This is a genomic window from Streptomyces sp. NPDC026538 (genome assembly GCF_055567535.1).
This window is the reverse complement of the sequence record NZ_JBVHQG010000006.1, coordinates 223,632-337,672: the sequence shown is the minus strand read 5'-3', so window position 1 is coordinate 337,672 and position 114,041 is coordinate 223,632. Positions and strand designations below refer to the sequence as shown.

The following is a 114,041-nucleotide window of genomic DNA, read 5'->3' as shown; positions in this document are numbered from 1 at the left end:
CATCTGCGCCAGGGTCTGCCCCCGACGCTGGGCGATGGCGTTGAGCGCGCGGAGCCTGTCCACCATGTCGTCCGACAGCCAGTCCGTGTCGAAGGACGTGCCGGCCGCGGCCCGCGAGTCCTCCGGGATGCCGTCGAGGTAGCGCCCGGTGAGCAGGCCCTGCGCCAGCGCCGTGAACCCGATGACGCCGAAGCCCTCCTCCTGCGCCGCGTCGAGCAGCCCGTCCGTCTCGATCCAGCGGTTCACCATGCTGTACGACGGCTGGTGGATGAGCAGGGGCGTGCCCAGTTCCCGCAGGATCGCGGCGGCCTGCCGGGTGCGCTCGGCGTCGTAGGAGGAAATCCCGACGTACAGGGCCTTGCCCTGACGGACGGCGGTGTCGAGCGCGCCCATCGTCTCCTCCAGGGGCGTGCTCGCGTCGAGGCGGTGGGAGTAGAAGATGTCGACGTAGTCGAGGCCGGTGCGCCGCAGGGACTGGTCGAGGGAGGCCAGCAGGTACTTCCGGGAGCCGCCGCCCTGACCGTAGGGGCCGGGCCACATGTCCCAGCCGGCCTTCGTGGAGACGACCAGCTCGTCCCGGTACGGAGCGAGGTCCTGCTTCAGCAGCCGCCCGAAGTTGATTTCCGCGGAACCGTAGGGCGGCCCGTAGTTGTTGGCCAGGTCGTGGTGGGTGATTCCGAGATCGAAGGCGCGCAGCGCGATGTCCCGCTGGCTCTCGAACGAGCGGTCGTCACCGAAGTTGTGCCAGTAGCCCAGCGACAGGACGGGCAGGTCGAGGCCCGAACGCCCGGTGCGCCGGTAGCGCATCGTGCCGTTGTACCGCTCGGGGTCCGCGACGTGGTTCATGGGGGTCTCCGCAGGTGACAGTGGGTTTCATGCCGTTCGGGGGGCGAACGTGCCTACTGTGCCCTGGCGCGATTGCCGAGTCCAACAGCTCACGCACATCGCATTCATCGGTGTCACTTCTCAAAGAGAGCCCCGCGGCGCAGGCCGTGGCGGCTGTGCGGGGACGGAGCGTGCGCCCCGTCCCCGCGAACTCTCCCGGTGGTCAGACGACCGCCGTGAAGGTGTAGCGCCCGGCCGGCAGATGGTAGGTCGCCGGGCCCGTCGGGACGGCCTGCGCCGGAGCGACGACCGACTCCGGCCGTGAGGTGGGGACCGTGACGTCGGCGGAAGTGTTCACGGGCACGGTGACCTGGAGCCTGAGCCGGCCGCCGGAGACGGCCCAGTTGCTCGCCGCGTTGCCGTACGGGGTGTCGTAGGTGCTGACGGCGGAGGTCAACCCACCGCCGGGCCGCGGCGCGATGCGCAGGGAGGCGTAACCGGGGCTCGCGGGGCCGAGGCCGCCTACCTGGCGGTAGAGGAAGTCGCCGACCGAGCCGAGACCGTAGTGGTTGAAGGAGTTCATACCCGGGTCGTTGAACGAGCCGTCGGTGCGGATGCCGTCCCAGCGCTCCCAGATCGTGGTGGCTCCGTGGTCGATCATGTAGCCCCAGCCCGGGAAGCCGCGTTGCAGCAGAATCCGGTACGCGGTCTCCACATGACCGTGGTCCGCCAGCACGGGCAGGAGGTTCTCCACGCCGAGGAAGCCGACGCTGAGGTGGCCGTCCGTGGCCGCGACCTTGGCGGCGAGCTTGTCCGCGGCGGCCCGGACCAGGGACGCGGGCAGCAACTCGAGGGCCAGGGCCAGCACATAGCCGGTCTGGGTGTTGCCGCGGACCGTGCCGTCGTCCGAGACGAAGCGGGCGCGGAACGCGGCTGCCACCTGGTCGGCGAGCTGCCCGTAGGCGGTGGCCTCGGCGCTGCGGCCGGTGGCCGCGGCCATGCGCGACACCAGGCGGGCCGACCAGGCGAAGTAGGCCGTGCAGACGAGATCCTGGGCCGTGTTGTCGTTGACGTTGAGCCAGTCGCCAAAGGTCTGCTGATCGCGTATCAGGTCGCTGCCGGACGTGGCGCGCAGATAGTCGACCCAGTGGGCCATCGCCGTGAAATGCCGGTCCGCGACGCCGAGGTCGCCGAAGCGCTGCCACAACGTGTAGGGAATGACCACTCCCGCGTCTCCCCAGCCGGCCGTCCCGGAGCCGCCGATCACCGCGGGCGCGACATCCGTGAAGGCACCGTTCTCCTGCTGGGCGTCCGTGAGGTCGTCGACGAACTTGGTGAGGAGGGCGTGCGTGTCCAGGTTGAAGGTGGAGGTCGCGCAGAAAGCGGCGATGTCGCCCGTCCAGCCCAGTCGCTCGTCCCGTTGGGGGCAGTCGGTCGGGATCGAGAGCATGTTGCTGCGCTCACCCCACACGATGTTGTGCTGGAGCTTGTTGAGCAGTGCGTCGGACGCGCTGAACGTGCCCGGCTGCCGGGCGTCCGTCCACACCGCGCGACCGGTGACGGTGGTGGGGTCGGGCCGGAAACCGGACGGCAGGCCGGTGAGTTCGACGTAGCGGTAGCCGTGGACGGTGAACCGGGGCTCGTACGTCTCCACGCTCCCGGTGCCGGCGAGGGTGAAGGAGTCGGTGGCCTGGGCGGCGCGCAGGTTGGTGGTGTAGAGCGTGCCGTCGGGGTTGAGGACCTCGCCGTGCCGGACGGTGACCGTGGTGCCGGCGTCGCCGCGGACCGCGATCCTGTTCCAGCCGGCGAAGTTCTGCCCCATGTCGAAGATCCACACCCCCGGCTGCGGCTCGGCCACCGACACCGGACGGAACTCCTGCTGCACGGTGACGCCATTGTCGACCTGTGCCACCAGCCGCGGGACGGGCCCGTCGTGGACGGCCACGGCCGTCCAGCCGCTGTCGTCGAAGCCCGGCGAGTCCCAGCCCTCGACGTGCAGGCGCGCGTCGTAGGTCTCGCCCTGGTACAGATCGTCCGCCCTTATCGCGCCGCTGGCCGTCTTCCAGCTGCGGTCCGTCGTCACCAGCTGGGTGGATCCGTCGGTGTAGGTGATGAGCAGCTGTGCGCCGTAGAACGGCTGTGTGCCGTAGTGCCGGCTGCCGGCGAACCCCAGGTTGCCCGAGTACCAGCCGTTGCCGAGCCAGGCGCCGAGCACGTTGTCGCCCCGCCGGATGTGCGCGGTGACGTCGAACACCTTGTACTGGAGGCGCTTCGCGTAGTCGGTCCACCCGGGGGCCAGCACGTCGTCGCCGACCTTCGCGCCGTTGAGCCGCGTCTCGTGAAGGCCGAGCGCGGTGGTCAGCAGCCGTGCCGAGGCGACTCGCCCCCGTACGCCGAAGCTCTTGCGGAGCATCGGCGCCGGCCCCACGACCTGGACGTTCGATCCCCACGGACCGCCGCCGTACGGGGCGAGCGCGCGTGCGGCGGGCCAGGCGCTGTCGTCGTATCCGGGGCTCTGCCAGTCCGCGGGCGGGTCCTGGTGCGACCGCCACGCATCATCCGTGACCACGGTCGGGCCGCCCGTCACCGTGAGCTTGGCGATGAGCCCCGCCGGGGAGAGGGTCGTGTTCCGGCTCGCGACCGCGAGGGTGTTGTCGCCGGTCCTGAGATACGCCGTGACATCGACCGTCGCGGCGCTCTTCCACGAGTCGGTCACGCGTCGTGAGGTACTCACCTGGGTTCCGTTGACCCAGACGTCCGCGGTGTCGTCCCCGGTGACGATCAGGCTCGCCGCGGCGGGGGTGTCCGTCAGAGTGAAGGTGCGCCGGAAAAAGCGGGTCGCCACCGGCGCCTCGGACGCGGGATCGCCTTCCGGGTACCAGATCCAGGTGGCCCCCGAGAGGTCCGGTCCCGGCGGCCGCCCGATGAACGCGGCGGACCACTCCTGCGCGGGCGCCAGCAGCCCGGTCTCGAACCACTTAGGTTTGCTCCACGCGGCCGCCCGGCCCTGCGTGTCCCAGACACGCACCCGCCAGAAGTAGCGGGTCAGGCTCTTCAGGGGCCCGCCGGCGTAGGCGATGTCGACCTGCCGGTCGGACGCGACACGCCCGCTGTCCCACAGCTCACCGGAGCCGCCTGCCGTGGCCGATACCTGGATCCGGTAGCCGCCCTGACGCTGCTGCCGCTCCGTCGAGTCGAGGACCCAGCCGAAGCGCGGGTGTGCCGCGTCCACGCCGAGGGGGAGGGCACGATGCTCCACCGTGCAGGCGGCCACGCTCAGCGGGGACGGGGACGAGAGGTCGGGAGCGGCCACCCGGGAGTACCAGGGGGCCGTTCCGTAGACGCCGAGATCCCGGGCGGCCGGCCAGCCGGCGTCGGCGAAGCCGGGCTGTTCCCATCCCGTCGGCACGTCCTTGCCCGCCGACCAGCGGCCGTCGGTGACGACATCGGTCGTGCCGCCGGTGGTCCGCACGCGGATCCGCCCTATGACGCCGGCCGAGCCGCCCTCGGTCCGGGCTGCCAGCGCGATGGTGTTGGTCCCCGCCTTCACGGCGGCCCGCAGGTCCACGTACAGGGCGTCGCGCCAGGACCGGGCGGCTCTGGGAGAGCCGGCGAGGGGTTTCCCGTTGAGCCATACGTCGACGGAGTCGTCGCCGGTGACGACGAGTTGCGCTTCGGTCACCTCGCCCTCGGCGACGGTGAAGCTCGTGCGGAAGTAGCGGTGTCCAGCGGGGGCGTCGGAGCCCGGATCGCTTTCCGGATACCAGATCCAGTGAGCCGGAGACAGCCCGACGGGCCCGACCGGGGGTGTTCCGGTGGCCGCCTGTGCGCGGCCGGCGAACGTGCCGACGGCTCCCGCGGCGAGAGCACCCGCCGCCAGCGCCGACGCCGTGCCGAGGAAGCCGCGTCTGCTGACCGGGGATTCCTCGTGAGGCGTGGGCGACCCGGAGTCGGGCGAATCGGGTGAGCCGGGGGTGGGGGGTGTGGTCTGACTGGCCAACGGAGTATCCCTTCACACGCGTCGGGCGAAGCAGGACGGCTCGGTGAGCGGCGGACGCGGACGGGAGGTCCCGTCCGGTCGCGGTCTGCGGCAGGTCGGACGATCGTCGGTGTTCGTGGGCGGTGACCGGCAGAGCGCGATGGCGGCCGAGTGATTGAATCGTTTCAAACTGTTAATGCGGTGGAAATGTATGAAAGTTGATGAGCGGCGTCAATAGGTTGGGGCATCGTTTCATCGACACTCGCGCACCTCCGTGCGAGGCGACCGCGCACGCCTGAGACGCCGGTCAAGGGGAGTTCCCGCCCTGCCGGGAAGGCCATGTCCCGTACGCAATACGGTCGTTCGCCGAACAACCTCCCTGTGCCGACACCGCCCTCTTCGGCCACGGACCGACCGGACTCACCCCTCCCGCGCCGCAGTCGAAGCGCACGCGCGGCCGGCCGAAGTCGGCTTGCCCGGACGGATCGTGCTCGTTTCCCGAGCCTGTTCTTCGACCTTGGGCGGCGCTTCGGAGACGCCGGTAGGTTCTTCGCGGTGACTTTGATGGAGACGCAGGGCCTGGTGCCGATGACCGACGGGGCACAGTTGCGATGGGTGGCGCAGGGGGACACGACTCGGCAGCCGGCCGTGATCCTGCTTCATGGCGGTCCGGGTCTGCCCGACTACCTGGGCGACGTCGCCCCTGTGATCGCGGACCTCGCGCCCGTGTACCGGTACGACCAGCGTGGCACAGGCCGATCCCCGTGGCGCGGCCGACATTCCTTCGCCCGGCATGTCGACGATCTCGCCGAACTGCTCGATGCATGGGAGGTGCCCAGGGCCGTGCTGATCGGGCACTCCTACGGCACCGATCTGGCGAGCCGGTTCTGCCTGAGCCACCCCGACCGGGTTGCCGCGATGCTGCTGATGTGCGGGCCGTTCACCGGAGATTGGCGTACCGGGTACCGAGCGGAACGCAGCCGCCGCATGTCCACCGCGCAGCGGGCGCGGCTCCGCGCATTGGAGGAGCTGCCGCAGCGCACGGAGGAGCAGGAAGTCGAGCTGCTCACGCTGTCCTGGTTCACCGACCACGCCGATCCGGACCGCGGGTGGCACTGGGCATCCCAGGGGGCCCGGCGGCGGCGCCCGGTCAACTGGCCGATGAACGGCGAACTTGAACCGGCCGCGGCAGCACCGGCGGGCCAGTGGGGGAAAACCACCGGTCCGCCGTGCGGGAGGGCCGGATGCGCTCAGCAGTACAGGTTGCTGCCGGGGGTGACGCCGAGGATCGAGGTGAAGCGCTGGTAGGCGTCGACGCGGCTCTGGACCTGGGCCGGGTTGCGGCCGTCGCATTCCAGCGAGCCGTTGATGGAGCGGATGGTCTGGCCGAAGCCGGCGCCGCTGACCATGGCGTTGTGGGGGGTCATCGTGCCGGGGCCGCTCTGGGTGTTCCAGTACCACAGGCCGGTCTTCCAGGCGACGGCCGAGTCGTTCTGCACCAGCCAGGGGTTGTCCAGCAGGTCGATGCCGAGGGCGTCGCCGGCCGCCTTGTAGTTGAAGTTCCAGCTGAGCTGGATGGGGCCGCGGCCGTAGTAGGCGGCCTGTCCGGCCGGGCAGCCGTAGGGCTGGCTCCAGTCGCAGTACGTCGGGTAGTTGGCGGTGTTCTGCTCGACGACGTACACCAGTCCGCCGGTCTCGTGGCTGACGTTGGCGAGGAAGGCGGCGGCCTCCTGCTTCTTGACGGTGTCACTGCCGGTGTTGGCGAAGCCGGGGTAGGCGCTGAGCGCGGCGGTGAGGCCGCTGTAGGTGTAGAAGCCGTTCCGGTTCGGGAACATCTGGTTGAACTGTGCTTCGCTGACGACGAACCCGGACGGGTTGCCGCCTCCACCACCACTGGCCGGGGCGTTCCACTTCTGGTTCGCGGCGCCGGTGCAGGTCCATATCTGCAGGCGCGTGGCGTTGGCGCTGCTGTTGCCCTGCACGTCGAGGCACTTGTTCGCGGCGGGATTGACGATGTCGTGGGCGGCGGTGACGACCCACTGCTGGTTCGCTCCGCCGGAACAGTCCCAGAGCTGGACGGCGGCTCCGTCGGCTGTGCCGCGGTCGACCACGTCGAGGCACTTGCCGAGGGCACGCAGGGTGCCGTCGCCGTTGTTGGACCAGCTCTGGGCACCGGTGCCGTTGCAGTCGTAGAGCTGGACGGCGGTGCCGTTGGCACTGTTCGCGCCGGCCACGTCGACGCACTTGCCGGCCAGCCCGGTGATCTGGCCGGTTGCCGCCTGAGCCGGGGCGACGGTGAAGAGGGCGGACAGGACGGCGGCGAGGACCACGGCCGGCGTCAGCCGGCCGAGGACGCTGCCCCCGCGGAGGCGGGACGTGAGGAGAGGAAGGCGCATGGAGAGCTGCTCCTGACGTGGAACGAGGGGGTGAGAGTGCGTGACCGGCCTGCGGAGGCAGACGTCTCAGCCGAGGACCTGCTGGGTCACCACGATGTGTCCGGCATCGGGGTCGAGGACACCGCCGAGCCGGCTGAACGCGCCGTCGGTCAGATCAAGGCACTTGGGCTCCTGCGGCGTCTGGGCGAATGTGCCGCGGTCGTTGACTCGTACGGTCAGGGACCGGCCGTTGGCGACGTTGGTGACCTGGACGCGCGTACCGAAGGGCAGTTGGGGCTGGCGGGAGAGGGAGGTGGCGACCGTGTCGGCGTTGTTGTCGAAGACCTCGCCGCTGGCGGTCAGGGCGCCGGGCGGCTGGGGACCGTAGTGCGTGGCCCAGCACTGTTCACCGCCCTGTTCCGCGGGAACGGTCCATTTCTGGTTGTCGGCGCCGGTGCAGGTCCAGATCTGAATCCGCGCACCGTTCGCGGAAGAGCGGTCGGTGACGTCGAGGCACTTGTTCGCGGCGGGGTTGACGATGTCGTGAGCGGCGGTGACGGTCCATTGCTGGTTGGCGGCGCCGGTGCAGGACCACAGCTGGACCTTGGCGCCGTCAGCGGTGGAGGTGGCGGTGACGTCAAGGCATTTGCCCAGGGCGCGCAGGGTGTTGTCGGCGCCTGGGGTCCACTGCTGGGCGCTGGTGCCGTTGCAGTCGTAGAGCTGCACCGGGGTGCCGTCGGCGGAGTCGGCGCCGGCGACGTCGAGGCACTTGCCGGCGAGGCCTGTGACCGTACCGGTCGCCGCGGCGGCCGGTGTCGCGGTCAACGGGCTGATCAACAAGGCCAGCAGGGCTATGAGAGGAGTACCGCGTAACGCGGTGGTGAGGAAGGAAGAGCGAGCAGCCATGGGGGGTGAGGAAGCCTTTCCGAGGTGGCACGTTGGTGTGGCGGACACCGACAGGACGCACGTGAGGAAGACCTGACATCGGGAAAGCTAAAGGTCTATACCAAGCCCGTCAAGATGTGAACATGACATGCACGATGCGGCCGAACGCGGCATCGGTGGTCTCGTCCGTCCTGCCTTTGGCGAGGGCTAAACCGGCGCTCGTGGCGTCGGCCCGGCTGGCGGAGTCGTCGGCCTGCGGGCCAGTGATCGCGTGCGCCGTTGGGGGAGTGGCGCCTGCGGACAGCATCTCCTCAGTGCTGTGTGAGGAGGCATGTGATGGTCAGTGAGTTCCAGCGGAACAAGCTTCGGGCGATGTTCGACGCGTTCGACGCGGACGGCAACGGTTACCTTGAGGAGGAGGACTTCGCGGCGCTCGCGGTCCGTTGGGGCAGGCTGCCGCGGGTGAGAGCGGAGTCGGAGCTGGCCGTGCGGGTGGAGAGCGTGCTGAGAGGGTGGTGGCAGCAGCTGTCGGCCGCTGTCGACGCGGACGGGGACGGCCGGATCGACATGGATGATCTCCTTGCCATGGTCGACCTGTTGCCCTCCATCCCGGAGGCTGTCACCGCCACGACCGACACCGTCTTCGACGCGGTGGACGAGAACGGCGACGGGCGGATCGGCCGCGGCGAGCACAAGCGCCTGATCGACACATGGCACGGACAGGCCGTCGAGACCGGGGAGGTGTTCGACCGCCTCGACCAGGACGGCGACGGTTACCTCAGCCGCCCGGAGTTCGCCACCCTGTGGACCCAGTTCTGGACCAGCGACGACCCCCGCGAACCCGGCAACCTGATGTGCGGTGAACTGCCCCAGGTTTGGTAGACGCCCTTGGCGACTCTGTTCGGACAGGCCGATCGTCGACTCCCGGCGGAGCGCTGTCCACGACGTCACGTCACCGGGCGCGCGGACGGGGGGGCGGTGCGGGCATGTCCAGATGGACCCGGACGGCGCGTACGGCCTGCTGTTCCGCGTTGCGGCCGCCGCCCACGGCCTCCCTGTGTCCCTCCGGCAAGTGTTTCTCCGTCAAGGCGTGTTCGGGGCCGGCGGCGAAGCTCCCGCCGGCCCGGAAAGGAGAGCAGAGCCCGCACGGGCCCGGGACGTCACCCTCCCGCGCCTCGGGCAGGGGGCGGGGCCGTGACGCCGATCCCCTGTCGCGGCGCCCCTCTTCAGCCATCCAGGTATGGATGTCCAGTTGCGGGGCAGACGGGGATTCGCTCGGCGCGGTCCCGCGCCGAGGAGTGGCGCGCGACGCCACCTGTGCAACCTGTGCCTCGCGGCGGCGCCGACGCGCCCGCGAGCCGAGCTTGGGGGAGTGGGGAATCGTCATGATTCATCCGGCTGAGAAGGAACTGCGTGCCGCACTGGCCCGGTTCGCCGACGCGCGCATCGAGCACGACGTACGCCCCACCGGCCGCACCAGCCGCCTGCTGGAGGACGCCACGTACACGCTGTGCGTGATGACCGGAGCGACCGACGCGGAGCGGGCCCTGCAAGCGGCGGACACCCTGTTGCAGGGCTACCGCTCCGACCACGGGGGCAGCGGCCGCGAGGACGAGACCCTGGCCGCGTAGGCATGCCCCCCAAGCTCCGCCGCCCGCCTGAGGCCTACCGCTTCGGGCGGGAGGACCGCAGGAGCGTGGCGATGAGCGTGCCGGCCAGCCACTCCTCGTACATGTCGGCCGACCAGCCGCGCCCCGCTGTGAGCTGTGTGTACAGCTGCGGCCCGGCCGGCGCCCACAGGCCGTCCGCCAATCGGTGAGCCGTACCCCGTACTCGGTGGGCCGTACTCCGTACTCGGCGTGCCGGTCGGTGACCTCCCGCTCCGTCGCAGGCGCTCCGGTTCTGGCCTTCCGGACGGCTTCCCGGTCCGCGCCTGATCGGGGCGGCCCCTCCCGGACCGCGGGCCTCCTCCAGCAGCAGGGGCCGCCGGACCGTCGAGACCTCGGCCACCGCCCAGGCACCCGCGGCCAGGGCTCCGATACGCGGGACGTCGTCGAGGTCAGAAGCGGTGACCACGCGCGCCGCTTCACCCAGGCCGGCCCTACTCGGCGCTAGGCTGCCTCCGGAGGTGCCAAGTGGCCCAGGCCGAGCGGAAGTTGGACGAGGTTCCGGAATCCACGACCGTGGTGGTGATCGGCGCGGGGCCGGCCGGGCTGACCGTAGCCAGTCTGCTGCGCAGATGCGGCGTCGACAGCATCGTCCTGGAGCGCCGCAGCCGCCAGTACGTGGCACAGCGGCAGCGGGCCGGCATCGTGGAGAGCCGCGCGGTGCGGATGTTCGCGTCCTGGGGGCTGGCCGACCTGGTGCTGGGCGGCCCACCCCACGACGGCATCCTGGAGTTCCGGGTGGACGGCAAGAGTCACCTCGTCGACGACAGCGACGGATCCGAGGGCCCCGGGGCGCGTCTGTGCCCCCAGCAGGTCCTGGTCCAGAAGCTCACCGCCACCCACCTCGCCGACGGCGGCGAGGTGCGCTACGAGACGGCCGACATCACCCTGCACGGCCTGACCGGCGACCGTCCCACCGTCCGCTACCGCTCCGCCGACGGCACCGTGCACACGATCACCTGCGCCTTCGTCGCCGGCTGCGACGGCGAACACGGCGTCACCCGCACCGCCGTCCCCGACGGCCATCTCACCGCCCACACCTTCGACCACGGCATCGGCTGGCTCACCGTCCTGGCCGACGCCCCGCCCCCGGCCCACCCCCTGCTCGCCGTCAGCCCGCAGGGCTTCGCCGCACACTTCCCCCGAGGTCCGCACAGCAGCCGCTACTACCTCCAGTGCCCGCCCGACGACCACCCCGGCGCCTGGCCCGACGCCCGTGTCTGGGACGCGCTGCGGACCCGGCTCGCCGACCCCGCCCTGACCGCGGGCCCGATCACCGACCGCGAGACCTTCCGGCTGCGCAGCCTCGTCCACGACCCCATGCAGTACGGCCGCCTGTACCTCGTCGGGGACGCCGCCCACATCGTGTCCCCCATGGGCGGAAAAGGCATGAACCTCGCCCTGTACGACGCCGACCTCTTCGCCCGCGCCGTCCGCGACCACGTCCACCACCACGACGACACCGGCCTGCGTACCTACTCCGAGCGGTGCCTGCGACGGGTGTGGAGCGACCAGGAGTTCTCCCACTGGCTGACCCGCACGGTCCACGACGCCGGCGACGACACCGACTGCGGCCCCTTCCTGCGCAACCTGGCCCGCGCCCGCCTCGACCGCCTCTTCACCTCCCCGCCCGCCGCACAGGCCTTCGCGGAACTCATGACCGGCCTCGACCCGGCCCAGGACCACCCCGCCTCCACGGGCCTCACACTGCACGATCTGCCTCGGCCGGCGTCATAAAAGGTCCGTACCGGTTGCGTCAAGGGTTGCAGAAACGGGCCGACTTGGGGCCGTCTGTGCGATCGGAAGCTGAATGCGGTGGGCGCATTGTGCGCGAGACCGACGCCGAGACCAGCACCGCGTCGTCCGCAAGGCCGCATCCCGATTGCTTTCAGCTTCAGTTGTTGACGGCGGAGACCGATGGGTCTACAACCCGAGGGAGCGCTCTCATATCTGCTGTTGCTCCATCCCCCCACACGCCGAACCGGCTTGAGGAGACTCCGCATGCAGAGTTCCGCCAGCGCACCCACCCGCAGATCACCGGCCGGCGCCGCAGCCCCGCGGCTGGCTCTCGGCCTGGTCGTCGTGCTGATCGCCGCCTTCTTCGCGGTCGTCGCACCGTCGCCCGCGCACGCCGCCGACCAGTTGCTGTCCCAGGGCAAGCCGGCCACCGCCTCCTCGACCGAGAACGGATCCTTCCCCGCGAGCGCGGCGGTCGACGGCAACACCGGCACCCGCTGGTCCTCGGCCTTCGCCGACCCGCAATGGCTACGGGTCGACCTCGGGTCCGTCCAGCAGCTCAGCCGCGTCGCCCTGAACTGGGAGGCCGCCTACGCGACCGCCTTCCAGATCCAGACCTCCACCGACGCCAGCACCTGGACCACGGTCTACTCCACCACCACCGCTACCGGCGGAATCCAGAACCTCACCGTCACCGGCAGCGGCCGCTACGTCCGCGTCTACGGCACCGCGCGGGGCACCCCCTACGGATACTCCCTGTGGGAGTTCCAGGTCTACGGCCCCGGCAGCACCACCCCGCCGGACGACTTCTGGGGCAGCACCAGTGACATACCCGCGGCGAACAACGCCGTCGAGGTGAAGATCCTCAACCGCACCAACGGCAAGTACCCCGACAGCCAGGTGTACTGGAGCTTCAACGGCCAGACGCACTCCATCGCCGAACAGCCCTACCTCGACATGCCGGCCAACTCCGCGGGCCGCATGTACTTCTACCTGGGCTCGCCCACCAGCTCGTACTACGACTTCATCGAGTTCACGGTCGGTAACAACGTCTTCAACGGCAACACCACCCGGGTCGACGCCTTCGGCCTGAAGCTGGCCATGCGCCTGCACACCAAGGACGGTTACGACGCCGAGGTCGGCGAGAACCGGCAGACCTTCGCCGAGGACCGCGCCACCACCTTCCAGCGCTTCACCGACGCGGTGCCCAGTCAGTTCAAGGTGCTGGCCCAGACCCAGGCCCCGTACCGGATCATCGCGCCCGGCAGCGACCCGAGCTTCCGCGCGGGCGGCGCCAACGCGAACTACTTCACCTCGTACGCCCAGTCAGTGGGCGTGAACGCCGCCACCTCCGACATCTTCGGCTGCGCGGCCTCCCTGGCAGGCAACCCGAACATGTGCGCCGCCCTCAACCGCCACGTCGCCACCCTGCCGGCCTCCCAGCAGTCCGACCCCGCCCAGTTCTACACGGCGGCACCGGCGAACTACTACGCCAAGTTCTGGCACGACAACGCCATCAACCACCTCGCCTACGGCTTCCCCTACGACGACGTGGCGGGCCAGTCCTCCTTCATCTCCCACGCCAACCCGCAATGGCTCCTGGTCGCGGTCGGCTGGTAGCCGATCCGGTGACGCGGACACCGAACCCACTCTGATCCCCCGACCGGCGGGCCCTGCCGGGTCACACCCGACCCGGCCGGACCCGCCGACTGCGGACTTCGAGACCCCCGAACAACGGCGCCGTCCGCGAGGCTCCCGGCGGCCGAATGCCGGCGTCCGCTGACGTCCCGTCACGGGAGAGTTCGCCGGCGTGAAGCGCCTGTGTCGCCGTGGACACCGCATGTGACCGCCGATGGGGTGATAACTGGGGACAGGCACTGGGCCTCGCGCACCGGGTCCCCGGCAGCTCCCTCCCGGCTCGTGGGCGGCGTGATCCGGTTGTCGAAGCCGCAGAAGGCCGGATCATCCAGTGCGGAGACGCCCGCGGCGCGGAACGGGGCAGCCCGCATCACGGTGAACTCGCACGCCAGGCACCCGCGTGGTCGGTGTGCCGCTTCCTGTGTCGATCTTCAGCGGACCGGCGATCGTCGTTTAGGCTCTGGTCGCCACAGAGGTCCTGATCTTCACGGAGGGCAGCACGGCGGGGATCAATCGAGAGCGCCTCGTCAGAACGCTGACGTTCTGGCTGCGTCCCGCTTTCGCGTTGCGGGTCATCAACCGGTTTCAGAAAATCGTGGGTTTCGACCGCTCGATGGCACTGGCATCCAGCGCCTTGACGACGTTGATCCCGCTCTCCATCCTCGTCAGTGCCGTCTTGAGCAACTTCGTGCACTACGACGCCGCAGAGCGGATCATCAGGCGCTACCACCTCACCGGAGCAGGCGCCACCGCTGTCAACTCCCTGTTCTCGCCCGCAGAAGGCACCAGTGCGAGCGTGGGCGTCTTCGGGGTCGTGTTTCTGACGATCTCGGTGTTGAGTTTCGCGCGAGCAGCGCAGCGGCTCTTCGAACAGACGTGGGACCTCAAGCCCCTCAGCGTGCGCAACACGCGCAACGGCTTGTGGTGGATCCTTTCCTTCGGCGGCTACGCAGTGGCGATCGCGTTGCTCTCCGCGCCCCTTGGCGGGGGTGCGCTGCGGGTGGCCTCCTTGCTGTGTGAGGTTCCGGTGACCGCTGCCTTCCTGATCTGGAGCGGCTGGATCCTGTCGGCGAGGCGGATCAACTGGCCGGACCTGCTTCCCTTCGCGGTCGCCGGCGCCGTTCTGACGGTGACCTATTCGATGGGCGCAAAGTTCTATATGCCGCATCTCTTTAACTCCTCCGTCGAGCGCTACGGAGTGGTCGGAGCCGTCTTCGCCATGGTCTCCGCCCTCTTCACAGCCATGCTCGTCCTTGTCGCGTCAGCGGCACTGGGACGAGAAGTACGAGACGAGCTCGGCCGGATCGGTCGGGGCCACCGTCCGTCGGACCACGAAGTCCGCCAGGAGTGGGACAGCGTGGTCGAGCAGACCAGGTCACGGTGGCGCAGGGCACGCGAACAGGTCTCACGTCATCAGACCAAGGGCTGAACCACTGGCAGGCGTGGCCGGCCACGGCTTCGTTCCCAAACCACGTGTCGGGCTGGGCAAGTCCCGGCCTGACCTGTCCTTGACGCCGCGCCCGCGGCAGGTTCGGTCCGGCTCGGTCAGGTCCCAGCGCCGCTGACTCGGAGCGCCGATCGTCCCCTCAGCACACCCGGGCGCCCGCCTTCGCAGCGAGACCCACTGGTGGCGGCGCGCCGTTTCGGAAAAGCTGCGGCACATGGACTGGATGCCCTTGCTCTCCACACTGGCCGGTGCCGCCATCGGTATCGCAGCCACTCTGATCGCCGACCGCAACCGGTGGCGACGGGAAGAAGCCAGACACGCGCTGGAAATACGGCGCGAGGTGTATACCGTGTTCGTCTCCGCCCTCAAAGCCGCAGGTGAAGACATACGGGCCGTCGCCCTGGGCGATCACATGTCCGCGTCGGCACGTGACGCGGCAGTGCGGGAGGCCGTCCGCGGCACCGGCATCCATACAGCCAGCGAACGCCTTTGGCTCGTGGGGCCGCCGCAGGTCGTGACGGCGGGGAACGAAGCGTTCCACGGGCTGCGCGCCCTGCGCGACGCCTACGCCCGAGGGGTGGCTGTCGGCTCCGCCGAGGAAGCGCTCCTGATAGCGCGGCGGCGCGCGGCCATGGCGCAGATGCGTAGCGCCATGCGTGAGGACCTGGGTATCGAACCGCTGGGCGTCGAGTGACCTCGGACGCGGCGGGCGTGACTCCTGTTCGGCAGCGGCCGGTCGGTCATGCGTAGTTCCCGCCACCTGGTGATGCTGACCCGTGCGCGATCAGAGTGAGCTGTCGGGGCGACGACCGGGTGGAGTGGGCGAGCGCATCAACGGATCGCGATACCGAAGGTCCGCTGGCGGAATTCGTAGCCTCGAGACAGGAGATAATGCAGCGGCAGCCACTCAGCACAATTTCCTCGCGTTGCAACTGACCATCTCCGGAGCGGTGTTCAGCTCCAGCCTCACCGGTGCGTCCAGGAGCGGGTTCCTGCTGATCGTTCCAGTCAGCACCTACATGTTGTGCTCACGCTTCGTTGAGGTCCATGTCGGTATCGGACAGCTGGGCCGTTACATCCGCGAGCATCTGAGTGCACGCATACCGGGGCTGGGGAGCTACCTGGCGCTATTCGGCTTATGGAGCTGGGGCGATGCCTGTCGGGACGTGGCGCCCCGGTTGATACGGGGCCGACGCCGACGGCGCCCGGACCGAGAACGGCTGGGCGGAATGCCGCGCGCCAGCGCCTGCAGCCCTTGGCTGTCATGGGTGTTGGCGGCGGAGATGCCGATTACCGGTAGGTTCGGATATTCCGGGCTGCGGAATAGCGCCTGTCGCTCTGGGCTCGCTGAGTGTCGAGCGGCCCAGCTGTGACGTCGGCTGGGGCAGTTGCTATTTCGATTGCGTGTGCTGAGGTCATCCGGGCCAAAATGATCCAATGAACACTGATACAGAAGGCAGCGTGACCGAGGCGATCGCTCGAGAGCTGCAGTTGATGAGTCGGCCGTGCGGGCATCCAGGGCGCTGGCAGACCAACTCTTCGATCCGGAGTTCGTGGAAGTAGGCGCCTCGGGCCGCAGGTGGGACCGTCAGGCGATGCTCTCCGAGCTGCCGGACATGCAGGGTGCGGCTGAAGACGGCCCGCAATACGTGCCTTCCGATATCACGGGCGTCGTCTTGGCTCCAGGCGTTGTGCATCTGACGTACGAGACCACGATTGACGGTAGGCAGGCGCGTAGAAGCTCGATCTGGCGAAAGACGGACGAAGGCTCCGGATGGCGGATGTACTACCACCAAGCCACGCCTGTGCCGGGTTCGTAGAGGCAGTTGTCATGGTCGCCAGGCCACGTCGGCTGCGTACGTGGTTCTGGTGGACCCCGCTGACCAGTGCTCGGCCGCCGAGGGCTGAGCAGGACCAGCAGCCCGGCGACGCGGTCTCTGGTCTCGATGGAGTCGTCGTTCAGGAGCCACCAGGCAGGTACTCGTGGGGGGCTTGGCATCGGAATCCGGCATCGGCCGGCCGCCACGACTGGTCATCGACCGGCTGATGATCGCCCGACCGATTTCTGCGTGTCGACTGCCGCGAGCACTGAGTCAGCCAGTTCTGTGACGGGGCGTCCGCCACCCACGTCGATGCGAGCCAGGCCCAACCCGTCGATGGCGTCGTTCATGAGCACCTGGTAGCGCTCCGTGCGGGCCAAGAACTTGTCCATCAGTCGCTGTTCCTCGTCTGTGGCTGCCTCGTAGCGGCCTGCCGCATGCACCCGGGCGCGTACCACGGCGTCGTCCGCGGTGAGCCACACGGCGGCCGTGCGTGGGACCCGTAGCCCCGCGACGCGGACGGGCCAGAGTGCCGACCCCTCCAGGACCAGGCCCGTGCTGCTCCGCCCCTCGGTCGCATGGGCCGTGATCAGCTCTTCGATGCGGGGCCACAGCCGATCGTAATGGCCGAGAACGGAAGTGATCAGTTCGTCAACCGTGAGTGATCGGTAGTGCTCGGCGACGTGCGCCGGTACCTGCCGCTCCGGCGTTCTCCAGGGTCGCCCGGGGTGCCGAGCCAGCCCGTCGGTGGTCAGACGCTCGAATCCGAGCCTCTCCGCCACTGCTCCGGCGACGGTCGACTTACCGACGTTCGACGTCCCACCGATCAATACCACCCGCACATCGCGCACGCCGACGACCCTACTGGCCCCTTCGCAACGGGGCCCGCAGTCGGCGGAGACGGATGCCGGCGATGAGCGGCTCCTCGCTTCAGCGCTGAACAACCGGCCGACAAGATGGCTCAAACGGCAGTGCCGCCTCACCGCATGGCCGTCGATGGGGCTGTCAGTGCAGGCGGATAGAGTCCCGCCCGAAACTCGTGCGTGACCGGAGAAGGAGTCCTGTTGCCGAGAACCACGCCACCCCGGCCTGTCGACATCGCGTCCGTGTTCCTGGAGCTGGCTCCGCTGGCACGGCAGGCAGTGCGCCTTCACCCACGCCCTGGTGAGCCGACTGTCCACGAGAGTTCCATCGGCGGCCCCCTGCTGTGGCCGGCTGACGACGCGTGGCCGGTCTGCACCAAGGAGCACCACCACCACGTCCTCCCTGTCTCCCTCGGCGATGTCCGTCAACGCCGGGCGCTGCTCGAAGCAGCCTGGTTGCGTCCTCGCGCTCCTCGCGAGAACCTCCTCGATCCCGACCAACGGGCGTACCTCGACGAACTTGAAACAGGACATCCACCACACTCCGGGGCAAATGCGCTGCTCCCCGTCGCCCAGCTCTACCTGCGCGACATACCCGGGCTGTCCGGCCCCGAGGGAACGGACCTGCTGCAGGTGCTGTGGTGCCCCCTGGATCACGACGAGGGGCTTCCCGCAGCCCACCTCGTCTGGCGGGACTCCAGGAGCGTCGACAAGCTGCTCGCCGATCCGCCGGAACCGGCCGATGTGGATCACTACGGACACTACGTTCCCGAGCCGTGCGTGCTCCATCCTGAGGCCGTGACCGAGTACCCCGCGCCCCACGAGTTGCCTGAGGAACTCGCGGAGCGTCTGTACGACTGGGGGCGCAGGCAGTGGGCCGAGGAAGACCCGGACGAGGAGTTCAGCCCCGGCGGCGCCTACTACCAGTACGAGCACTCGGTCGCGCCGGGGTGGAAAGTCGGTGGCTGGGGACCGTGGAGCTTCTGTGACCCCTGGCCCATGCACTGCGATGTCTGCAAGGCCACGTACCGGCCGCTGCTCACCGTGAGTTCCGGAGAATGGGATGGCGGGAGCGGCAGCTGGATCCCCCTCGAAGACCAGGAGGAACCTTCGGCGCCTGTCGGCCTGCGCAAACCGTCAGACCCGCCGATGGTGGAGATCGGCCGCGGATACAACATGCAGATCTACATCTGCCCCACGTCCTTCGATCACCCGCACCTTGAGAACATGCAGTGAGCCGCCGGTGAACCTTCCACCGGCGTTCCCCGGGCCGCGTCGGGGACAGGAGGCCGAGAGGTCCCTGGCCCGGTAGGGGATCCCGCACCAGCCGGTCCGCCAACGACGCTGAGCGCGCTGCCGTACGAGCGGGCGCGGTCGTGCGAGGGGCTGCGGGTGGAGGCGGAGACCGCCGGGCGAGGGGGTGCCCGGTCCGTCCCGGGCACCCCCTCCTCGGGTCAGCGGGTCACCGTACGACGACCTGGGCGCTGCCCGTGACGCCGCCGGAGGTCACCGAGACGGTGACCGTGCCGGAGCGGTGGGCGGTCAGGGCTCCGGTGGACGGGTCCACCGAGGCGATCTTCGGGTCGGCCGAGGACCACACGTGTGAGGCGGGGTCCGCGATCGGAATCGTGAGCGGTGCGATGTTGTCGCCGGCCACCTGGTCGCCGGTCGCGGTCAGGGTGAGGTGGTCCCCCTTGGCGATCGGGTCCTTCGGGCTCTGGACGGTGATCGAGGCGATGGCGGGCTCCACGGTGTACTGGAGGTCGCCGTCGTCACCGATCCGGATCAGCCCGAAGTGGTAGAAGCCGCCCTGGTCCGCGGGAGCGTACGCGGGCATGCCGAGGTCCGCGAAGGTGAACTGCGGGATGCCGCCCTTCTCCACCGTGGTGGCGTGGCCCTCGGGGTCGAGGATCTGCTCGGCGAAGCCGCGGGCGTGGCCGTACATCATGATCACGTGCTGCTTCGGGTGCGTCTGCTGGTAGCGCTGCACCAGCCGCAGGTACATGCGTGCCTCCCAGCGGTCCGTGAACTGGCTGTTCGCGGCCGGGTGCGGGTCGTAGGCGGGCATGTGCGTGACGACCAGGACGTCCTTGGCGGTGGTGTCGGTCAACTGCTGGACCAGCCACGGGTACTGGGCGCCCTCGGGATCCTGGAAGGGGTCCGAGGACTGGAGGCTGCCGTGCGAGTTGTCGGTGACGATGAGCCGCGCCGTGCCCTGGCTGTAGGCGTAGTGGGTGTCGCCGAAGGTGTCGCTGTAGTTGCCGTTCTCGGCGTCGGCGCCCTGGGTGATCTCGTGGTTGCCGACGATGTCCCGCTCGGGAACACCGAGCGCGTCCATCTTGGACTTGGCGAACCGGAGGTCGGCGAGCTTGCCGTCGTCGGACATGTCGCCGAGGAACTGGGCGGCGTCCGGCCGGGCCTGTGGGGTGAGCGTGGGCAGCCGCCCGGCGATGGAGTCCATCACGTTGCCGCTGACCGACTTCGGGTCGGAGGCGAGCAGGTGGGCGTCGTCACCGGTGAGCAGGGTGCTGCCGTGCCGGGCGAAGTCCGCCGAGTCCTCCTCGTACGAGAGCCACTTCGGGTTGTTCGGCACGGCGTGGTACTCGGGCACGGTCACCGGCCGCGGGGAGTACAGCGCCTGCAGACCGGCCACGTTGAGCGAGCCGCTGTAGGCGGTGCTCGGGCTGATGGCCAGGAAGTCGACGAAGCTGATGGTCAGCGGGAACTGCATGCCGGCCGGCAGTTGCGCGATGGCGAGGTGCCAGTCCTTCCAGGTGACGTACGTCGGATACAGCGTGGTCGCCGAGCCGTTGACGCCGATGTAGCGTTCGGCCAGCTCGATGCCGTTGCCGTCGCCCTTGATCCACATGCCGATGGCGGTCGGGACATGGCCGCCCGCGGTGTCGGTCTTCAGGGTGACGTTCGGGGTGAGCACGAGCTGCTTGACGCCGGAAGCGGCCGGCATCGAGTAGTCGAGCTTCAGCGATCCGGACTCGGTGGAACCGGGCGGTACGACCCCGGCGTCGGCGGTCAGCGTGGCCGGCTTGCCGGTCGTGTTGTTGCTGAGGCGCCAGTGGTCGAGGCTGTTCATCGGGTCGATGACCTTGCTGACGCTGCCCACCGCGATCGACGTGGTGCCGGTGGCACCCGCGACCGTCGCGCTCACCTCGGCGAGTCCGCCGTCGTCGGCGCTCGCGGTGAACAGGCCGTGGGCGTCCACGGCGCCGAGGTTCGCCGGGTCCGTCTTCCAGGTGGCGGCCTCGGCGGGGATCTGCACCTGGTTGCCGTCCGGGTCGGTGGCGGACAGGGTCAGCTGCTGCGTGGCGCCGTTGTCGAGGTCCGTCTGGTCCGGGGAGACGGTGAGGGTCTTCAGCCTGCTGACGACCTCCAGTTTCTCGGACGTGGACGCGCTGCCGTTCCAGGCGACGATCCGGCCGGTACCGGAGCGGTGCGGGGTGAGCTTGCCGTCTTCGTAGGTGGCCAGGCCCGCGGGCTCGACGCGCACGTGGGTCTCGCCGTCCGCCGGGTTGGCGAACCGGTCGACGGAGTGCACCGGCAGCGGGATGGAGCCGCCGGTGACGGTGGTGACCGTCTTCCCGTCGTTCACGACCACTTTGGTGGCGGCACCCGGCTCCTTGGCCGTCGAGTAGAAGAAGATGCCGTTGGCGACCGGGCGTTCGGTGTTGCCGGGCAGGTCGGAGGGCGTGTTGACGACCTCGGCCTGGCCGGCGCCGGGGGCGCGGCTGACCATGCCGGTGGAACCGCCGCCGTCGAAGAGCATCCCGGTGTACGCGCCGTGCGCGACCAGGTAGCCCGCGGCCTGCTCCGGGGTCACGCCGAAGGCGGTGTCGGAGCCACCGTGGCCGTCGATGGCGACGACGATCGCGTGCCTGCCGTCCTTGGTGATGCCGACGGCGGTCTCCGGATTGGCGCCGCTCGGCGGGGTGCCGGTCGGGTCCTGGTAGACCTTGCCGTCCTTGACGAGGGTGTCGACGCCGCTGACCAACTGGGTGACATCGTTATCGGGGGACAGCCGGGTGGCGATCTCGACGGTGTCGCCCGTGTGCAGGGTGTCGGTGAGCCACTGCCCGCCGTCGCCGGCGCCCAGCAGGCCGGTCTCGTCCGCGGCCAGGCGCGGCACGGTGGTGAGGCCGGTCAGCAACCGGTCGACGACGAAGCCGCCGTCGGTGCTGTGCCCCGCCACCAGCGTGGACGTCTTGGTCAGGCCCGGGGTCTCGCCGAGGTCGGAGGTGACCTCCGTGATGCCTCCGCCGGCCACGTCGTTGACGGTGTTCACCGAGGTGAGCGCACGGGTGGCGGATCCGGCGGTGATGGTGCCGGAGAAGGTCTCGGGCCCCATGACCAGGGTGCCGTCGGGCTTGACGCCGAGCTGGGAGGCGAAGCCCGCCTTGGGGCTCTTCAGCAGTCGGCCGTCGGTCATGACGCCGCCGACGGGACGTCCGCTGCCGTGGATCTCGAAGTAGTCGCCGTTGACACCCGCCACCGCGTGGGTGCGGTGGGCCATCGAAGACGGTGTCTCGTCCGCCGGGTAGGTGAGGGTGTCGCCGGCCTCGACCATGCCCACCCGCAGATTCGGGTCGGTCAGGTCGGCCTGGAGCACCTGGATGTGCTGACGGCCGCCGACGGTGTCGTAGGTCTCGCTGTAGTGCTTCAGGCCGCGGGTGACGGTCTCGGACGGGGTACGGGTCCGGTCCACCACCAGCGGCCAGTTCTCCGGGGTCTCCGGGAGCCAGTCGCGCGGTGCGGAGTGGCCGTGGCCGTCCGTGGCCGTGACGGCGTCGGAACCGGAGGCGATGCCCGCCCCGGTCACGGCACCGATGAGCGCCAGAGTCACCGCGGCCACCGCCGTGCGGCGCGCGCCCGCGGTGGCGGGTCTCTTCTCGCGAAGTGTCATGTGGGTTCTGTCCTTGCGGTCGTGCGCGCCGGTGCTCCCGGCGCGCAACGACCACCGCACACCTGTCCGGCAGACCACAGGTATCCGTTCAGGGTGTGTCAGATGACCATCCTGGTGGGCGTTCCGCCCGCTTCACGAACATCCCGCCAACTCTCGGTTCCGGCCGAACTTTCCGACGGCCATGAGCATCTCAGGGCGGCCATCGCCGTGCCGGGGGTGGCGCGTGACGGCTCGGCCAAGACACCGGAGGAGCTCTGCCGGTCCCCCTCCTGATGCACGGCAGCGGTCCGCGGCCTGAACCACGTCGGTAAGCGCCCCGTCTTCGACGGTTCAGCTCAGGTGGCCGCCGATGAGGTCGGCGAACTCGTCGGGCGTGGCGAGCCGGATGCCGAGTTGTTCGGCCTTGGCACGCTTGGAGCCCGCGTTCTCGCCGGCGACGACGAGGGTGGTCTTCTTGGAGACGCTGGAGGAGGAGCGTCCTCCGGCCCGTTCGATGAGTTCGTTCATCTCGTTGCGGGAGAGCTTCTCCAGGATTCCGGTCATCGCGCCGGTGACGACCACGGTCATCCCGGCCAGCGGACCCCCCTCCGCGGCGGAGGGCGCCGCGCTGTCGCCGTCGGGGCCCGCCACCTCGCCGGGGACGGGCGGGGTGGCACCGGGCTCGGTCATGTTGACGCCCGCGGCGGCGAGCTTGTCGATGAGCGGGGCGAGTTCGGCCAGTTCCGCGACGATCGAGGGAGCCTTCTCCACGCCGATGCCGTCGACCTGCTGCATCGCCTCGGTGGTGGCGGCACGGATGTCGTCCATGGTGGCGAAGTGGCGCGCGATGCGCCGGGACATGGAGCGGCCGGTACCCCGTACCCCGAGGGCGCACAGCACCCGCGACAGCGGCTGCTGTCTGGCCTTGGCGATCGCGGCGAGGAGGTTGTCGGTGCTGGTGGCACCCATCCGCTCCAGGCCGAGGAGCTGCTCGCGGGTGAGGGTGAACAGGTCGGCGAGGTCGGTGACGAGGCCGGTGTCGACGAGCTGGACGACCCGGGTGTGGCCGAGGCCTTCGACGTCGAGCTGGTCGCGGCCGGCGGCGTAGGCGAGGGAGGCGACCAGGTGGCAGTTGCGGCCCTGCGTGCACCGCCAGCGTTCCTCGCGCTTGTCGATGTCCGATCCGCAGCGCGGGCAGGTCTCCGGGAAGGCGATGGGCTGTTCCTCGCCGGTACGCAGGTGGGCGACGGGGGCCTGGATGCGGGGGATGACGTCGCCGGCGCGATACACCATGACCTGGTCGCCCAGGCGCAGGTCGCGCCGGGTGATGTCGGCCGGGTTGTGCAGGGTGGCGTAGGTGATGGTGGAGCCGTCGATGACGACCGGTTCGAGGACGCCGCGTGGGGCGATGATCCCGGTGCGGCCGACGTTCCACTCCACCTCCAGCAGTCGGGTGATCTTCTCCACGGCCGGGAGTTTGTAGGCGATCGCCCATCTCGGTGCGCGCGAGCCGGAGCCCGCGGCCTGCTGGTCGGCGGCGAGGTCGGCCTTGATGACGATGCCGTCGATCCCGAACGGCAGCCCGGCACGGACCGCGGCGATCTCCTGCACCCGGGCGAGGACCTGCTCCACGGTCTCGGCGACGGTGTCCGGGACGGCGGTGTGGGCGCTGGTGTGCACGCCGAGCTTGCCGACCAGGTCCATCAGGTCGCTGTGCGCGGACGCGGTCAGCTGCTCGGCCGGCACCGGGTCGGTGTCGGGCAGCGGCAGCAGTCCGTAGCCGAAGAACGTCATGGGCACGGTGTAGAGGCGCTCTTTGGCCCGCAGCGTGCCCGCCGCGGCGTTGCGCGGGTTGGCGAACGGCAGCCCGCCATGCTGGGTGCGCACCTCGTTGGCGTACTCGAACTGGGCGCTGGTCATGAGGACTTCGCCGCGTACCTCCACGGTGACCGGCTCGGCCAGCTGCTCGGGCAGTCCTTCGATGGTGCCGATCGCGTGGGAGACGTCCTCCCCGGCCGTCCCGTCCCCACGGGTGATCAGCCGGGTCAGGCGGCCGCCGGTGTAGCGGGCGGCGACCGCGAGTCCGTCGAGCTTCGGCCCGACGTGGAAGCGTGCGACCTCGTGCCCGATACGGCGGGCCAGCGACTCGGTCCAGGCGGTGAACTCCTGGGCGGAGAACACGTTGTCCAGGCTCAGCATCGCCACCGTGTGCGGGACGTCGCCCTCCGCCGTGCCGCCGGCCACCTTCCCGGTGGGGGAGTCGGGCAGCACCTGCCCGGGGTGCCCGGCCTCGTACGCGGCGATCGAGCGCACCAGCCGGTCGTAGGCGTCGTCGTCCAGCCGCGACGTGCCGCCGGCGTAGTACGCGGCCGCCGCCTCGACGGCCGCCTCGACCGCCTGCGCGTAGGCGGCGGTATCCACGATCTCTGCTGCAGGTGTCGTCATGTCCCGCATCCTGCCGTCCACCACTGACAACGGGACCGGACGGGAAGAATCAGGACGTCAGCTCTGAACCCTGCACAGGTACTGGGTGAGGGTGCGGCCAGGAATCGACCCGGAGGGAACACGGCCGGCGGGGATGCCTCCCATGGCCTCGTAGAAAGGCTCAGCGTTCGGGTCCGCGTCGATGGTGAACTGGGTGAATCCCAGCGCCTCGGCAGTCTCGACCGCATGGGGCGGAAGTCCGTTGCCATGGGGTCGGTCTGCGGTGGCGGGGCGGCTCCGGCACAGCCGAGGTTCGTGACATGCGCATTGCGATCACATGGCAGGCCCGCTGGAAGGCTGGCGCAGCACGTGATCACCGCCGAAGAATTATTCGTGGTCGGCCCACTCACCCGATACGGAAAGAGCAGGGCCGCGGCACACAAGCGCACCGCCGCCCCAGCCAGGGCGGTGTGTTCATGTCCGTCCAGAAAGCATCAGGCCCATGCCCAGACCCGGCACACCTCCGCCGGCCCTGCGTGCGGCTACCGCCGCCGCATCCCGTTCCTGCAGGAAGGCGGGCTCGTGGTCCGCCATGTGATACGCAAGGCCGCAGGGTGGCTGGCCATGATCGTGGTCGCCACCAATGTGACATACCTGCTTGCCGCGTGGTTCCTCGACCCGAGGTCCAACTACCGGGGGCTGCGGCCGGTGCGTACGGAGGAACAGATTGATCGGTCACTGGCACCGTACAACCTGGATCCGCGGGTCCCTTTGGCGGACCGGTGGTGGCACTGGTTCAGCAACGTGGTCCTGCACTTCGACTGGGGGAGGTCCCCGGTCGGGGCGTCTGTCAATTCGGAGATAGGTTTCCGGGTCGTGGTCAGTGGCCAGTTGGTCACCGCGGCCACGTTGCTGTCCGTGGTGGCGGGTGTGGCGCTCAGCGTGTTCACCGCCTCCCGCCAGTACGGGTGGTGGGACCGCATCACCCAGCTCGTCTCCGTGTTCCTGTTCAACGTCCCGACGGCTGTCGCGGCGCTGGCGGTCGTCTTCGCCGGGATCTGGCTGAACCAGCACCTCGGATGGCGCTTCCTGTACGTCGCCGGGGAGAAGTCGCCGACCGTCACCGGACTGTGGCCGACTATCGCCGACCGGTTCCAGCACCTCATCCTGCCGACACTGTGCCTGACTCTGCTGGGCTATGTCGGCTATCACCTGACTCAGCGTTCGCTGCTGCTGGACAGCATCAACTCGGACTACGTACGCACCGCCCGCGCCACCGGGCTGACACGCGCCCAGGCGATCCGCCGGCACGCGCTGCGCGCCTCGCTGATCCCGACCGCCACGTCGGTGGCATTCAGCATCCCGGCCGTCTTCACCGGCGCAGTGATCACCGAGACCGTCTTCGGCTGGAACGGTATGGGCCAGTACTTCATCCAGACCATCGGCAAGAACGATGTGCACGGCGCCGTCGCTGTTGCCGCGTTCGGAGCCGCCATGACAGCGATCGGTGCGGTACTGGCCGACATCGCGGTCGTCCTCCTCGACCCCAGGGTCAGGGTGAGCTGACATGACGACCACGGTGCCTCCCCTGCCCGAGCCGCTCGATCCCGGCGCGGTGGACCGTACGCCGACACCCCCGCTGGGCAGCGGCCGTCTGTACCTGCGGCGGTTCGCCCGCAACCGTCCGGCCCTGCTCGGAGTGGCGCTTTTCGTACTGCTGGCGCTCTTCAGCGTGTTCGGTGGCGTGTTCACGCACTTCGCCTACACCGACGTGGACTTCACCGCGCTCACCCAACCGCCGAATTCGACCCACTACTTCGGCACCAACCAGGGTGGCAACGATGTCTACGCCGAGGCCGTGCACGGCCTCCAGCGCTCCCTGGTGATAGCGGTCAGCGTCTCGGTGCTGACGATCGTGCTCGCCGCGGTGATCGGTTCGGGCGCGGCGTACTTCGGCGGCCGGGTCGAGAAGCTGACCTTGATGGTCATCCACTTCCTGCTCGTCGTGCCGTCGTTCTTGATCCTGGCTCTGGTCTCGCACCGCCTTGCCGGGGACTGGCGGGTGCTCATCCTGGTGCTGACCGTCTTCGGCTGGATGTCGACGGCGCGGGTCATCTGGTCCGTCTCCACATCCCTGCGCGAGAGGGACTACGTGCTCGCCGCCGAGTTCATGGGGGTGGGGCCGTGGCGGATCGTCGTGCGGCACATCATTCCCAACCTCGGTTCCCTGCTCATCGTCAACCTGACACTGGGAGTCGTCGCCACCGTGCTCAGTGAAACCGCCCTGTCCTTCCTCGGTTTCGGGGTGCAGCCACCGGACGTGTCACTGGGCACGATGCTCGCCGACGGATCGGGCACGATCACCAGTGCGCCGTGGCTGTTCGGCTACCCGGCCGCGCTGGTGGTGCTGCTGACGGTGTCGATGACGCTTGTCGGAGACGGACTGCGTGACGCCTTCGACCCGACGTCGACCACCGGGGCTCTCGGGGGCCGGCGATGACGTTGGCAACCCCCGGGATGCACCCGGCGGCAGAACCTGCGGCAACGGCGCCGGTGCTGTCCGTGCGGGACCTGAGTGTCTCCTTTCCTTCCGAGGCCGGACCTGTCCAGGCCGTACACACAGTGAGTTTCGACGTCCTGCCCGCACACACGCTCGGCATCGTCGGCGAGTCAGGGTCGGGCAAGTCCGCGACGGCCATGGGCATCATGGGGCTGCTGCCGGAGGCCGCCCGCGTGTCGGGCCGGGTGCTGCTGGGCGGCCGTGATCTGGTCGGGCTCAACGACAGACAGCTGTCCGCGGTGCGCGGCAAGGACATCGGCATGGTCTTCCAGGATCCGCTGTCCGCGCTGACCCCGATCTTCTCGGTCGGCAGGCAGCTGTCCGACGCGCTACGGGTGCACCAGGACCTGACGAAGCAAGCCGCGTGGATCCGGGCGGTTGAGCTGCTGGACCTGGTCGGAATCCCCGACCCGCACCGTAGTGCGCGGTCATTCCCGCACGAGTTCTCCGGAGGCATGCGCCAGCGCGTCGTGATCGCACTGGCGATGGCGAACTCGCCGAAGGTCATCGTCGCCGACGAACCGACCACCGCCCTTGATGTGACGGTACAGGCGCAGATCCTGGACGTGCTGCGGACCGCTCAGGCCGAGACCGGTGCGGGCGTGGTACTGATCACCCATGACCTGGGGGTGGTCGCCGGGTACGCGGACGAGGTCGCCGTGATGTACGCGGGCCGGATCGTGGAGCAGGCGACCGCGAAAGAGCTGTTCGAGCGTCCGACCATGCCGTACACGATCGGGCTGCTGGGCGCGGTGCCACGTCCCGAGGCACGGCTGGAGCGGCCACTGGTGCCGATCGGAGGCGAGCCGCCGTCACTGGTGGGGCTCTTGGCAGGGTGTTCCTTCGCGGATCGCTGTCCCGCCGTCGTCGACCGCTGCCGCACACAGGAACCCGTGCTCGCCACGGTCCCCGGGCACGGGCGGGTCGCCTGCCTGCGCGCCGACGAAATAGCCGACGGCACGCCGGCGGCGGACTCGATCTTCCCGACCGCGACGGACACCGAGGGGCCCGACCGCGGTCGGAGCGTCTCGGGCGAGACAGTGCTGCGGGTCGCAGGCCTGGGCAAGACATTCCCGGTCACCAAGGGAGCGCTCCTCAAACGCCGTGTCGGTACGTTGCACGCGGTCAGCGACGTCAGCTTCGAACTGCGGGCCGGTGAAACGCTCGGTCTGGTGGGCGAGTCCGGCAGTGGGAAGACCACCACGTTGTTGGAGATCATGCGGCTCAGGCGGCCCGAGAGCGGCTCGATCGAGATCGCGGGCACGAACGTGGCCGCTTCGGGCTCCGCCGAACAGACTCGAGCACTGCGCCGCGCGGTGCAGATCGTCATGCAGGACCCCATGGGCTCCCTCGACCCACGGCTGCCCGTCTTCCAGCTGCTCGCCGAACCGCTCCAGGCCGTGGGCACGGACCGGGAGACGATCCGGGCCCGGGTGAGCGAACTCCTGTCCCTGGTCGGGCTGGACGCATCAGTGACGGACCGCTTTCCGGGCGCCCTCTCCGGCGGGCAGCGGCAGCGCGTCGGCATCGCGCGAGCGCTGGCAACCGAGCCGCGGATCGTGGTCCTGGACGAACCCGTGTCCGCCCTGGACGTGTCCGTACAGGCCGGCGTCATCAACCTGCTCGGCAAGCTCAAGCGTGAGCTGGGCCTGGCGTATCTGATCGTCGCGCACGACCTCGCGGTGATGCGCCACGTGTCCGACCGCATCGCCGTCATGTACCTGGGACACATCGTCGAGACCGGTGACACCGAAGAGCTCTTCGCGCACGCCAGGCACCCGTACACCGAAGCGCTGCTGTCGGCGATTCCGGTACCCGACCCGCAGCTGGAACGCTCCCGGGACCACATCGTGCTGGAGGGCGAGCAGCCCAGTGCGTCGCGTCTGCCACAGGGCTGTGTCTTCGTCGACCGCTGTCCGCTGTACCGGCTGCTCGACGACGGCCTGCGGCAACGATGCCGCACCGAACGGCCCTCCCTGGGCACCGCGGTTGCCGGCTCCGGCCACAGATACGCCTGTCACGCACGCTGACGGGCTCCTTCCCCAGCACGACGTCGCGCCGTGCGGCGTCGCCCCGCCCCCACAGAGAAACGGATCCCCCATGCGACCGAGAATCGCCCCGGCCTCCGCGCTCGTCGTGGCTCTCGCCCTTACCGCCACTGCCTGCAGTTCCTCCGGAACCGATGCGCCGGACGCCGGGAAGGCGGCCAAGGGCACGACACCCTCGGTCGCCTCGGCGAAGGTCGACTACAACCCCCAGCCGTACAGCAACATCAAGGACGGAGGCACTTACACCACCCCCGGCACCTTCGACGACCAGGGCAACCCGTTCAACGCCAACGCCACCCTCACCGCCACCCGCGTGTGGTTCTGGTACAACCCCGACGTCATCACCTACTCGCCCACCGGCGACGTCCAGTACAACCCGGACTACCTCAGCGACGTCAAGGTCACCGTCACCGGCGGCAACCAGCGCGTGGTCCTCACCCTCAACCCCAAGGCCACCTACAACGACGGCACCCCGATCGACTGGCGGGCCGTCAAGGCGACCTGGCAGGTCAACAACGGCTCGAACAAGGACTACAACGCCAGCAACACCGAGGGCTACCGGAACATCGCCTCCGTCACCCGCGGCGCCGACGACCGGCAGGCCGTCATCGACTTCAAGGGCGTCGACCCGTGGTGGTCAAGCCTGTTCACGACCTTCCTCAACCCCAAGGCCGCCACGGTCGCCAATTTCAACGACGCGTACGTGAAGAAGGCGCACCCCGAGTGGGGCGCCGGCCCCTACACCGTCGGCACCTTCGACACGAAGAGCGGCAACCTCACCTTCGTCCGCAACCCGAAGTGGTGGGGCAAGAAGGGCAAGCTCGACAAGCGGATCTACGTCAACCTGGACTCGGACGCCGCGATCAACGCGTTCAAGAACGGCCAGGTCGACTACGCCTCCACCGGCAGTGCCGAGGGCGTGAAGCAGATCAGCGGCGTCAACGGCACCGAAATCCGCCGTGGCGGCAGCCCCTTCGAGTACTCGCTCTACGTCAACTCCAAATCGGCAGCCCTGAAGGACGTCCAGGTACGCAAAGCGCTGCTGGAGAGCATCGACAGAACACAGATCGCCAAGATCCAGTTCCAGGGCCTGGACTACTCCGAGCCACTCCCCGGTTCGGCGCTGCTCTACAGCTTCCAGAAGGGCTATTCGGACAACGTCTCATCCGTGATCAAGTACGCGCCCGACGACGCCAAGAAGATCCTGGACTCCGCCGGCTGGAAGGCCGGCGGCAACGGCATCCGCGAGAAGGACGGCGCCGAACTCACGGTGGGTTACACCCTGCTCGGCGACGACCCACTGGACAAGGCCACGGCCAACGCGTTCGCCGCGATGCTGAAGCCGGTCGGCATCCAGGTCGACATCAAGAAGGCCGACGAAGCGGACTTCGCCAAGATCCTCAGCGACCGTGACTTCGACCTCTTCTTGTCCGGCAACCGTTCCACGGACCCCTTCGGCGCCCGCTACCTCTACCAGTTCTACGGCACAGACAGTGACTCCAACCTGACCGGCACCGGAACCCCGGAGCTGGACAAGGAGATCCACGCAGCGTCCCAGATATCCGACCCCAGCAAGCAGACCGCCCAAGCCAATGCCATCGAGCGCAAGGAACTGGCGCAGTACGCCTTCCTGCCGCTGTTCAGCGGTCCGTCCATCTACGGCGTCAAGAAGGGCCTGGCCAACGTCGGCGCCACGATCTTCGGCACCCCCCTGCCGGAGACCGTCGGCTGGCAGAAGTGACTTCACGGGAGAGGTCGGGAATCCAAAGAGGGCTCCGACCCGTACCGGTGGGCACATAGGGCAGGTCGTGACGGGGCTGCGCGCGGTCTCGACGGGCTGTTGGCCGTTCCTCCGCCTGAAGGCAGAAGATGCCCGGCTCGGGCCGCCTGCCGAGGCAACGCCTCAGCAGGCCTCGCGCCCTCGCCCCCAGCCAGGTTCACACCGGCTTGGATCAGCATCTCACCTGCCGTGTCCCGCAGCCGGCCGCCCCGTCCACGGACGGCCGGCTCCGCCTCTGATCACTCCGTGGCGGCGGCGAGGGCGGCCAGCTCGCGGTTGACGGCGGCTTGGTGCGCCTCAGCGTCCAGGCGCGCCTTCTTCGGGCTCCAGCGGCCCGCCATCACGAAGACGAAGGGCAGGAAGAGCACCTGGCCGCCGACGCAGATCCACCACCAGGTGCGCCATTCGCCGGGCCCGTCCTTCGACGCCTTCTGGACCTTGGCGCCGTACTCCTGCAGCAGCTTCAGCTGCGGCGCCGCCTTCTGCACGACGGCGAGGTTCTCCGGGCCGACCTCCTTGGCGGCGCGGGCGCCCAGCGCGGGCGGCACGGTGGCCGGGGTGTACTTGTTCAACTCGGCGAAGATGTCCGGGTGCGCGTTGACGATGGCCAGCGCGGGCGCCGCCTGCGCCGAGGCGGCCTTGACCTCGGCGCCGTGCTCCACGAGCGGGGTGACGGAGGTGACCAGTACCGGGATGAAGGCCGCGGAGACGGCGACCACGATGCGTACCGTCCAACCCCAGACCGCCAGGCCCGCCGCGGTCGCCGCCGGGTTGTGCTTCTCCACCGTCTCGGTGAAGCTCGCCATCCAGGGCGCGTAGGCGATGCCGCTGAAGACGCCGATGCCGATGAACAGCCACGCGAAGGTGTAGTAGTCGGTCGTCAGGTGGGTGGCGCGGGTGGCGAAGACCGCGGTCATCACGACGGAGCCGACCGCGCCGACGATCATGAAGGGCTTGCGCACCTTCAGCCGGTCGGAGAGCAGGCCGACCAGGACCAGGGCGATGGCGTTCGCCGCCCAGTACCAGTTGGCCAGCGCGTTGGTGCGCTGTTCGCTGTAGCCGAAGACGGTGGAGAAGTAGACGACGAAGTTGCCGACCGCCGCGTAGTACAGCAGCAGGAACACGGCGATGGCGAAGGCCGAGCCCAGCACGTCCAGGCGCATCATCTGCCGCCACTCGCCGCGGCGTACCGCCTCGGTGTCCAGCCCCTTGGCGCGGGCCTCGATCAGCGCCCGGTCCCGCAGCGTCACCATGATCTGGTCGCGCAGCGCCGGGGACAGCTCGCGCAGCGCGAAGACCGCGACGACGAAGACGACGAACCCGGCGATCGCCGAATAGCGCAGTTCGTCCTGCCAGGTGGCGCTGTCGAGGGTGTTGCTGGTGACGGTGGTGACCACCAGGGAGCCGATGACCGGTCCCATCGTCCAGTACCCCATCGCGGTGGCCCGGCCGAGCTGCGGGGAGAAGTCCCTGATCAGCGCGGGGGTGGCGACCAGCACGATGCCCTCGATGAAGCTGACGAGCGCGAAGAGCACCAGATAGGTGGTCTTGTTCGCCGCGTTCGGCAACCCGAAGAAGACCAGCAGCGCGGCGATCAGCAGCCCGTAGACCACCAGATTCGCCCGGCCCCAGCGGTCCGCCAGACCCGCCACGAGCGAGGCGAAGGCCCCGACCGCGTTGCCGATCACCGAGACCCAGATGAAGTAGCGATACGTCATACCGAAGTGCGTGATGATCGACGTGGCCACCGCGTACTGGATGTACAGCATGTAGTACAGGACGACCGTGGTGACGACCACGATCGCGAGATAGACCATACGGCGAACGGTGGGCGGATAGTCCGCCAGTTCGCGGCGGTACACCCAGGCCAGCGGGCCGCGGGGGTCCGCGGAGGGCGCGGCGGGCGCGGGTCTGTCGGCGTCGGACGGTGTCGTGGCGGCGGACATACGGCTCCTCCCAGGGATACCCGGAACCGGGTGTTCGCATCGGTGTGACGAGCATGCGCGGAGGCCCGGCTCCGAGAGCGTGGGCAGAGGCTAGTACCGACTAGTCGGTACGCCTAGAGGGTCTGCACAAGATCATGTACCGGGTTCATCCCGGGCCGGCGAAAGTGCGCGTGCCGAACGCCGGTCTTAATGGCCCGAAGGGCCACGTGCCAGGCGCCACCATGCAACTAATCGACAATCGCTTGCAGGATCCGTACTAAAGGATGGAAGGAGGCGTCCAATGCCTTGTCCGGCCGTCCTGTCGCGCCTAATGTCCCGGTACGCAGCGGCACGGCCCGTTCCCGGCGTGCTGCCGTGCACCGAGCTGCCCTCGGTGACCTCCGCTCCCAGAGAAACGAGAATCCGATGGCGCGGTACACCAACCACGTGGCTGCGGAGCGGTTTTGGGGCCGTGCGCGAAGACCGGCTCGGACGCTCGTGGCGCTGACCGCGGCCGCCGCCGGACTCGTGCTCGGGCTCGGCGCTCCGGCCCCGGCGGCGTCGGGGCACGGCGGCCGGGAGGGCACCCCGACGGTGACCCGGGCCGGGCTCGATCCCGCCCTAGTCGCGGGGCGGGGCGCCATGGTGGACTTCGTCGAACAGGAGGCGGAGAACGCGGCGACGACCGGCACCGTCATCGGCCCCGACCGCACCGCCTACACGTTGCCCTCGGAGGCATCCGGCCGCACGGCGGTGCGCCTGAAGCCGGGCCAGTACGTCGAGTTCACCCTGCCGCGCGCGGCCAACGCTCTCACCGTGCGGTACAGCATCCCCGACGCTCCCGAAGGCGGTGGCATCACCGCGCCCCTCGATGTCTCCATGGGCGGCGGCCACCGCACCACGATGACCCTCACCTCGCAGTACTCCTGGCTCTACAACCAATACCCGTTCAGCAACGACCCCCAAGGCGACCTGCTGCACCCCGACTGGTGGATCACCGAATGCGGTTGCGTTCCCGCCGCCACCAGCCCGACGCCCACCATCGACAAGCCGTTCAGGCCAAGCCACTTCTACGACGAACAGAGACTGCTGCTCGGCAAGCGGTACGCGGCCGGCGACACCGTCCGCCTCACCGCGCCCAAGAACAGCACCGCGGCCTGGACCGTGATCGACCTGCTCGACACGCAACTCGTGGGCGCGCCGCACGTCGAGAAGCACGCCGCGAACGTCATCGCGTTCGGGGCCGATCCCACCGGCCGGCGTGACGCGGGCGACGCCTTCGACCGGGCCATTGCCTCCGCCAGGAAACACCACCTCAAGGTGTACGTGCCGCCGGGCACGTACCAGGTGAACCGTCACATCACCGTGGACGACGTGACGATCGTCGGGGCCGGCAGCTGGTACACCATCGTCAAGGGCCACCAGGTCACCCTCGACACGCCCGCCCCCGACGGCTCGGTTCACACCGGTGTGGGCTTCTACGGCAAGGACGCGGCGGACGGCGGCAGCCACGACGTCCACCTGTCAGGCTTCACCGTCGAGGGCGACGTACCCGAACGCATCGACACGGACCAGGTCAACGCCATCGGCGGGGCACTCAGCGACTCGACGATCGACGGCCTCTACCTCCACCACACCAAGGTCGGCATGTGGTTCGACGGCCCGATGACCCGTCTGCGCGTCACCCGCACCATGATCGCCGACCAGATCGCCGACGGCCTCAACTTCCATACCGGCGTGACCGATTCGAGTGTCTCCGACACCTTCGTCCGCAACACCGGCGACGACGGTCTGGCCATGTGGTCGGAGAAGACGGGCGACGCGCGCAACGTCTTCGCCCACAACACCGTGCAGACCCCGGTCCTCGCCAACGGCATCGCCCTGTACGGCGGCACCGACAACACGGTCACCGGCAACCTCATAGCCGACCCCATCAGAGAGGGCAGCGCCATCCAGGTCGGCTCCCGGTTCGGCGCGCAGCCGTTCGCCGGACAACTGAAGATCACGGACAACACCACGGTCCGTTCAGGGCCGTTCGAGCTCAACTGGAAGATCGGCCTGGGAGCCATCTGGTTCTACGCCCTGGAGCGGGACATCGACGCCGACATCCAGGTCACCGGCGACCATTTCCTCGACAACACCTACAACGCGATCATGCTGGTCTCCGATTTCCCGGTCAAGGACAAGTACGCGATCCGAGGAGTCCGTTTCAAGGACATCCGCGTGGACGGCACCGGCACCTCCGTGCTCAGCGCCCGCTCCGCCGGAGCGGCGTCCTTCGAGAACGTGGACGCCCGTAACGTCGGCGCGGTCGGCATCAACAACTGCGGATCCTTCAACTTTCCGCCCTCCGGCTCCGAGTTCGCGGTGAACGACCTCGGCGGCAACGACGGAGGTGGCACGACCGGCCCCTGGCTGGCGTCGTGGGAACTGCCGAACACCATCACCTGCGACGACCGACCCCCGGTGGCCCCGCCACCGGCCCCGGCACCTTGGTGAGACACGCCGGGCGACGTATGTCGGGTGAGTGCCTGTTTCACATGCTCAGGTCGGCCCGGGCCGGCGGCCTCGCCGCCGATGCGCGCGGCTCCGCCGCCCCGCGGGTCGCGGGGCGGCGGGTGGTGACACGGCGCCTCGACGGTGGCGCGCGCGGGCGGTCAGTCCCGTCCGGCGCGCGGCAGGACCTGGACCGTGTCGCCGACGGCACGCTCGCCGGTGGTGTCGGACGTGACGTTGACGAGGCTGCCGTCGACGGCCATGGCGCTGGAGCCGCCGCCGTCCAGGTTGAGTGCCTGTACCGCGCCGAGTGAGCGCATGAACCGGGCGGCCTCCGCGAGCGTGAAGCCCTCGCTGACACCGGGCTGCCGGCCGTCGACGGTCACGAGCAGCAGCCGCCCGCGACCGTCGACGCCGGCCAGGGTGCGCGGCTGGCGCACGTTGGACCAGGTGAACCCGAAGGAGAGGTCGAGCGGGTCGAGTGTGCCCTCGGCGGCTGCGTCGACGTGGACCCGGCCGTCCTCGACCAGGGTCGGGGCCGCGCTGACGATGCTGTCGTCGGGACCGAGCCGGACCTGCCTGCCCGAGGCGTCCCGCACCGTCTCCCGCAGCTCCAGCCGGCTGCCCGTCCCGGCGTGCTCGGTGAGCCAGGCGCCTGCGGCCCCGGTGCCCTGGAGGACCGAGCCGCCCGCGGGCACGGAGCCGCCCCGGACACCACGCGATACGACGACACCATGCCGGTCGAGGACCACCTGGACTCCGGCGCCGGTCGGCAGCGGCGCCCCGAACTCGGAGGTGAACTTCACCAGGTCGTCCGCGAGCGAGCAGGTGACGTCCTGGCGGGGGAGTGGGGTGGGCACGGCGCCGGGGCGGCCGCAGTTGCGCACCTTGCCCGGGACCCGGTTGATGCCCTCCACCGCGCGGACGGCGGAACCGGAACGGACGGTCACGCCGGTGGACAGGTCCGCGACCCGGACGTGCCGTCCACCGTCGGCGAGGATCAGCGCGGCACGGGAACCGGCCGCCATGGACTGCAACTCGCCGCGCACCGCGGACAGCCCGGCCGAGGTGCCCTGGACGCCGTCCGCGTCGGAGGTGACGAAGAATCCGCCGTTGACGCCGACCAGGGAGCCCAGCCGGGCGGCCACCGTGGAGGTCTTCTCGCGGTCGGCGGTGTCGCCGCCGTCGCTCACCTCGATCGTGCCGCGCAGCCGGGCCGGATCGACGACGGCGACATGGATGCGTTCCGCGTCGGCGCGGCGGCGTCCGTCGTAGCCCGTCCACTCGACCGAGGTACGGAATCCGGCGGCCGACATCGCCGAGGCCCGCGTCACCGCCTCGGCCTGTGTGGCGTACCGGCCGACCCTGACCTGCCACCCCATCGTGCCGTGCGGGGTGTCGGCGTACTGGTCCCACGTCACCCGCTCGACGCGCGGCGCGAATCCCGCGTCCCGCAACTGCCCGGCAGCGGTGTCGGCCCAGCCGCGGTCACCCAGCGGGGCCCAGGTGGCGGCACCCGTGAGGCGGTTGACGGCCGGAGCCTGGACGGTGACGGTCCATACTCCGGCGGCCCGCGGGTCGCTGAGCACCCCGGTACGGACCTCGACCCCGGGCGCCACGTACCGAGTGGTCCACGCGACGGCATCCGCGGCGGTGTGCGCGGCGGGGTCCGCGGTCCGCGCGTTCGCGCCGGCCGGCGGAACGAACGCGAGCAGGGCCAGGGCGGTGCCCAGCACGAAACCCCGTCCCGCCTTCCGGCGCACTCCCCGCACCGCGTACCCGAACGTCTCGGCTCTGACAGACATGCCTCTCCTGACGTACGACTCGGCTTGTGCGGCGCCACCTGTCATACCCGCCCCGCCCTGCCATCCCAGACCCACACGAAGGCCCCTGCGTGAAGTGGCGGACACGTGGTGGAAAAGCCTGTCTTACATCCGACACACCCTCATGTCCCGCCCTGTGAGCGGGCATCCGCCCCCGCGACCTCCCCGTACCGTGCACGGCTGACCGGAAGCCGCGTCGCTCACCGTGCCCCGCGCTCCGCGTGCTCCCTGTCTGTGCGGCCGGAGAAGGCGCGGGTGAGTGAAGGCGGCGCGGCGCCGTGCGTACGCCGTGCCCGGGAAGACCCCGCCCTCAGATATGGACGGCACGTTCATTTCGTGGTTATATGAACGAGCCGTTCATTTGGAAGCGCCTGAAAAGGAGACCCCCATGAGCACCCCCACCACCGACCGTGTCGCACTGGTCACCGGAGGCTCGGGCGGCATCGGCCGCGTCGCCGCCGAGCGGCTCGCCAAGGACGGTTTCGCGGTCGCCGTGCAGTACGCGGGAAACAGGACCAGGGCCGAGGAGACCGTGGCCGCGATCACCGCCGCCGGCGGCAGGGCCCTGGCAGTGGGAGGCGATGTCGCCGACGAGAGTGCGATGGGCGCGGCGTTCGACGCGGTCGAGTCGGCCTTCGGCGGCATCGACGTGGTCGTGAACACCGCCGGCATCATGATCCTGGCACCGATCGCGACGCTCGACCTCGCCGACCTGGACCGGATGCACCGCACGAACATCCGCGGCACCTTCGTCGTCTCCCAGCAGGCGGCACGCAGGGTCCGCCCCGGTGGCGCGATCGTCAACATCTCGACCTCGGTGGTCCGCACCCAACTGCCGGGCTACGGCGCCTACGTCGCCAGCAAGGCCGCGGTCGAGGGCCTGACCCTCATCCTGGCCCGTGAGCTGCGCGGCCGGGACATCACCGTCAACGCCGTCGCGCCAGGCCCCACCGCCACGCCGCTGTTCCTGGACGGTAAGGACGACGCCACCATCGCCAACTTCGCCAAGGCGACCCCGCTCGAGCGGCTGGGCCGGCCCGAGGACATCGCCGACGTCGTCTCGTTCCTGGCCGGCCCCGCGCGCTGGGTCAACGGACAGGTCCTCTACGCCAACGGCGGACTCGCCTGACCCCTGCCGCGCGCGCACCACCCTGCCCCTCCACCGCCACTGCGGAAAGGAACCACGTCCATGTCCACCACGGGCAACGTCGTCGTCGTCACCGGCGCCTCCAGCGGTTTCGGAGCACTCACCGCCCGTGCGCTGGCGGACGCCGGCCATACCGTCTACGCCGGCATGCGCCGGACCACCGGCCGCAACGCTCCCCAGGTCCAGGCCGCCGCCGACTACGCCGACGGGCACCACGTCGACCTGCGGTCCATCGAGCTCGACGTGAATTCCCAGCTCTCGGTCGACACCGCCGTCGCACACATCGAAGCCGAGCACGGCCGCATCGACGTGCTGGTCCACAACGCCGGGCACATGGTGACCGGGCCGGCCGAAGCGTTCACCCCCGAGCAGCTCGCCGAGCTCTACGACGTGAACGTCCTGTCCACCCAGCGCGTCAACCGCGCCGTGCTGCCGGGCATGCGCCGGCGTGGACAAGGACTGGTGCTCTGGGTGTCCAGCAGCAGCGTCAAAGGCGGTACCCCGCCCTACCTCGCCCCCTACTTCGCGGCCAAGGCCGCCATGGACTCCCTCGCGGTGTCCTACGCCGGCGAACTCGCCCGCTGGGGCGTGGAGACCTCGATCGTCGTCCCCGGCTCGTTCACCAGCGGCACCAACCACTTCGCTCACTCCGGCCACCCCGACGACACCACCGTCGAGGCCGAGTACGAGAGCCGGTACCCCGGCCTGATGGACCAGGTGGCGACAGAGCTCGCCGCCCTCGCCCCCGAGGACGCGCCCGCGTCGCTCGTCTCCGACGAGATCGCCCGCATCGTCGCCCTGCCCGCCGGACGGCGCCCCCACCGCGTGCACATCGACCCCGCCGACGACGGATCCGAGGAGGTCTCCGAGACCGCCGACCGTATCCGCCGCGACTTCCTCACCCGCATCGGCCTTGCCGACCTGCTCGCCGTTCAGAGCTGAAAACCCCTGGCCCGGGACGGCAGGGGGACGTCACGCCTTGCGTCCCCGCCCCACTCGCGGAGGCACCTACCATGAGCACCATCGAGATCCCCGCCGCCATCCAGACCTTCGTCGAGGCGACCAACCAAGGCGACGCCGAGGCGTTCGCCGCCGCGTTCACCCACGACGCCGAGCTCGACGACTGGGGTCGCGAGTACCACGGCCGTGATGGCGTGCGCGCCTGGGACCGGACCGACGACATCGGAGTACAGGCACACTTCGCGCTGGACGCGATCGAGCCCGGCACGTCATCCGACACCTATGTCGCCACCCTGACCGTGACCGGCAACGGCCACAACGGCACCGGCCCCATGACCTTCCGCCTGCGCGACGGGCTGATCGCGAGCCTGCGGATCGCTCCGTGACACCGCGCGTGCCATGACACGCGCGGACTCGACGCGGGCAAGCGCCCACCTGGAAACCGACACGACACGACCCCGGCAACCGAGCAGGAGCACACATGGCGAACGACGCGAACCGACCCGCTGCCGGGGAGGGCAACGCTCGCGGACGGGGGCGCCGGCCGGCGGACGAGGTCCGGGCAGACGTACTGCGCACCGTCGGGGACCTGCTGCTCAGCGAAGGCGTCGGCGACCTCACCTTCGAACGTGTCGCCCGGGCGTCGGGCGTCAGCAAGACCACCCTCTACAAATGGTGGCCCTCCAAAGGCGCGCTCTCCCTGGACGGCTACTTCCACGCCGTCGAGGACACGCTCGCCTTCCCCGACACCGGGGACATCCGCGCCGACCTGCTCGCCCAGCTCCGCGCCTTCGCCAAGGTCATGACCAAGACCCCGGGCGGTCGCATACTGGCCGAACTCATCGGCGAGTCACAGACGGACCAGGACCTGGCCACGGCCTACCGGAAGCTGTACTCGTCGCAGCGGCGCCGGCTGGCGGGACAACGCCTCCACCGCGCCCAGGAGCTCGGCCAGATCCGCACCGACGTCGACGTGCAGATCCTCGTCGACCAGCTCTGGGGCGCCGTCTACCACCGGCTGCTCATCCCCGACGAACCCGTCACCGACGACTTCGTCATCGGCCTCGTGAACAACCTGCTGGACGGAGTCCGCTCGAAGTAGTCCGGTGATGAACCCGGTGACAGCGGCGGGAATGCGGTCCGCCGCCGTCCGAAAGACGGCGGCGGACCGTACCCCTCTCATGGATGACGGCGGACCGCACCCTTTTCACACACGGCGCGGGACACTCGGCGCGGCGCGGGGAGGCGTTCGCCGATTCCGGGCGGCCGTCAGGCGCAGCCGGCCGGGGTGGCCCGTGAGGCGTCGGAGATCAGCGCCTGTTGGGCCGTCCTGAGCCGCTGGACGTCGGGCTTGACGACCTTGCGGTCGTACGTCAGCAGGCCGTTGAGCTCACCCTCGACGTCCGAGATCTGGGTGTACACCGCACCGTTGCCGCCCCTGCAGGCCAACGCGTGGACCTCGGCGAGCTTGGCCAGGTAGTCGTCGGTGTAGGTCGCCGGGTCGACGTCGACGTACGACTGCTGCACGGACCAGGCGTGTCCCGGTACGGCAAGGCCAAGGCCGCCGTACTCGCCGCTGACCAGGGCACGTCGGCCGTCGGGGTGGGGCGGCAGGGCCGGACTGGGATAGCCGTGCTCGTCCATGATGTCGCCGGTGCCGCCGTCCTCGCCGAGGTTGAGCCCGGACATGGAGTTGACCAGCCGGGTCGGGTCCCAGGACTTGGCCTGGTCGGCGATGCGAGCCATGTCGTACTGGCCCCAGCCCTCGTTGAAGGTGACCCACATGACGACCGACGGGCTGCTGTAGTGCTCGTCGATCATCTGCTTCATCTCGCGTTCGTACTCGGCGCGCGCCTGAGTGGACGGGCTCACTCCGGCCGTCATCGCGGGCATGTCCTGCCACACCATCAGGCCGAGCCGGTCGGCCCAGTAGAACCAGCGGTCGGGCTCGACCTTGATGTGCTTGCGCACCGCGTTGAAGCCCATGCTCTTGTGCATCTTCAGGTCGTAGGCGAGAGCCTCATCGGTCGGGGCGGTGTACAGGCCGTCCGGCCAGAAACCCTGGTCCAGAGTGGCCATCATGAAGACCGGCTTGCCGTTGAGGAGGGTGCGCGGGACACCGTTCACCTTCTCGACCCTGACCGACCGCATCCCGAAGTAGCTGCCGACACGATCGGCTCCGACGCTCACCTTCAGGTCGTAGAGGAACGGGTCGTCGGGCGACCACAGACGCGGGTTCCGGATGCGCAGGGTCAGAGGCGTGCCGCTGCGGCCGGTGACGGCGGCCACCTTGCGCTTGCCCTCGTAGGCCGTCGCCGTGACCGGCAGGCCGTCGCGGACGCCCTGCGGCTCGACGGCGAGAGTGCCGGCGTTGACGTCCGGGGTGAGTTTGAGCTGGTCGACGTGGTCGGCGGCCACCGGTTCCATCCACACCGTCTGCCAGATTCCGGAGGTCGGCGTGTACCAGATGCCGCTGGGGTCCAGGCGCTGCTTGCCGACCGGCGGGTTCTCGCCGTCGGCCGCGTCGGTGGGGTCGTAGACGCCGACGATCAGCTCCTGGGCGCGGCCGGGCTTGAGGGCGTCGGTCACGTCGGCACTGAACTTGTCGTATCCGCCCTGGTGTTCGGCGACCTTGGTGCCGTTGACATAGACCTCAGCCCGCCAGTCGACCGCGCCGAAGTTCACCCGCAGCCTCTTGCCGGAGCCGATCTTCCAGCCGGCCGGGACGGTGAAGGTACGCCGGTACCACATGCGGTCCTCGTGCCGTTCGAGCCCGGACAGCTGCGACTCGACGGGATACGGGACGAGGATCTTCTCGCCGAGCCTCTTGCCCACCGGCGGCTGTTCTCCCGCCGTGGCCGCCGCGAACTGCCAGGTGCCGTTGAGGTTCTGCCAGGCCTTGCGCGTGAGTTGAGGCCTCGGGTACTCCGGGTGGGCGTTGCCCGGCCCGACCTTGTCGGCCCACTTGGTGCGCAACTCGTACGTCGACCTGTTGGCACCGCTGCTCCAGAAGGAGCTGACAACGTTGCCAGCCGTGCCGGTCAGGCCGCCTTGACCGTCGTAGCGCAGGTCGGCGAGGCCGGACGCGGTGCCGGTCTTGTTGCCGACGACGGGCTCCTTCAGCGTGATCAGCAGCTTCCGGGGGTCGGTGGAGTCCAGCCGGGCCTCGCCCAGGGGCCAGGTGGCGCCCCCGATCACGGCGTCGAGGTGCTCGCCGAGACCGGCCGGCGGCGCGCTGAGCGGCTGCGCGAACTCGAGGGCGAGGGTACGGCCGCTCGCCAGGACGGCGGTGGAGACGGCTCCGTCGTAGTCGTAGCCGTCGGGCAGCCGGAACGCCGACTGCGGTACGGCGGTCTTGGTGCCGCCGGGCGGGGTCCAGCGCAGGTGGAGGTTGGAGCCGCCGTAGTGCTCGAAGTACTCGACCTTGATGTCGTAGGCCTTGTTCGCTGTCAACTCGACCGGCTGGCCGGTCTGTTCGCGGTCCCAGTCGTCGACCCAGTGGTCGATGACGAGCTGCCCGTCGACCCAGAGCCGGAAGCCGTTGTCGCCGATGATCGAGAAGGTTGTGGGGCCGGTCTTCTCCGGGACGATCTTCCCGGTCCAGCGGACGCTGACGTCGTCCGACTGGCCGGTGGCGAAGTTCAGGCGCGGCTCCAGGGTGTCGAAGTCGAGGTTCGGGTCGAACCCGGTGGCTTTGAGCTCGTGGAAGTCGAAGGCGCCGGGGGCGGACTGGGTGTAGTACTCGCCCTTGAGGCCGTGGACTTCGACGGGATCGTCGGCCGCGGTGGCGGCGGGTGCCGCGGTGAGGCCGGCAAGGCCCAGTGCCGCGGCGAGCAGTAGGGCGAGGCGTTGTCCGAAAGGTCTGATGCGCACGAATCCTCCTTCGGTGAGGAAGGGTGGCGGCTCGTTGCTTCTGTCTGTACAACGTTGGAAGAACGGCAGTTGGCATGAGAGCACGGCTCTCGGCCTCTGTCCAGGGGCATGACAATCCCCAGGGCGGGGCACTCATCGACGCTGAGGAGATCCCTTGCGGGTCAGCCTGAGGGACGTGGCGGAACGCGCGGGCGTTTCGATCAAGACCGTGTCCAACGTGGTGAACAACTATCCGCACGTCACCCCGGCCATGCGCGCCAGGGTGCAGGCGGCGATCGACGAGCTGGGCTACCGGCCCAATCTGACCGCGCGGCATCTGCGCAAGGGCCGGACGGGGATCATCGCGCTCGCCGTTCCCGAGCTCGGCAACCCGTACTTCGCGGAGCTGGCCGGCGCCGTGATCGACGCGGCCGCGGAGCACGAGTTCACCGTCCTGCTCGACCACACGCGGGGCGAACGCGAACAGGAGATCCTGGTCAGCCAGGGATTCCGGGGCGGGGTGATCGACGGGCTGATCCTCAGCCCGCTGACCCTGGAGGCCGAGGATCTGCAGGGCCGGTCCGCCGACGTACCGCTGGTGCTGCTCGGTGAGCGCGAGTACGGGCTGCCCTTCGACCACATCGCGATCGACAACGTGGCGGCGGCCCGGTGCGCGGTGCGTCATCTGCTGGGCCGCGGCCGGACCCGGATCGCCTACCTCGGCGCGCGCACCGACTCCGTGAACCAGCCCGCCCACCTGCGACTGGACGGCTGGCGCGCGGAGTTGGCGGCGGCCGGGGTGCCCGCGCCGGACAGCCTGGTGGTCCCGGTCGGCGGCTGGGACCGGGACGACGGGGCGCGTGCGATGGCCGAGTTGCTGGACTGCGGAGTACGTCCGGACGCCGTCTTCGCCTTCAACGACCTGATCGCGATCGGGGCGATGCGGGTGCTGCACGAGCGGGGTCTGCGAGTGCCCTGGGACGTGGCGGTGGTGGGTTTCGACGACATCGCCGAGGGGCGCTTCGGCGCCGTCACCCTGACGACGGTGTCGCCGGACAAGCAGGCCATCGCGAAGATGGCCGTGGCCTCGCTGCTGCGCAGTCTTTCGGGCCGCGAGGAGCCCGGCGGACGCGAACTGACGGCGAAGTTCGAGCTCGTCGAGCGGGAGAGCACCCTGGGCCGACGGTGACGAGATTTCGGACGGAAGGCTTTACACGGCTCTTCCAACGATGTAAAAACCTCCCCTGAACGACGAGCACGCCGAGTTGACGCAAGAGCAAGCCTCCCCGAGAGCGCTCTCAGCTCCGGGGCCGTGCCGTTTGGGGACACTCATGAAGCCCACCGCACCTGCCCGTCGCACCTCCGCACGAACCCTTCTCGCCGCCGGCCTCGTCACGAGCCTCGCGCTCGCGACCGGATGCACCAAGTCCGAGGACGACTCGGGCACGAAGCCCTCCGCCTCGAAGCAGGACGACGCCGGCCAGGTGGTCGCCTCGCCCGGCACCGCCTCCGGCCCGACCTGCACCATCGACGCCTACGGCGGCCGGAAACTCGATCTGAAAAGCGCCACCGTCGGCTTCTCCCAGTCCGAGAAGGAGGCCAACCCCTTCCGGATCGCGGAGACCGCCTCCATCAAGGCCGAAGCCAAAGCCCAGGGCGTCAGACTGCTCACCGCCAACGCCCAGTCGCAGTTCTCCAAGCAGATCAGCGACGTCCAGGACCTCATCGCCAAGGGCGCGAACCTGCTGGTCATCGCCCCGCTCAACTCCGACGGCTGGGAGCCGGTGCTGCGCACCGCGGCCGCCAAGCACATCCCGATCGTGACCATCGACCGCAAGATCAACGCAGCGGCCTGCAAGGACTATGTGAGCTTCATCGGCTCCGACTTCACCGAGCAGGGCAAACGGGCCGCGGACCAGATGATCCAAGCGACCGGCGGCAAGGGCGAGATCGCCATCCTGCTCGGCGCGGCCGGCAACAACGTGACCACCGAGCGCACCGCGGGCTTCGAGGACCGCATCAAGGAGAAGGCACCCGGCCTGAAGGTCGTGTTCCGTCAGACCGGCGATTTCGCCCGTGAGAAGGGCCAGTCGGTCACCGAGAACCTCATCCAGTCCAAGCCCGGCATCACCGGGATCTACGCGGAGAACGACGAGATGGGTCTCGGCGCCGTCAACGCCCTCAAGGGCGCGGGCAAGAAGGCCGGCGACGTCAAGATCGTGACCATCGACGGAACCCGCAACGCCGTACAGAGCATCGTGGACGGATGGATCTACGCGGTGATCGAGTCCAACCCGCGCTTCGGGCCGCTCGCCTTCCAGACCCTCGACACCTTCACCAAGGGCGAGAAGGTCGGGCAGGACATCGTTATCAAGGACAGCGCCTACGACAAGAGCAATGCCCGGTCGGACCTCGGCAAGGCCTACTGACGTGCTCTCGGTCACGCAGCTGTCCAAGACCTTCCCCGGCGTGCGCGCGCTGTCCGACGTGGACTTCACCGCGCGCGCCGGGGAGGTGCACGCGCTCGTCGGCGAGAACGGCGCGGGCAAGTCGACGCTCATCAAGGTGCTCACCGGGGTGTACCGGCCCGACCACGGCGAGGTGACGTACGACGCAGAGCCCGTCCGCTTCACCACACCGCTGCAGGCCCAGCAGGCGGGTATCTCCACCATCTACCAGGAGGTCAACCTCGTCCCGCTCATGAGCGTGGCCCGCAACCTGTTCCTCGGCCGCGAACCGCTGGGCCGGCTGGGCCTGATCGACTTCCGGCGCATGCACCGCGAGGCCGACGAGGCACTGCGCGGACTCGGCATCCGGGTCGACGTGCACCGACCGCTGCGCGAACTCAGCGTCGGCGCACAGCAGATGGTCGCGCTCGCCCGCGCCGTCGCCGTCGAGGCCCGCGTCGTCATCATGGACGAGCCGACCTCCTCCCTCGAACCACGCGAGGTCCAGACCCTGTTCGAGGTGATCCGCATGCTGCGCGAGCGCGGCGTCGCGGTCGTCTACGTCAGCCACCGCATGGACGAGCTGTACGAACTCTGCGACACGATCACCGTCCTGCGCGACGGACGCGTCGTGCACACCGGCCCGCTCGCCGAGCTCGACCGGCTGCGGCTGGTGGCCATGATGCTCGGCCGGGAGATCGGCGAGGTACGCGCGGAAGGCATGACCAAGTTCTCCGGCTCGCACGACACCGACGCCGAACCCGTGCTCACCGCCACCGAGTTGACGGTACGGCACAGTCTGCGGAACGTGTCGCTGGCGGTCCGGCCCGGCGAGGTCGTGGGCCTGGGCGGGCTGCTCGGCTCCGGCCGCAGCGAGACCGCGAAGGCCATCGCCGGGGCCCTGCCCACCGACACCGGCCGGGTCGTCGTCGCCGGCGTCCCGGTACGGGCGGGCTCGACCGCCGCCGCGATCCGCGCCGGCATCAGCCTGCTGCCGGAGGACCGCAAGAGCGAGGGCATCATGCCGGGTCTGTCGGTCCGCGAGAACATCGCGCTCGCCGCGCTGCCCGGGCTGTCGCGCTTCGGCCTCGTCGACGACGCCCGCGTCGACCGGATCGTGGAGACGTTCATGAAACGGCTCCGGATCAAGGCCGCGGGAGCGCACCAGAAGGTCGGCGAACTCTCCGGCGGCAACCAGCAGAAGGTCCTGCTGGCCCGCTGGCTCGCCCTGCACCCGAAGGTCCTGCTCCTGGACGAGCCGACCCGCGGCATCGACGTCGGCGCCAAGGCCGAGGTGCAGGCACTCATCGACGAACTCGCCGACGACGGCCTCGCCGTGCTGCTGATCTCCTCCGACACCGAGGAACTGATCGAGGGCAGCGACCGTGTGGTGGTCCTCAAGGACGGCGTCGTGGTCCGCGAGCTGACCGGTGACGCCGTCACCGAGGGCGAGCTGATGCGCGCCATCGCCGCCGTACCCGCTGGAGAAAGCGATGACTGAACTCACCTTCGCGCGTGGCACGCTGGACCGTACCCGGCTACTGCGCCTGCTGCAGGACTACGGCGTGTACGCCGGCGTCCTGGCGCTGCTGCTGTTCAACTTCGCCTTCACCCCCCACTTCGCCTCCTCGGAGAACTTCCGCACCCAGGCCGTCCAGGTCGCCCCCGTCCTGGTCGTCGCGCTGGGCATGGCGCTGGCGATCGGCACCGAGGGCGTCGATCTGTCGGTGGGCTCGGTGATGGCCCTGGCCACCTCCCTGCTCTCGCTCTACCTCGGTTACGGACCATGGATCGCCGCGTTGATCGCGTTGATCGCGGGTGCCGTGGTCGGCGTCGCGAACGGCGCGCTGATCGCGTTCGTCGGCGTCCAGCCCATCGTCGCCACCCTCGCCCTGATGGTCGCCGGACGCGGACTGGCCCTGGTCCTGCTGCCCCAGCTCAAGGACGTACGCGATCCGGGCCTTGCGGCACTCGGCTCCGGCGACGTGCTTGGCGTGCCCTACCTGGTCCTCATCGCCGCGGCGCTCGCGGTGCTGGTCGCGTTCGTGATGCGCCGCACCACCTTCGGGCGGCAGGTCCTGGCCATCGGTGACAGCCGGCCGGCGGCCCGGCTCGCCGGACTCCCGGTACGCCGGGTCCTGGTCGTGGTCTACGTCTGCTCCGGCGCCCTCGCCGCGATCGCGGGCGTGCTCGCCACCGCCCGCCTCGCCGCGAGCGACCCCACCTCCCTCGGCACCCTGATGGAACTGTCCGCCATCACCGCAGTGGTCGTCGGCGGCACCCCGCTCAGCGGCGGACGGGTGCGCATCGGCGGCACCGTCGCGGGCGCCGTGCTCATCCAGTTGCTCACCACCACCCTCATCAAGCACGATCTGCCGCCGTCGTGGACCCAGATCGCCCAGGCCGTGGTGATCGTCCTCGCCGTCTACGCGGCCCGGGAACGAGGCAGGCGATGACCACGCAGACCGAAGAGGCCGGAATGCCGACCGACACCGTGAGCCGCAAGGGCGCCGGTCCCGGGCACATGAACCGTTCCGAGCGGCTGAGCGGGCTCGCCCAGCAACACGGCGCCCTGGTCACCCTCGTGGTCGCCATGGCCGTGGCGTCGCTGAGCTTCGACACCTTCCTCACGGGCGACAACCTGGAGAACATGGCGCTGTCCTCGGCGTTCCTCGCCGTGGTCGCCCTCGGCATGACGTTCGTGATCGTCACCGGCGGCATCGACCTGTCGGTGGGCTCGCTGTTCGCCCTCGGCGGCGTCCTCGCCGCCTGGGGCTCGCAGTACGGCACGGCGGTGGCCCTGCTGCTGCCGCTTGCCGTCTGCGGACTGATCGGCCTGGTCAACGGAGTACTGATCGCGCACGTCCGGCTGGCGCCGTTCATCGTCACCCTGGCGGCGATGCTGGGCGCCCGGGGCATCCTGCTGGCCATCACCGACGAGGGCTCGAAGACGTATCTCGTCGACAAGGACTCCTTCTTCGCCACCCTCGGACAGGGCTCCCTGGGCGGCATCGGAGTACCCGTGTGGATCACCGTGGCACTGTTCGCGCTCGGCGCCGTCGTGCTGCGCCGGACCAGATTCGGCCAGTACGTCTACGCGGTCGGCGGCAACGAGGACGCGGGGGCCCTGATGGGCGCACCGGTGGCCCGTACGAAGATCTCCGTCTACACGCTGTCGGGCCTGTGCGCCGGGCTCGCCGGCGCGCTGAACGCGGCCTGGCTGCTGTCCGGCGTGACCATTCTCGGCAGCGGCATGGAGCTGGAGGCCATCTCGGCCGTGGTCATCGGCGGCACCCTGCTCAGCGGCGGTTTCGGCTTCATCAGCGGCTCCCTCGTCGGGGTGCTGCTGCTGAAGGTCATCCAGAACGTGATCAACCAGATCGGCTCGCTCGACTCCGCCTACCAGCAGGTCGTCAGCGGAGCCTTCCTGGCCGTGGTGGTGGTTGCCCAGACATGGCTGGGCCGGAGACGGAGAGTGCTGTGAAAACATCCTTGTCGAGATCCCGCCGCAGGCCGGGGCGCCGCGCCGTCGTCGGGACGGTGGCCGTCGCGGCGCTGGGGCTCTGCCTGGTCACCCCGGGCGTGGGGGCGGCGGACACCGGGAGCCGGCCGAACCGTCCCTCCGCTGTCACCGTGCAGGACGCCCGCTTCGAAGTCCTGTCACCGACACTGATCCGTACGGAGTACGCGGGGGACGGCCGCTTCGAGGACAGCCCCACCTTCAACGCCGTCGGCCGGGACTCCTTCACTCCGCCCCCCTACACCTCGTCCGTCAGCGGCGGTGTCCTGACCATCACCACCAGCGCCATGACCCTGCGCTACCGGGTGGGCTCCGGACCCTTCGACGCCGACAACCTGACGACCACCTTCAAGGCAGGGCAGAAGCCGGTGCTCGCGGCGCCCTGGCAGCACGACGTCTGCGCCGTCGGTGCCCTGTGCGAGGCGGAGGACCAGCTGTACGACGGCCCGGGCCTGGCCACGGATCACAGCGGGTTCACCGGCAAGGGCTTCCTCGCCGGTTTCGAGGTCGACAACAACTCCCTGGCCGCGGACGTGCAGGCATCGTCCGCCGGTACCTACGATCTCGCCGTGCGCTACGCCAACGCGGTGGGCGGCGACGGACACCACGAGGCCCGCACCCTCAGCCTCAGCGTGGACGGCGGCGCGGACAGGACGTTCACGCTTCCCACGACAACGGACTGGAACACCTGGGGCGTGGCCCGCCTGCCGCTGACGCTCGGCGCCGGTCCGCACACCGTCAGACTGCACCGCGCCGCCGCCGACTCCGGAAGCGTCAACATCGACAGCCTCGCCCTCCTCACCTCCGGTGCCACCTACCCCACCCGAGCGCAGACCACGGTCAACGGCTGCCGGTTCGGGACCAGTTGCGAAGCCGAGGACGCCCTCCTGGCAGGCTCTGCCGTCATCGCCACCGATCACAGGAGTCATGCCGGCTACGGCTTCACCGCCGAACTCAACCAGGGATCAGGTATCTCGGACCGGATCACCGGCGTACCCGGCGACGGCACCTACCTGCTGAACCTGCGCTACGCCAACGGCACCGGCAGCGACGGCCTGCACCAGCCACGGACGATCGAAGTCGGCACCGGCGACGGGACCTCCCACACTCTCACGCTCCCGGCCACCGACAACTGGGACACCTGGCAGTCGGCCTCCGTCCCCGTCGAGTTGAAGGCGGGCACCGACCAAGTAACCCTGAACTGCCCGGAGTCGACCAGCTGCCACGTCAATCTGGACACCCTCGCCCTGAGCCGGCAAGGAGAGGCCGCCCCCGCACCCCACCTCGCCCTGGGCGGCTACCGTCGCAGCCTCGACGGACTCAACGGCGACACCGAACCCACCCCCTGGACCACGCCCGGACTCCTGCACCGGGACGGCTGGTACCTGCTCGACGACACCCCCTCAGCGGTCTACGACACCGGCACCAAGAAGGCCACTCCACGCCCCGCCCACGGCGGCCGGCCCTACCAGGACGGCTATCTCTTCGGCTTCGGACACGACTACCAGCAGGGTCTGTCCGACCTCGCCACGCTGACCGGGCCGTCACAGTTGCTGCCCCGCTGGGCCTACGGCGTCTGGTACTCGGAGTACATCGACCGCACGGCGAGCGACTACGAGAACACCATCCTGCCCGCGTTCCGCGCCGCGGACGTCCCTCTGGACGTGCTGGTCACGGACACCGATTTCAAGTCGCCGAACACCTGGAGCGGTTGGAACTTCGACCCGGCCAAGTTCCCCGACCCCAAGGCCTTCTTCGACTGGTCCACCGGCCAAGGGCTGCACAACACCCTGAACGTGCACCCGAGCATCCTCGGCTCCGACCCGCAGTTCGCGAAGGCCCAGAGCACGGCCAAGGGCAAGCTGAGGAAAGGCGGTTGCGCGGGCAGCGCCGGCTCGGACTGCTACACCTTCGACTTCGGCGATCCCGACCAGCTCAAGGCCTACCTCGACCTGCACCGTCCGTTGGACCAGGCCGGCAACGACTTCTGGTGGCTGGACTGGTGCTGCGACGCCTCCCGCTCCTCCCAGTCCGGAGCCACCCCGGACGCGTGGATCAACCAGAAGTACGCCGACCTCACCTCCGAGACCAGCGACCGCGGCTTCGTCCTGTCCCGCGCCTACGGCTCCCTCCAGGCCGGCGGTTACAGCGGCGGCGTAGGCCTGCCCACCGGCCCCTGGGCCGACAAGCGCAGTACGCTCCACTTCACCGGTGACACGACGTCGAACTGGGGCACCCTGCGCGCCGAAATCGGCTATACGCCGGGGGAGTCGGCCGCCACCGGCCTCGCCGCCGTCAGCCACGACATCGGCGGCCACAACGACGGATACGGCATCCCCGGATCCGAGACGTACACCTCGAACGGCCAGACCCACCGCACCACCAAGCTGCCCGACGACCTGTACGCACGGTGGGTGCAGTTCGGCACCTTCCAGCCCGTCGACCGTCTGCACAGCAACCACAGCGACCGCCTGCCGTGGCAGTACGGCCCCCAAGCACGGAATTCCGCGGAGAAGTTCCTCCGGCTGCGCGAGGCGCTCGTGCCGTACACGTACACCCTGGCGCACGAGGCCAACACCACCGGCGCCCCGATCGTCCGCCCGCTGTACCTGCAGTACCCGGAGGAGGAGAACGCCTACACCAAGGCGGACAGCGAGTACCTCTACGGCCCCGACATGCTGATCGCACCCGTCACCACACCCGGCACCGACACCACCACGTCGGTGTGGTTCCCTCCCGGGCAGTGGACGGACTACTTCACCGGCCGCACCTACACCGCACCCGCCGGCGGAGCGACGTACGACATCACGACCACCCTGGACACCATGCCGGTCTTCGTCCGGGCGGGCGGCATCGTCACCACCCGGTCCGACAACGTGCCCGACGACGCCCAGAGCCCGCTCGACAAGGTCAGCGTCACAGTGGCCCCGGGAGCATCCGGCGCGTTCTCCCTCTACGAGGACGACGGCACCACCTCGCATGCCGGTCGTACGGCAACCACCCGGATCCGCTACACCGAGCACAAGGACGCACACCTGCTGAAGATCGCCCCTGCCAAGGGAACCTTCCGAGGACAGGCGGCCCACCGAACCTGGACCGTGTCCTTCCTCGGCGTGAACGAACCACCGACGGAGGTGACCGCGGACGGCACCCGCTTGACCGCCTCGGCCTGGCACTGGGACGCCGACACCCACGTACTGCGGATCACCACGCCCGCGCACGGCATCCGGGCTGCCACGGCCGTCGCGTACAGGTAGAAGGCCGGGACTGGTGCAGGCCCTGCCGCGCATGTCGTGCCTGGCGGCAGGGCCTGGTAGCCCTCGTCATCACCCCTCGTCGGCCAGGGGCGGGGACCAGGGCTACTCCTCGGGGGCGGCCTCGGTGCCGGTGACGATACGGCGGATCGTCTCCAGCGGCAGCTTCGGCGAACCGTCCGTGTAGAGGAGGCCGTTGGTCTCCTGGGCGGTGTCCATGAACTGCGTGTAGCAGAAGCCCGCGACGATCGGGCTCGTGTGCAGTACCCCGAAGATCTCGCCGAGCAGGGCGGCGTACTGCGTGTCCGAGCTGGTCCGCGTGTAGGAGAACTCGTCCTCCTCGGCGCCCACGGAAAGACCGCCGAACTCCGTGACCATCAGAGGGACTTCACCGGCGCGGTAGCGCTCCGTCTGCCGTGCGTCGAGGGAGAGGGTCCGCCCGGCCGGGCCCGGCGAGGCCAGCAGCGCTTCGAACCCGGCGACGTCGCCGTAGCGGCGGGTGAGCAGCTCGGGGTCGGAGGAGTAGTCGTGCACACCCATGATGTCGCTGTCGGTGTGCTCCCAGCCCTCGTTGGACATGACCGGGCGGGTCGGGTCCAGGGCGCGGGTCAGGTTCGCGAGCGCGACCGTGTAGGCCTGCTGCGCCGGGTCGTTGGCGACGTCGGAGCAGCCCCAGCTCTCGTTGACCGGCACCCAGGTGACGATCGAGGGGTGGCTGCGGTCACGCCGCACCATGTCCAGCCACTCACGGGTGAGCAGCTCCACGGCCTCGGTGCCGTACTCGTACGCGGCCCCGGTCTCGCCCCACACCAGCAGGCCGAGCCGGTCGGCCCAGTACAGGAAGCGGGGGTCCTCGGCCTTCTGGTGGATACGGACCGCGTTGAACCCCATCGCCTTGATCAGCTCGACCTCGCGGCGCAGTTCTCCGGTGCCGGAGTTCGCGATCAGGGTGTCGGGGCGGTAGCCCTGGTTGAGGACCGAACGCACGTAGTAGGGGCGGTTGTTGAGCAGGAAGGCGCCCCGGCCGACGCCGGCGCTGCGCAGGCCGACGTAGCTGGCGACGGTGTCGAGCACCTGGGAGGTGGCGGTGTCGCGGACGGTCACCCGCGCGTCGATCAGCGTGGGCCGCTCGGGGCTCCACAGCAGATCCTCGCGGTCGATGCCGTTGCGCAGGGCGGCCACGACGAGGTCGATGCGGCTGCGCGGGGTGCGGACGGCGGTGGTGGACTCGGCGAGCACCTCGCCGTCGTGGCTGAGGACGATCTCGACGCTGACCGGGGCGGCGGGCACCGAGGCGAGGGTGATCTCGGCCTCGACACCGCGCGTCGGGTCGGGGATCCAGGCCAGGTCGGTGACGTGCTGAGCGGAGACGGTCTCGGTCCACACGGTCTGCCAGATGCCGGTGGTCCGCTCGTACCAGACCGCGTGCGGCCGGTCCTGCCAGTCCTGCTTGCCGCGCGGCTGTGCCAGGTCGGCCGGGTGGTCCTCGGCGCGGACGACGAGGACGTGCTCGGCGGTGCCGGGGCGCAGGGCGTCGGTGACGTCGGCGGTGAAGGGCGTCTGACCGCCCACGTGCTCGGCGACCAGGCGGCCGTCGAGCCAGACCCTGGCGCGGTGGTCGACCGCGCCGAAGTGCACCAGGGCCCGGTCGCCGCCGCTGACGGCGAGGACCTCGTGGGGTATGCGGCGGCGGTACCAGACCACCGCGTGCGGCGCGATCTCGCCGATGCCGGAGGCGGGGGCCTCCGGCGGGAAGGGCACGGTGATCTCCCGGTCGAACGCGTCGGCCGGCTCCTGGGAGAACCATGCGTCGCGCTCGCCCTGGCCGGCGTCGTCGTACCCGAAGTCCCAGACGCCGTCGAGGCTGTGCCACCGCTCCCGCTGCAGGATCGGCCTCGGATACGTCCCATCCTGCTCGATCGCGCTCACGGACCCTCCTCCTGCCTTTTCCGGAATTCCCGGCATAGGCGTTTCTACGACTCGAAGCCCTGCCATCATGAGTGATCGTTTGCATCGATGCAAGGATCTGATGGGATGCGAGGCTGAGACGGACCCCGGTGCGGCAGACTCTGAGAGCCTGCCGGGCGTCCGACCCGGGCCACCCGGCAGGCCCTGAGAGTGCCGGCGCGACGGGAAGGAGGCCCCAGTGGCCAGAGTGCGGATGCGGGACGTGGCCGAGCACGCCGGGGTGTCGGTGCGGACGGTGTCGAACGTGGTCAGCGGCTACTCGCACGTGAGCCCCGAGACCCGCGCCAAGGTGCAGCGCTCGCTCGACGAACTGGGCTACCGCATGGACTACCTGGCCCGCGGCCTGCGCTCGGGCCGCACCGGCTTCATCGCCCTCGCGGTGCCCTTCCTCGCCGAGCCCTACTTCGCCGAGCTGGCCCAGGCCGTCATCCGGGCCGCGGGCCGGCGCGACATCACGGTGCTCGTCGAGTCGACGGCGGGCGACCGCGAGGTGGAGCGGCGGATCATCGAGGGCGGCCTGACCAATGTCGCCGACGGGGTGCTGCTGAGCGCCCTGACCCTGCCGGCCAGCGACATCGCCGCCAAGAGGCCGGACTTCCCGCTGGTCATGCTGGGTGAGCACAGCGTCGGCGACCAGTTCCCGCGGGTCGGCATCGACAACGTGGCGGCCGCGCGCACCGCGGTCGAGCACCTGTTGGAGCAGGGCTGCCGCTGGATCGTCGCGCTCGGCCGCAACGGCAGCGAGAACGGTCGCCAGCGTACCGAGGGGTATGAGCAGGCGATGTCGGCGGCCCGGGTGCGGCGGGTGAACTGGCTGGTCGTACCGGTCGAGGACTGGACCAGGGAGCAGGGCTACGCGGCCGTGCGGGACCTGCTGGAGGGCGACGGTCCGCTGCCCGACGCCATCTTCGCCTTCAATGACGCGCTCGCCGTCGGCGCGCTGCGGGCCCTGGACGCCTCCGGGGTGCGGGTGCCCGAGGAGGTCGCCGTCGTCGGCATCGACGCCATCCAGGAGTCGGCCTACACCCACCCGCCGCTCACCTCCATCGCCCCCGACCTCGACGCCATCGCCGAGCGTTCGCTGGCCCTGCTGGAGGCCCAGATGCAGCCTCCCGCGGAGCCCGAGGAGACCGAGCCGGGCAAGGACGCGCAGGTGGGAGCGGCGGTGGCGGCTCCCCAGGAGGCCACGCCTTACCGGCTGGTCGTGCGGGAGTCCTCGCGTCGCGAGCCCGCCCAGGAGTGACCGGGGCCAGGCGCACGCTGTGACATCTGTCGGTGTGTGAACCCCGTCGCGGTGGACGACGGACCGACAGGTGCAGGGTGGGATCCGGCATGTCGGACACGGTGGATTCAAGGGAACGGGGTCGGTGGGGCGCGGCGGCGACCCGGAAGCTTCTTCCGAACGATCTATTGCATCGTTGCAAAACCTATGCGAGGGTCTGCGCCATCGAGTTCACATCGATTTAACGAGGTGAATACCCCCATGAGCGGAGCGATGGCGCGCCGACGGTTGCTGGCCCTCGGTGGTGGCCTTGCCCTGACCGGAGGGCTCGCGGCGTGCTCCTCCCCGCTCGCGTCCGGCCTGACGGGTTCGCAGCCGAACACGGCGGATGTCATCTTCTGGAACCTCTTCACCGGCGGTGACGGCGCCAACATGGTGCTGATGGAGAAGGCGTTCCAGAAGGCCAACCCGGGAACGACGGTCGAGGCGACCATCCTGGGCTGGGGCAATCCGTACTACACGAAGCTGGCACTGGCCACCGCGAGCGGCACACCGCCGGACGTCGGCATCACCCACCTGTCGCGGCTTCCGCTGCTGGCCGCCTCCGGCCTGCTGCAGCCGATCGAGCGGACCCCCCTCGGGGAGCTGGGTGTCACCGAGGACAAGTTCACCCCGGCGGCCTGGAACAACGCCACCGTGGACGGCACGGTGTACGCGATTCCCCTGGATACGCACCCCTTCGTCCTCTATTACAACGTCGACATCGCCCGCAAGGCGGGCCTGCTGAACTCCGCCGGCGACGGCCTCGTGCCCCTCAAGGGCAAGGCGGACTTCCTCGACGCGGTGAAGGCGATGAAGAACGCGGGCGGCGCCAAGTTCGGCGCGGTCATGTCCATCACGGCCGACCCGTCCACCGCCTGGCGCTTCTTCAGCATGGTCTACTCCGGCCTCGCCGGCCCGATCGTCACCGACTCCGGCACGAAGATCGCCATCGACGACGAGGCGATGCAGGAGACGGTCGCCTTCATGCAGAGCCTGACCGGCCCCGGCCTGATGCCGAAGAACCTCACCGGCGCCGGCGCCAACGCCCTCTTCAGCACGGGCAAGTCCGGCTTCCTCTTCGACGGCGAATGGCAGATCCCGTCGTACCGCGCGGTCAAGAACCTGAAGTTCAACGTGGTGCCGTTCCCGGCGCTGCTCGGCTCCAAGCCGGTGGCGTACGCCGACTCGCACGCGCTGATCCTGCCGCGCAACGACCGCGGTGACGAGACCCGCACCCGCAACGCGTCGAAGTTCGTCAAGAGCCTCCTCGACAGCAGCGCGGTGTGGGCCGAGGGCGGGCACATCCCCGCCTGGCTGCCCACGCAGCAGAGCAAGGCGTTCCTCGGCCAGTCGCCGCAGCGCAACTACGTCCAGGCCGCCTTCAACGCCCGGTACGACCCGGTCGCCTGGTACACCGGCGCCGGCTCGGACTTCCAGGGCGTGATCGGTGGCACGGTCATCGAGGCCCTCGCCGGGCGCATCTCGCCCACGGGCATGGCGGCCTCGATGCGCTCCGCTCTGAAGCGGTACACCACGTCCCGACCGCCGGTCACGATGAAGTAGGAGGCAGTCACCATGACGACCGTCGTCTCGACGCGACCGGCACCCGCCGCGGCCCCCGCGGACCTCACCGCCGACCGGCCCACCCCGGCCGAACGCCGGGCGGGTCGGCTCCTCACCGCCCCCTTCCTCATCGTCTACCTGCTCTTCCTGGTCGGCCCCCTCCTCGTCGGCGTGGTGCTGAGCCTCTTCAACACCACCACCGTCAAGAGCGGCCTCGGTGACTTCGTCGGCCTCTCCAACTACCGCGAGGTCCTCGGCGACTCCCTCTTCTGGGAGAGCATGTGGCACTCGGTCCTCTTCACCCTGCTGACCACACCCCCGCTGGTCATCCTCGCGCTGGGCGTCGCCGTCCTGGCCTCGCGCATGCGCCGCGGCCGGCTCTTCTACCGCATCGCCTTCTTCCTGCCCTACGTCGTGCCGTCCTCCGTGGTCACCCTGGTCTTCCTCTGGATGTACACCCCGCAGATCGGCCTCATACCGAAGGCATTCGGAGCCGTCGGACTGCCGGTGCCGGACTTCATCGGCAGCACCTCGGGCGGCTGGACAGCCGTCGTCCTGATGACCGTGTGGTGGACGTTCGGCTTCAACTTCGTCCTCTTCACCGCCGCGATCCAGGACGTCCCCGCGGACGTGTACGAGGCGGCGGCCATCGACGGCGCGAGCCCCTGGCAGCAGATCCGCCACATCACGGTGCCGCTGCTCGGCCGCACCACCAGCCTGGTGCTGATCCTGCAGATCCTCGCCTCGCTGAAGGTGTTCGACCAGATCTACCAGCTGCTCGGCGGCGGACCCAACCAGTCCACCCGGCCGGTCATCGAGTACATCTACGACACCGGCTTCACGGCCTACCGGGGTGGCTACGGCGCGGCCGCCACCATGGTGTATTTCGTCATCATCGTCGCGATCTCGGCGGCCTGGTACGGGCTGCGGCGCCGTCGCGCGACCAGCAGCGCGGCCTGAGCGGAGGACCCATGACCACCATCACCCAGCCGCAGCCCGCCGAAGCGAAGGGTGCCGTCAACGGCGCCAAGCTCTTCAATCGGCTCTGCGCCGTGTGCCTGACCCTGTTCGCCCTGATCTGGCTGGTGCCCTTCGTCTGGGCGCTGATCACCTCGCTGCGCGACGACGCCTCCATCACCCAGAGCCCCACGTCGATCTTCTCCGGAGGCTGGTCGCTGGACGCGTACTCGACGTCCTGGGACAACCATCCGATCGGCGCCTGGTATCTGAACAGCCTGGTGATCTCGGTACTCGCCGTGATCTTCACGGTGGCCTTCTGCTCCATGGCCGGATTCGCGCTGGCCTTCCTGCGCTTCCGCGGCCGGGGCGTGGTCATGGCCGTGGCCACCGCCGGCCTGATGCTGCCGACCGAGGCGCTGGTCCTGCCCCAGTTCATCGAGTACCGGTCGTTCCATCTGCTCGGCACGTTCTGGGCCCTGGTCCTGCCGTCGGTCGCGGCACCGATCTCGGTGTTCGTCTTCCACTCCTTCTTCCGTGGCATCCCCACGGCGCTGATCGAGGCGGCCCGGATCGACGGGGCGAGCTGGTGGCGCGTCTACGCCAACGTCTGCATGCCGATCTGCCGCCCGGCGGTGTCCACGGTCGCGATTCTCACCTTCATCAGCTCCTGGAACTCCTTCCTGTGGCCGCTGCTGGTCCTCAGCCAGACCAAGTCGCAGACCATCCCCGTGGGACTCGCCTCACTGGTGGACCCCAGCAGCCCCCAGTACGCCGAGGTCATGGCTTCCTCGGTCCTCGGGTTCATCCCGCTCATCGCGGTCTTCCTGGTCTTCCAGCGCCAGATCGTCCAGGGGATCGCCACGACCGGCATCAAGTGACACACCCGTCCCGCCGCTGCGGCGGTGCCACGTTCCGCGCCGGGAGACCGGAGCGGAAGACGGCACCGTCGCAGCGGAGTTCGAGGCCGGGAGCGCGGCCGGTTCGTGGGACACATCGACGCGGCGTCCTTGCGGCGGCGCGGTCAACGGCGGGACGCAAGCCGGGGCGGGAGCGGGAAGCCGTGCCGGGAACCGATCCGCCGCACCGCTCGGACGACGTCGTCACGGCGTCGGCGGCGCACGCCTTCCACGGGCTGGCTTCGTTCAGGTCCAGCGGTTCCGGCTCAGCTTCCGTGCTGCTTGCCGGCGGTCAGCGCGTCGGCGAGCCGCGCGGCCGGGTCGCCGTCGAATCGATGCTGCGACTGCCCGGTCGGCCAGGTGGAGATGGAGTCGCCGGGCCATCGCGGAACGACGTGGAAGTGCAGGTGGGGTACCGACTGTTCCGAGCCCGGTCCACTCGCGTTGAGGACGTTCACCCCCGTCGCGTTCAAACCCGAGCGCATGGCCCTTGCCAGACGCTGGACCAGCTCGACCGTCTCGGCCAGTACCTCGGTGGGCGTGTCGAAGACGTCGGCGTAGTGAGCCGTCGGTACCACCAGGGTGTGCCCTGGAGCGAGAGGGCCGAGCGGGGTGAACGCGCAGGCGGACGGGCCACGGGCTACCCATTGCGCACTGTCGTCGCGGATGAGCCGGCAGAAGGGGCACGACATGCGGACGACCCTGCCACAAGCCGCCGGCTCGCGATTGAGGGGCACCCCTGGCTCGCGGCGCCACAGAAGCTGAGCCAGAGCCCGAGTTCTGACTGCACCGGGCTCCGCGCGGGGTCCGCCAGGCCCGCGAGGCGCTGTCACCGGCTGGGGCTAGGGTCCCTGGTGTGAGTGACTACCACGACCTGTTCCTGGCGGTGGACCTGCCGCCGGACCTGCCCGAGCCGGTACTTCTGGAACTGAGGTGGCTCCTCGGGCAGGGGGACGTGCCGACAGAGTTGAAGTCGACCGACTGGGAGTCATGGGGCGGTCCCTGGCAGGCCTTCGCCGGTGGCTCGGCGAGCCACTCGTTCGACGGGGCCGATGTCTCCCTGCTGGTCCGTGCCGTGGACAGGCCGAACACGGACGGCAGCGAACCGTGGGCCCTGACGGTCCGGACCTGCGTCCACGAGGACGATTTCGGGGTGACGATGGACGTCGTCGGGTGGCTTCTTCGACACGCGACCACACAAGGGTGGGTCGGGTTCGTCCGCGACTCCGGCCTGGGCCAGGTCCAACACCTCCTGCGCCGCGAGGACGGCTTCGATCTTGTCGATGTCCGCCCGGCCGTCATCCAGAGGAGCGTTCCCTGGTCATCGGGGTAGCCCGTCTCAAAGCGGGGCATGGGAAACGACGTTGCCGTCCCCGGGACGGGATGTCCCATCTGTGTCAGCTCCTCATCGGCCCTCGACGGACCTGTCGGTGCGGCGAGGACGGTCGATTCGAGCGGCTTCGAAATACTGACGAACCGGGAGCTCTGCAAAATGGGTCAGTCTCCGCAGGTGTGGGATGGGACACCTGGCTTGAGGGAGGTAAAGGTAGATGCCAACCCCTTCGCATAACGGCACGAGTTCGAAGAACGGCGCGAGTTCCGTCGTCATGTTCAAATCCGATCGGACCTTCAGGGTCTGGCGTTATGGGGTCGGACATTCTCAACTGCTCCTTCGGGCCGTTCCCGACAGCGTGGATACCGCATGCCTGGACCTGCGTTTCGAAGGTGTGAGTGCCATGCAGTTGGTCCAGCACTACAAGTCGATCGAGCTCTGCTCCGCGAGCATGGCCGAGACCGAGGAGATTCTCGGATTCTCCGGAATCAGCCCGTCCGGCAGAGAGATCCATCTGCCTGTCGTCCTTCGATCCAGGAGCGGATCAGGGTTTGTGCTGTGCCGAAGCGTTACTGCTGAGCGCGGCGGAGAAGACCCCGTCGGATCCGACTTCGCATGCGAGCAGCGCAGCGTCATCTGGAGTAGTCGCCCACGGTCGTAGGCGGACGGCGAGACGGCGACGACGAGTAGCGCCCCGCCGGAGCAGCCGTGACGATGACGGGCAGGCTCAGCGCAGCACGACGTCGAACACCATGTGGAAGAACGCGTCGATGGGGGAGGAGGACTTGTCGGCGCGGGCCGCGATCAGGGCACCTTCCCAGGCGCTGAGGACGAAGAGCGCGGTCGCCGACACGTCGAGCGAGGCGCTGACCTCGCCCGATTGCTGAGCCTCGGCAAGCACGCGCTCGATGTGCGAGGCCCACTGCTGGAAGCCGCGCTGGACCGCCGAGCGGATCTCGTCGGAGTGGTCGGCCACCTCGGCGCCGAAATTGCCGACCAGGCATCCGCGGACGAAGCCGCTGTCCATCGTGTCCGAGCCCATGAACTCGAAGTGCGTCCGGAGCCGTTCCAGCGGAGGACGCCCGGCCGTGTCGAGCATGTCGAAGCGCAGACCGGCGGCATAGCGGTCGAGCGCCTCCAGGGCGCAGTCCTCTTTGCTCGCGAAGTGGTTGTAGAAAGAACCCTTCGGGGCGCCGGCGGCCGAGGTGATGTCGCTGATGCCGGTGGCGTTGAAGCCCCGGGTGCGGAACTGCTCCAGTGCCGCCTGCGCGATCTCCTCGCGCTTCGATGCGCGTGCCATTCTGCTCACCTCCCCCTCAATATGTCCGGTCGTCTTAGTCGCTGTCAAGCCGGGGTCACGGGGCCCGTGCGCTTGTCCGGCCGGGCTTGACGCCGTCTAAGACGACTGGTCATATTGAAAGTGACATCGCCACACCGAGCCCCGCCGGCCCGTGCCGGCCGGGCGGTACCAAGGAGCCCTCCATGTCCACCACCTACCGAGCCTTCGAGGCCACCGGAGTCCACAACCTCCGGCTGGTCGAGCGCGAGCTGATCGACCCGGCGCCCGGACACGTCCGGCTCCGGGTGCAGACCTGCGGCGTCTGCCACACCGACGTCCTCGCCGTGGAGGGCATGCGTGCCGACCCGTCGAGTCCGATCGTGCCCGGCCACGAGATCGTCGGCGTGATCGACGCCGTCGGGCCCGGCGTCACCGCCTGGCATCCCGGCGACCGCGTCGGGGTCGGCTTCCTGAACGGACACTGCGGGGAGTGCGAGCCGTGCCGCCGGGGCGACTTCGTCAACTGCCTCGACCAGGGGCAGACCGGCACGAACATCGACGGCGGCTACGCCGAGGTGACCTACGCGCGTGCCAGCGGACTGGTCCGCATCCCCGACGGCATGTCCGCGGCCGAGGCCGCCCCGCTGCTGTGCGCCGGACTGACCACCTTCTCGGCGCTCCAGCAGGACTCCGTCCGGGCGGGCAGCCTGGTGGCCGTGCAGGGCATCGGCGGCTTGGGACACCTCGCCCTGCAGTACGCGCGCAGCCTCGGATACCGGGTCGTCGCCGTCGCTCGCGGCAAGGACAAGGAGCCGCTCGCCCGTGAGCTGGGCGCTCACGAGTACATCGACAGCTCGGAGACCGACCCCGGCGCGGCGCTGGCCGACCTGGGCGGCGCCTCGCTCGTCGTCGCCACGGCGTCGAGCGGCGCGTCCATGAACCCGCTGCTGCGCGGTCTGGCCCCCGGTGGGAAGCTCGTCGTCGTGGGTGCCGCGCCCGACCCGCTGTCGGTGTCCACCGCCGACCTGATCTTCGGTACCCGGAGCATCGTCGGCAGCCTGACCGGCTCGTCGATCGAGAACGAGGACAACCTCGGCTTCACCCTGGCCCACGGCATCCGCCCCGCCATCGAGACGATGCCCTTCGAGCGGGCCATGGACGCCTACGAGCGGATGCTCTCCGGCAAGGCGCGGTTCCGCGTCGTCCTCGACGTCGCCGCCTGATCGTCGTCCTCGCCGTCGCCGCCGGACCCGGCTCATCCCTCGCGCGGGGGCCGTACGGTCACGGCGGTCCGGCCTCGCGAGCGATGGCCGAGGCCGCCGGCCACGCCATGCCGGGGGCCGCGCGGGTCCCGCAGGTACAGGTCGCGTGCCGTGCGGTTCTCGGGGCGCGACCGTGGTGACGGTGGGTCTCGGCACCGGGTCCGTTGCCGGGCACGCGTCCGCCGGGGTGGGCGTCCGCTCCGGACGGTGCTCCCTCGCTGCCTCCCGTCCGCCTGGGCCGACTACAGGTCCAGCAGCGCCTGCTCGACGGCCTCCGTCAGAGCCGGGTGGATGTACAGGACGTCGTGCCCGATCCGGTCCACCGTCAGTCCCAGGGACATGGCCTGGATCAGGGGCTGGATGAGCGTCGCGGCCTGGGGCCCGATGATGTGCGCGCCCAGGAGCATGCGATCGGCCGGACTCGCGAGGAGTTTGACGAAACTGGTGGTGTCCTCCAGGGCCCACCCGTAGGCGGTCTGGGCGTAGTCGCGAACGCTCACCAGGCGGTCGATGCCGCGCCGCCGCGCCTCCTGTTCCGTGAGACCGACGCTGGCGATCTGCGGACTGGTGAACACCGCGTGCGGCGCCACCCTGTTCGGCAGCGTCCGCACGTCCTGCGGATGGAGGATGTTGTGCCGCACCACCCGCGACTCGGCGTTCGCCACGTGCTTGAGCTGGAAGTGGTTCACGGCGTCGCCGAGTGCCCACACCCCGGGCACGGACGTGCGGTAGGCGTCGTCGGTGACGATGTGACCGTGTTCGTCCAGCTCCAGCCCGCCGTCGACGGCCCGCAGCCGGTCGGTGTTGGGCCTGCGGCCGACGCACACCAGCAGCATGTCGGCCCCGACGGCGTGCTCACCGTCCGGACCCGCCACCACCGCCGCCACACCGTCCCCCTTCGGTGCGACCGAGGTGATCTCGGCGCCGAGCAGCACACGGTGCCGCTGTGAGGCGAGCTCGGTGAAGCGCTGCGACACCTGCTCGTCCTCCGCCATGAGCAGGCGTGGCCCGCGCTGCACGATCGTGACGTCCACGCCGAACGAAGCGAAGACGTGGCCGAACTCGGCCGCGATGAAGCCGCCGCCGAGCACCAGCATGGACGCGGGCAGGGCGTCGATCCGCATGATCGTGTCCGAGGTGTGGAAGGCGACGGTGTCGAGGCCGGGGATGTCCGGCACCACCGGCCTCGACCCGACCGCGACGACGAACGTCTCGGCGGTGATCCGCTCCGTCCCGACCTCCAGCACCTTCGGGGCGACGAAGCGGGCCGCCTCGGTGAAGACGTCGACGCCCTGGCCTCTGCGGTACTCCACCGCACTCTCGTGCAGCGGATCGATGCGGTCGAACACGCGGTCCCGGACGGACTTCCAGTCGACGTGCGCGACGCTCGCGTGGACGCCGAGGCGCCGTGCCGCCCGCGCGCCCTCGGCGGCGTCCGCGGCGACGACGAACATCTTGCTCGGTATGCACCCCCGGTTCAGACACGTGCCGCCGAAACGGTCCGGTTCGACGATGGCGGTCCGCAGGCGATCGAATTCCTCGGACAGCAGCATGTTGCCGCTGCCTGCCCCCAGGATGACGAGATCGTAGTGCCGCATGTCTTCCACCTTCCGTGGGCGGGACACCGGCCTCGCGCCGCATGGCTGTGAACGTGCGGTCCTGCTGATCACAATTCTGTCCGCATGCGCCGCTTTCCACCACTGCCGGACGTGAGGGCGCTCCGGCCCGCGGCCGGCGCGTCAGGACACCGTCCCGTCCCGCCGGTACGCCGATGGTGCGCTGGTCGGCCTTGCCGCCGTAGGTGATGCGCACGATCGCGCGCCAGATCCCGCGACCCGGGGCGGAGTGCGCCTGCGGAGAGGCGTCACGCCGTGGTCTGCCATCCGGGTTCCAGGCTGTCGAGGAGGGCGTGGAAGGCTTTGTGGGCCCGGTCCCAGTGGCCGTCGGCCAGCGGGGCGATCAGCAGGCCGAGGGAGGCGTCGGTCAGGAGGGTGGCCTGTGTGCGCGCCCGCTCTTCGGTCATGCCGAGGTCACGGAATACGGAGGTGTACAGGAGGGTCCATTCGGTGACGATGTCGCGCATGACGTGCCCGTAGCGGTCGGGGTGAAGCACGCTGGCGCTCATGATCTCGAAGTAGAGAGGGAATGTGGCGCGTACGTCGGGGTCGCTGAATTGTCGCCACACCTCCTCCAAGAAGCGGCGCAGGTCGGCGGGGCTCGCGGGCGGGCCGATGGCCTCCTGTAGTGCGCGGGTGCGCAGCAGGGGTCGACGCTCGTAGACGTCGAGGGCCTCGGCGACCATCCGTTCCTTGGTGCCGAAGTAGTAGAGGAGCATGCGGTCGCTGGTACCCAGGGCCTTGGCAAGAGGTCGCAGGGACAGGTCCGCGATGCCGTTGCGCATGACGTACTCGCGGACCCGGTCGAGAAGGTCGCGTCGCTTGGCTGGATCGGGTGGGCGAGGCATGGGGGCTCCTGGGGTCGCGCGGCCGAGCATTCCGTGCTGTCCGTTATCGAGTCTTTCGTGAGGTATTTACTGTAGCGACAGCTACGTCTATATTTGAGATGTAGCGACTGCTACGTGCAGGGGCCTGGCGTACGCCTGGCACGTCCACCGGCCGGCCGGCCCGGTCGTCAGCGAAGGGACTGATCCCCGTGGCCACCTGGGTCATCGGCTACCACATCGCCTTTCACCGGGGAGGCCGGTCGGCTCGCGCCGCTGCACCGTCGCGGCTCGCCCGACAGTGGGCTCTGTGGTCCCGCCTGCTCGCGCCGCTGCGGCCGTTTGACGCACCGCGTGGCCGCGCCACCGCCTGGGACGCCTCCTGGCCCCTGCAGCGGGAACTGACCTCCGTGCGTCAAGCCCGACGTCTGGTGACCGCGCAACTGGGCGACTGGGCTGTGGTTGAGCTCGCCGACACCGCCGAGCTATTGGTCAGCGAACTGGTCACCAATGCTCTGCGGCACACGCGCGGTCCGCTCAGGCTCAACCTGCAGCTGCGCGACTCCCGCCTGCTGTGCGAGGTCGAGGACACTGAGTCCACCAGCCCCGCGCGCGGCGCCGCCGACCCGGATGCGGAGAACGGCCGGGGCATCGAGCTCCTCGACCTGCTCGCGGACGCCTGGGGCAGTGTCCGGACCGCCACCGGCAAGACCATGTGGTTCGAGCTGCGGGCCGAAAGTCATCGTCGTGAGACGCAGGCGCCGTGATGACGATGGCCTGCGGAAGTCGCGGTCGGCCGAAGTCCCAAGGCGGAGCTGCCGACGAATAGGTACGACCGAGAACGGAGAGCACGGCCGACGCGAACGCATCGTGCGCGAACCGTTGGACAGGGTCTGCCGTCGGTCAGGTCCGGAGCCCAGGACCAGGACCGACCGTTGCGTTCCGCGCTGACCGTGCACAGGACCGCGATCGCGAGCGGTGCCGGAGGGCAGGTCCGGTATCGCGCTTCACGGACAGGCACCTACTAGGTACCATCGCGGGTATGCCATCCCTGAACGTGTCCTTCACCGAAGAGGAACTCGAGGGTGTGCGGGCTGCGGCCGCCGCAGAGGGCAAGAGCCTCAAGCAGTACCTGCACGACCTCGGAATCCGCGAGATGCAGCGCAAACAGTTCGTCGCGGGCGCCACCGAATGGGCGGAGCGGCTGCGCGGCGAGTTCGACGAGGCCTTCCCCGACGAAGTGCCGCCCGCCGAACGCGGCGACGGGGCCGCTGCCGCCTGATGCCGCCCCTCTACATCGACGTCTCCTGGCTGCTGGACATCCAGGAGAACGCGCTTGGCCACGACGACCTGACCGTGGCGGACTACTCCGCGCTGGTCGCCGCCGTCGCCCGCCACAAGACCCGGATGCCCACCCTCGCGACAGCCGACCCGGACACGGCCTGGCGCGCCGCGGCCCTGCTGCACACGATCGTGCGCTTGGAGCCGCTCCCGCACCGCAACAGCCTGTACGCCGCGTTCATCACCGCCCAGTACATGGCGCAGGCCGGCGAAGGCATCGATCCTCCCTACGGTGCCCTGTCCGACCTGGTCCGCAAGGTCCGAGACACCCGTATCAGCGTCCAGGACGTCGCCGACCAGCTGCGCGACTGGAAGCTGTAGCACCGGCGCTGGTGCGGTATCGACAGGGTGGTCGTGGCCTGCTGATCTCTGGCTTTCCATCCGGGGAAACGGCCGTGGATACCCCCCGGAGGGCGCCTCAGTCCGCAGGCCCACCGCCGACCGGGATGTCCAGCCGGTGGGCCACGGTGGTCAGGGCCGGCCCCAGGGGGAGCGCGACGCGGGTGAGGGCGTGCGGGTCGCCCCGGGTCGGGTCCTGGTTGACGATCAACACCGGCTTTCCCTCCTGGTGCGCCTGGCGGACGAACCGGAGCCCGGACATCACCGTCAGCGACGAGCCCAGCACCAGTAGCGAGGACGCTTCACGGACCAGCCGTCGGCAGTGCTCGACGCGCTGTGGCGGAACCGCCTCGCCGAAGAACACCACGTCCGGTTTGAGTACGCCGCCGCAGGCGGTGCAGGGCACGATGCGGAAATCCCCGACCTGCGCGTCGGTGAGGTCGGCGTCACCGTCCGGGTTGATCCCCGCGGCCACCGGGTCGAAGCCGGGGTTCTCGGCCTCCAGCCGCCGGGCGAGTTCGCGGCGCGGGCTGAAGGCGCCGCACGAGAGGCAGACGACCCGGTCGAGGCTGCCGTGGAGTTCCACGACGCCCTCGCTGCCGGCGGCCTGGTGCAGGCCGTCGACGTTCTGCGTGATCACACCCGAGACGTGGGCGTGCCGTGCGAAAGCGGCCACGGCCCGGTGCCCGGCGTTGGGGAGGGCCCGGCCGAAGGTGCGCCAGCCGAGGTGGCTGCGCGCCCAGTAGCGGCGCCGCGCGTGGGCGCTGCCGGTGAAGTCCTGGTAGGTCATCGGGGTGTGCCGGGTCAGGCTCCCGCCCTTGCCCCGGTAGTCCGGGATGCCTGACTCAGTGGAGATGCCCGCGCCGCTGAGCACCAGAACACCGCCGGTGCTCAGCGCGTCGACGACCGGTTGCAGGTCGGTGGTCCCCGGCGGCAGATCCGTGGCGGGGGTCCAGCTCAGGGTGGGGCGCATGCGCATGCCGCCAGGGTACGGAGTCGGCGGCGGCTCAGGGCCGGCGCAGGTGGGGGCAGGACGCCCCGACACTCGCGGGAATCACGGTCAGCGGCTCCGGCAACCACGGCAAGACCGCCACCACGGCATTCGAGGACACCTGGCTGGACCTCCGCCACTTTCTCGGTCCGAACACGATCGAGGGCAGCTTGGACCGCCACGCGCTGATCCTTGACGACATCGACCGGCCGCGCATGCACGGGGCCGATGACCAGGACGTCCTGGACCTGAGCCGATCGCTGGTGAGCTTTGAGGTCACAACGGGGATACACCGTCCGGACACGAGTCCCAGGTGGCAGGGTCGCTCCACGCCGGACGAATCGTTCGGTGAACGGTCATGGCGGCCGCGAAACGAACACATCCGAATCGCGTCAACGGTCGGATACCGGGCGCTGCGACGTGCCGCGGGGATCTTGACAGGGGCGACCGAATCGCGTGAGGCGATATCCCGGCGAACCGGGGTAGCCGCCAGACACACGGCGGTTGAACGCCCACCCTTCAAGGAGAACCATGTTCACACGCACGTCCCGTCGTCTGCGCGGCATCGCCCGTCGGGTCTTCGGCTGGCAGCACCTGCGTCCGGCCCAACTGGACGCGATGAAGGCCGTGATGAAGGGGCGTGACGTACTCGCCGTCATGCCGACCGGTGCGGGCAAGTCCGCCGTGTACCAGGTGCCCGCGGTCCTGCTCGGCGGTCCGGTCGTGGTCGTCTCACCGCTGATCGCGCTGCAGCGGGACCAGATGCAGAGCCTGCTCGGATCCGGCGCGTTGCGCACCGCCGCCATCAACTCCGCGCAGCGCCAGAGCGACAACGAGACGGCATGGGCCCGCATCAGCGCCTCCTCGGTGGACGTGGTCTTCCTCGCTCCTGAGCAGCTCGCCAAGCCGGATGTCACTGACCGGCTCGCCGCCGTCCGGCCCCGGCTGCTGGTGGTGGACGAGGCACACTGCGTGTCGTCCTGGGGACACGACTTCCGGCCCGACTACCTGCGGCTGCGCCACGCGCGCGAGCGGCTTGGCAACCCGCCGGTGCTCGCCCTGACCGCGAACGCGGCGGCCCCGGTCCGCCGGGACATCGCCGAGCGCCTCGGCATGGACGACCCGGTGGAGATAGTGGCCGGCTTCGACCGTCCCAACATCCACCTGGACGTGTCGACCTTTCAGGACGGAGCCGCCAAGGAGCGGTTCGTCGTGGAGCGGGCGGCCGTCGAGGAGAAGCCGGGAATCGTGTACGCGGGGACGCGACGGGCCGCGGACAGCTACGCCGCGCAGTTGAGCGGCCTCGGGCTCTCCGCCGCGAGCTACCACGCGGGCCGGTCCGCCGCCGAACGCGGCCGAACCCAGGACCGGTTCAGCTCCGGTGAACTCGACGTGGTCGTGGCGACCTCGGCGTTCGGGATGGGCATCGACAAGGCGAACGTACGGTTCGTACTCCATGCGTCCGTCCCCGGCTCGCTCGACGCCTACTACCAGGAGATCGGCCGGGCCGGCCGCGACGGGGCACCGGCCAGGGCGATCCTCGCCTACCGTCCGCAGGATCTCGGTCTGCAACGCTTCTTCGCCGCCGGCGCTCCCGACGCCGACGCCTTGCGCCGCGTCGCCAAACGGCTGCGCGGCGAGGAGGGCGCCGTGGGCGAGACCCGGCTCCGGGCCGACTGCGAACTCGACGCGACGGCACTCTCCGCCGTGCTGAACCTGCTGGAGGAGGCCGGCGCCGTCCGTACCGGACGGGACGGCAGCCGCTTCACCGGCGCCGCCGGCGCCTCCGCGGATGACGACGTCGACGCCGCTGTGCAGAGCGCCCTCGCCGTCCACGCCACGCACCGCAAGCTCGAACAGTCCCGGGTCGACATGATGCGTGGGTACTCCGAGACGACCGACTGCCGACGGCGGTTCCTCCTTGGCTACTTCGGCGAGTCCGTCCCCGTCCCGTGCGGGGCGTGCGGGAACTGCACGGCCACGGTGGCCAAACCTGCGAGCGGGCTGAGGCGCGAGCGGTCCGGAGACGGACGGCCGTACAAGGCGGCCACGCGGCAGCGCCGGTGGATCCGGGCCGGTGCGCGCGCGGGCGCCTCCGCGGGTGCCGGCCGGGCGGCGGAGACGGCCGCACGATCCGCGGCCGACGACCACGCCTACCTGCCGGGCGTCCGCGTGCGCCATGACCAGTGGGGCCAGGGCGAGGTCATGAGCGAGGGCGACGGCAAGATCACCATCCTGTTCGAGTCGGTCGGCTATCGCACCCTGTCGCTGGCCGTGGTGACGGACAGACAGTTGCTCGCCACGTTGCCCGACTCAACGCGCTGACGCAGGCCCGCGAGTCCCGGACGTCGAGAGGCGGCCCTGCCGTAAGGGCGGCGGGCTCGTAGCGGGCCCAGCTGGCCGACGTCCAGAGCGGCGAGCACTGGCTGCACATCTCACCGAGATCGAGAACCGTGGCGTCGGTGACGTGCTGATGCTGGTCCCCGACGGACTCACAGGCCTGCGCGCGAGGGCAGCCGAAGGGCTTCCGGTCGAGCCCGGAAGGAAAGGCTGAGCGTGATCTCCGGCGATCGGCTGGACGCACCGGGGGAGTGGCATGCGCGGTTCGTCCAAGAGCCGCCGAACTGGACACTTCTGCCCTCTTTGCGGGGTATGGGGTTGGCGTAAAGGTGACTTGACGCCTGGTGGACAGGGCAAACTGCTGACCTCGGCACTTGACGGCACCACGCTGTCGTCCCATGAGAGACATGAACAACAGGTGGCGCCGCGGGATCCGCCCTCCCCGGCCTCGGCATACGGCTGCGGCCGCCGCCCTCGTGGCGCTCGTGGCCGGCCTGACCGCCGCGCCCGGCGCCGCTCAGGACCTGGGCCCGCACACCGGGCGAACGGAAGCCGCCGCGCAGAGCGGAGCCGCCCGGTCGCCGATCACCTCCCGGCACCAGCTCACCCTGATCACCGGCGACCGCGTCACGCTGGAGACGGACACCTCGGGCAAGCAGAGCGTGTCGGTCGAACCCGCCAAGGGCCGTGAACGCGTCGCGTTCATCAAGCGCCAGGCCGGCCGCGACTGGACGGTCATACCCGCCGACACGCTCCCGCTGCTCGCGACGGGCCGCCTCGACAAGGCGCTGTTCAACGTCTCCGCCCTGGTCCGGGGCAAGTACGCGCAGCGGTCGAGCCTGCCGCTGATCGTCGAGTACGCCGGGGACGCGGGCACCGCCCGGCGACAGCTGACCGCCGCCGGCGCCGACACCGTCCGCCCCATCGGCGGCACCCCCTTCGCCACCCTCGGCGAACACCGCGCGGACGCCGCCGGGTTCTGGAAGGGCATCGCCCCGGGCCGGGCGGACGCCACCTCCTTCGGAGCGGGTGTGCGCCGGGTCTGGCTGGACGGCCACTCCAGGATCCAGCTCGACAGCACGGTGCCGCGCATCGGCGCGCCGCACGCCTGGGAGAAGGGCTACACGGGCACCGGCGTCAAGGTCGCCGTGCTCGACACGGGTTACGACCCGAACCACCCGGACCTCAAGGGCCTGGTCACCGAGTCCGCGAACTTCACCACCGAGCCGAACACCGACGACCTGAACGGTCACGGCACCCATGTGACGTCCACGGTCGCCGGTTCCGGCGCGGCCTCCGACGGCAAGTACAAGGGTGTGGCACCCGGTGTGCAGATCCTGTCCGGCAAGGTGTGCACCGCGGACGGCAACTGCGACAACTCCGACATCGTCGAGGGCCTGGCCTGGGCCGCCCAGCACGGCGCCAAGGTGATCAACCTCAGCCTGGGCGACACGGACACGCCGGAGACCGACGCCGTGGAGGCCATGGTCGACACCGTCAGCCGCGACTACGGCACGCTGGTCGTGGCCGCGGCCGGCAACAGCGGTCCCGACAAGGTCTCCTCCCCCGCCTCCGACGACCGTGCGCTGGCCGTCGGCGCGGCCGAGGAGGACGACGACCTCGCCGTCTTCAGCTCGGTCGGCCCCCGGGTGGGCGACTCCGGACTCAAGCCGGACATCATCGCCCCCGGCGTCAACGTAGTCGCCGCACGGGCGGGCGGTACCACCGCCGACGACGGCTACGTCGCGATGAGCGGCACGTCCATGGCGACGCCCCATGTGACCGGAGCCGCCGCCATCCTGTTCCAGGAGCACCCGGACTGGACGGCGGAGCAGGTCAAGCGCCAGCTGATGCAGTCGGCGACCGGCGCCAAGGAGCACGGCGCCTACTTCCAGGGCGCCGGCCGCGTCGACGTCGCTCGCGCGGTCGACCAGGACGTCACCGCCGACACCACGGCGCTGGACTTCGGGCAGATCCGCTGGACGGACGGCAGGCGCCCCCCGGTGACCAAGACCATCACCTACCGCAACCCGGGCACCGCGCCGGTCACCCTTCAGCTGAAGGACAACCCGAGCAGCGGGAAGAAGGACGTGCCCGCTCCGGCCGGCGTGTTCCGGCTCAGCGCCGACTCGGTCACCGTGCCCGCGCACGGAACTGCGGACGTCACCCTCACCGCGACGCCGGAGGCCACCACCACGTACGCCGCGTACAGCGGCGCGGTGACCGCGACCTCCGCGGACGGCCAGGTCTCGGTGCGCGTCCCGTTCGGCATGGACATCGAGCAGCCGTCCTACGACCTGCGCATCGACATGAGGAGCCGCACGGGCGCCGCCCCCGACAACGCCTACCTGCTGGTCAACTCGGCCGACGGCAAGGAGTACGACGTCGAGGCGCTCGGCAAGAGCAGCACGGTGGTGCGACTGCCGAAGGACACCTACTCGGTGAGCGGCTTCTACTTCGACGCCTCCTTCACCGAGGGCACCATCGTCGGCGTGCCGAAGGTCGTGATGAGCGCCGACCGGCAGGTGACCATCGACGCCCGCAAGGCGAAGCCCGTCACGGTGTCGGCACCGAGCCGCTCCGCGCGCATCATGTCGGCCGAGATCGGCACGATCAGCATGGCCGACCAGCTTCTCTCGGTCACCATGTACAACGCGATCGGCACGGACCACATCGACGGCGTGTACGCGGTGCCGACGGCCCGGGACAAGGAATCGAAGTTCACGTACCTCGTCACCAGTGTCTGGGGCGACCCGGCCGGCCCCGACGGGAACCCGTCCTCGGTCTACTACCTGACGCGACCGGTGCACGGCGCGATCCCGGCGGACCCCGCCTATCACCCCCGCAAGTCGGAGCTGGCCCGGGTCAACACCACGTTCGCCGCGACCACGCCGGGGACCACGGCCACGCGCCTGGTGTGGACGTACGTCGACAACGTCCGCTTCAGCGGGCGGGCGATGGAGGGGGTCCCGGTCCCGACGCGGCGCGTCGACTACTTCTCGGCGGCGGACGGCCTGCGCTGGCAGACGGCCTTCGACCAGAACAGCTTCCTCGATCCGGACGCGCACGGGCAGAGCTACCTGAGCGACCTGCACGGCTACAAGGCAGGCTCCCAGGTCGAGGAGCGCTGGAACGGCGGGATCCAGGCCGTGGGCCTCTCGTCCCAGATGGCCGCCTTCCGTGAGGGCGACACGATGTACCGGCCCTTCCAGTCGGCCGCGAACGGCAACCTCGACCTGGTGGCCGACACCACGTCCGGCCTGCCCGAGGTGAAGCTGTGGCGCAACGGCGAGCTGGTCTCCCAGGACTGGAGCATGAGCGACGTCCCGGCCGACGCCACCCCCGCCGACTACCGTCTGACGGTCGAGCACAACCGTGACATGGCCCCCAGCTCCGTCTCCACGAGTGTGCGGGCGGAATGGCGGTTCCGGTCGCAGACCACGGCGACCCGGCAGGCGCTGCCGCTGTACGCGGTCCGCATGTCGCCGAAGCTGGACGAGTGGAACCGGGCCGAGGCCGGCCGCGAGCTCGACATCCCGGTCCTGATCCAGCGGACGGCCGGCGCCCCGGCATCGCCCGTCCGCGTCTTCACCACCGAGGTCTCCTTCGACGAGGGGAAGACCTGGCAGTCGGTGCGGGTCAAGGGCTCCGGCATGGAGCGCACCGTGACCGTGGAGCACCCGCGCCGCGCCGCGGGCGGCTCGGTCAGCCTGCGCGTCCACGTCGAGGACGCGGCGGGCAACTCCTTCAAGGAGACCGTCATCAAGGGCTACCTGCTCAAGTAACCGCCTGCGCGGAGCAGTCACGTCCTCGGGCAGCTGCTTCCACGGAGTAGTCACGGCCTCGGGCAACCGGGTCCGCGAGCAGCAGCCCGGCCCGCAGCGGCGGGACGAACGGGGACAGGGCCCACCGGACACGTCCGGTGGGCCCTGTCCGGGTGCGTTGCGGCGTCCGCCGTACTCTCAGAGCCAGTCGCGGCGGGCCGCGTGCCAGCCCAGCTGCATACGGGTCGCGACGCCAGCCAGGCTCATCAGGCCCTGGATACGCCGCTGGACGGTGCGCTTACTGACCCGCAGCTGCCCGGCTATCGCCTCGTCCGTCATACCGGCGACCATCAGGGAGAGCAGGTGCCGGTCCTCCCCGACCGGCGAGGCGGCATCCGTGGTGCCGGCGCCCCCGATCTGGCCCTCCTCGGTCACCCGGAGCGGGGCCCCGATCTCCCAGTGGTGTTCGAACAGGGCGATGAGCGCGTCCAGCAGGCTGCTCTCCCGCACCACCGCGGCCCGCAGTTCCCGGGGGTTGCGGGACGTGCCCGAGGCGGCCAGCGGCAGGATGGCCACCGAGCGGTCGGCGATCGCCATCCGCAGCGGCAGCAGCGGCACCGCCCGGGCGACCTCTCCGGCGCACACGCCCTTGACGACGTAGTCCACCGAGGCGGGATCGTCGAAGTACGCCTGCTCGTACAGCGCCCGGTAGAGCACGCCCCGGTCCAGCGCGTCGAACTCCTCCTGATTGCTCTCCGGGGACATGGCCACGTACTGGGCCTTCACGAACCACATCATCTCGCGGGCGGCGCCGTCCTGGAGCTGGCGCAGATGCTGGCGCAGTGCCGCCGCGCCGGTGATGATCTCGACGGCCTCGCCCGTGCTCCGGGCCCATGCGCTGCGGCGGTGTGTCTCCGCCAGTTCGTAGACGGCGGCCCGGGTCTGTTCCAGGGCGTCGAAGTGACGTTGGAGCCGGGGCATGAGGGCCACCTGCGGCGGCACGGCCGTGAACCATTCGGGACTGTCCTCGACCACTGACGCCAGGCCCTTGTGCTCCAGCGCGCGCAGCAGCAGCCGCGCGGTGACGACGTCAAGGGCCGAGCGGCCGGAGATGTCCTGAGCGGACGCCGTCCCGGTGGCGACCAGAAGGCGGTACACCTCGCTCTCGTCGGCCGTCAGGCCCACCGTCTCCAGCATGTCGCACCTTTCTCACCATCCGGGCCGCCTCTGCCCGGCTTTCCGCGGGGGGAACGCGGTCGGCCCGGCAATTGTTTCCACCAGCCCCCGGGACCACGACGGCTTTCACGGCGATCCGGTGCACCGTGACGGGCGGTGCCGTCAGCACATCCGGTGGCCCCCGGGCGGGGCCGCTCGAGTGTCACAGACTGTGGGCCACGGGGTGGCGGGGTTCGTACAGCGGCAGTTCGGCGCCACTGGGCAGACGCACCGCCGTCAGCCTGCCCCAGCGCTGTTCGCTGACCGGGCGGGAGATCTCGACGCCCCGCGCGCGCAGTTCCCCGAGCTGGGCGTCGAGGTCCTCGCACATCAGGTAGAACTCGTGCTGGGGGGCGCCCTCGGTGGGGTGTACGGCGATCTCTGCCGGGGGCAGTTTGAAGATCAGCCACCCGCCGCCCGCGTCGACACCGGGGAAGGCGAGGACGTCGCGGATGAAGGCGCGGTCGGCCTCCGCGTCCTGGCTGTAGAGGATGACGTGGGCGCCGTTGATCATGCCGGTCCTTCGTTTCGCCGAGTTGGGGCCGTTGGGTCTACGGGGTCACCGGGCCCGACTGGTCCCAGCCGGGCACGAGGTCGTCCCGGTGGACATCTTCCCCGTGGACCCGCTCGCCGCAGGTCTCGCACACCGTGTGGGTGACGAGTTCGTGATCCCGGTGCCGGATCCGGGCGGGCGGTGCGGTGACGACCCAGCGGTCGCCCCAGCCGATCAGCTCGCGGGTGATGGCCCCCAGATCGCGCCCGGCCTCCGTCAGGTAGTAGCCGCTGTAGCGGGCGTCGTCCGGCAGCGGGCGCCGTTCGAGGACGCCACTCTCCACCAGCGCCTTCAGGCGCGCGGCGAGCCGGTCGGTAGGAGCGCCGGTGTTCCTGGCGATCTGCCGGAAGCGGTGGTTGCCGAGCATGACCTCGCGGATCGCAGGCAGGGCCCAGCGGTCACCGATGATCTGGAGGGCCGCGGCGAGGGAGCACGGGCGCCCCGCCATGTCCCGCGGGTCGATAGGCGTGGTCATCTTCCCAGTATCGCCCGACAGGGTTTGATTTCCAAACCACCCTGTGTTTGGGTTGCGCCATGTCCACACTGCTTCGGTTTTCAAAGCACCCTCGGACGGCCGCCGCAGTCGTCCTGGTGGCCGTCTTCATGACCAACCTGGATCTGCTGATCGTCAACGTCGCGCTGCCCGCCGTGGGAGAGGACCTCTCCAAAGACGGCGGCGCGGTGGGCCTCGGATCGCTGTCCTGGATCCTCAACGCCTACGCGATCACCTTCGCCGCGCTGCTGGTGGTGGCCGGGCGTGCCGGTGACCGCATAGGGCAGCGGCCGGTCTTCCTCGCCGGGATCGCCGTCTTCACGCTCGCGTCGCTGGGCTGTGCCCTGGCCCCGAACCTGGCAACCCTCATCGTGGCCCGGATGGTGCAGGCCGTGGGGGCGGCGGCCCAGATCCCGACCTCGCTGGCCCTGCTGCTGGCGGCGGTGCCGGCCGAGCGCCGCACCCAGGCCACCCGCGGCTGGGCCGGGGTCGGCGGACTTGCCGCGGCCGCCGGGCCCGTCGCCGGTGGCCTGCTGACCGAGGTGGACTGGCGGTGGGTCTTCGCCGTCAACCTGCCCATCGGCATCGCGGCGCTCCTCGTCGGCCGAGCCGCACTGCCGAAGCCGGCCGCACGAGAGACCGGGCCGCTGCCCGACCTCCTCGGCGCCCTGCTGGTCATCGTCTCGATCGCGTCGCTGTCCGGGGCGCTGGTGCAGGCACCCGACCAGGGCTGGACGAGCGGCGAGACCGTACTGCTGCTGGCCGTCGCCGTGATCGGCGGCGCCGCGTTCGTGTTCCGGTCCCTGCGGCACCCCCGTCCGCTGTTCGAGCTGGACCTGCTGCGGCTGCCGCGCTTCGGTGCGGCGAACGCGGGCAGCCTCCTGTTCGGCGTGGCCTTCTCGCTCATGCTGCTGTCGGACGTGCTGTGGTGTCAGGAGGTCTGGCACTGGAGCGCCCTGCGCACCGGTCTCGCCCTGGCCCCCGGCCCCGCGCTCGTGCCCGTCGTCACCGTGCTGACCACCCGCGCCGCGCAGCGCCTGGGGCAGGGACCGCTCATCGCGGCGGGCGGCGTGCTGTTCGCCGGTGGCATGGTCTGGTTCGCGATCTTCGCGTCGGTCGCACCGGACTACGCGAGCGAGCTGCTGCCCAGCCAGCTGCTGACCGGTACGGGAGTGGGCCTGGCCCTGGGCACACTGGTTGCCGCCGGCGTGCACGCGGTACCAGGACACCGTGCGGCGACCGGGTCGGCGCTGGTGAACTCGGTGCGCCAGATCTCGGCCACCATCGGGGTCGCCGTCCTGGTCGCGGTCCTCGGCTCCCACGTCGACGCCACCTCGCACCACGACTTCCGGGTCGTCTGGTACACGGCCGCGGCGCTGAGTCTGGTGACCTCGGCGATCGGGGCGCAGCTCAGCCGAGGGCGGGGCCCCGAGCGGACGGGACCCACCGCGCCGAAGGAAGCCGAGGCGACCGGACAGGCTCTGCCGCAGACATCCTGACCGGCCGGTGTCCGTCCAGCGCGCCGGCCGAGGAGGGCTCTGACGACTCGTCCGCGTGCGGACCGCCCTGTGGCCGTCCGTCGACGTGCTCGTACCGCCGCCCATGGCCTTCTTCGCCCACGACGCGCAGCGCGCCGGGACCGGTTCATCCGGTTCTCCCGTCATCCCCGTTCAGGGCAGAACCCCCACCGGACTGCGTACCGTGTCCCGCCTGGCGGGCCGTCCGAGACGACCACGGCCACGGCGAGCAGCCACTGATGTCATCGGAATGCCCGCCTCGGGATTTCTCTTGATTTCGCTCGCTTCCGCCGGCTTCCCCGACCTCAATTCGGCCAGGGTGCGCCCATCACACGCTCGACCATCGTCGTGCTGCGGAAACCTGGAATGAAATGTTCCAGCACGTCCGCGTTGACGGTCCCGTACGTCGTGTCGGGACGATTCTTCAGTCCGTCGACGAACGCCTGCAGGAATCCCTTCTTGAATTGTCCGCGCGGATGGGCGGCGATGATCTCGTCCACCCGGCCGCCGTTCAGCCGCTCCAGTCCCCAGCCGACCGCGTCGGTCAGCACGCCGTAGTTCGTGGCAGCCGCCTCCGGGCCCATCCGGCCGGGGATCCCCGGGGTCGTGTGCAGTGCGATCGCCGTCCAGACGACCTCCGCGGCACTCTTCGAGAAGCCGCGGTCGAGCAGGAACCTGCGCGCGTGGTCGGCGCTGTCGAGCTCGAAGCGCTGCTCCACCTCGGAGAATGGGGTCGAAAGCCCCGTGTCGTGGAACATCGCGGATATGTAGAGCAGCTCCGGATCGGGCTGCAGACCGAGCGCGCGGGCCTGCAGAGAACCGAAGAGGAATACCCGACGGGAGTGGTGGAAGATCAGCGGGCTGGCCGTTTCGCGAAGAAACGCGGTGGCCTCCGTCGCAGCTGCCGTCTCGGGAATTTCCACTGCTGCGATGATGTCAGTCATGATGTTCGTGCTTTCGGTGTGACCGTGCGGAACGGGCTGTTCGCCTCATCTCCACGGTGCCGATCGCGCGGCCTCTGCCGCCACCTGGGCACGGCCATGAATCACTCGAATCCGGACACCTGGGGAACGGGACTGTGAACTCCGCACCGCATCGGGTCGCGATCCTCGTCTACGACGGGGTCGCACTGCTGGACGTCGCCGGCCCCGCGGAGGTCTTCGGCGAGGCGAACCGGCTGGGCGCCGACTACCGGATCGCCGTGCTGTCGGCGACCGGCGACGCCGTCACCTCCTCGACGGGCATCCGGATCGCCGTCGACGGTGGCCCCGCCTCCGAACCGGACCCCGACACCTTCGTGATGCCGGGCGGGGTCGTCTATCCCCGGACGCCCGTCACCCGCGACCTGACCGACGCCACCCGGGAACTGGCGGCCCGCTCCGGCCGGGTGGCGTCCGTCTGCTCAGGGGCGTTCGTCCTGGGCGCCACGGGCCTCCTGGACGGCAAGCGCGCGACCACCCACTGGAAGATCGCGCGCGAACTCGCCGAGCGCCACCCGAAGATCCGCGTCGAACCCGACGCCATCTACGTGCGCGACGGCACCACCTACACCTCGGCGGGCGTCACCGCCGGCATCGACCTGGCGCTGGCCCTCGTCGAGGAGGACCACGATGCCGACGTCAGCCGGGACGTGGCCCGCGCCCTGGTCGTCTATCTGCAACGCGCGGGCGGCCAGTCGCAGTTCTCCGCGCCGCTGCAGGGCCCACCGCCCCGGTCCCCGGCCCTGCGCACGGTCGTCGACCTGGTGACGGCGGATCCCGGAGGCAACCACTCGCTCGAAGAGCTCGCCGGACATCTCCACCTCAGCCCCCGCCATCTCACACGCCTGTTCCGGGAGGAGCTGTCCACCACACCGGCCCGGTACGTCGAGTCGATCCGCTTCGACATCGCCAAGTCCCTGCTCGACCAGGGGCACACCGCGACCCGGGCGGCCGCCCTGGCCGGGTTCCCGAGCTACGAAAGCCTCCGCCGCGTCTTCGCCCGGGAGCTCTCCATCGCCCCCGCCGCCTACCAGCGCCGCTTCAGCACCGCCCGCCGCACCCGGTGACTGCGATCCGGAGCGGTAGGAACTCCCGTGGCAGCAAGTACGACAACGCGCGAGCGACACCACCGGAGCGGTTCGCTTCCGTGCGAAGATCGCGATGTGAACGGCATACGATTTCGCCTCGCCACTGATGGTGACCTGGCTTCCATCGTTCGTCTGCGTGACGATGCTGCTCGATGGATGCTCGCTCAGGGGATCACCGGTCAGTGGCAGCCGGGTGAGCTGGACGAGGGCCACTTCCGCCAAGTCATGACGAGCGGAGAGGTCTGGGTCGCGGAAGCTGCCGACCGTCTGGTTGGGGCTTGGGAGCTGTGGTGGGCCGATGACGACGCCTGGGGGCCACAACCGCCTCTGGCCGGTTACGTCCACCGCCTCATGGTGGAACGGACCAATGCCCCACCGGGGACGGGGCAGTTGCTGCTTCAGGCCGCCGAGCGTCGGGTGGCCGCGGCAGGACGCGCGTGGGTGCGCCTGGACTGTCTCGCCGGAAACGCGCGCCTGAACTCGTACTACCTGAACGCCGGTTATCGGGTCGTCGGCCACAAGGCGGGCAAGCCCCAACCCGGTGGCATGCGCAAGTCGTTCACCCTTCTCGAAAAGGCCGTGTCCGCTCACGGCGTGCAGCCCTCACCCACCTCCAGGGTGACGATCGAGGACTGACGGAAGGTCACTGCTCGTCACACGACAGGTTGAGCCGGCGTTCACTGTCGACCAGCACCCGTCGTCATCGGATATCACCAGTTCAACAGCGCGGGTGGCACCCGCGGCCGGGGCCTCTAGCGGTGCGAGGCGCGCGACGGCGCTGCGCGCCTCCATACTCTGTGTCGGCAGGTTCGGGAAGGGCATGTCCATGCGGCACAGTTGTGGGATGACACGAGCAGTCAGGGGAGCAGCGGCCGTCGTCGTCGCGACGGTCCTGATCAGCGGTTGTTCGTCAGACGATCCCGCGCAGGCCAAGGAATGGCAACAGGACTACTGCGCCAAGCTGGGGTCCTGGCAGGATGCGGCGCACGCCGCGACAACCGACGAAGCGGACGGCGATACCGGTGAAGGGCAGAGTCAGCCGCCCGAGCTGGACAACACCGAGTCGGCAGGGCGTGCGGTCATCGAGGCCTCGAAAAGGCTGGACCGGGCAGGACTGGAACACGGTGGCACCCGCATCCTCGATGACACCGTCAACGCGGTCGGCGGCGACGTGGGGGCTGAGGGGCGAGCAGTGTCCTACTGCGACAGCGCAGGCTTCGAGACCTTGGTCAGCTGGGCCGGCTGACAGGTGAGCGCATAGACACCTCAGGCGGGTAAGGGCGTTCGCGGCGGAGGCGGGCGGACCGGAGCCCGTCTCCTGTCTTATCGCCGCGGAACACGTCGAGGTCGTGCGGGAATCCGTTCTGCGGTACTGGCGCGATGACAGGGCCCCTGGTCAGCGGTTCGCGCCGGGGGTGCGGCCGCCGGAGCCGCGGGCGAGCCAAGCGGCCCCCAGGGCAGGCGCTGACGGGTAGGCGACTCGTCCTACCAGCAGCGGCCGCCCGACGGCCCGGTCATCGCTGTCGTCGTCCACCGGTCGCAGGGGCCGGCGCGTCGCGCGGCACCCGTGGCCGGAGAGCTGCGCCCGCGGGCATTCCCCGCAATGGATGAATGCTCCATCTCTGGCACGCAAGATGGATGTTTTACCTGCTGGCGCAGATCACCGGCCCGGCCTTAGCGTCGGCACACCCTCCCAGGACGGCTCCCGCTCCCACCGCACACCCCTGCGGCGCAGGCGGGGCCGTTCTCCCCTCGCGCCATCACGCGCTCCATCGCCCGCGTCCGGGCCCAGGCACTTCGCTGGAGCACACCCTTGTCCGAGAATTCCCCCGCCACGTCGTCGCCGTCTCTCACCGAGGTGGAGACCTACGGCGTCGAGCGCATCCCCGACGCGGACCGCACCGCGTCGCCGCTCGACCTGTTCAGAGTCGCCTTCGGCGGTGCGAACACCTTCTCCACCTGCGTCCTCGGGGCCTTCCCGATTCTCTTCGGCCTCTCCTTCTGGCAAGGGCTCGCGGCCACTCTCCTCGGAGTCGTCGTCGGCGCGCTGATCCTGTGCCCGATGGCGGTGTTCGGCCCGGTCAACGGCACCAACAACGCCGTCGCCTCCTCTGCGCACCTGGGTGTGCACGGCCGGGTCGTCGGTTCGTTCCTGTCGCTGCTCACGGCTGTCGCGTTCTTCTCCATCTCGGTGTGGAGCTCCGGGGACGCCCTGGTCGGCGGCGCGCACCGGCTGTTCGGACTGGAGCAGAACAATCTGTCGTACGTGGTCGCGTACGGGCTCTTCGGCTGCCTGGTGCTCGCGGTGTGCGTGTACGGATTCCGGTTCATGCTGTTCGTCAACAAGATCGCGGTGACCTCGGCGACCCTGCTCTTCCTGCTCGGAGCGATCGCTTTCGCCGGTGATTTCGATCCCTCGTACGCCGGTGCCTTCACGGCCTCGGCCGACTCGGCGACACAGGCGCTGTTCTGGCCCTCCTTCATCGGCTCGGCGCTGATCGTGCTGTCGAACCCGGTGTCCTTCGGCGCGTTCCTCGGCGACTGGTCGCGCTACATCCCGGCGGACACGGTGCGGCGCAAGGTCGTCGGCGCCGCGTTCCTGTCCCAGATCGCGACCCTGCTGCCGTTCGTGTTCGGGCTCGCGACCGCGAGCATCATCGCGACCAAGGCACCGAAGTACGTCGACCCGGCGGCTCCGGACTTCGTGGGCGGTCTGCTGGCCATCTCACCGAGCTGGTTCTTCCTGCCGGTGTGTCTGCTCGCCCTGATCGGCGGTATGTCGACCGGTACGACGTCCTTGTACGGCACCGGGCTCGACTTCTCGTCGGTGTTCCCCAAGCTGTCGCGGGTCCAGGCGACGGTCCTGGTCGGAGTCCTGTCGATCGCGTTCATCTTCATCGGCCGGTTCGGCTTCAACCTGGTGCAGTCCATCTCGACGTTCGCCACGATGATCATCACCTGCACCACACCCTGGATGGTCGTGATGATGCTCGGGTTCTACACCCGGCGCGGCTGGTACGACCCGGACGCGCTCCAGGTCTTCAACCGCCGCCAGCGTGGCGGCCGCTACTGGTTCACGCACGGCTGGAACTGGCGTGGCATGACGGCCTGGTGGGTGGGCGCCGTGGTCGGTGTGCTGTTCACCGACATCCCCGGCCAGTTCGTCGGACCGCTGGGCGATCTCGTCAACGGCATCGACGTCAGCCTGCCGTTGTCGCTGGCCGTTGCCGCGGTGCTGTACCTGGCGCTGCTGCGGCTGTTCCCCGAGCCACGGGCGGTGTACGGGCCCGACGGCCCGCGGCTGGCCCGTACGGTCGATGTTCCGGTGCCGCCGATCACCGGCCCTGGTACGGAGAGCGAGGGCACGCCCTCCCTCGCCGTCGAAGGAAGTTGATGCGCTGATGGAGAGCTGGCTCGACCTGTCCGTGCCCGTGGTCACCGGGATGCCCGTCTACCCCGGTGACCCCGAGGTGGAGGTCTTCAGGGCGTTGCGGGTCGCCGAGCACGGGGTGAACGTCCTCTGGCTGCACATGGGGTCCCAGTCCGGAACGCATGTCGACGCGCCGTACCACGTGGACGAGGCGTGGCCCACGCTGGACGATCTGCCGCTGGAGCGGTTCGCGGGGCCGGCGGTGGTCGCCGATGTCCGCGGTCTGCCCGCGCGGGCACCGATCACTTCCGACCTGCTCACCTCCGCCCTGGACCTGCTGCGGCTGCGGCCCGGCTCGATCCTGTTGCTGGCCACCGGGTGGTCGCGGCACTGGGGAACCGAGGACTACCTCGCGCATCCCTGGCTCACGCCCGAGGCGGCGCAGGCCGTGGTCGCGGCGGACTGTCTCACCGTCGGGATCGACGCGCTGAGCGTCGATCCGACCGGTCCCGCGGATGTGCCCTCGCACCGGGTGCTGTGCGGAGCGGGCGGTGTGATCGCCGAGAACCTGACCGGGCTCGGACGCGTCGCGGACGCGCAGGCCGAGGGATGTCCCGTCGAGGTCTTCCTGTTTCCGATGCGCCTCGCGGGCGCCGACGGGGGCCCGGTCCGGGCGACGGCCCGCATCACGTCCCCGGCGCGCCAGGTGTAGATCACGGGTCTCCGGCATCGGCGGGCGGGGCGCCGGCCGGCCGCGTCGCCGACCTGTCCGCAGAACACGGCTAGGCCGAGTCGCGGACCACCAGCTCCGGGTCGAAGATGACCGACGTCGCATCGGTGCGGCCGCCGTGGATGTGCTCGTCGAGCAGGCGGGCCATCTCCGCCGCCATCTCCTCCACCGGCTGGCGGATCGTGGTCAGCCGGGGCCGGCAGGTCACGGCGATGCTGGAGTCGTCGAAGCCGACGACCGCGACGTCCTCGGGCACTCGGCGTCCGCGCTCCCGTACGACCTGGCAGGCGCCCTGCGCCATGAGGTCGTTGGCGGCGAACACGCCGTCCGTGTCGGGGTGGCGGGCCAGCAGGTCCGACATGGCCGCGAGACCGCTGTCCAGGGTGAACCCGCCCTCGGCGACCGGGACGTAGGGGTGGCCGTGGCGGGCGAGCGCGTCACGGAACCCGGCAAGGCGCTCCTGGCTCGCCGCCACGTCCAGGGGGCCGCAGACCGTGGCGGGCCGGCGACAGCCACGCGCGAGGAGGTGCTCCGCGGCGAGGCGCCCGCCGTCCCGGTGCGCCAGGTCCACGTAGCTGAGCGGGACCGGACGGGAGGGACGAGCGAAGAGCACCGCGGGAAGCCGGGCGTCGGCGAGAAGGGCGGGCAGCGGGTCGTCCGCGTGGGTGGAGACCACGAGAGCGCCGTCGGCACGGCCCTGTCGAAGGTAGGTCAGCACCTCCTCCCGAGCCTGGGTGGACTCGGCGAACATGAGGACAGGGTGCATCGAGCGGGGGCGCAGGAAGCCGACGATCCCGCTGACGACCCGTCCGAAGAAGGGGTCCGCGAAAACCGATGCGGCGAAGGCGTCCTGGCCGGCGTCGCTGGTGTCCCCGGCGCCGGACATCACCAGGGCGACGGTCTCGGCCCGCCGGATCACCAGGGAACGGGCGGCCCGGTTGGGCGCGTAACCCGTCCGCTCAATGGCCCCGCGGACCACTTCCTGAATCTCGGGATCCACGTTGCGGATGCCGTTGACGACCCGGGACACGGTCGCCCGGGAGACACCGGCCTCCCGGGCGACGTCCTCCAGAGTCGGGGCCCTTCTGCTCATGCAGGCACCCTAACGGACCTGCGAATCCGGAAATAGAGCGCTCTCCCGGAGCGGGGATCCGGGCCCGGATCCCGGACCGAGAGGCGGCCGATGAGCCCGTGCGCTCCGTCAGAGGTCCGTCCGTCAGGCGTAGACGCCGAACTCGTAGAGCGAGTAGCCCCAACCGGTGCCCCGCGCGGTGCCGTTGACGCGGACGTAGCGGCCGGTCCCGGTGACGTCGAAGTCGTCGATCCCGCCGTTGCCGTCGGACACGGTGTGCACGGTCTGCCAGTTCTGGCCGTCGTCGGAGGTCTGGATGGTGTAGGCCTTGGCGTACGAGGCCTCCCAGGACAGCTGGACGTGCCGGAACGTGGTGCGGGTGCCGAGGTCGACCTGGAGCCACTGGGGATCGCTCCAGTCACTGGCCCAGCGCGTGGCCTGATCGCCGTCGACCGCGTTGGCCGCGGTGCACGGGCAGTCGCCGTAACTCGCCTGGTAGGACGAGGCGGTGGCGGGCCTGCCCCGTGCCACATCGGTGCCGGACGGAATCGGCGGGACGACGCGGATCGAGCGGGTCTCGACGCCGACGTTGCCCCGGCCGTCCGTCGCCTTGACGTAGACCTTCCAGACGCCGGGGCGGTCGGGTGCGGAGATCCTGAGGCGGCCGCCGCCGAGGTCGGTGGAGGGCAGCGAGGCCAGGTTCTTGCTCTGGTCGATGTAGTTGCTGTTGTCGAGGACCTCGTAGGAGATCCGGTCGCCGTCGGGGTCGGTGGCCTTCACGGCCAGGACGAGGTCACGTCCGGCCTGCACCTGGCCCGCGCCGCCCTCCACGGTCAGGTCGGAGATGACGGGCGGGGTGTTGTCGTGGCTGGTGTCGCCGCCGTAGGCCCTCTTCACGGCGTAGTACGACAGGCGCTTCTGGCCGGCGGGGAGCAGGTTGAACCAGATGCCGCCGAAGTCGTACTCGGTGCCGTAGTGGAACATCGTGGCGCCGAGCGCGACCCCCTTGTGCCCGGTGACGCACCCCCAGGCCCGTGCGTAACCGTCGGCCTTGGCCTGGTCGGAGGGCTCCGAGGGGACGCCGTTGGCGTCGTCGGGGACCTCCCACTCGCCGGCCGGCCCGGTCTCGGTGACGATGTAGGGCTTGGTGTAACCCCCTTGCTGCCAGGCGGACTTGATGCCGCATACCGCGTTGTAGGAGTTCACGGCGTACAAGTCGAGGTCCGGCGCGCTCTTCTTGAAGTAGGGCCAGGCGCCGACCCAGGCGTCGGTGGACGTGACCGGGTGGTTGGGGTCGACGGCGTGGATCTTCCTGGTGATGTCGTTGACGAGGGTGGTGTAGGCGTCGCGCTGTCTCTCCAGTTCGTCGCCGCTGTAGCAGTTCTGCAGCCCGAGGACCGACTCGTTGCCGACGTCCCACATGAGCACGCCGGGGTCGTCCTTGTAGGTCTGGGCCCACTTGGGGAACTCGTCGAGCACTTGGTTCTTGTAGGCGGTGTCGGTCAGGTAGTTGACGCAGCCGCCGCTGCCGGGTCCGCCGCCCGGTTGCAGCCAGAAGCCCGCGACGACCTTGATGCCGTGGGCGGCCGCGGAGTCGAACAGCGGCTTGCTGGTGGCGTCGGTGCCCCAGGTGCGGATCGTGTTGACGCCCATGGACTGGAGGTCCGGCAGGTACTTCTCGGCGTCCGCGACGCTCGGGCCCCAGGTCAGGCCCTTGATCTGGTACGGCCGCCCGTCCACGGTCAGCTGCCAGGCGCCCTGGCTGCCGGTGACCTTGACGACGCTGCCCGCGGCGTGGGCCTGGGCGGCGGGCAGCGCGGCGAGGAATCCGGCGGTCAGCACGCCGGCGGTGAGGGGTGCCGCGATGCGGCGGGTGCGGGTGCGGGTGGGGGTGGGGGTGCGGGGTCGTGGGGTCATGCGCGAACTCCTCAAGGCAGTCGGTAGTGCTCGTCGAGCGCGGCGCCGGCCTCCGGGTGGGTCTCGTCGTAGCCGCGTGCGTCGCACTGGAGCCCGCCGACGACGCAGTGGTCGACCAGGGCCTTGAGCGTGGGGGCGTCCCAGGCGTTGAAGAAGTCGTAGTGGAAGCTGTGACCCGTTCCGCTGGCCAGCCGCACCTTCGACATGTCGCCGTTGACCGGGAAGGCCATCTTGAACTCGATCATCGGCAGCGCCACCGGGTGGTCGGCCGGGCACATGTTGTCGTTCGTGCCGGGTTTGACCACGGGGTAGGCCATGTGGCTCTTGTGGTCGGGGGTGTCGAGGTACTTGCCGTCCCAGCAACTGGGCGCCTGGAACCGGATGTTGAGCTGGACGTCCGCGCGGTCGGGGCAGGTCGCGGGGAACTCGGTGTTGAAGTAGCTGTCACCGCACTCCCAGCCCTCGACGAAGCCGGGGTGGTGCCGGAACTCGTCGGCGCTCTGCATGGGGCTGCCGACGACGAAGCGCAGGCCCTTGGGGAAGGGGCGGACGCTGGTGTAGTCGGTGACGCCGGCCTTGTAGTAGATGACCTGCGGGCCGACGGGCAGGATCTGCTGGTCGCCGTTGTAGAGGGTGGGCATCCAGTAGCCGGACAGGTCGCCGGGGGCCTTGCACGTGGTGCCGCCGGCCGACAGTGAGGCGGTCGTGCTGTTGGCGTCGGTCGTCGTGTTGCCCATGAAGGTGTGGTCGTGGGACTTGCCCGGCTGCTGTGGGTAGACGATGGGGTCGTCCGGCCTGGTGTGGGTGACCGAGCAGTTGGCCTGGAACTCGTGGAAGTAGCGGTGCGGCGGGTCCTGGGTGGACGGCGTCACGCCGCTGACGGGCGGGTTCGCGGGGATGTAGCCGTCGCCGTCCGGATCCTCCGGGGAGTTGGCCGTGGACGCGGCCATCGCATGACCGGAGTGGGCGGCCGCGAACGACTGCGCGGCGGCGCTGTGCGGTGCGGGCGGCCCGGCGCTGACGGCGATGCCGCCGAGGCCGAGCGAGGTCAGCAGGAGCGCGCCGGTGATCAGCGTGGCTGACAGGCCTTTCGATCTCCGTGGCATGGAGACCTCCTCCTGAACGGTGGGGGTGTCAGAGGTCGTCGCCGGGAGTCCCCGTGACGTGGCGTCAGGCGAGCTGACGTGGGGGCGCCGGGAGACGTTCGGGAGAGCGCTCTCCCGCCGAGGAGTGTTGAGGGCATGTCATCAAGGTGTCAAGGGATCCGGCAGAAGAGGACCCGGAAAGATTCCAGCTTCAGAAGGCTTGCCGAGGTCAGAAACTCATTAGTTAAATCAAGACATGAACTAAGCGCTGGCGCAGTGCCCTTGGAGCACCCCGCCGTGGCGCCCTACAGGCTCCCCTCCCGCATCCGCAGAGACCTCCATGAGACTCAGATCCCTGGGCGACGCCCTCGCCGGCAAGCGACGATGCCCGCCCCTTCCCGTTCCCCGGCCGACCACTTGCCGTCGACCGGTTCGGAGGCCGCCTTGAGGGGCGGCCGCGATCAGCCGCCCACACCGGCTGCGCGACTTCCACCGCAAAGGCGCAGTTCATCGGGAATGATGCCGCCCGGGTTGAGTACCGGGCACCGGTGGAGCTGAGTAGATGCGCTCACGCCCCGGCCCCCGCTGGCCCTCGAGGATGAAGATCTCATCATCGGGACCGGGAGACCTCATGCTCAGCCGCCTTGCCGACGTCCTGCTGCCGGCCGTCGGCCGACTCACCGTGACCGCCGACACCGGTGCCGCCTTCGCGCCCGGCAGCATCATCGTCGTCAACCACACCTCCCTCGCCGATCCGGCCGTCGTTCTCGCCGCGCTGCACAGCCTGGGCGCCGAGCCGGCCGTCATGGCGGCCGCGGGCCTGTGGCGCATCCCCTTGCTGGGGCGCGCGCTCGCCCGCGAAGGCCACATCCCGGTACACCGCAACGCCCGCCGTGCTGATCGCTGCCTCGACCTCTCCGCGGCCGCCCTGGGTGAAGGACGCATGGTCCTCATCTACGGCGAAGGCAGACTCCCGCTCCGTACCGACGCCGCCGAAGCCGCGCCCGCCGCCTTCCGCAGCGGCCTGGCGCGGCTGGCCGAACGCACCGGCGCCCCCGTGGTACCCGTCGGCCAGGCAGGAGCCCGGCGGATCACCTCGGGCAGGACCGGCAAGCAGATCGCCGGGCTGCTCACCGCACCCCTGCGCCGCCCGTCTCTGCACGTCCACGTCGGGTCACCGATCACACTGACCGGTGACCGGGCAGCGTGTACCGCACAGGCCCACGGCGCGGTGACGGCCGCATGGCGGACGGCGGCCGGACACCTCGACGAGCCCGCCGCACCGGCAGCCCGTCGAAGCCGACCGGCAAGGCGCTGACGCGTTCCGTACGACGGTTCCACCGCGCGCACGGTCGCGACCTGCTCAGCACCGATCGGCCGGCCCGACAGCGTTCCGTGGTGCGACCAGAGATTCCCCTGCGAGCCCTTGGAGGGCCGCTCGTCCCCTGTGCGAGACGAACTGGTCGCGCGACCGCACGTGTTCACCCTGAGCCGTGTTCGTCGCCGACTCCGCAACCAGGTTCGGGTCGAGGCGGCCACCGCAGCAACCAAAACCGGTCGCGCAGGCAGTCCTCGCCCACCAGGATGACGACCATGCAGAGCATCGAATTCCTGCACTACCCACGCTCCGAAGACTCCTCCCTCCTTCTGTGGGGCTTCCGGATCGACGGCACGGATCTGCGCGTTCACGTCGCCGACGCCACCCGCGCCCCATGGAGCCGGGAGCACGACGAGGAGACTCCGTCGCAGCAGGAACGCTTTCTGCTGTCTCAGCACGACGGCCTTCCTGTCCCGGAGATCGACGACCGCGTGCGCCATTTTCTCGGGGATCCGGCCCCTGAGTTCACCCACGCAGCCGGTGCCACCCCGGTCCTTGGCTGCTCCTGCGGCATCTGGGGCTGCTGGCCCCTACTGGCACACATCACCACTACTTTGACGACGGTCACCTGGTCATCGTTCCGACAGCCCTTCCGCAAGGAGTGGGGCGAACTTTCCATGGGGCCCTACGTTTTCGCCCGCGACCGCTACGAGGACGCACTCGCGGAACCAGTCCGTCTGGTCAAGGACCCGCTGGAAGGCCTGCACGAGGAGACGGACCCGTGAGCGCGGCAGCTCACGCGTTGCCAGGGTGAGCGGTTCGCGCGACCGCAGACGAGACACGACGTGGCTGGGCGGGGCATCCGGGGACCGAGCGGAGCGAACGGTGCGGATCGGTGCCGGCGGGTGTATGAGCCTGCCGACGCGCATCGCGAAAGGTTCTCGTAGCCGCCGCTTCGATTCGCTGTGCTTCCGGACCGGCAGCCATCCGGCGCCGATCGCGGCGCACCAGCGTGATCACCGCGGCGGCCACGATGGACACGAGCGCTATCGCGGTTATCACCGGGTTAACCATCGTCAACAGGGAGCGTTTGCCTCGGGAAGGGGACCGTACCTCCAGGGCAGGCGAACGGGCCGATCCGGTTCTAACATCGGACAGATACCGCTCCGGACGGGGAAGCGTTCCCCCTGGGCTGGATCGAAGAACTGAGGCGCTATGAAGTACGTCGAGAGCACGGCGCGCCCCGGACAGGCAGCTTCCGGCATTCCCGATGTGGACGTCACTCTGCACGTCAACGGCGATGTCTATCGCCTGCGGATCGATTCCCGGGTGACACTCCTCGACGCGCTGCGCGACCACCTCGGTCTCACAGGCGCCAAGAAGGGCTGTGACCAGGGTGCCTGCGGCGCCTGCACCATCCTCGTCGAGGGAAAGCGCATCGTCGCCTGCCTGGCGCTGGCCGCCCAGTACGACGGGCAGGAGATCACCACCATCGAGGGGCTGTCCGACAACGACGAGCCGCACCCGATGCAGAGGGCGTTCGCGCGGCACGACGCCTTCCAGTGCGGCTACTGCACCCCCGGGCAGATCATGTCCGCCGTCTCCTTGATGGCCGAGGGCCGGGCCCGCAGCGAGGAGGACGTGTGTGAGTTCATGAGCGGCAACATCTGCCGCTGCGGGGCGTATCCCAACATTCGCGCGGCGATCCGCGAGGTCGCGTCGGAGGGAACCGATGCACCCCTTTGAGTACGTGCGCGCCTCCGCCGCCGACGAAGCGGTCGCGACCGTGTCCCGCGACCGGCACGCGTCGTACCTCGCCGGCGGGACGACCCAGCTGGACCTGATGAAGGACGGCGTCCTGCGTCCCGAGCGCCTGGTCGACATCACGAGGCTGCCGCTCCGCGGAATCATGCACACGGCCACGTCGGTGCACGTCGGGGCGCTGACCACGATGGAGGAGCTCGCCGCGGACCCGGCCCTGAACGAACGGCTCCCGTTCGTCCGGGAGGCCCTGCTGCTCGGCGCGTCGACGCAGCTGAGGAACATGGCCACCATCGGCGGCAACCTGCTCCAGCGCGCCCGGTGCCGCTACTTCAGGGATCCGGCGGTCGCCGCGTGCAACAAGCGGAACCCGGGATCGGGGTGCGCCGCGATCACCGGCGCCCAGCGCATGCACGCGATCCTCGGCACCAGCGCGCACTGCATCGCCCTGCACGCCTCGGACGTCGCCGTCCCGCTGGTGGCACTCGACGCGGTGGTCCGGATACAGGGCGAGGACGGCCCACGCTCCGTCCCGCTGACACAGTTCTACCTACCGCCCGGGACCACACCCGACGTCGAGAACATGCTGAGGCACGGCGAACTGATCACCGAGGTCGATATCCCCCTGCTTCCCGAAGGGACCCGGTCGCACTATTTGAAGGTGCGCGACCGCGTCTCCTACGAGTTCGCCCTCACGTCCGCGGGCGTGGCCGTACAACTCGACGGCGACATGATCACCGAAGCCCGGATCGCGCTGGGCGGTGTGGGCACGATCCCCTGGCGGGCCTGGGGCGCGGAGAGCGTGCTGCGCGGCTGCCGCGTGAACGGCGAGAACTTCAGGAGGGCCGCGGAGGCCGCCCTGGAGGGCGCCAGGACCCTGCCGGGAACCGCGTTCAAGGTCGAGCTGGCCAAACGCACACTGGTCCGCGCCCTCGAAACCGTCACGGGAGGCCACCCATGACGACCCTCGCCACACCCACCTCCGTCGGAGCGGGCCTCGACCGGGTGGACGCCCCCTTGAAGACGACCGGGACGGCGCACTACCCCAACGACTTCAGCTACCCGGGCCTGGTGCACGCCGTCCTGGTGGGCAGCACGATCGCGGCCGGACGTATCCGCGGCATCGACGCCTCCGCCGCACAGGCGGCCCCGGGCGTCATCACCGTCATCACGCACCTGACGGCGCCACGGCTGGAACGCGGGCCCATGACACTGCTCGGGCAGTCCCCGCCGGCCCCACTGCAGGACGACCGGATCCTGCACTACGGGCAGCACATCGCCGTCGTCGTCGCGGACAGCCCGGAGCGGGCCCGGTACGCCGCCTCCCTCGTGCGCGTGACGTACGAACCCGCCGATCCGCTCCTCGACGTACGGGACCCGCGGGCGGAGGTCGTCGAGAACCCGTGGGGGCGGGACACCCGGCGCGGAGACGTGGCCGCGGGCTTCGACCGGGCCGACGTGGTGCTCGAGGGGGAGTACAGCACCCCGGACAACACCAACAACCCGCTCGGGCTCATGACCACGATCGCCTCGTGGCACGGCGACTCGGTCACCATCCACGACTCCACCCAGTGGCCCCACAACGTCCGCACCTCGATCGCCCGGATCTTCGGCATCCCCGAGAGCGGGATCCGGGTCCTCGCGCCCTTCGTGGGCGGCGGCTTCGGCGCCGGGCTGCGGGTGTGGTCGCACACCGTGCTGACCGTCCTGGCGGCACGCGAGGTGAAGCACCCGGTCAAACTGGTGCTGACGCGCCCGCAGATGTTCACCTCGGTCGGCCACCGCCCCAACAGCGTCCAGCACGTCAGGATCGGCGCCACCTCGTCCGGTGACCTGGTCGCCATCGAGCACCACGGCCTCTCCTCGGTGGCGATGGAGGACGACGACTACGAGCCGGTCTCCCTGTGCTCGGCGGTGTCCTACGCCTGCCCGAACGTCGTGACACGCGACCGCCAGGCCAGGCTCAACATCCCGTGCCCGGGATCCATGCGCGCGCCCGCGGAGGCACAGGGGAACTTCGCCCTCGAATCCGCGATCGACGAACTGGCCCACACCCTCGGCATGGACCCGCTCGAACTGCGCCTGCGCAACTTCGCCGATACCCACCCCGTGCTCGGCCTGCCGTGGTCGAGCAACGCCCTGCGGGAGTGCTACACCGAGGGCGCCGAGAGGTTCGGCTGGTCCCGTCGCCTGCCGGGTATCGGCTCGATGCGCGACGGCCGGTGGCTGGTCGGCTACGGCATGGCGAGTGTGTCGTACCCCTTCTACCAGGTGCCCTGCCAGGCGCGGGCATCGCTGCGCCGCGACGGATCGGCCTATGTGCGCAGCGCCGCCACGGACATCGGCACCGGCACGTACACGGTCATGACACAGCTGGCGGCCGAACTCCTGGGCCTGGACATCGGGAAGGTCCGCTTCGACCTCGGCGACTCCGACATGCCCTACGCCCCGCAGGCCGGCGGGTCCGGGCTGACCGGGGCCCTGGCGAACGCCGTTCACACGGCTTGCCGCAACCTCGTCGGGGAGTTCCTCGACGTGGTGCGGGACGACGACGCCTCCCCGTTGCGAGGCGCGGAGCCGGACGGCGTGCAGGTGACCGACGGCCGCCTGCACCTCGTCGACGATCCCGGCGCCGGTGAGGCCTATGCCGACATCCTCGCACGTCACGGCCTGGAGGAACTCAGTGCGGACGGCCGCAGCACACCGCCCGACGCCCAGCGGCTCGGCATGGCCACCGCCGGCGCGTTCGGCGCCAAGTTCGTCGAGGTGCGCATCGACCCGCAACTCGGGCTGTTGCGCGTCGCGCGTGTGGTGTCGGCGATCGACGGCGGCCGCATTCTCAACGAGAAGACCGCCACCAGCCAGATCGTCGGCGGCACCGTCGGAGGCATCAGCCAGGCGATCTTCGAGGAGACCGTCACCGACGCAGGGACGGGACGCATCGCCAACGCGACGTTCGGCGACTACCTGGTGCCGGTGAACGCGGACATCCCTGACATGGAGGTCATCTTCTGCGGGGGGTCCGACCGGGCGAGCGAGGTCGGCACCAAGGGCATCGGCGAGGTCGGTCTGGTCGGGCTCGCCGCGGCCATCGGCAATGCCGTGCACCACGCGACGGGCCGCCGTCTGAGGTCGCTTCCGTTCACCATCGACCAGCTGATGCTGTGAGCCAGCAGGCGGCGGGGGTCGTGGAGGCCGCGGAGGTTGTGGAGGCCGCGGAGGTCAGCCGGTCGGCCGGTCGGTGGTCCGGGAGCCGGAGCGCTTCGTGCTCCAGTGGGCGAGCGGCATGAGGGCGGCCACCAGGGTTTCGCCGTCCGGCGCCGGCCGGTACCGGATCTGCAACTTCCACCTGCTCGCGCTGATCAACGGCTGGCCGACACCTGAACGCCTCGCCCCGCTGATCGACTGGTCCGTCACGGCTTTGCGGGTACGGGCAGCCCGTTGAGGCAACGGCCCCGCTGCACAGCCCGACCTGCGCGGCGGACCGCCGCGGTCTCGTACCCTCGACCCGGGAAACAGGATCTCCGCACCACCGGAGGCGGACACCGCATGGGCAAGACCACCGTACGACTGGAGGCGGCCGCCACCCCGGCAGCCCCCGCTCTCGTACTGCGCCCCTGGAGCCAGGCAGACGCTGCCGACCTGGTCGGGCTGTACCGAGACGAGGCCATGCGCCGCTGGACGAGCTCAGCGGTGAAGGACGAGGCGAGCGCGGCACAGTGGATTGAGGAGCAGCAACAGGGATGGGAGACGGGCCGGCGCTTCGGATTTGCCGTCGTGGAATCCCAGGCCGCCGGCGCCGAGGGACGGCTGGCAGGTCACGTGATCCTCAAGAACGTCACCCCGCGCGTGCCCACCGCAGAGGTCGGCTACTGGACCGCGGCGCATGCACGCGGCTGGGGAGTGGCACCCCGGGCATTGCAGGCGCTGACGGGCTGGGCCTTCACCTCCTTCCCCCGTGACGAGCTGACCCGCCTTGAACTCCTGCATCAGGCGGACAACACGGCGTCCTGCCGCGTCGCTCAGAAGAGCCGGTACGAGCTGACCGCGCTGCTGCCCGCGGCACCGCCCGCGTACCCCCTTGCCGGCCACGTGCACGCACGGACGCGGGACCTCTGAACCAGCCGTGGCAGCGCTTCGCGTTGCTGCCGACGGCTCCCGCACACGCAACCGGGTTCCAGGAAACTGGTTCAGGAGGCGTAGGCCTTGCGTTCCTTGGCGTTCCAAGGGCAGGCGCCGGAGTCCCAGGCCTCGGCGAGCGGACCGGGTGGTCAACGTCCAGCCGGCTTGCACTGTCGAGACAGTGGTCGTCGTACGGCTGCTGACGCTCAGCGCGCACTTCGCGCCGACCTCGGGGGCGGTGCGGCTTCCTCCAGAAGGAGCTCCGAGAGGCTGTGGAAGCCGTCCTTGTCCGCGTCCGTCCAGTGCCGGAACTGACAGGACGGCGCGCTCTGCGGCGTCGGCATCGTCAACACGGATGTCCAGATGCATCTGATGGGGGCCCTGTTGATCACCATGTATGGAACCTGACACCCCGCCAGGCGGCGCCGGGTCACTCCAAGGTGACAACTCCGAGTTCGGAGACCTCAGGTCAGCGAACCTCGACGACAACGGACATCCCTGGCCGGTGTCCCGGTGCTGAGTGGCGTTGCGCTCCTCTGGGAGGATCTGGGCATGGCGGACTCACCTATGCAGGTCAATGCCCTCATCATCGATGCGACCGACCCGGAGCGGCTTGCCGCGTTCTGGTCCGAGTTGCTCGGCAGGCCGGTCGTGGGCCGTATGGGCCCGTACGTATGGCTGCGGCGAGAGAGCGGCCTCGGCCTGGGCTTCCAGCAGACCAGCGACCCCAAGTCGGGCAAGAACCGGCTGCACTTCGACATCTCCTCGCCCGACCCCGCCGCCGAGCAGCAGCGGGTCGAGAGGCTCGGCGGGCGCAGACTGCAGCAGTACGCCGATGGCGGGTTCCTGGTGATGGCGGACCCTGAGGGCAACGAGTTCTGCATCATCCCCGAGGGTGCGTTCGAACTTGACGACGAAGGGCGCGCGGACTACCTCGACTGACCGGCCTGTGGACGTGTACCCGAGCCCAACAACGTTCCCTACACGGAGGCACCAGGCAAGTCCCAAGTTCACTGCGTCTCGATCGATGAGAGACCTCCGGGAGCCACCGCGTGGCAGGACCGATGCCAAGGACGCCGCCGCCATCGCCGATCAGGCCAGATTCCGACACGATCTGCGCCCCTTACGCTCGGAATCACGGACTACGCGGGGCGCGAGGTCGGTCGGCTGGGTGACTTCGGGTCTTGTGGGACTCGCAGTGTGCGCAGTGTGCCTCGCTAGCCGAGTTTCCATAGCACCTCGGCGATGGTGGCCCGGTATGTCCGCAGCGCCTGCAGTCCGGCGGTGTAGCGATCGCGGTGACGGGTGATGTCCAGGGCCTGTTGCCGCGCCCGTGCGGCGTGCCAGATCTCGGCCGTATGGTGGCGGCGCTTGCAGGTGACGTCCGCTTCGGCGGTGGCCCGCTCCCGCTGCGTGTGCCGGGTGTTGCCGTCACTGCCCCGTTGCCAGGCGGGGTCCGTGTACGCCGCGACGGGGTCGGGATAGCGCGTGAATCCTTGTTCTGCCACACAGCGGGACCACACGTCCCACGCCGTACGGAGGCGCGGGTCGCGCTTGACCGCCTTGTTGACCTCGACCGCCCGGGTACTCGCGTAGAGCCAGTCCCGCTTGACGTCGATGCCGCGCAGCAGCCGCCGGCTTGCCTTGGCGTTGCAGCCGGGGAAGTCCGCATACTCGGCATTGGTCATCCGGCGGCCCTTCAGCCGGAAGGCCAGGGACTTGGCCGGGTCCCAGCCGTATCCCCAGCGGTGGGCGTCGGCGAGATCCAGGACGCCGTAGTCGGTGCCGACCGCGGTGGCGACGATGGGGTCGCTGGGGTAGCGGGGGTCGAGCGGGAAGTCCCGGTGGCCGCGCTCCGCCATGCACTGCCGGACCAGCAACGCCGATGCCCGCTGCGATCGCTGGTAGTCCTGCGGCGTGTAGCCGTAGCGGTCGGCCGGCAGGGGGCCCAGGTCCGACGCCGTACGGATCACCTCCGGGCGCCCGGGACCGGAGACACAGACCGCCGCCAGCACCACCACGACACCCAGTCGCCACCCCCGCCTCGTCATGGGAAGGGATGCTAGCGGGCCGCGTACAGCGGTCGGCCGTCGCCCCCGGCACTCAACCACGCACGCCAGGACGTCAAGTGACAGAGGGTTCGATCAGGCGACACCTACCGAGGAACTCTCCGGTCCGCCGTACCGCGGTCCTGGGGGAAACTCCGCACTCCGGTCTGATGTGCCGGCGGTTGAGGCATGGGCGCGCCAGGGCGGCGGCGCGTTCCGCGCGCCGCCGCCCTTGTCCCGTCTCCGAGCTGGGTCAGCTGCTGAAGTAGAAGTAGTTCCAGGTGCCGTACGTGGTGGTGTTCACGTTGTCGCCCGAGGAGGGGTCGATGTACGAGGTGCGCACCCGGGCGCGTACGCCCGAGCTCCCGGGGTGGCCGAGGTTGACGATGGACTTGCCGTTGGTGCCGAGGGAGAAGTACTCCGAGTCCGTGGTGTACCACTTGCCGCCCGAGTAGACCTGGAGGTCCAGGCGCTCTTTGCGGCCCTTGTAGTAGGTCATCGTGGTGGTCAGGACGGCGTCGGTGTTCTTGTGGTAGTAGCGGTAGCGGGTCGAGCCGATCGTGCCGGTGCGGTAGTACTTGGACAGTGAGCTGGCGGTCTTCACGTGCGCGTAGGCGGTGGACTTGACGGTCCGGCCGGCGTAGCGGGCGTCGCCCTTGAAGACGGCGGTCACGGCGGTGTCCCGGGACATGGTGACGGTGGCCGACAGGTTGCCGTGCGCGTCGGTCTTGGCGGTCTTCAGGAGCTTGTTCGGCTTGTCGCCGCCGTAGGGGTCGGCCCAGATCTCCACCGTGCGGTTGCTGTAGGTGGTGCCGAGGTGGGCGGTGAAGACGACGTTCTTGCCGTAGGTGTACGTCTTCTTGTTGTTGGTGAGCGTCAGGGCGGGTGTGGCGCGGGGGACGGTGACGGTGTCCGAGGCGGATGCCGGGGTGTGCGCGGCGTCCCCGGCGTAGGCCACCGTGTAGCGCACCTTGCTGCCGGCAGGCGGCGCGTCGGTGAAGGAGAAGGTACCGTTCGCGCCGAGCGTCCTGGTACCCAGCGACTTGCCCGACGGGGACAGCAGATCGGTGCGCACGACGTTCAGCAGCGTTCCGGCGGGCAGCTTCAGACCGGTCGTGAGCGCGCCCTTGACGGTGAGTGTCTTGCCGCGCGTGCCGGTGGACGGAGCATCCACGGTCAGTTTCGTGACGTACTTGCGCGGTTCGGTGACGGTCTGCAGCTGTCTGAAGTCCGTGCTCCCGGTCAGCACGAACAGTTTCGTGCCGTCCGCCGACCAGGCCGTCGAGTGCCCGCCCCACGGCATCCATGAGTCCGACAGGTTGCGGATGCTGGCGGGCGCGTCGGCGCCGCCGGGGAAGACGTAGGTGTCGCCGGTGTTCTCGGTGTCGAGCGCGGTCGCCGCGACCGTGCCGTCCGGGGCGACGCTGACGGTCTCCGGCTCGTCCTTGACCGGGTACTCGTGGACCATCTGAAGGTCGGAGAGCCGGTATTCGGTGACCGCGCGGTTGCCCGGGCCGGCCACGACGATCGACTGTGCGTCCGGGGTGAGCGCGCCGTCCCGGTAGAAGCCGCCCTCGTTCGCGGCGACGCGGATGACGGGGGTGCCGGAGGAGATGTCGTAGACGATGATCGGCCCGCTGCTGATGCCGGGGTCCAGGGCCACCAGGGTGGTGGGGTTCGCCGGGTCGGCGAACAGCCTCGGCGTGGTGGCGAAGTCGTGGTCACCGGCGAGGTCGAGGGTCACGGTGGCCGGGTCGGCGCTCAGGTCGACCTTGCCGAGCCCGGAGTCCCACTGGTCGCCGTAGCCGAACCAGATCCGGCCCTCGGTGAGTGCGATCCAACGCGGCGCAGTCCCGGCGCCGGTCGGGTACTCGGCGGTCTGCGTGAGCGTCGTGGTGTCGAACGCGACGATCTTGTCCGCTCCGGTGACCGCGGCGTACAGGGTGCTGCCGTCCGGGCTCAACTGGAGATCGGACACCTGGGGCAGGCCGGTGAGCTTGTTGAGCACCTTGCCGTTGTAGCCGACGACGGAGATGGTGTTGTCGCCGCTGATGTAGAGGTGCTGGTGGGCGCCGTCGACGACCGTGTCGTTCACGGTGCCGACGCTGATCGGCACGCTGGTGTCGGCGGCCGCCGGGCCGGCAGCCGACAGTACAGCGGAGCTGAAGAGGGCTGCCGTCGCGACGGCAGCCGGAAGTGTGCGGATACGCACGGTGATTCGAACCCCCCAAGGGCGTGCGGCCGTTGTGTGCGGCCTGTACCGGCCCTGTGGCCGGTGAGCGAAGATTAGGCCAGACCTCTGACACTCCACACGGCACCCTCGGTTCTACGCGGGCAGGGCGCCTCAGAAGGTGTGTCTGAGGCCTGCATGACAAAATAATCCGGCCTCGGACCGCTCCTGATTCCTGAAATTTGTGCAGTCAGGTAAGCCGAAGGGTCACGGGATGATCTTGGTCTCCTGAGCGCTCGTCGTCACCTCGCGGCCCAGCCGTCGCGTCCGCGGTTTAAGCGGCGCCCGTCTTGTCGTTGATCTGGAAGGTGATGACGTCGACTTCGTCGGTTCCCGCCAGATCTGGGTAGTGGCCCTTGAGGGCTTCCCGGAGTTGGGCTGCGGTCGTCAGCCCCTCAGCTTGCGCGTCCTGGCTGGTGAGGTCGCTGACCATGCAGTGCCTGATGCCGGTCACTTCTGCCGACAGGACGACTTCAGGGTCGCTCTCAAATACCAGTCCTGCCGGGCCGAGCTGCGCAGGGTCCCGCAAGCGGGTGGTCTTGGTCTTGGTGCCAGAGCGGACGACTTCTAGGTAGCGGGGGTCGAACCGAATGGTCGGGGGACCAGCCGTCTCGGGATCTTGGTAGAGCGAGGGGTCGAGACCGTTCATGCCCGCCTCCGGGGTCCATCGTTGAGCGAGTGGCATCAGGTCGGCGACGAGCACGGACCTGAGCCCCGCGGGAGTGGGCACGATGACGCGCATGGTGGGGTAGTAGTCCACGAAGACCTGCCGATCGCGCCCGCACGGGCCGATGACCCCGCGCCCGTGGTTTCCCACGGCGACGATGCAGCGCATCTGGCGGGCGCCCTGGGCTCGCGCGGCTCCCAGAGCCACGAGTTCGGCGCAGGGCCCGCCGGTGAAGTGGTAGAGGTTCACGCCGACGAACATCCGGTAGTCAGCGGCCATGACCGCGGCGCCCACCGTGTGGATCCCATCTTCGTCGGGCCCGGCGTCGGTATGCGCGTCTATGGTGCGGCGTGCCAGCTCCACGAGCTCACGCTCATCATCATCAAGAGCTCGTGCAGACGACGGGACGTACACCTTTTGACCTTCTCTTCCTTCAGCAGTCGCCCAAGAGCATTCCACGCGACGTGGGCCGACTCCACAGGGTTTCGGCTTACCCTGGCTGGACCCCTGGGTGGTGCTGTGGGCAGGGAGGCAGTGCCCGGGCTGCGTCTGGTCGTCGTCGCGGTCGAACGGGGTGGGCCGGGGTTGTGCCGGGGGTGCGGTGGGCCGTTGATGCCGTCGGCGAAGTCGACGGCGGTGTTCTGTGAGGCGGCGTGCCGTTCGAGGCACTGGCGGCGGATGCGTCGGGCGATGGCTCGGACCGGGGCGGTGAAGGCTGGCGTGACGGCCTCGTGTCCGCAGTGCGGAGGGGCGTGGACGGTAGGGGTCGACCGCCTGGTCACGGCGGTGTACTGCTCTCCCGCCTGCCGCAAACGGGCCTGGCACGCGCGGCGCACGCGGTCCGGCGAGGCGTGAGCCTGCGCGTTCGAGGGATGCGGGGCCGCTTCGGCCGCCGGGGCCGTACGCCTTTCTCTGCCGGGCGAGGCGGTCGGATGGTGCGAAGTGACGACTTTCCAGGGCGAGTTGGTGGCCCTGACGGATGTCGCACCCGGCGCTCGTGGGGGTGGTGTCCCGATGACCGGGATGGTTGGCGGTGTTACCCGGCAGCGCTACGACGAGCTGGTCAAGCTGGGGCGGGACTGGGTCGAGACGATGAGCAGCGTCCAGTGGCAGCTCGGGGACGCGGCCATGGAGGTCGAGGCGATGCGCGCCTGCGGAGGCACCAACCCGTCGGGGAGCGAGGAGTTGTTCACGGTCAGCGAGACGATCCGGATGTTCGCCGAGGACGTCGCCTGGCCTACTCCTCGGTCCGGGACTACCGGTGGGTGGCCTCGCGCCGGCCGAAGGAACACCGGCGGGCCGGCGTCTCCCACACCATCCACAAGATCCTCGCCTCCATCCCCGACGAGCAGGAACGGTTCGAGGCGGTGAACAACCCTCCGCCCAATCCGCGCGGCGGGCCCGCGCGCTGGACGCACGACAGCGCGAAGCGGATCATCGGCTGGAAGGTCGACACCCCCGAGAGCGTCCTGGAGAAGGTGGACGCGATCCACGACCTGGCCGCCGACGACCAAGTGGCCGCACGGGTGGCCACCGACTTCCTGCGCCGTCCGGCAGTCGCCTCGAAGGCCATGGCCGACCACACGGCCAGGCACGCCGTGAACGAGGCGTAGGTCGACCAGTTCCGCCAGCAGGTCCAGTACGGGTGGGAGGAAGCCGCCCCGCAGTTGGACCAGCTGCGGGGCATGGAGTACAACACCCAGTTCATGGACCTGGTCGCGGTCTGTACGAAGTTCACCGTCACCGCTGCAAGGATCGTGCCGAACCTGCGCGGCGCGTGGACGATGCGGGCTCGCCGCAACGCGCGGGACTGCGAACGCCTCATGTCCCACGCCGAAGCCCACGTCCAGTGGGTCTTCAGCACCCTCATGACTCGCCGCCTCACCCGACGAAACCGCCGGGCCGAGGCGCTCCCGGCTCCCCTCGCCGCAGCCGCCTGACGATCCCACCGGCCGCCGTTCGGTTCCGCGTCCACCGACGCTCAGCCGAACGGCTAACCCGATCACCAATCAGCTCCAGGACGCCGTGACCTGCGGAAAGAGGATGTGACACAGGCGCTCAGCGGTCACGAAGGCGCGGGCGGAGAGGACCGGCGTGCCTGCCGACGGCTTCATCCGGTGAAGCAGTCACGGCCCGGCTGTCCGGTGGCCGGGTGGTAGCAGGCGGGGAGCTCGGCCGGGACGGAGGCGGCGATCATGGTCGTGGTGACCGGTTGCTGCAGCGCTGACGACGTGCCTGGCCTGCAGGCGGGCTTCTTGGCCGGTGATCTCGATGCGGAACCCGGCATGCGTCGACCACGCGCGGATCCAGGCGGCCCGGCAGCTTGGACTGAGCCGGATCTCGGGTCGTGTGCCGTCTGCGGCGGTGTGCGACGCCAGCGTGACGGGATCCTCGCACGCGGTGGTGAAAGGGTCGCGGCCCTGGCAGGCCTTGAGTAGGCAGACGGACGGCCGGGGAGTCACCGAGGTGTCGCCCCGGCGGCCGGCGTGCACGATCGCGACGGGTGTGACCATCGCGGCGCACAACGCGAGGACGCTGGTCGTGAAGAGCCTGGGGTGCGCATCAACCGGGTTTGAGGCCTTCAGCAGGGCCCTGCGGGTGCGGGGGACCGGATGCCGGCCGTCCCCGGACCGTCTTGAACTTGCTGGTCATGGGGCTGGAGTGAGGCATTGGCCGTGTGCTCGTGCTGGTCGCGGGCGGTTGTCGGAGTTCAGGATTGTCTGCCTCGTCGATGATCGTGGATTCACGCATTCCATTGGTAGGAGATCTCCTACGTTTGGCGCGTAGGAGATTTCCTACCTATTGTGGCCGGCATGAACATCACCCACGCCTCCTTCGTCACCGTCCCCGTCTCCGACCAGGACAAGGCCCTCCGCTTCTACACGGACGTACTCGGCTTCGAGGTCACCGCGGACCTTCAGATGCCCCCCGGCCGCTGGCTCCAGGTCGCCCCGAAGGGCGCCCAGACCGTGCTCACCCTCTCCGGCCCCGGCATGGGCGACTTCACGCCCGGAACCGCGCGGGGGATCATGTTCGTTACGACAGACGTGGACACGGACTGCGCCAGGCTCACCGAAGCCGGAGTCACCGTGGACGGCCCGACCGACCTCCCCTGGGGACGCATGGCCGGCTTCCGGGACCCCGACGGCAACGGCCTGATGCTGCTCACGGAGAAGGAAGGCTTCTGACCGAGTGGTCATCCAGAGCGCCCAGGATCAGGGCGAAGACCAGGACCAGCTCTTCGCCGCCCTCGCGAACGCGACGCGGCGCGAGGTGCTGCGCCTGCTCCGCGACCAGGGCCCCCAGCCGGTCCAGGCGCTCGCGGACCACTTCGCCATGCGCCGCCCCAGCCTCTCGGAGCACCTGAAGGTGCTCCGAGAGGCCGGCCTCGTCTCCGAGGAACGCCAGGGCAGACAGCGCATCTACCGCTTGGAGGCCGCCCCGCTCGTCGAGGTACAGGACTGGCTCCATCCGTACGAGCGGTTCTGGCGCGAGAAGCTGAAGGGCCTCGGCGATCTACTCGACCGCATGCCGGACGATGAGGCATGACGATGTCCCAGGCGCCCGACGGACCCGATGAGGGCGACCTCACCACGATCAGGGTCGATCACTTCCTGGCCCACCCGCCCGCGAAGGTCTGGCGGGCCCTGACCGAGCCCGAGCTGATCGCCCAGTGGATGATGCCCGGCGATTTCCGCCTGGAGGTCGGCCACCGCTACACGATGACCGCCGTGCCCCGCCCCAACACCAACTTCTCCGGCACCATCCAGGCCGAGGTCCTCGCCTACGACAACGAGCGGATGCTGAGTGTCCGCTGGCAGGACGCTGTCGAGAGTCAGGGGAACGCCGCTGACTGGACCATCACCTGGACCCTGGAGCCGGAAGGCCACGGCACCCGTCTCTTCCTTGTGCACACAGGGTTCGACCCGGACGACCCGGCCCAGCGGATGGCGCACCGGATCATGGGCGGAGGCTGGCGTTCCTACGTCATCAGCGCACTGGAGAACGTACTGGAAACGTACTGACGGAGCCACCCGAGCCGTACGCGCGGAGCGGTAGGCCAAGCTCGCCTGTCAGCGCGAGACTTCGAGGTTCGTCAGGCTTGAGCTTGCGGTGCGGTGGTGTCACCACGCGCCCGCCTGTTTGAGCGCCCAGTCCCTGGCAGCCGGCGATGGCAAGAATCTCCACGGCCGGCCCGTGGGCCAGCAGCTTGACCAGGCCCGACTGCCGGGCATGGGTGATGTCCGCGAAGCTCGCCGATTCGGCTGGCCTGCAGAACAGCAGCCGCCCGTCAGCGTCGGTGACGACCATGGACTTCACGGCGTTCCGCTGTGACACGGGTTCAGCTCGGTTCGCACGATCCGGTCGGGCCGGTCGGGAGGCTGATGTCGTGCTGCTTCGGGCCGTCAGCTGGCCCGGGGTGGCACCGGCTCGCTGTTGTTCTCCGTTTCGATGACGTGGACGCACCGGTCGAGGGCGGCGGCCATGTAGCGGCGCCAGAGCGGGGTGAAGGGGCCGGCGAGGATCCAGCGTCGGCCGGGCAGCGGCTTGAACTCGTAGGTCCAGCGGATGAGTGTGCCGTCGCCGTCGGGGTTGACGTTGAACTCGCCTCGAGCTCCGGCCGCGAGGCGGGAGAGGATGTTGGTGAAGTTGGTCAGCTGGTAGGCGAAGCCGGATCCGGGCGTGTATTCGGTGAGTTCTTCGTCGGCCTGGGAGCCGTCGTCGAACTGCGGGTTCCTTCGGGCGCCCGCGTGGTCCCAGGCCTCGGTCTGGTTCTTCACACCGCTGATCCCGGGAAACGGGAAGACCGGGCGGAAGACGGTGGGAAGGTCGATGGGGGTCAGGATGCGGAAGGCATCCTGGGGTGCCCTGAGGGTTCGCTGCTGGACGGTGATGGTGACGGTCTTGTCGTCGGGCCTGATGAGGAGAGTGGTCATGGTTCAGCTCGCAGCGGTCGTGGTGAGGGCCGGGTAGTCGGTGTAGCCGCGGTGGTCGCCGCCGTAGAAGGTGGCCGGGTCGGGCTCGTTGAGGGGCGCACCCGTGCGGATGCGGTGGGGCAGGTCGGGGTTGGCCAGTGCGCCCATCACTGCGATCCGGCCCCGGTCGACGCCTAGTTCGCCGGCGTGTTCGTGCAGCCAGCGCAGGGCGGCGTAGGCGTCCTCGACCGGCGTGGGGAACGGATGCTCGGGGGCCCGGCGGTATTCGACCGACAGCATGGGCACCCCGCTGGCGGAGACGTAGCGCGAGACCGGTCCGTCGAACAGGTCGATGTGGCCGAAGATGTAGCCGCCGCCGTGGAAGAACAGCACCGCCGGCCCTGCTGCGGCGCCGGTCTTGGCGTACCAGCGCAGGGTGATCTGTGTGCCGTCGTCGGCGGTTGCGTGGTGCTCGGCGGTCGTGACGTCGGTCGGGATCGGGCTAGGTGAGAGAAGCGGCGGAGGGAAGGACGAGGACCTTGCCGGAGAGCGCGCCTTCTGCGGCCTCCGCGTGCAGCGCCGGCAGCTCGGTCAGCGGCACCCGTCGAGCGATGTCGACGTGCAGCGCTCCGGAGTCGACCAGCGTCACCAGCCTCGCCAGCTGCGCGGCGTCGCTGTTGACGAAGAGGTTGACGCCGCGCACGCCGCGTTCCTCGTCGGAAGGCGCGGGCATCCACACCGTGGTGTTCACCACGATCCCGCCGTCGCGGACCACAGAGGTCAGCGCGGCCAATTGCATCGGATCGACCGGCGCGAGGTTGAGCACGACGTCGACCAGCGCGGACAGCTCGGGGACCCCGTGGCCGAACACCTCATCGGCACCCGCCGTCCTGACGCGTTCGCTGCTGCGCGGTCCGGCCGTGGCGATCACGTGTGCGCCGGCGTGCTTGGCCAGCTGGACGGCGTAGCCGCCGACCGCGCCACCCGCACCGTTGATCAGCACCCGCTGACCGGCAGTCAGCTTGGCGTGGTCGAAGAGGGCCTGCCAGGCGGTGAGACCGACCAGCGGCAGCCCGCCCGCATCGGCCAGCGGGAGGCTCGCGGGCGCCGCCGTCAGCAGGCCGGCCGGTGCGAGCACGTACTCCGCCGCCGCGCCGGCACCGGTCATCGGCAGGAAGCCGACAACCTGGTCACCCGCCCTGACCCCGCCGGCGCCCTCGCCCAGCGCGTCGACCGTGCCCGCGACGTCGATGCCGGGGGTGTGCGGCAGGGTCACCGGGATGGGGCCCTGCATGAAGCCCGCGCGGATGTTGCCGTCGACCGGGTTGAACGACGTCGCGGCCACCCGGATCCGGACCTCCCCGGCCGCGGGGACCGGCTGTTCCACGTCCTCGTAACGCAAGACGTCCGGAGTGCCGTACTCATGGAAACGCACTGCTTTCATGACAAATACTACCTTTCAGGCAGAGAGAATGATTCGAATTTGAATCATCGTGAGACTCGGGCACGCCTCGAACTCGAGACATGCCTTCAGGTGTGTGAGGGACGACAGCCGCTAGGCGGCGGTCAGGAGCCGAAGCTTGCCGTGGCTCGGGGAACCGGGCACGGCGGTGAACACCAGGAGCGTCTGATGCTGCTCCGGATCCAACAGCATCTCGGCGTACAGCTCCAGCTCCCCCAACTCGGGGTGGAGGTAGCGCTTGAGGTCGTGATGATGGGTCACTCCCACCTCGTGCAACCGCCAGATGTTCGCGAACTCGGAACTGACCTCCAGCAGCGCCGCGACGATCTCGCCGGCCCTTCCTGTGGGATCCGCCGTGTACGCGTCCCGGATCTCCGCGGCGAAGACCCTGCCCCGTATCGGATGGTCCTCGACGGGGTACAGGCCACGAACCCGCGGATCACCGGTGAACCAGCGGTAGACCAGGTAACGGGACATGCCCGAGTACTGGGTGTAGTCACCGAGTAGGGCGACCGCCGGGGGCGTCTGCAGCAACGCCTCGCCGAGCCGTGACAGCACGATCGCGGGCATGTCCGAGAGGCCGGCGACGATCCGCATCATCGTGGGACCGATGTAATCGTCCCGCGGGATCCGCCGCGGCGCCGGGATCCCGCCCAGGATGAAGAGGTGGTCATGTTCGTTCTGGTTGAGACGCAGCGCCCGGGCGAGCGCGACGAGTATCCGCTCCGACGGCGCCGGACCTCGCTGCTGCTCGATGCGGCTGTAGTAGTCGGCCGACATCCCGGCCAGCGCCGCCACCTCCTCGCGCCGCAGCCCGCCGGTGCGGCGCCGCTGCCCGCGGGGAAGCCCGACATCCTCCGGCTGCAACGCCTCACGACGCGCACGGAGAAAATCCGCCAGCAACGCCCGGTCCATGGTCCGACCTCCTCTGTTCGACAGGACAATCTTGACGCGAACCGGGAACCGGATGAAGGGTGGTTCTAACCGCGGACAAGTTGTCCCTGGCTCGTGCTGCGACCACATGGGTTCGCCGAGGCGGCGGGTTCGGCGGTCGCATGTACGGTGACGTCCGATCCGACTGGCCGTGCGCTGGGAGCGACGCCTCGACCTGCACGACGCCTTCGTCTCCCTTGCCTGCGGCCTCATCTGCTGGAGACGCCTCAAGAAGACCCGCCCGTGATCGTGCCGCGGGCCTGCACGCCCAGCCGCGAACCCGCCATCGAATCCTCAGGCGGGGCGATCACCCAGCCTGACCGCCCAAAGCGATTCGGCGTAGCTGCCGGAATCGTCCAGGCCGAATTCTGCCTCCCCCAGCGCCTCGGCACCCGATTCGTCGTAGAGGACTACGGACAAAGGCGGGTTGAGCAGAAGCTTCTGGCGGCGGATGTCAGCAAGGCTCCTGTCCTGGCAGAGGAGGATTCGACCGATGCCATCCCGCAAGGTGAAGTCGGCCCAGATACGGGGTGGGGAGACATCGGCGACGTACGAGACGATCGTTCCGCTCTCGCCATCCCGGTGAAGCCGCCCGCAGTTGCCACAGACGTACAGCGACAAGAACGATGCTTCCACCGCGCGCTGCCGCTCCTGAGTGTCGAGATCGGCAGGAGCAGGCCAGGCGATCTGGTCGAAGAGCTCGTCAGGGACGAGCCGGAACTGCTGACCCGGGTTGTGGGAACCACTGAGGATGTTGCCGCATCCACACTTGAAGCCGCCCATGTTCCTCCCCCTTCGAAGCCGCTCTACCCGGTCGACACCGGGTTCGGCACGGAAGCTTTCCCGGCTGCGCACCCACCTCTACTTCTTTCGTGGCTTTCCCACTTGGCGTGTGCGACTTCGTGTCGCACTTCGAGGCGGTTGACCCGGCACATGTCGACGTCACAAGTCGTCCAGGCTCGCTGGGCCCGCGACGCACGTCCCGGTCTCGTCCACTACGTAGATGATGTCGCGGGTGCCTACCGTCCCCTCTGATGCGGCGGGCTCGGGGTCGATAACCGGGCAGACCGACTCCACTCCCCGGACGACCACCTTGTACCTCACAGGCCATGCGTGTTCTTCGGTCCAACCAAAATAGGTACCGCCGCCCCCGCCCGGCGTTCGGTCAGGGTCTCCCTCGACCACAACACCGCGCTCGCCGCATGACGGACAACCGAACACGTGTGCATTCCAGGCCGACTCGTTGACCAACCGCACCGGCAGTCCTTCGTCGCCGGAACCTCCGCACCCCGTAACGAGGATGGCAGTGATGCCCAGCGCGGCCAGCAGAGCGATACGTGGTCGTTTCACGCTCCGACAGGACACTGTGCCGTGACTGCCTGGTCTCAAAGGCCCCACGCTCGGACTCCCCCATGATCACGGATCAGGGTTGGATCATCGCAGGTCACAGGCCGATGAGCAACGGTCGGAGACTGCCTACCGGTTCTGCGGCCGGCGGCCGGGGGAACCGAGACCGGCGGCCTCCGGAAGTGAGGAGCTCCTTGTGCCCGCATGTCAGAGATGGCCTGGCTGTCTCGTCTCAGGCTGTGCAGACAGGTTTTGGGAAGAGTCCGCCTCGACAACAGGGAGCAGATGATGAGTGAGGAGAGCACGCACCAGGAGGTCGCGCTGATCACCGGGGCGAACAAGGGGATCGGCCGTGGCATTGCCGAGCAACTGGCCGCGCTGGGCGTGGCGGTCGTGATCGGGGCCAGAGACCCGCTGCGCGGCGAGGAGGCCGCTGCGGCGGTGCGCGCGGCCGGCGGCAACGCGCGCGCGATCACCCTGGACGTCACTGACCAGGCCACCGTCCAAGAGGCCGCGAAGCAGCTCGAGGAGCGCTTCGGTCATCTCGACGTACTGATCAACAACGCCGGAATCACCGGCTCCGGACAGGTGTCGCCCGAAGACGCCCACGACCAGGTCCCCAGCTCCGTCGACCTGGACATGGTTCGGGCGGTGTTCGAGACCAACGTCTTCGGGGTCATCCAAGTGACCAATGCCATGCTGCCCCTGTTGCGGCGGTCACCGGCGCCACGCGTCGTCAACGTCAGCAGTCACGCCGCGTCGCTGACTCTCACCAGCGATCCGGAGGGCCCCTTCACGGCACTGCTGCCGTCCGCCGCGTATTCGCCGTCCAAGACCGCGCTGACCGCCCTCACCGTGCAGTACGCCAATGAGCTACGGAGCGAGGGCATCCGGGTCAACGCGGTCGCCCCCGGGTTCGTCGACACGGACAGCAACAACCACACCGGGTTCCTCACGGTCGCGCAGGGCGCCACATCCGTGGTGCGCCTGGCCATGCTGGGCGCGACCGGACCGACCGGAGGGTTCTTCAGTGCGGAGGGCCCGGTCCCCTGGTGATGGTGACCCCGGACAGCTGCGGGGGTGTGGGTTCCACCGTCGAACGTGCGAGTGGAGCCGGAACGAGTCCGTACACCAGGGTCGGTCAAGGTGCCTACGAACAAGGAGAATCCGGCGTGACGAAGACAGAAGAGTTCCAGGAGCTGCGGCCGCTGTTGTTCTCGATCGCCTACCGGATCCTGGGCAGTGTGAGCGAGGCAGAGGACGCGGTCCAGGAGACATGGCTGCGCTACCAGGCCGCCTCCACCCGCCCCGGGTCGGCCAGGGCGTTCCTGTCGACCGTGGTCACCCGGATCTCGATCGACGTGCTGCGCTCGGCCCGCGTCCGGCGGGAGGAGTATGTCGGACCGTGGCTCCCTGAACCGCTGCTGACCGACCCGTACGAGGATCCGGTGCGGTCGGCGGAGCTGGCGGACTCGGTGTCGATGGCGGCCCTGCTCCTGCTGGAGCGGCTCACCCCGCTGGAGCGCGCGGTCTTCGTGCTGAGGGAGGTGTTCGCCTTTGGCTTCTCGGAGATCGCATCGGCTGTGGGACGGTCGGAAGCGGCATGCCACCAGCTCGCGGTGCGGGCACGCCGTCACATGGACGCGGGCCGGGTCCGGTTCGAGGCGGACGGGAAGGAACACGAGAAACTCGCCGAGCGCTTCTTCGACGCCTTCCGTGAAGGAGACGTCGACGGGCTGACCGAGCTGCTGGCCGCCGACGTTCACATGATCGGCGACAGCGGCGGCAAGGCCCCGCAGTTCAAGCCCGTCATCCTTGGTGCCGAGAACGTGCTCCGGGCGCTGGCCTCGTTCGTCCCGCTGGTGATCAGGAGCGGTGGCGTTGTCGAGCCGCAGCAGGTGAACGGCCAGCCGGGCGCGATCTTCCGCGACCGAGACGGCCAGGTCCTCAGCACCTGGGCACTTGACGTACTCGATGGGCAGATCCAGACGATCCGCACGGTGAACAACCCCGACAAGCTCGGCCACGTCGGCCCGGTAGCGGACGCCTGGCAGGCCCTCCGCGAGGCGAACCAGGCACGCCGGCCCGCGGATTGACCGAGGAACGGACCGCGCTCCAGCGCCGGGATCCCCGGGCTGCTGCGTGACCGCGAGCCACTGCCGGCCACGGTCGACGCCGACGACTGGGCGAAGCCGAGGCCCCGTCCTCCGACTCGGCGGATCAGACGCCTGCGCCGCCTGATCCGCCGGGTCGAGGATTCTGCCGACGAGCTCTCCGACGAAGTAGCCTGTGGCCCAGGACGTCTGTCCGCGCTGTCAGGTCGGGCCGACGGTCAGGGCACGATGTAGTCGGCGGCGCGGAACAGTTCGTACCATTCCGCACGGGTCAGTGGTACGTCCGATCCGAGGGCGGCGTCCGCGACGCGCTGCGGTGTGGTCGTGCCGATGACCACCTGCATCCGGGCGGGATGGCGGGTGATCCAGGCCGTCGCGATGGCAAGGGGCGGCACACCGTACTTCGCCGCCAGGCGATCGATGACGGCGTTGAGCTCGGTGTGGCGCTCGGAGCCGAGGAACGGTCCGTCGAAGAAGCCGGCCTGGAAGGGTGACCAGGCCTGCACGGTGATGTCGTGCAGTCGGCAGTAGTCCAGGAGCCCGTCGTCACGGCTGACCGACTGGTCCAGGCCCTGCATGTTGGCCGCGACGCCCTGCGCGACGAGCGGGGCGTGCGTGATCGACAGCTGGAGCTGGTTCACCACCAACGGCTGACTGACGTGGCGGCTCAGCAGATCGATCTGCCGGGGGGTGTGGTTCGAGACGCCGAAGGCCCGTACCTTGCCCGCCGTGGCGAGGTCGTCGAAGGCACGCGCGACTTCTTCGGGTTCGACCAGGGCGTCGGGACGGTGCAGCAGCAGGATGTCGAGGTAGTCGGTGCCGAGAGCCTCGAGCGAACCGTCCACCGACTCCACGATGTGTTCGTAGGAGAAGTCGAAATAAGGGCCTTCGCGGACGATGCCCGCCTTCGACTGGATGATCAACTTTTCACGCTGCGAGGAGCTCAGCCGCATCGCCTCGGCGAAACGGCGCTCGCAGCCGTGCAACTCGCTGCCGTACACGTCGGCGTGATCGAGGAACGTGATGCCGGCGTCCATGGCGGTGGCGAGGAGTTCGCGTACCTCGGCGTCGCTCTTGTCCTGGATGCGCATCAGGCCGAGCACGATGTTCGGGACGACCATGTCAGTGCCGGGCAGTTTGAACGTCTTCACGATCGGGTCCTTGTCCGTAAGTGGGTATTCGGTGCCGGTACCGGGCGCCTCAGGCCGCCGACAGGCGGGAAATCTGCTCGGGGGTGAGCTCGACGTCGGCGGCGGCCGCTGAGTCACGGATGCTTTCGGGGCGAGAGGACCCGGGAATCGGGACCACCACGGGCGCGAGGGCAAGCTCCCAGGCCAGGGTCACGCGGTAGACGCTGACGCCCACCTCGTCCGCGACCTGGCGGAAAGCGGCGTGGTGCGCCGAGAGTTCGGGCGCGTTCGCTATGCCGCCCAGCGGGCTCCAGGGCAGGAAGGCGATCCCTAGTCCGGCGCAGTGTTCCAGCTCGCGCAGGCTGGAGCGGAACCTGGGCGAGAACTGGTTCTGGACCGAGTCGAGGCGACCGCCCAGGATCTCGTTCGCCTCGTCGATCTGCTCCACGGTCGCGTTCGAGATGCCTGCGCTGCGGATCACGCCCTCGTCGAGCAGGTCACGGATTGCACCGATCGAATCGGCGTACGGGACGTGCGGATCGGGGCGGTGGAACTGGTAGAGGCCGATCGCCTCGACGCCCAGGCGCCTGGCCGACTCCTTGGCGGCGCGCTTGAGATGGGCCGGATCGCCGTTCACGGTCCAGCTGCCGTCGCCGGGCCGCAGGTGACCGCCCTTCGTCGCGACGAGTACGTCGTCAGCTCCCCGGCCGTAGGCGCGCAGAGCCTGGGCGATGAGCTCCTCGTTGTGTCCGACCTCGCCGGCGTCGCGGTGATACGCGTCCGCTGTGTCGATGAGCGTGACACCGGCGTCGAGCGCGGCGTGGATCGTCGCGATCGACCTGCGGGCGTCGGGGCGGCCCTCGATGGACATCGGCATGCCGCCGAGCCCGATGGCCGAAACCGTCTGTCCGCCGATCGTGCGTTGCTTCATCGGACGTCTCCTCCGGGGTGTGGAAGACAGGTGGTCGAGGTCTTCTCGTACCGAAGGCCTGCCTGGCCGAGCCTAGGAATCGATGATTCAGCAGTCCAATAGTTGTTGGTCATGGCACTGAGAAATGGAATCGATGAATGTATCTGCGTCCCACGCGATACGTGCTCGCGCTTGCCGACGAGTGTCACTTGACCGGGGCCGCGGAACTCGGAGAAGTGCGGCGGTAGGTCCTGTCGCGGCGCGGGGTGCGGGCCGCGGGGCGCGGGGTGTCGCGGTCAAGGACGGGGGTTTTTTGCAGGCACCACAACATCTCGCGACTCGGCGTCCTGACCCGGATTCCACCTCACCGGAAAGGCTGACCGCCACCACCCACGGCCGCGGCATGCGCATTCCAGGGGTCCGGGCTCCGGGCTGCGGACCGGGGCCTCGGCGCAGGTCGGCCGAGGCCGCACCGGTACGGTTCGTCACGTGGACGCTGACCTGGAGCTGGACGCGGACGGGTGGGAGTCGCGGCACCGGGCCGCGTACGGGCGCGGTGCCTGGGAGCGGGCCTGTCGTCAGGGGGGCCTGATGGTCGCCTGGCACCAGGAGCAGGATCTCCACTTCGGCGCACTGACGTCCCGGCGGTTCGCCTCCGATCCCGGCGCACGCGTGAAGTGGCCGTGGGGGAGCGGCCCACACACCCTTGGTCTGCTGTTGTGGCGGACCGCCTACGATGCCGGGATCCTCGTCGACGAAGTTCCCCTGGCCGACGTCATGCGCTACTGCGACCCCGCGGCCGCTCCTCTGGCGGCAGGCCCGATGCCCGACGCGGCCCGCGAAGGCGGGATCGGGGTGGGCAGCGTCGAAGCGGTGGCCGGGGTCAGACACGTACTGCTCGCCCACCTCACACCCGGTCTCCCGCGGTCCGCCCCCGCCGGAGTGCGGCCGACGGCG

95 protein-coding genes and 2 pseudogenes (2 of these 97 cut by a window edge) are annotated in these 114,041 nt (G+C 69.6%); 57 read left to right on the top strand and 40 right to left on the bottom strand.

Annotated features, from left to right (window positions below):
- A protein-coding gene (gene mgrA, locus ACZ4N4_RS25305) for an L-glyceraldehyde 3-phosphate reductase (RefSeq protein ID WP_467592342.1) crosses the window boundary here: on the bottom strand, positions 1 to 846 show its 5' portion. 198 nt of this gene lie to the left of the window's left edge; only the first 846 of its 1,044 coding nucleotides appear in the window; its start codon is at positions 844 to 846; its stop codon lies beyond the left edge, outside the window.
- A 202-nt stretch (positions 847 to 1,048) separates the two neighbouring features.
- The gene (locus ACZ4N4_RS25300; protein WP_467592340.1) at positions 1,049 to 4,825 is read right to left on the bottom strand and encodes a family 78 glycoside hydrolase catalytic domain; all 3,777 of its coding nucleotides are present in this window, start codon (positions 4,823 to 4,825) and stop codon (positions 1,049 to 1,051) included.
- A 543-nt stretch (positions 4,826 to 5,368) separates the two neighbouring features.
- Between ACZ4N4_RS25300 and ACZ4N4_RS25295 the strand changes: the two genes are divergently transcribed.
- A complete protein-coding gene (locus tag ACZ4N4_RS25295) occupies positions 5,369 to 6,112 on the top strand; it encodes an alpha/beta fold hydrolase (protein ID WP_467592838.1) in 744 nt (247 codons plus the stop codon).
- Here ACZ4N4_RS25295 and ACZ4N4_RS25290 read toward each other — a convergent pair.
- The 3 genes from ACZ4N4_RS25290 to ACZ4N4_RS25280 all read right to left on the bottom strand — a co-directional run bounded on the left by ACZ4N4_RS25290 (position 6,055) and on the right by ACZ4N4_RS25280 (position 8,371).
- Positions 6,055 to 7,200, bottom strand: coding sequence for a glycoside hydrolase family 19 protein (locus ACZ4N4_RS25290; RefSeq protein WP_467592338.1), 1,146 nt, complete (start codon positions 7,198 to 7,200; stop codon positions 6,055 to 6,057). The two genes, ACZ4N4_RS25295 and ACZ4N4_RS25290, sit on opposite strands and share 58 nt — an antisense overlap.
- Positions 7,201 to 7,266: 66 nt before the next feature.
- Positions 7,267 to 8,085: a ricin-type beta-trefoil lectin domain protein gene (locus tag ACZ4N4_RS25285; RefSeq protein ID WP_467592336.1), complete on the bottom strand. Its 819-nt coding sequence runs from the start codon at positions 8,083 to 8,085 to the stop codon at positions 7,267 to 7,269.
- Positions 8,086 to 8,194: 109 nt separating this feature from the next.
- Entirely contained in the window at positions 8,195 to 8,371 is a 177-nt protein-coding gene (locus tag ACZ4N4_RS25280) for a hypothetical protein (protein ID WP_467592334.1), read from the bottom strand.
- A 14-nt stretch (positions 8,372 to 8,385) separates the two neighbouring features.
- Here ACZ4N4_RS25280 and ACZ4N4_RS25275 point away from each other — a divergent pair, with 14 nt between their 5' ends.
- Positions 8,386 to 8,946, top strand: coding sequence for an EF-hand domain-containing protein (locus ACZ4N4_RS25275; protein WP_467592332.1), 561 nt, complete (start codon positions 8,386 to 8,388; stop codon positions 8,944 to 8,946).
- Positions 8,947 to 9,449: 503 nt separating this feature from the next.
- Complete coding sequence (locus tag ACZ4N4_RS25270) at positions 9,450 to 9,695, top strand: DUF5133 domain-containing protein (protein WP_467592330.1); 246 nt, start codon at positions 9,450 to 9,452, stop codon at positions 9,693 to 9,695.
- 34 nt (positions 9,696 to 9,729) lie between these two features.
- Here the strand turns inward: ACZ4N4_RS25270 and ACZ4N4_RS25265 are convergent, their stop codons facing one another.
- The gene (locus tag ACZ4N4_RS25265; RefSeq protein WP_467592328.1) at positions 9,730 to 9,876 is read right to left on the bottom strand and encodes a hypothetical protein; all 147 of its coding nucleotides are present in this window, start codon (positions 9,874 to 9,876) and stop codon (positions 9,730 to 9,732) included.
- A gap of 323 nt (positions 9,877 to 10,199) precedes the next feature.
- On the opposite strand from ACZ4N4_RS25265, the gene ACZ4N4_RS25260 reads away from it, so the two are divergent.
- The 4 genes from ACZ4N4_RS25260 (at position 10,200) to ACZ4N4_RS25245 (ending at position 15,247) form a co-directional block, all read left to right on the top strand.
- Complete coding sequence (locus ACZ4N4_RS25260) at positions 10,200 to 11,468, top strand: 4-hydroxybenzoate 3-monooxygenase (RefSeq protein WP_467592326.1); 1,269 nt, start codon at positions 10,200 to 10,202, stop codon at positions 11,466 to 11,468.
- A 264-nt stretch (positions 11,469 to 11,732) separates the two neighbouring features.
- Entirely contained in the window at positions 11,733 to 13,088 is a 1,356-nt protein-coding gene (locus ACZ4N4_RS25255; RefSeq protein WP_467592324.1) for a beta-1,3-glucanase family protein, read from the top strand.
- Between the two features lie 583 nt (positions 13,089 to 13,671).
- On the top strand, positions 13,672 to 14,535 hold the full coding sequence (locus ACZ4N4_RS25250; RefSeq protein WP_467592322.1) for a hypothetical protein: 864 nt from the start codon (positions 13,672 to 13,674) through the stop codon (positions 14,533 to 14,535).
- Between the two features lie 232 nt (positions 14,536 to 14,767).
- Positions 14,768 to 15,247 carry a hypothetical protein gene (locus ACZ4N4_RS25245; RefSeq protein WP_453574444.1) on the top strand — a complete coding sequence of 160 codons (480 nt, stop codon included), beginning with the start codon at positions 14,768 to 14,770 and terminating at the stop codon, positions 15,245 to 15,247.
- Positions 15,248 to 15,739: 492 nt separating this feature from the next.
- Here the strand turns inward: ACZ4N4_RS25245 and ACZ4N4_RS25240 are convergent.
- A pseudogene (locus ACZ4N4_RS25240) lies at positions 15,740 to 15,844 on the bottom strand (IS5/IS1182 family transposase); the annotation flags it as partial.
- A 214-nt stretch (positions 15,845 to 16,058) separates the two neighbouring features.
- On the opposite strand from ACZ4N4_RS25240, the gene ACZ4N4_RS25235 reads away from it, so the two are divergent.
- Positions 16,059 to 16,373 carry a nuclear transport factor 2 family protein gene (locus ACZ4N4_RS25235; protein ID WP_467592320.1) on the top strand — a complete coding sequence of 105 codons (315 nt, stop codon included), beginning with the start codon at positions 16,059 to 16,061 and terminating at the stop codon, positions 16,371 to 16,373.
- Between the two features lie 212 nt (positions 16,374 to 16,585).
- On the opposite strand, the gene ACZ4N4_RS25230 is transcribed toward ACZ4N4_RS25235, so the two are convergent.
- Positions 16,586 to 17,224 (bottom strand): hypothetical protein, encoded by a 639-nt coding sequence (locus ACZ4N4_RS25230; protein ID WP_467592318.1) that lies wholly within the window; start codon positions 17,222 to 17,224, stop codon positions 16,586 to 16,588.
- Positions 17,225 to 17,437: 213 nt separating this feature from the next.
- Between ACZ4N4_RS25230 and ACZ4N4_RS25225 the strand changes: the two genes are divergently transcribed.
- On the top strand, positions 17,438 to 18,472 hold the full coding sequence (locus tag ACZ4N4_RS25225; RefSeq protein ID WP_467592317.1) for a hypothetical protein: 1,035 nt from the start codon (positions 17,438 to 17,440) through the stop codon (positions 18,470 to 18,472).
- 226 nt (positions 18,473 to 18,698) lie between these two features.
- On the opposite strand, the gene ACZ4N4_RS25220 is transcribed toward ACZ4N4_RS25225, so the two are convergent.
- The gene (locus ACZ4N4_RS25220) at positions 18,699 to 22,151 is read right to left on the bottom strand and encodes a phosphodiester glycosidase family protein (RefSeq protein WP_467592315.1); all 3,453 of its coding nucleotides are present in this window, start codon (positions 22,149 to 22,151) and stop codon (positions 18,699 to 18,701) included.
- A gap of 102 nt (positions 22,152 to 22,253) precedes the next feature.
- Between ACZ4N4_RS25220 and ACZ4N4_RS25215 the strand changes: the two genes are divergently transcribed.
- The gene (locus ACZ4N4_RS25215; protein ID WP_467592313.1) at positions 22,254 to 22,424 is read left to right on the top strand and encodes a hypothetical protein; all 171 of its coding nucleotides are present in this window, start codon (positions 22,254 to 22,256) and stop codon (positions 22,422 to 22,424) included.
- A 57-nt stretch (positions 22,425 to 22,481) separates the two neighbouring features.
- Here the strand turns inward: ACZ4N4_RS25215 and ligA are convergent, their stop codons facing one another.
- Positions 22,482 to 24,575: an NAD-dependent DNA ligase LigA gene (gene ligA, locus ACZ4N4_RS25210; RefSeq protein WP_467592311.1), complete on the bottom strand. Its 2,094-nt coding sequence runs from the start codon at positions 24,573 to 24,575 to the stop codon at positions 22,482 to 22,484.
- A 561-nt stretch (positions 24,576 to 25,136) separates the two neighbouring features.
- Here ligA and ACZ4N4_RS25205 point away from each other — a divergent pair.
- The 4 genes from ACZ4N4_RS25205 (at position 25,137) to ACZ4N4_RS25190 (ending at position 30,903) form a co-directional block, all read left to right on the top strand.
- Complete coding sequence (locus tag ACZ4N4_RS25205; RefSeq protein WP_467592834.1) at positions 25,137 to 26,120, top strand: ABC transporter permease; 984 nt, start codon at positions 25,137 to 25,139, stop codon at positions 26,118 to 26,120.
- A 1-nt stretch (position 26,121) separates the two neighbouring features.
- Positions 26,122 to 27,054 (top strand): ABC transporter permease, encoded by a 933-nt coding sequence (locus ACZ4N4_RS25200; protein WP_467592309.1) that lies wholly within the window; start codon positions 26,122 to 26,124, stop codon positions 27,052 to 27,054.
- On the top strand, positions 27,051 to 29,144 hold the full coding sequence (locus ACZ4N4_RS25195; protein ID WP_467592307.1) for a dipeptide ABC transporter ATP-binding protein: 2,094 nt from the start codon (positions 27,051 to 27,053) through the stop codon (positions 29,142 to 29,144). The genes ACZ4N4_RS25200 and ACZ4N4_RS25195 overlap by 4 nt, the downstream gene beginning before the upstream one ends.
- 70 nt (positions 29,145 to 29,214) lie before the next feature.
- On the top strand, positions 29,215 to 30,903 hold the full coding sequence (locus ACZ4N4_RS25190) for an ABC transporter family substrate-binding protein (RefSeq protein WP_453574426.1): 1,689 nt from the start codon (positions 29,215 to 29,217) through the stop codon (positions 30,901 to 30,903).
- Between the two features lie 278 nt (positions 30,904 to 31,181).
- On the opposite strand, the gene ACZ4N4_RS25185 is transcribed toward ACZ4N4_RS25190, so the two are convergent.
- Positions 31,182 to 32,888, bottom strand: a complete 1,707-nt coding sequence (locus tag ACZ4N4_RS25185; protein ID WP_467592304.1) for an MFS transporter — start codon at positions 32,886 to 32,888, stop codon at positions 31,182 to 31,184.
- 405 nt (positions 32,889 to 33,293) lie between these two features.
- On the opposite strand from ACZ4N4_RS25185, the gene ACZ4N4_RS25180 reads away from it, so the two are divergent.
- A complete protein-coding gene (locus tag ACZ4N4_RS25180; RefSeq protein ID WP_467592302.1) occupies positions 33,294 to 35,366 on the top strand; it encodes a glycosyl hydrolase family 28-related protein in 2,073 nt (690 codons plus the stop codon).
- A 158-nt stretch (positions 35,367 to 35,524) separates the two neighbouring features.
- Here ACZ4N4_RS25180 and ACZ4N4_RS25175 read toward each other — a convergent pair whose 3' ends face one another.
- Positions 35,525 to 37,168: a phosphodiester glycosidase family protein gene (locus tag ACZ4N4_RS25175; protein ID WP_467592300.1), complete on the bottom strand. Its 1,644-nt coding sequence runs from the start codon at positions 37,166 to 37,168 to the stop codon at positions 35,525 to 35,527.
- Positions 37,169 to 37,574: 406 nt separating this feature from the next.
- Between ACZ4N4_RS25175 and ACZ4N4_RS25170 the strand changes: the two genes are divergently transcribed.
- From ACZ4N4_RS25170 to ACZ4N4_RS25155, 4 genes are all read left to right on the top strand, one after another.
- Positions 37,575 to 38,315: an SDR family oxidoreductase gene (locus tag ACZ4N4_RS25170; RefSeq protein WP_467592297.1), complete on the top strand. Its 741-nt coding sequence runs from the start codon at positions 37,575 to 37,577 to the stop codon at positions 38,313 to 38,315.
- 60 nt (positions 38,316 to 38,375) lie between these two features.
- The gene (locus ACZ4N4_RS25165) at positions 38,376 to 39,275 is read left to right on the top strand and encodes an SDR family oxidoreductase (RefSeq protein ID WP_467592294.1); all 900 of its coding nucleotides are present in this window, start codon (positions 38,376 to 38,378) and stop codon (positions 39,273 to 39,275) included.
- A gap of 71 nt (positions 39,276 to 39,346) precedes the next feature.
- Entirely contained in the window at positions 39,347 to 39,679 is a 333-nt protein-coding gene (locus ACZ4N4_RS25160; RefSeq protein ID WP_467592292.1) for a nuclear transport factor 2 family protein, read from the top strand.
- A gap of 95 nt (positions 39,680 to 39,774) precedes the next feature.
- Complete coding sequence (locus tag ACZ4N4_RS25155; RefSeq protein WP_467592290.1) at positions 39,775 to 40,395, top strand: TetR/AcrR family transcriptional regulator; 621 nt, start codon at positions 39,775 to 39,777, stop codon at positions 40,393 to 40,395.
- Positions 40,396 to 40,562: 167 nt separating this feature from the next.
- Here the strand turns inward: ACZ4N4_RS25155 and ACZ4N4_RS25150 are convergent, their stop codons facing one another.
- A complete protein-coding gene (locus tag ACZ4N4_RS25150; protein WP_467592288.1) occupies positions 40,563 to 43,166 on the bottom strand; it encodes a PA14 domain-containing protein in 2,604 nt (867 codons plus the stop codon).
- Between the two features lie 154 nt (positions 43,167 to 43,320).
- Between ACZ4N4_RS25150 and ACZ4N4_RS25145 the strand changes: the two genes are divergently transcribed.
- The 6 genes from ACZ4N4_RS25145 to ACZ4N4_RS25120 all read left to right on the top strand — a co-directional run bounded on the left by ACZ4N4_RS25145 (position 43,321) and on the right by ACZ4N4_RS25120 (position 52,369).
- Positions 43,321 to 44,334, top strand: coding sequence for a LacI family DNA-binding transcriptional regulator (locus ACZ4N4_RS25145; RefSeq protein ID WP_467592286.1), 1,014 nt, complete (start codon positions 43,321 to 43,323; stop codon positions 44,332 to 44,334).
- A 142-nt stretch (positions 44,335 to 44,476) separates the two neighbouring features.
- A complete protein-coding gene (locus ACZ4N4_RS25140) occupies positions 44,477 to 45,574 on the top strand; it encodes an ABC transporter substrate-binding protein (protein WP_467592284.1) in 1,098 nt (365 codons plus the stop codon).
- Positions 45,543 to 47,093, top strand: coding sequence for a sugar ABC transporter ATP-binding protein (locus ACZ4N4_RS25135; protein WP_467592282.1), 1,551 nt, complete (start codon positions 45,543 to 45,545; stop codon positions 47,091 to 47,093). Before ACZ4N4_RS25140 ends, ACZ4N4_RS25135 begins: the two co-directional genes overlap by 32 nt.
- A complete protein-coding gene (locus tag ACZ4N4_RS25130) occupies positions 47,086 to 48,048 on the top strand; it encodes an ABC transporter permease (RefSeq protein ID WP_467592280.1) in 963 nt (320 codons plus the stop codon). The genes ACZ4N4_RS25135 and ACZ4N4_RS25130 overlap by 8 nt, the downstream gene beginning before the upstream one ends.
- Positions 48,045 to 49,076, top strand: coding sequence for an ABC transporter permease (locus tag ACZ4N4_RS25125; protein ID WP_467592278.1), 1,032 nt, complete (start codon positions 48,045 to 48,047; stop codon positions 49,074 to 49,076). The genes ACZ4N4_RS25130 and ACZ4N4_RS25125 overlap by 4 nt, the downstream gene beginning before the upstream one ends.
- Complete coding sequence (locus ACZ4N4_RS25120) at positions 49,046 to 52,369, top strand: TIM-barrel domain-containing protein (RefSeq protein ID WP_467592276.1); 3,324 nt, start codon at positions 49,046 to 49,048, stop codon at positions 52,367 to 52,369. The genes ACZ4N4_RS25125 and ACZ4N4_RS25120 overlap by 31 nt, the downstream gene beginning before the upstream one ends.
- A gap of 102 nt (positions 52,370 to 52,471) precedes the next feature.
- Here the strand turns inward: ACZ4N4_RS25120 and ACZ4N4_RS25115 are convergent, their stop codons facing one another.
- Positions 52,472 to 54,295, bottom strand: coding sequence for a glycoside hydrolase family 2 protein (locus ACZ4N4_RS25115; RefSeq protein ID WP_467592273.1), 1,824 nt, complete (start codon positions 54,293 to 54,295; stop codon positions 52,472 to 52,474).
- Between the two features lie 217 nt (positions 54,296 to 54,512).
- Between ACZ4N4_RS25115 and ACZ4N4_RS25110 the strand changes: the two genes are divergently transcribed.
- The 4 genes from ACZ4N4_RS25110 to ACZ4N4_RS25095 all read left to right on the top strand — a co-directional run bounded on the left by ACZ4N4_RS25110 (position 54,513) and on the right by ACZ4N4_RS25095 (position 58,999).
- The gene (locus ACZ4N4_RS25110) at positions 54,513 to 55,577 is read left to right on the top strand and encodes a LacI family DNA-binding transcriptional regulator (protein ID WP_467592271.1); all 1,065 of its coding nucleotides are present in this window, start codon (positions 54,513 to 54,515) and stop codon (positions 55,575 to 55,577) included.
- Positions 55,578 to 55,817: 240 nt separating this feature from the next.
- On the top strand, positions 55,818 to 57,161 hold the full coding sequence (locus ACZ4N4_RS25105; protein ID WP_467592269.1) for an extracellular solute-binding protein: 1,344 nt from the start codon (positions 55,818 to 55,820) through the stop codon (positions 57,159 to 57,161).
- A 12-nt stretch (positions 57,162 to 57,173) separates the two neighbouring features.
- Positions 57,174 to 58,121: a carbohydrate ABC transporter permease gene (locus tag ACZ4N4_RS25100; RefSeq protein ID WP_467592267.1), complete on the top strand. Its 948-nt coding sequence runs from the start codon at positions 57,174 to 57,176 to the stop codon at positions 58,119 to 58,121.
- An 11-nt stretch (positions 58,122 to 58,132) separates the two neighbouring features.
- Positions 58,133 to 58,999, top strand: a complete 867-nt coding sequence (locus ACZ4N4_RS25095; RefSeq protein ID WP_382540596.1) for a carbohydrate ABC transporter permease — start codon at positions 58,133 to 58,135, stop codon at positions 58,997 to 58,999.
- A 284-nt stretch (positions 59,000 to 59,283) separates the two neighbouring features.
- Here the strand turns inward: ACZ4N4_RS25095 and ACZ4N4_RS25090 are convergent, their stop codons facing one another.
- A complete protein-coding gene (locus ACZ4N4_RS25090) occupies positions 59,284 to 59,709 on the bottom strand; it encodes an HIT family protein (RefSeq protein WP_453574394.1) in 426 nt (141 codons plus the stop codon).
- A gap of 164 nt (positions 59,710 to 59,873) precedes the next feature.
- Between ACZ4N4_RS25090 and ACZ4N4_RS25085 the strand changes: the two genes are divergently transcribed.
- Positions 59,874 to 60,350: a hypothetical protein gene (locus tag ACZ4N4_RS25085; protein WP_467592265.1), complete on the top strand. Its 477-nt coding sequence runs from the start codon at positions 59,874 to 59,876 to the stop codon at positions 60,348 to 60,350.
- 727 nt (positions 60,351 to 61,077) lie between these two features.
- Here ACZ4N4_RS25085 and ACZ4N4_RS25080 read toward each other — a convergent pair.
- Positions 61,078 to 61,650, bottom strand: a complete 573-nt coding sequence (locus tag ACZ4N4_RS25080) for a TetR/AcrR family transcriptional regulator (protein ID WP_467592263.1) — start codon at positions 61,648 to 61,650, stop codon at positions 61,078 to 61,080.
- Between the two features lie 182 nt (positions 61,651 to 61,832).
- On the opposite strand from ACZ4N4_RS25080, the gene ACZ4N4_RS25075 reads away from it, so the two are divergent.
- Positions 61,833 to 62,852, top strand: a complete 1,020-nt coding sequence (locus tag ACZ4N4_RS25075; RefSeq protein WP_467592261.1) for an alcohol dehydrogenase catalytic domain-containing protein — start codon at positions 61,833 to 61,835, stop codon at positions 62,850 to 62,852.
- 281 nt (positions 62,853 to 63,133) lie between these two features.
- Here ACZ4N4_RS25075 and ACZ4N4_RS25070 read toward each other — a convergent pair whose 3' ends face one another.
- Entirely contained in the window at positions 63,134 to 64,489 is a 1,356-nt protein-coding gene (locus ACZ4N4_RS25070) for a mycothione reductase (RefSeq protein WP_467592259.1), read from the bottom strand.
- Positions 64,490 to 64,755: 266 nt separating this feature from the next.
- Positions 64,756 to 65,355, bottom strand: a complete 600-nt coding sequence (locus ACZ4N4_RS25065; RefSeq protein ID WP_467592257.1) for a TetR/AcrR family transcriptional regulator — start codon at positions 65,353 to 65,355, stop codon at positions 64,756 to 64,758.
- A gap of 203 nt (positions 65,356 to 65,558) precedes the next feature.
- Between ACZ4N4_RS25065 and ACZ4N4_RS25060 the strand changes: the two genes are divergently transcribed.
- The 3 genes from ACZ4N4_RS25060 (at position 65,559) to ACZ4N4_RS25050 (ending at position 66,993) form a co-directional block, all read left to right on the top strand.
- Positions 65,559 to 66,098, top strand: coding sequence for an ATP-binding protein (locus tag ACZ4N4_RS25060; protein WP_467592830.1), 540 nt, complete (start codon positions 65,559 to 65,561; stop codon positions 66,096 to 66,098).
- A 275-nt stretch (positions 66,099 to 66,373) separates the two neighbouring features.
- Entirely contained in the window at positions 66,374 to 66,613 is a 240-nt protein-coding gene (locus ACZ4N4_RS25055; protein ID WP_453574382.1) for a hypothetical protein, read from the top strand.
- Positions 66,613 to 66,993 (top strand): toxin Doc, encoded by a 381-nt coding sequence (locus tag ACZ4N4_RS25050; RefSeq protein ID WP_467592255.1) that lies wholly within the window; start codon positions 66,613 to 66,615, stop codon positions 66,991 to 66,993. The genes ACZ4N4_RS25055 and ACZ4N4_RS25050 overlap by 1 nt, the downstream gene beginning before the upstream one ends.
- A gap of 97 nt (positions 66,994 to 67,090) precedes the next feature.
- On the opposite strand, the gene ACZ4N4_RS25045 is transcribed toward ACZ4N4_RS25050, so the two are convergent.
- Positions 67,091 to 67,990 carry an NAD-dependent protein deacetylase gene (locus ACZ4N4_RS25045; protein ID WP_467592253.1) on the bottom strand — a complete coding sequence of 300 codons (900 nt, stop codon included), beginning with the start codon at positions 67,988 to 67,990 and terminating at the stop codon, positions 67,091 to 67,093.
- A gap of 543 nt (positions 67,991 to 68,533) precedes the next feature.
- Here ACZ4N4_RS25045 and ACZ4N4_RS25040 point away from each other — a divergent pair.
- Positions 68,534 to 70,327 (top strand): RecQ family ATP-dependent DNA helicase, encoded by a 1,794-nt coding sequence (locus ACZ4N4_RS25040; RefSeq protein ID WP_467592251.1) that lies wholly within the window; start codon positions 68,534 to 68,536, stop codon positions 70,325 to 70,327.
- A 422-nt stretch (positions 70,328 to 70,749) separates the two neighbouring features.
- The gene (locus ACZ4N4_RS25035; RefSeq protein ID WP_467592249.1) at positions 70,750 to 74,127 is read left to right on the top strand and encodes a S8 family peptidase; all 3,378 of its coding nucleotides are present in this window, start codon (positions 70,750 to 70,752) and stop codon (positions 74,125 to 74,127) included.
- Between the two features lie 177 nt (positions 74,128 to 74,304).
- Here the strand turns inward: ACZ4N4_RS25035 and ACZ4N4_RS25030 are convergent, their stop codons facing one another.
- The 3 genes from ACZ4N4_RS25030 to ACZ4N4_RS25020 all read right to left on the bottom strand — a co-directional run bounded on the left by ACZ4N4_RS25030 (position 74,305) and on the right by ACZ4N4_RS25020 (position 76,349).
- Entirely contained in the window at positions 74,305 to 75,303 is a 999-nt protein-coding gene (locus ACZ4N4_RS25030; RefSeq protein WP_467592247.1) for a helix-turn-helix domain-containing protein, read from the bottom strand.
- 181 nt (positions 75,304 to 75,484) lie between these two features.
- On the bottom strand, positions 75,485 to 75,835 hold the full coding sequence (locus tag ACZ4N4_RS25025) for a VOC family protein (RefSeq protein ID WP_467592245.1): 351 nt from the start codon (positions 75,833 to 75,835) through the stop codon (positions 75,485 to 75,487).
- 37 nt (positions 75,836 to 75,872) lie between these two features.
- A complete protein-coding gene (locus ACZ4N4_RS25020; RefSeq protein ID WP_453574370.1) occupies positions 75,873 to 76,349 on the bottom strand; it encodes a winged helix-turn-helix transcriptional regulator in 477 nt (158 codons plus the stop codon).
- Positions 76,350 to 76,408: 59 nt separating this feature from the next.
- Here ACZ4N4_RS25020 and ACZ4N4_RS25015 point away from each other — a divergent pair, with 59 nt between their 5' ends.
- Positions 76,409 to 77,866: an MFS transporter gene (locus tag ACZ4N4_RS25015; RefSeq protein WP_467592243.1), complete on the top strand. Its 1,458-nt coding sequence runs from the start codon at positions 76,409 to 76,411 to the stop codon at positions 77,864 to 77,866.
- Positions 77,867 to 78,189: 323 nt separating this feature from the next.
- Here the strand turns inward: ACZ4N4_RS25015 and ACZ4N4_RS25010 are convergent, their stop codons facing one another.
- Positions 78,190 to 78,828 carry an HD domain-containing protein gene (locus ACZ4N4_RS25010; protein WP_467592241.1) on the bottom strand — a complete coding sequence of 213 codons (639 nt, stop codon included), beginning with the start codon at positions 78,826 to 78,828 and terminating at the stop codon, positions 78,190 to 78,192.
- A gap of 134 nt (positions 78,829 to 78,962) precedes the next feature.
- On the opposite strand from ACZ4N4_RS25010, the gene ACZ4N4_RS25005 reads away from it, so the two are divergent.
- The 5 genes from ACZ4N4_RS25005 (at position 78,963) to ACZ4N4_RS24985 (ending at position 84,034) form a co-directional block, all read left to right on the top strand.
- Positions 78,963 to 79,931, top strand: coding sequence for a GlxA family transcriptional regulator (locus ACZ4N4_RS25005; protein ID WP_467592239.1), 969 nt, complete (start codon positions 78,963 to 78,965; stop codon positions 79,929 to 79,931).
- Between the two features lie 96 nt (positions 79,932 to 80,027).
- Positions 80,028 to 80,588: a GNAT family N-acetyltransferase gene (locus ACZ4N4_RS25000; protein ID WP_467592237.1), complete on the top strand. Its 561-nt coding sequence runs from the start codon at positions 80,028 to 80,030 to the stop codon at positions 80,586 to 80,588.
- 208 nt (positions 80,589 to 80,796) lie between these two features.
- Entirely contained in the window at positions 80,797 to 81,198 is a 402-nt protein-coding gene (locus ACZ4N4_RS24995) for a hypothetical protein (protein ID WP_467592235.1), read from the top strand.
- Between the two features lie 567 nt (positions 81,199 to 81,765).
- Entirely contained in the window at positions 81,766 to 83,346 is a 1,581-nt protein-coding gene (locus ACZ4N4_RS24990) for a purine-cytosine permease family protein (protein ID WP_467592233.1), read from the top strand.
- A 7-nt stretch (positions 83,347 to 83,353) separates the two neighbouring features.
- The gene (locus ACZ4N4_RS24985; protein WP_467592231.1) at positions 83,354 to 84,034 is read left to right on the top strand and encodes a cyclase family protein; all 681 of its coding nucleotides are present in this window, start codon (positions 83,354 to 83,356) and stop codon (positions 84,032 to 84,034) included.
- Between the two features lie 70 nt (positions 84,035 to 84,104).
- Here the strand turns inward: ACZ4N4_RS24985 and ACZ4N4_RS24980 are convergent, their stop codons facing one another.
- The 3 genes from ACZ4N4_RS24980 to ACZ4N4_RS24970 all read right to left on the bottom strand — a co-directional run bounded on the left by ACZ4N4_RS24980 (position 84,105) and on the right by ACZ4N4_RS24970 (position 88,147).
- Positions 84,105 to 85,145: a LacI family DNA-binding transcriptional regulator gene (locus ACZ4N4_RS24980; RefSeq protein WP_467592229.1), complete on the bottom strand. Its 1,041-nt coding sequence runs from the start codon at positions 85,143 to 85,145 to the stop codon at positions 84,105 to 84,107.
- Between the two features lie 123 nt (positions 85,146 to 85,268).
- The gene (locus ACZ4N4_RS24975; protein ID WP_467592227.1) at positions 85,269 to 87,041 is read right to left on the bottom strand and encodes a discoidin domain-containing protein; all 1,773 of its coding nucleotides are present in this window, start codon (positions 87,039 to 87,041) and stop codon (positions 85,269 to 85,271) included.
- Positions 87,042 to 87,052: 11 nt separating this feature from the next.
- Complete coding sequence (locus ACZ4N4_RS24970) at positions 87,053 to 88,147, bottom strand: DUF1996 domain-containing protein (RefSeq protein ID WP_467592223.1); 1,095 nt, start codon at positions 88,145 to 88,147, stop codon at positions 87,053 to 87,055.
- Positions 88,148 to 88,757: 610 nt separating this feature from the next.
- Here ACZ4N4_RS24970 and ACZ4N4_RS24965 point away from each other — a divergent pair.
- From ACZ4N4_RS24965 to ACZ4N4_RS24945, 5 genes are all read left to right on the top strand, one after another.
- Positions 88,758 to 89,444, top strand: a complete 687-nt coding sequence (locus ACZ4N4_RS24965; protein ID WP_467592221.1) for a lysophospholipid acyltransferase family protein — start codon at positions 88,758 to 88,760, stop codon at positions 89,442 to 89,444.
- A gap of 266 nt (positions 89,445 to 89,710) precedes the next feature.
- Complete coding sequence (locus ACZ4N4_RS24960) at positions 89,711 to 90,229, top strand: hypothetical protein (protein ID WP_467592219.1); 519 nt, start codon at positions 89,711 to 89,713, stop codon at positions 90,227 to 90,229.
- A gap of 430 nt (positions 90,230 to 90,659) precedes the next feature.
- A complete protein-coding gene (locus ACZ4N4_RS24955) occupies positions 90,660 to 91,190 on the top strand; it encodes a (2Fe-2S)-binding protein (protein WP_467592217.1) in 531 nt (176 codons plus the stop codon).
- A complete protein-coding gene (locus tag ACZ4N4_RS24950; RefSeq protein WP_467592215.1) occupies positions 91,177 to 92,166 on the top strand; it encodes an FAD binding domain-containing protein in 990 nt (329 codons plus the stop codon). Before ACZ4N4_RS24955 ends, ACZ4N4_RS24950 begins: the two co-directional genes overlap by 14 nt.
- Positions 92,163 to 94,373: a xanthine dehydrogenase family protein molybdopterin-binding subunit gene (locus tag ACZ4N4_RS24945; protein WP_467592213.1), complete on the top strand. Its 2,211-nt coding sequence runs from the start codon at positions 92,163 to 92,165 to the stop codon at positions 94,371 to 94,373. The genes ACZ4N4_RS24950 and ACZ4N4_RS24945 overlap by 4 nt, the downstream gene beginning before the upstream one ends.
- A gap of 54 nt (positions 94,374 to 94,427) precedes the next feature.
- Here ACZ4N4_RS24945 and ACZ4N4_RS24940 read toward each other — a convergent pair whose 3' ends face one another.
- Positions 94,428 to 94,622 (bottom strand): hypothetical protein, encoded by a 195-nt coding sequence (locus ACZ4N4_RS24940; RefSeq protein ID WP_467592211.1) that lies wholly within the window; start codon positions 94,620 to 94,622, stop codon positions 94,428 to 94,430.
- A 132-nt stretch (positions 94,623 to 94,754) separates the two neighbouring features.
- Between ACZ4N4_RS24940 and ACZ4N4_RS24935 the strand changes: the two genes are divergently transcribed.
- A complete protein-coding gene (locus ACZ4N4_RS24935) occupies positions 94,755 to 95,324 on the top strand; it encodes a GNAT family N-acetyltransferase (protein ID WP_467592209.1) in 570 nt (189 codons plus the stop codon).
- A gap of 555 nt (positions 95,325 to 95,879) precedes the next feature.
- Positions 95,880 to 96,269: a VOC family protein gene (locus ACZ4N4_RS24930; protein WP_467592207.1), complete on the top strand. Its 390-nt coding sequence runs from the start codon at positions 95,880 to 95,882 to the stop codon at positions 96,267 to 96,269.
- A gap of 275 nt (positions 96,270 to 96,544) precedes the next feature.
- On the opposite strand, the gene ACZ4N4_RS24925 is transcribed toward ACZ4N4_RS24930, so the two are convergent.
- The 3 genes from ACZ4N4_RS24925 to ACZ4N4_RS24915 form a co-directional block, all read right to left on the bottom strand.
- Positions 96,545 to 97,378, bottom strand: coding sequence for a hypothetical protein (locus tag ACZ4N4_RS24925; RefSeq protein WP_467592205.1), 834 nt, complete (start codon positions 97,376 to 97,378; stop codon positions 96,545 to 96,547).
- A 250-nt stretch (positions 97,379 to 97,628) separates the two neighbouring features.
- Positions 97,629 to 99,587, bottom strand: a complete 1,959-nt coding sequence (locus ACZ4N4_RS24920; RefSeq protein ID WP_467592203.1) for a YncE family protein — start codon at positions 99,585 to 99,587, stop codon at positions 97,629 to 97,631.
- Positions 99,588 to 99,879: 292 nt separating this feature from the next.
- Positions 99,880 to 100,635 carry an ASCH domain-containing protein gene (locus tag ACZ4N4_RS24915; protein WP_467592201.1) on the bottom strand — a complete coding sequence of 252 codons (756 nt, stop codon included), beginning with the start codon at positions 100,633 to 100,635 and terminating at the stop codon, positions 99,880 to 99,882.
- 902 nt (positions 100,636 to 101,537) lie between these two features.
- Here ACZ4N4_RS24915 and ACZ4N4_RS24910 point away from each other — a divergent pair.
- Both ACZ4N4_RS24910 and ACZ4N4_RS24905 read left to right on the top strand, forming a co-directional pair.
- Positions 101,538 to 101,885, top strand: coding sequence for a DUF6192 family protein (locus tag ACZ4N4_RS24910; protein WP_467592199.1), 348 nt, complete (start codon positions 101,538 to 101,540; stop codon positions 101,883 to 101,885).
- 15 nt (positions 101,886 to 101,900) lie between these two features.
- Positions 101,901 to 102,212: pseudogene (locus tag ACZ4N4_RS24905) on the top strand (DUF6192 family protein); the annotation flags it as partial.
- Positions 102,213 to 102,398: 186 nt separating this feature from the next.
- Here the strand turns inward: ACZ4N4_RS24905 and ACZ4N4_RS24900 are convergent.
- The gene (locus ACZ4N4_RS24900; protein WP_467592197.1) at positions 102,399 to 102,785 is read right to left on the bottom strand and encodes a DUF2690 domain-containing protein; all 387 of its coding nucleotides are present in this window, start codon (positions 102,783 to 102,785) and stop codon (positions 102,399 to 102,401) included.
- 300 nt (positions 102,786 to 103,085) lie between these two features.
- On the opposite strand from ACZ4N4_RS24900, the gene ACZ4N4_RS24895 reads away from it, so the two are divergent.
- Genes ACZ4N4_RS24895 through ACZ4N4_RS24885 form a run of 3 tightly spaced genes read left to right on the top strand, consistent with a single transcriptional unit; the run spans position 103,086 to position 104,297 of the window.
- Complete coding sequence (locus tag ACZ4N4_RS24895; protein WP_467592195.1) at positions 103,086 to 103,460, top strand: VOC family protein; 375 nt, start codon at positions 103,086 to 103,088, stop codon at positions 103,458 to 103,460.
- A 4-nt stretch (positions 103,461 to 103,464) separates the two neighbouring features.
- Complete coding sequence (locus ACZ4N4_RS24890; protein WP_453574318.1) at positions 103,465 to 103,821, top strand: ArsR/SmtB family transcription factor; 357 nt, start codon at positions 103,465 to 103,467, stop codon at positions 103,819 to 103,821.
- 2 nt (positions 103,822 to 103,823) lie between these two features.
- Positions 103,824 to 104,297, top strand: a complete 474-nt coding sequence (locus ACZ4N4_RS24885) for an SRPBCC family protein (RefSeq protein WP_453574471.1) — start codon at positions 103,824 to 103,826, stop codon at positions 104,295 to 104,297.
- Here the strand turns inward: ACZ4N4_RS24885 and ACZ4N4_RS24880 are convergent.
- From ACZ4N4_RS24880 to ACZ4N4_RS24850, 7 genes are all read right to left on the bottom strand, one after another.
- A complete protein-coding gene (locus tag ACZ4N4_RS24880) occupies positions 104,263 to 104,583 on the bottom strand; it encodes a hypothetical protein (RefSeq protein WP_467592193.1) in 321 nt (106 codons plus the stop codon). The two genes, ACZ4N4_RS24885 and ACZ4N4_RS24880, sit on opposite strands and share 35 nt — an antisense overlap.
- Before the next feature lie 95 nt (positions 104,584 to 104,678).
- Positions 104,679 to 105,209, bottom strand: a complete 531-nt coding sequence (locus ACZ4N4_RS24875; RefSeq protein WP_467592191.1) for an SRPBCC family protein — start codon at positions 105,207 to 105,209, stop codon at positions 104,679 to 104,681.
- A 3-nt stretch (positions 105,210 to 105,212) separates the two neighbouring features.
- Positions 105,213 to 105,623 carry an alpha/beta hydrolase gene (locus ACZ4N4_RS24870; protein ID WP_467592826.1) on the bottom strand — a complete coding sequence of 137 codons (411 nt, stop codon included), beginning with the start codon at positions 105,621 to 105,623 and terminating at the stop codon, positions 105,213 to 105,215.
- Between the two features lie 67 nt (positions 105,624 to 105,690).
- A complete protein-coding gene (locus ACZ4N4_RS24865) occupies positions 105,691 to 106,632 on the bottom strand; it encodes an NADP-dependent oxidoreductase (protein WP_467592189.1) in 942 nt (313 codons plus the stop codon).
- A 111-nt stretch (positions 106,633 to 106,743) separates the two neighbouring features.
- Entirely contained in the window at positions 106,744 to 107,565 is an 822-nt protein-coding gene (locus ACZ4N4_RS24860; RefSeq protein WP_453574311.1) for a helix-turn-helix transcriptional regulator, read from the bottom strand.
- A 312-nt stretch (positions 107,566 to 107,877) separates the two neighbouring features.
- Positions 107,878 to 108,366, bottom strand: a complete 489-nt coding sequence (locus tag ACZ4N4_RS24855) for a hypothetical protein (protein ID WP_467592187.1) — start codon at positions 108,364 to 108,366, stop codon at positions 107,878 to 107,880.
- A gap of 159 nt (positions 108,367 to 108,525) precedes the next feature.
- Positions 108,526 to 108,933 carry a hypothetical protein gene (locus tag ACZ4N4_RS24850; RefSeq protein ID WP_467592185.1) on the bottom strand — a complete coding sequence of 136 codons (408 nt, stop codon included), beginning with the start codon at positions 108,931 to 108,933 and terminating at the stop codon, positions 108,526 to 108,528.
- 285 nt (positions 108,934 to 109,218) lie between these two features.
- On the opposite strand from ACZ4N4_RS24850, the gene ACZ4N4_RS24845 reads away from it, so the two are divergent.
- Both ACZ4N4_RS24845 and ACZ4N4_RS24840 read left to right on the top strand, forming a co-directional pair.
- Entirely contained in the window at positions 109,219 to 109,986 is a 768-nt protein-coding gene (locus ACZ4N4_RS24845) for an SDR family NAD(P)-dependent oxidoreductase (RefSeq protein WP_467592183.1), read from the top strand.
- 116 nt (positions 109,987 to 110,102) lie between these two features.
- Positions 110,103 to 111,026 carry an RNA polymerase sigma-70 factor gene (locus tag ACZ4N4_RS24840; protein WP_467592181.1) on the top strand — a complete coding sequence of 308 codons (924 nt, stop codon included), beginning with the start codon at positions 110,103 to 110,105 and terminating at the stop codon, positions 111,024 to 111,026.
- Positions 111,027 to 111,262: 236 nt separating this feature from the next.
- On the opposite strand, the gene ACZ4N4_RS24835 is transcribed toward ACZ4N4_RS24840, so the two are convergent.
- Together ACZ4N4_RS24835 and ACZ4N4_RS24830 are read right to left on the bottom strand one after the other, a co-directional pair.
- Positions 111,263 to 112,195, bottom strand: a complete 933-nt coding sequence (locus ACZ4N4_RS24835; RefSeq protein ID WP_467592179.1) for an aldo/keto reductase — start codon at positions 112,193 to 112,195, stop codon at positions 111,263 to 111,265.
- Positions 112,196 to 112,244: 49 nt separating this feature from the next.
- Entirely contained in the window at positions 112,245 to 113,105 is an 861-nt protein-coding gene (locus ACZ4N4_RS24830) for an aldo/keto reductase (protein WP_467592177.1), read from the bottom strand.
- A gap of 468 nt (positions 113,106 to 113,573) precedes the next feature.
- Here ACZ4N4_RS24830 and ACZ4N4_RS24825 point away from each other — a divergent pair, with 468 nt between their 5' ends.
- A protein-coding gene (locus ACZ4N4_RS24825; protein WP_467592175.1) for a hypothetical protein crosses the window boundary here: on the top strand, positions 113,574 to 114,041 show its 5' portion. It continues 540 nt past the right edge of the window; 468 of the gene's 1,008 nt are visible here — the first part of the coding sequence; the start codon lies at positions 113,574 to 113,576; its stop codon lies beyond the right edge, outside the window.

Excerpts from the sequence above, each read along its gene's own strand:
- ACZ4N4_RS25295 (WP_467592838.1), top strand. The coding sequence starts at position 5,369 with ATGGAGACGCAGGGCCTGGTGCCGATGACCGACGGGGCACAGTTGCGA.
- ACZ4N4_RS25290 (WP_467592338.1), bottom strand. The coding sequence starts at position 7,200 with ATGCGCCTTCCTCTCCTCACGTCCCGCCTCCGCGGGGGCAGCGTCCTC.
- ACZ4N4_RS25285 (WP_467592336.1), bottom strand. The coding sequence starts at position 8,085 with ATGGCTGCTCGCTCTTCCTTCCTCACCACCGCGTTACGCGGTACTCCT.
- ACZ4N4_RS25280 (WP_467592334.1), bottom strand. The coding sequence starts at position 8,371 with ATGCTGTCCGCAGGCGCCACTCCCCCAACGGCGCACGCGATCACTGGC.
- ACZ4N4_RS25270 (WP_467592330.1), top strand. The coding sequence starts at position 9,450 with ATGATTCATCCGGCTGAGAAGGAACTGCGTGCCGCACTGGCCCGGTTC.
- ACZ4N4_RS25255 (WP_467592324.1), top strand. The coding sequence starts at position 11,733 with ATGCAGAGTTCCGCCAGCGCACCCACCCGCAGATCACCGGCCGGCGCC.
- ACZ4N4_RS25245 (WP_453574444.1), top strand. The coding sequence starts at position 14,768 with ATGGACTGGATGCCCTTGCTCTCCACACTGGCCGGTGCCGCCATCGGT.
- ACZ4N4_RS25220 (WP_467592315.1), bottom strand. The coding sequence starts at position 22,151 with ATGACACTTCGCGAGAAGAGACCCGCCACCGCGGGCGCGCGCCGCACG.
- ACZ4N4_RS25215 (WP_467592313.1), top strand. The coding sequence starts at position 22,254 with ATGACCATCCTGGTGGGCGTTCCGCCCGCTTCACGAACATCCCGCCAA.
- ligA (WP_467592311.1), bottom strand. The coding sequence starts at position 24,575 with ATGACGACACCTGCAGCAGAGATCGTGGATACCGCCGCCTACGCGCAG.
- ACZ4N4_RS25200 (WP_467592309.1), top strand. The coding sequence starts at position 26,122 with ATGACGACCACGGTGCCTCCCCTGCCCGAGCCGCTCGATCCCGGCGCG.
- ACZ4N4_RS25195 (WP_467592307.1), top strand. The coding sequence starts at position 27,051 with ATGACGTTGGCAACCCCCGGGATGCACCCGGCGGCAGAACCTGCGGCA.
- ACZ4N4_RS25190 (WP_453574426.1), top strand. The coding sequence starts at position 29,215 with ATGCGACCGAGAATCGCCCCGGCCTCCGCGCTCGTCGTGGCTCTCGCC.
- ACZ4N4_RS25185 (WP_467592304.1), bottom strand. The coding sequence starts at position 32,888 with ATGTCCGCCGCCACGACACCGTCCGACGCCGACAGACCCGCGCCCGCC.
- ACZ4N4_RS25180 (WP_467592302.1), top strand. The coding sequence starts at position 33,294 with ATGGCGCGGTACACCAACCACGTGGCTGCGGAGCGGTTTTGGGGCCGT.
- ACZ4N4_RS25175 (WP_467592300.1), bottom strand. The coding sequence starts at position 37,168 with ATGTCTGTCAGAGCCGAGACGTTCGGGTACGCGGTGCGGGGAGTGCGC.
- ACZ4N4_RS25170 (WP_467592297.1), top strand. The coding sequence starts at position 37,575 with ATGAGCACCCCCACCACCGACCGTGTCGCACTGGTCACCGGAGGCTCG.
- ACZ4N4_RS25165 (WP_467592294.1), top strand. The coding sequence starts at position 38,376 with ATGTCCACCACGGGCAACGTCGTCGTCGTCACCGGCGCCTCCAGCGGT.
- ACZ4N4_RS25160 (WP_467592292.1), top strand. The coding sequence starts at position 39,347 with ATGAGCACCATCGAGATCCCCGCCGCCATCCAGACCTTCGTCGAGGCG.
- ACZ4N4_RS25155 (WP_467592290.1), top strand. The coding sequence starts at position 39,775 with ATGGCGAACGACGCGAACCGACCCGCTGCCGGGGAGGGCAACGCTCGC.
- ACZ4N4_RS25140 (WP_467592284.1), top strand. The coding sequence starts at position 44,477 with ATGAAGCCCACCGCACCTGCCCGTCGCACCTCCGCACGAACCCTTCTC.
- ACZ4N4_RS25135 (WP_467592282.1), top strand. The coding sequence starts at position 45,543 with ATGCCCGGTCGGACCTCGGCAAGGCCTACTGACGTGCTCTCGGTCACG.
- ACZ4N4_RS25130 (WP_467592280.1), top strand. The coding sequence starts at position 47,086 with ATGACTGAACTCACCTTCGCGCGTGGCACGCTGGACCGTACCCGGCTA.
- ACZ4N4_RS25125 (WP_467592278.1), top strand. The coding sequence starts at position 48,045 with ATGACCACGCAGACCGAAGAGGCCGGAATGCCGACCGACACCGTGAGC.
- ACZ4N4_RS25120 (WP_467592276.1), top strand. The coding sequence starts at position 49,046 with ATGGCTGGGCCGGAGACGGAGAGTGCTGTGAAAACATCCTTGTCGAGA.
- ACZ4N4_RS25105 (WP_467592269.1), top strand. The coding sequence starts at position 55,818 with ATGAGCGGAGCGATGGCGCGCCGACGGTTGCTGGCCCTCGGTGGTGGC.
- ACZ4N4_RS25100 (WP_467592267.1), top strand. The coding sequence starts at position 57,174 with ATGACGACCGTCGTCTCGACGCGACCGGCACCCGCCGCGGCCCCCGCG.
- ACZ4N4_RS25095 (WP_382540596.1), top strand. The coding sequence starts at position 58,133 with ATGACCACCATCACCCAGCCGCAGCCCGCCGAAGCGAAGGGTGCCGTC.
- ACZ4N4_RS25090 (WP_453574394.1), bottom strand. The coding sequence starts at position 59,709 with ATGTCGTGCCCCTTCTGCCGGCTCATCCGCGACGACAGTGCGCAATGG.
- ACZ4N4_RS25080 (WP_467592263.1), bottom strand. The coding sequence starts at position 61,650 with ATGGCACGCGCATCGAAGCGCGAGGAGATCGCGCAGGCGGCACTGGAG.
- ACZ4N4_RS25075 (WP_467592261.1), top strand. The coding sequence starts at position 61,833 with ATGTCCACCACCTACCGAGCCTTCGAGGCCACCGGAGTCCACAACCTC.
- ACZ4N4_RS25070 (WP_467592259.1), bottom strand. The coding sequence starts at position 64,489 with ATGCGGCACTACGATCTCGTCATCCTGGGGGCAGGCAGCGGCAACATG.
- ACZ4N4_RS25065 (WP_467592257.1), bottom strand. The coding sequence starts at position 65,355 with ATGCCTCGCCCACCCGATCCAGCCAAGCGACGCGACCTTCTCGACCGG.
- ACZ4N4_RS25055 (WP_453574382.1), top strand. The coding sequence starts at position 66,374 with ATGCCATCCCTGAACGTGTCCTTCACCGAAGAGGAACTCGAGGGTGTG.
- ACZ4N4_RS25050 (WP_467592255.1), top strand. The coding sequence starts at position 66,613 with ATGCCGCCCCTCTACATCGACGTCTCCTGGCTGCTGGACATCCAGGAG.
- ACZ4N4_RS25045 (WP_467592253.1), bottom strand. The coding sequence starts at position 67,990 with ATGCGCATGCGCCCCACCCTGAGCTGGACCCCCGCCACGGATCTGCCG.
- ACZ4N4_RS25040 (WP_467592251.1), top strand. The coding sequence starts at position 68,534 with ATGTTCACACGCACGTCCCGTCGTCTGCGCGGCATCGCCCGTCGGGTC.
- ACZ4N4_RS25035 (WP_467592249.1), top strand. The coding sequence starts at position 70,750 with ATGAACAACAGGTGGCGCCGCGGGATCCGCCCTCCCCGGCCTCGGCAT.
- ACZ4N4_RS25030 (WP_467592247.1), bottom strand. The coding sequence starts at position 75,303 with ATGCTGGAGACGGTGGGCCTGACGGCCGACGAGAGCGAGGTGTACCGC.
- ACZ4N4_RS25025 (WP_467592245.1), bottom strand. The coding sequence starts at position 75,835 with ATGATCAACGGCGCCCACGTCATCCTCTACAGCCAGGACGCGGAGGCC.
- ACZ4N4_RS25020 (WP_453574370.1), bottom strand. The coding sequence starts at position 76,349 with ATGACCACGCCTATCGACCCGCGGGACATGGCGGGGCGCCCGTGCTCC.
- ACZ4N4_RS25015 (WP_467592243.1), top strand. The coding sequence starts at position 76,409 with ATGTCCACACTGCTTCGGTTTTCAAAGCACCCTCGGACGGCCGCCGCA.
- ACZ4N4_RS25010 (WP_467592241.1), bottom strand. The coding sequence starts at position 78,828 with ATGACTGACATCATCGCAGCAGTGGAAATTCCCGAGACGGCAGCTGCG.
- ACZ4N4_RS24995 (WP_467592235.1), top strand. The coding sequence starts at position 80,797 with ATGACACGAGCAGTCAGGGGAGCAGCGGCCGTCGTCGTCGCGACGGTC.
- ACZ4N4_RS24985 (WP_467592231.1), top strand. The coding sequence starts at position 83,354 with ATGGAGAGCTGGCTCGACCTGTCCGTGCCCGTGGTCACCGGGATGCCC.
- ACZ4N4_RS24980 (WP_467592229.1), bottom strand. The coding sequence starts at position 85,145 with ATGAGCAGAAGGGCCCCGACTCTGGAGGACGTCGCCCGGGAGGCCGGT.
- ACZ4N4_RS24975 (WP_467592227.1), bottom strand. The coding sequence starts at position 87,041 with ATGACCCCACGACCCCGCACCCCCACCCCCACCCGCACCCGCACCCGC.
- ACZ4N4_RS24970 (WP_467592223.1), bottom strand. The coding sequence starts at position 88,147 with ATGCCACGGAGATCGAAAGGCCTGTCAGCCACGCTGATCACCGGCGCG.
- ACZ4N4_RS24965 (WP_467592221.1), top strand. The coding sequence starts at position 88,758 with ATGCTCAGCCGCCTTGCCGACGTCCTGCTGCCGGCCGTCGGCCGACTC.
- ACZ4N4_RS24960 (WP_467592219.1), top strand. The coding sequence starts at position 89,711 with ATGACGACCATGCAGAGCATCGAATTCCTGCACTACCCACGCTCCGAA.
- ACZ4N4_RS24955 (WP_467592217.1), top strand. The coding sequence starts at position 90,660 with ATGAAGTACGTCGAGAGCACGGCGCGCCCCGGACAGGCAGCTTCCGGC.
- ACZ4N4_RS24950 (WP_467592215.1), top strand. The coding sequence starts at position 91,177 with ATGCACCCCTTTGAGTACGTGCGCGCCTCCGCCGCCGACGAAGCGGTC.
- ACZ4N4_RS24945 (WP_467592213.1), top strand. The coding sequence starts at position 92,163 with ATGACGACCCTCGCCACACCCACCTCCGTCGGAGCGGGCCTCGACCGG.
- ACZ4N4_RS24935 (WP_467592209.1), top strand. The coding sequence starts at position 94,755 with ATGGGCAAGACCACCGTACGACTGGAGGCGGCCGCCACCCCGGCAGCC.
- ACZ4N4_RS24930 (WP_467592207.1), top strand. The coding sequence starts at position 95,880 with ATGGCGGACTCACCTATGCAGGTCAATGCCCTCATCATCGATGCGACC.
- ACZ4N4_RS24925 (WP_467592205.1), bottom strand. The coding sequence starts at position 97,378 with ATGACGAGGCGGGGGTGGCGACTGGGTGTCGTGGTGGTGCTGGCGGCG.
- ACZ4N4_RS24900 (WP_467592197.1), bottom strand. The coding sequence starts at position 102,785 with ATGGTCACACCCGTCGCGATCGTGCACGCCGGCCGCCGGGGCGACACC.
- ACZ4N4_RS24895 (WP_467592195.1), top strand. The coding sequence starts at position 103,086 with ATGAACATCACCCACGCCTCCTTCGTCACCGTCCCCGTCTCCGACCAG.
- ACZ4N4_RS24885 (WP_453574471.1), top strand. The coding sequence starts at position 103,824 with ATGTCCCAGGCGCCCGACGGACCCGATGAGGGCGACCTCACCACGATC.
- ACZ4N4_RS24880 (WP_467592193.1), bottom strand. The coding sequence starts at position 104,583 with ATGGTCGTCACCGACGCTGACGGGCGGCTGCTGTTCTGCAGGCCAGCC.
- ACZ4N4_RS24875 (WP_467592191.1), bottom strand. The coding sequence starts at position 105,209 with ATGACCACTCTCCTCATCAGGCCCGACGACAAGACCGTCACCATCACC.
- ACZ4N4_RS24865 (WP_467592189.1), bottom strand. The coding sequence starts at position 106,632 with ATGAAAGCAGTGCGTTTCCATGAGTACGGCACTCCGGACGTCTTGCGT.
- ACZ4N4_RS24860 (WP_453574311.1), bottom strand. The coding sequence starts at position 107,565 with ATGGACCGGGCGTTGCTGGCGGATTTTCTCCGTGCGCGTCGTGAGGCG.
- ACZ4N4_RS24855 (WP_467592187.1), bottom strand. The coding sequence starts at position 108,366 with ATGGGCGGCTTCAAGTGTGGATGCGGCAACATCCTCAGTGGTTCCCAC.
- ACZ4N4_RS24845 (WP_467592183.1), top strand. The coding sequence starts at position 109,219 with ATGAGTGAGGAGAGCACGCACCAGGAGGTCGCGCTGATCACCGGGGCG.
- ACZ4N4_RS24830 (WP_467592177.1), bottom strand. The coding sequence starts at position 113,105 with ATGAAGCAACGCACGATCGGCGGACAGACGGTTTCGGCCATCGGGCTC.